Raw genomic sequence first — 109,460 nt, 5'->3', positions numbered from 1 at the left:
TCGACGCTGCCCTGCAGCAGCGCGCCGGTTTTCAGGCGGTGCATTTCGCGCAGCTGCGCTTCGTTCAGCGCCAGGCCCACACTGGCCAGGTCGATGGCCTGCCCGCCCGCCATGCCCTGGCTGCCCGCGGCACGCGCGAGCAACCGGCACAGCATGGCCTGGATCGATGCGGGAATCTCGTCGCCGTCGGGCGTCAGCAGCTCGAAGGCCAGGGCCTGCAAGGCATCGCCGGCCAGCAGCGCATCGGCTTCGCCGAACTTCACGTGCACCGTGGGCTTGCCACGCCGCAGCACGTCGTTGTCCATGCTCGGCAGGTCGTCGTGCACCAGCGAGTAGGCGTGGATCAGTTCCGTTGCACAGGCCGCGCGCAGCGCCGCAGCCGCATTGCCGCCGACCGCTTCGCTCGCGGCCAGCACCAGGAGCGGCCGCAGCCGCTTGCCGCCGTCCAGCACGGCATAGCGCATGGCATCGCCGAGCAGCACCGGCGCATCGACGCCGACCCAGCGCGAAAGCGCCGCCTCGACGCGCGCCAGGTACGGGTCGCTCCAGCTGGCCAGGCGTGCAGCATCCCATTCCACCGCTTTAACCGCGCTCATTCGGCGGTCCAGGGCTTGAGGCTGCCCGCGTCGAGCACCTTGATCTGGTCTTCGACCGCCTGGAGCTTTTCGCGGCAGAAGGCGAGCAGCGCCGCACCGCGCTGGTAGCTGCCGAGCAACTGGTCGAGCGGCAACTGGCCCGACTCGAGTTCTGCAACCAATTGTTCCAACTCCTGGAGCCCGGCTTCGTAGCTGGCCGGCAGCGGCCCCGTGTCGGGCGTGGCTGCCGGGCTGGACGTGGAGGAAGAAGGGACCTTGGGCATGCGAGACAACGAGTGTGAAACCGCGCATTTTAGGGCGGGGAACCAAACGGGCGCCGGCATGTGGCGCGCCACGGGCACTGTGCTGCCCCCTTGGGTACAATCCTGGCTTCCCATGCCGGCCAACCCGGCACAACTCTTCGGGCCGTCGCCCTCCAGACGGCGCCTTCCGTCTTTTCCTTTTTTCTCCCTGTGGGGAGCTTGGTCAGGTCCTCCATGTCTGATTTAAGTCTTCAACTGCAGCAGGCCACGAGCCAACTTCCAGTTTCCGCGTACTTCGACGAGTCGCTCTATGCGCGCGAAATGCAAACGCTGTTCGCGCACGGCCCGCGCTACGTGGGCCACCGGCTTGCCGTGCCCGAGCCCGGCAACTTCCACACCCTGCCGCAGGAGCACCAGGGCCGCGCGCTGGTGCACACGCCCAAGGGCGTGGAACTCATTTCCAACGTGTGCCGCCACCGGCAGGCGCTGATCCTGCAGGGCCGCGGCCAGCTCGACAGCCAGACCGGCGGCAACATCGTGTGCCCGCTGCACCGCTGGACCTATGCGGCGAGCGACGCGCGCACCACGGGCACGCTGATCGGCGCGCCGCACTTCCAGCAGGACCCCTGCCTCAACCTGCACAACTATCCGCTCACCGAGTGGAACGGCCTGCTGTTCGAACGCGGCCCCGACGGCGGCGGGCGCGACGTGGCGGCCGACATGGCCGAACTCGGCCCGCGTGCCGACCTCGACTTCACGGGCTACGCGCTCGACCGGGTCGAGCTGCACGAGTGCAACTACAACTGGAAGACCTTCATCGAGGTCTACCTCGAGGACTACCACGTCGGCCCGTTCCATCCCGGCCTGGGCAGCTTCGTCACCTGCGACGACCTGCGCTGGGAGTTCAACCGCAACTTCTCGGTGCAGACCGTGGGCGTGGCCAACCGGCTCGGCCGCGCGGGCAGCCCCATCTACCAGAAGTGGCAGGAGCAGCTGCTCAAGTACCGCGAAGGCAAGCCGCCCAAGTACGGCGCCATCTGGCTCACCTACTACCCGCACGTGATGGTCGAGTGGTATCCGCACGTGCTCACCGTGTCGACGCTGCATCCGGTGAGCCCCACCAGGACGCTCAACATGATCGAGTTCTTCTACCCCGAGGAAATCGTGGCCTTCGAGCGCGAATTCGTCGAGGCCCAGCAGGCCGCCTACATGGAAACCTGCGTGGAAGACGACGAGATCGCCGAGCGCATGGACGCCGGCCGCCGCGCGCTCATGCTGCGCGGCGACGACGAGAGCGGCCCCTACCAGAGCCCGATGGAAGACGGCATGCAGCAGTTCCACGAGTGGTACCGCAGCGCGATGCAGAACAACGCCTGAGCCGAGCAGTGCAAGCACTCTGGATGGTGCTCGGCGCCTTTTTGTTCGCCACCATGAGCGTGGTCGTGAAGATCGCCTCGGCCTGGTTCAACAGCGGCGAGATGGTGCTCGGGCGCGGCCTGATCGGCATCGTGTTCCTGTGGCTGCTGGCGCGCAACCGCGGCGTCTCCATGGCCACCCGCTACCCCGGCATGCATGCCTGGCGCAGCACCATCGGCGTGGTGTCGCTCGGCGCGTGGTTCTATGCCATTGCCCACATGCCGCTGGCCACGGCCGTCACGCTCAACTACATGAGCAGCGTGTGGATCGCGGCCTTCCTGGTCGGCGGCGCGCTGCTGGCCTGGGTGCCGGTGCCCGGGCGCGATGGCCGCATCGAGCGCCCGCCGCTGCAGGGCACGCTCGCGCTGACCGTGCTCGCGGGCTTCGTCGGCGTGGTGCTGATGCTCAAGCCTTCGGTCAGCGGCAGCGACGGCTTCGCGGGGATGCTGGGCCTGCTGTCGGGCCTCACGGCCGCATTCGCCTACATGCAGGTGGTGGCGCTGTCGCGCATCGGCGAACCCGAGCTGCGCACGGTGTTCTATTTCGCGGCCGGCTCGGCCGTGGCCGGCGCTTTCGCCACGGCTGCCACCGGGTTTTCGGACGGAAACTCCTGGACGTGGCAGCATGCGCTGTGGCTGCTGCCGATCGGCCTCCTGGCGGCTCTCGGGCAGCTTTGCATGACGCGCGCCTACGCCACGGCCAAGACGCAGGCCGGTACGCTCCTGGTGGCCAACCTGCAGTACTCCGGCATCATCTTTGCGGCGTTCTACAGCGTGGTGCTGTTCGACGACCGCATCGACGCCGCCGGCTGGGCCGGCATGGCGCTCATCATCGTGAGCGGCATTGCGGCCACCGTGCTGCGCCAGCGTGCAGTGCCCAAGGCGCCGGCCGAAGAACACTGATCCGCATCGAACCCGTCGACAACGAAGGAACCCCGCCATGTGCACCACCCTCGTCAGCGTCGAACAACTCCAGCAGCTGCAGGCTGGCGACGTGCCCCTCATGGTCTTCGACTGCAGCTTCGACCTCATGAAGCCCGAAGCCGGCGCGCAGCAATATGCCGCTGCGCACATCCCCGGCGCACTGCATGCCGACCTCGACGCCCACCTCAGCGCGAAGCACGGCGTGCCCGGCTCGCATGGCGACGTGGTCATTGCGCAGGAAGACGGCGTGCCGGCCTCGGGCGGGCGCCATCCGCTGCCGAGCCGCGAGAGGTTCGCGGCCTGGCTGTCGAGCATCGGCTTTTCCAACAACATGCAGGCCGTGGCGTACGACCGCAACGGCGCCAACTATTGCGGCCGGCTCTGGTGGATGCTCAAGTGGATGGGCCACGATGCCGTGGCCGTGCTCGACGGCGGCCTGCAGGCGTGGCAGGCCGCGGGCGGCGAAGTCACGAACCGCGAGGAGCCGGCGCACTTCCAGTCGAACTTCGTGCCGGGCGAACCGCTGGCAAGGCTCGTGACCACCGACGCCGTGGTGCGCCGGCTCGGCCAGCCTGACCAGAACCTGATCGACGCGCGTGCCGCCGCACGTTATCGCGGAGAGGTGGAACCTCTGGACCCCATCGCGGGTCACATCCCCGGGGCTCTGAACCGGCCCTTCGCCGAGAACCTCGGCCCCGACGGCAAGTTCAAGCCGGCATCGCAATTGCGCGCCGAGTTCGACGCGCTGCTCGCGGGACGCGATCCGGCGACGGTCGTCCATCAATGCGGCAGCGGCGTGAGCGCTGTGCCCAACCTGCTCGCGATGCAGATCGCGGGCCTTGGGACGACAGCGCTCTATGCCGGCAGCTGGAGCGAATGGAGCAACACGCCGGGGCTGCCGACCCGGCAAGGCGCAGAACCATGAAACAGATCCGACTTCGACGCATTTCATCCGGCTTCGCATTCGCCGCGGCACTGTTCGCAGCCCCCTTTCTTTCCGCCCAGGCCCAGCAGCAGCATGCGCATGTGCACGGCCAGCTCAAGCTCGACGTGGCCATCGACGGCCCCACGGTCGTGATCAACATGGAGTCCCCGCTCGACAACATCGTCGGCTTCGAGCGCGCGCCCAAGACCGATGCCGAGAAGAAGACCGCCGAGGACGCCATCGCCCAGCTGCGCGCGGCCGACAAGCTCTTTGCCATCGACCCGGCCGCCAACTGCAAGCTCGGCCCGGTCGAGCTGCGCTCCAGCGCACTGGGCCTCGGCAGTCCCGACCCGGGCGAGCCCGCGGGCCATGCCGACCTCGACGCCACTTTTTCCTTCAACTGCACCAACGCGGCCGCGGCAAAGTTCATCGACGTGAATCTTTTCTCCGCCTTCAAGGGCACGCGCCAGATCGATTCGCAGATTGCTTCCGCACAAGGCCAGTTCAAGCGCCAGCTCAAGCGCCCGGCAGGCGCGCAGGCCGCCCAGCCCGTTCGCCTGACCTGGGGCAAGTGACGCTGTGAGCACCGTCCCCCAGGGCGAGGCCGCGCCATTGCGCGTGGTGCTCGCCGCCGAAGGGCTGCGCTTCTCGTGGCCCGGCATGCCAAAGCCATGCATCGACATCGAGGCCTTGCGCATCACCGCGGGCGAGGCGGTCTTCCTGCACGGCCCGAGCGGTTGCGGCAAGAGCACGCTGCTGTCGCTGCTGGCCGGCGTGCTGGTGGCGGACGAAGGCCGCGTCTCGCTGCTGGGGCACGACTGGTCGCAGCTCTCGGGCGCCGCGCGCGACCGCTGCCGCGTCGCCCACGTCGGCTACATCTTTCAGCAATTCAACCTGCTGCCGTATCTGAGCGTGCTCGACAACGTGCTGCTGCCCTGCCGCTTCTCGCAGCGGCGCGAGTCCCAGGCCGCGCGGGGAGGCAGCGCGCGCGAAGAGGCCGAGCACCTGCTCGAGCAGATGGGGCTCGACCGCAGCCTGTGGAAGCGCCAGGCGATGCAGCTCTCCGTGGGCCAGCAGCAGCGCGTGGCCGCTGCGCGCGCGCTCATCGGCCAGCCCGAAGTGGTGATTGCCGACGAACCCACCTCCGCACTCGACGAAGACCGGCGCGAAGCGTTTCTCGACGTGCTGCTGACGGCCTGCGCCGTGAACAACAGCGCGCTCGTGTTCGTGAGCCACGACCAGCGCATTGCGCAGCGTTTTGCGCGGCATGTGCTGCTGCCCGAGATCAACCGCGCGGCGCCGGCGGCCATGGCGGCGGACAGCTGAGATGAAGGCGCTTTTTTCCATCGCCTGGCGCAGCGCCTGGAACCGGCGCTTCACGCTGGCGCTCACGGTGTTCTCGATCGCGCTGTCGACCTTCCTCTTGCTCGGCGTCGAGCGCATCCGCACCGAACTGCGCGAGAACTTCGCATCGTCCGTCTCGGGCACCGACCTGATCGTCGGCGCGCGCACCGGCTCCACGCAGCTGCTGCTGTACTCGGTGTTCCGCATCGGCGCGGCCACCAACAACATCTCGTGGAAGAGCGTGCAGGCGCTGGCCGCGCACCCCGGCGTCGACTGGGTGGTGCCGCTCTCGCTGGGCGATTCGCACCGCGGCTTCGCGGTGCTGGCCACCTCGCCCGAGTACTTCACGCGCTTTCGCTACGGCAACCGCCAGTCGCTCGCGCTGCGCGAAGGCAAGCCCTTCAGCGCGCTGTTCGATGCGGTGGTGGGCGCCGAGGTGGCCGACAAGCTCGGCTACCACGTCGGCCAGAAGATCACGCTCGCGCACGGCAGCGGCGAACTCAATGCGGCCGAGCATGCCGACAAGCCCTTCACCGTGGTGGGCGTGCTCGCGCGCACCGGCACGCCGGTCGACCGCACGGTGCACATCGGCCTCGAGGCGATGGAAGCCATCCACCTCGAATGGGCGGGCGGCGCGCCGATGCCGGGCGTGAAGATTCCGGCCGAGCAGGTGCGCAAGTTCGACCTCACGCCCAAGAACGTGACGGCCGCGCTCGTGGGCCTGAAGAACCGCTCCGCCGTGTTCGGCGTGCAGCGCTGGATTTCCACCTACACCGGCGAACCGCTGATGGCCATCCTGCCCGGCGTGGCGCTCGACGAGCTGTGGAGCGTGATCGGCATCGGCGAGAACGCGCTGCTGCTGATGTCGGCGCTGGTGGCGCTGGTGAGCCTTGCGGGCCTGGTCTCGGTGGTGATGGCCGGGCTGAACGAAAGGCGGCGCGAGCTGGCCGTGCTGCGCGCCGTGGGCGCCGGCCTGCGCCACGTGCTGGCGCTGCTCGCGCTCGAGGGCGCCATGGTCACCGTGCTGGGCGTGGCCTTCGGCGTGGTGATGGCGGTGCTTGGCATCGCCCTGCTCGCGCCATGGCTGCAGTCGCAGTTCGGGCTGACATTGAGCCTTTCGGAACCTACACTGAATGAATGGCTGCTGATGGCGAGCCTGCTGGCCGCGGGCTGGCTGGCGAGCCTGCTGCCGGGCATCCGTGCCTACTGGCTTTCGTTGGCCGACGGCCTCTCCCCGAGGATTTAGATATGTACACCCCCAGTCTTCGCGCACTTCGTGTCGCTACGCCAACCCCCTTGCAGGGGGCAACACCAGCGGCCCGGCAAAGCCGGTTCCGCGGTGTTTCTGGAACTGTGGCGCTGGCACTTGGAACATCGATGCTTTCGCTGGTTGCGTGGGCCGCCGACCCGGCGCCCAAGGACACCACCGCATCGAACCCGCTCGGCGGCAAGGCCGCACCGCCTGCCGCAACAGCCAAGGCCCCGCCGGGCCAGCCGCGCCAGATCACCTGGGAAGAACTCGTGCCCAAGGACTGGGATCCGGCCAAGGAATTCAAGGGCATGGACCTGAGCGCGCTCAACGACGGCGACCCGCGTGCCAACGAGCTGCTCATGAAGATGCAGGAAGTGTCGAACAACGCGCCGACCAACCCGGCCATGAACGGCGCGGACATCAAGATCCCGGGCTTCATCGTGCCGCTCGAAGAAGCGAAGGGCGAAGTGACCGAGTTCCTGCTCGTGCCCTACTTCGGCGCCTGCATCCACACCCCGCCGCCGCCGGCCAACCAGATCCTGCACGTGGTGACGCCCAAGGGCGCCAAGTTCCGCGCCATGGACACCGTGTGGGTCACCGGCAAGCTGCAGACCCTGCGCAACGATTCGATGATGGGCGTGAGCGGCTACCACGTGAACGCGACGAGCGTCACCAAATACACGGGCGGCGCCAAATAGAGCGCCTGCGGCGCTTGTGGTTCTGCGCCGACAGCACAGGCGGCGCAACGCCGACACAGACCGTTGCATCGGCGATGCACGCTGGCGTCGTCGCCACAGGTGGCGCGCCGTTGAAGAGTTTCGAGGGCGTGACGTCTACGCCCACAGGAACTCCAGATGACAACATCATTCCGCCGCACACCGGTCGCGCGGCTCCTGACGATCTCGCTGTGCATCGGCGCGCTCGCCATCGCCGGCTGCAACAAGACCGACACGCCTTCGACCCCGGCGCCCGCGCCTCCAGCGGCCACCGCACCTGCGCCCGCGCCGGCCGCCCCAGCGCCGGCGGCCTACACGCCACCCTCGGCCGAGCAGCTCTATCAACTCGTCGCCCCCATTGCGCTGTATCCCGACAAGCTGGTGGCGCAGGTGCTGGCCGGTTCCACCTATCCCGACCAGATCACCGCGGCGCACGGCTGGCTCGCTCAGAACGCAGCGCTCAAGGGCGGCCCGCTCGCCGATGCGGCCAACCAGCAGCCCTGGGACCCGAGTGTGAAGTCGCTCACCGCATTCCGCCCGGTGCTGGACCAGATGGCCGGCAACATCGCGTGGACCGAGGCACTCGGCCAGGCCTACTACAACGATCCGGCCGACGTGATGAACGCCATCCAGGTCATGCGCCAGCGCGCATCGGCGGCGGGGCGGCTCAAGAACAACGACAAGCTGCGCATTGCCAGCGCCGCGACACCGCAGAACTACGCGCCGGCGCCGGACGTGCAACCCGTCTATGCTGGCCCCGCCGTGGTCGAGGCGCCGCCGCAGTTCATCACCATCGAGCCCGCGCAGCCCGACGTGGTGTACGTGCCCAGCTACGACCCGCAGCGGATCTACGGCGAGCCCGTGCCCGTGTACCCCGGCTATGCGTATGCCCCGCCCGTCGAGGCCGCGCCCGGCTACAGCCGCGGCCAGATGGCGGCGGCCGGCGCATTCACCTTCGGGCTCGGCGTGGTCGTGGGCGCCGCGCTGGAGCGCCACGACTGGGGCTGGCGTTCATGGGACATGAACTGGGGTGCCCCGCGCTACCGGGACCGCGACCGCGCGGTGCAGCCGGCCTACACCCGGCCCGCGGTGGTCTACAACAACAGCACCTACATCTCGCGCTCGACGACGGTGGTCAACAACGTGCGCAACGTCTACAACAACAACGCGCCGCGCGGCATGCCGCCTGGCGCTCCCGCCCCCAATGTCGCGGGCGGCCCAGCCTTGGCTCAGCAACAGAACGCCCAGCTGGTGCAGCAACAGCAACAGCAACAGCAACAGCAACAGCAGCAGCAGCAGCAGCGAGAGCAGCAAGCACGGCAGCAGCAGGCCCTCATGCGCCAGCAGCAGGAGCAGCAACAAGCCGGGCAACAGGCCCAGCAACTGCAGGCACGCCAGCGCCAGCAAGAACAGCAGGAGCGGCAGGCGCGCCTTCAGCAACAGCAGCAGGACCGGTTGCAGCGCCAACAAGCGCAACAGGCACAACGACAGGCGCGGCAACAGGCACAGCAACAGGCGCCTGGCACCCACCAGCCGCCGCCGCAGGCCCTGCTTCAACAACAGCAGCAGGACCAAGCGCGGCGACAGCAGGCCCAGCTACAGCAGCAACAGGCACGTGCGGCCAGCCGGCAGGTTCAACAACAACAACAGCAGCAGCACGCAGCGCAGCCCCCCCAGCAACAGAGGCCATCGGCACAGCAGGAGCAATCACGGCGCCAGCAAATGCAACAGCAACAGCAAGCCCAGCAACAGGCCCGCGTGCTCCAGCAGCAGCAGGCTCAACAGCAACAGGTGCAACGGCAGCAGGCGCAGCAACAGGCCCGACAACAGCAGCATCAAGAGCAATTGCAGCGACAGCAGCAACAGGCGCAAGCAGCGCGCCAGCAACAGCAACAGCAACAACAACAACGGCAGCAGGCGATGCAACAACAGCAGCAACGCCAACAGCAACAGGCGCAGCAGGCACAGCAAATCCGCCAGCAGCAGCAACAGGCCCAGCAGCACGCGGCGGCCGCTGCCGCTGCCGCCCATCGCCGCCCGCCCGGCCGCCCCGGCGAACCGCCCAAGGAGCAGCCCTGAGGGCGGCCGCCGCGACGCCCGTTACTGCTTGCCGATTTCCGTCAGCAGCCGAGTGACGAGATAGAGGCGCGGCACGATCGAGTCGACCTCGATGTATTCGTCGCGTGCGTGATAGCCGAAGCCAGCAAGGCCGAAGCTCTCGACCACGGTGGCCTTGCCCGAACGACCCGCATAGCCCGCGTCGGTGCCGCCGCCGGTCATTGGCGTGAGAGCGAGTTCGCGGTCGATTTCCTTGTAGATGGCCTGGGCCTTCTCGGCCAGTGCGCGGCCCTTCTCGCCTGCCACGAAGGCCGGGCGGCCCACTTCGACCTTGACCGTGGTCTCGGTATCGGGCACCAGCTTGCCGCTCGCGATCTTCGCCTGCAACGCAGGCCTCCAGCTTCTTCTCGGCGCCGGGCTGCGTGATGCGGATGTCGCCGAGTGCCCGGGCCTTTTCGGTGATCTGGTTGATCGGGCCGGTCGCGCGCGCCACGGTCCAGTTGAGCGCGACACCGGGGATGTCCTTCGCGACATCCCCGGTCTGCAGCAAATGGTATGACAGCTCGTACAGGGCGTTGCGACCCAACTCGGGTGCTGCATCCGCATGCGATGCCCGGCCCTTCACTTCGAGCGTGGCCTGCGCGATGCCTGCCGCGCCCAGCAGCAGCGATTCGCCCTTGGCCACCGACTTGGCGGCGGTTGGCTCGAACGACAGGACCGTGTCGTGCTGATCGGCCATGGCCGCGATGAGCTCGCCGGAGCCGACCGAGCCCACCTCTTCGTCGGGATTCATGAGCACCGTGAGCGTGTCGTAGTCGCGCCATCCTGCATCGGCCAGGATCTTCAGATGGCGGGCGCCAGCATAGCGACCCTCGCCAGCATTCGCGCGCAAATCGGCGACAGCAGGACAGCGCGGCGAAGCGTCAGGCTCCGCGACCTCGCGTGGCTTTCTTCGTGGCGGCTGCGGGCTTGGATCCGGGCCTGAGTCTGGATGGCGCCTTCCCCACCGGCCCGGATGCAGGCGCCTCGCGCGCCGACCTCATGTGCCCGCTCTCCGCCGTGGTCATGCCCACGATCTTCGCGAGCTGCCGGCTCACGCTCACGTAGGCATGGCCGATGCGGCTGTCGAAATACAGCGAGTCGCCGCGCGCAAGGTGCACCACTTCGCCGTTGTCGAAGTGCACCTCGATCTCGCCCGACAGCACATAGGCGAATTCCTCGCCGGTGTGCCGAACGAAGTCTTCCGGGCCATGGATGCGGCGCGCATGCACGGTGCCCACGATGGGGCTCATCTGCTTGCCGGCCGCCGTGGTGCCGAGGAACTCGTAGGCGATCGACAGGCCGCGGTACACGACGCCCTTCCCCGCGCGCGTGACGACCGGCCCGTCGAGCTGCGCGGGCTTGACGCCGGCGCCCGCGAACATGGCGTTCATGTCCATTTCCAGCGCGTGGCCGAGCGCGGTGAAGTTCTCGTAGCCCAGCGCCAGCTGCCCGCGCTCGGCGCGCGAAATGGTGGTGATCGACACGCCCGAGCGCTCGGCCAGCTGCGCCAGCGTCCAACCGAAACGCTTGCGCGCGGCCCGCAGGCGATGACCGAAAGTGGTGCGGTCCAGCGTGGGTGCCTCGTCCTTCGGCCTTGTCCCCGGCTTGGTCCCTGTGTGTGGATTCACGCTTGGCTTTCTCTTGTAGTGCAGCGCAATTCTGCCAGCCCGGTGCCGCGCCATCCATGATGACCCGCGTGACGCAGGCCCGGAAGTTGCGTATACGCAAATTGCGTTGACGCAAATTTCACCGATGCGGTGCACCATGGTTTCCCCTTGGTGCTCTCTATTTAATTTGCGTATCCGCAAATTTCTACCTACACTTTTCACCGATGACTTCCAATTCTCCAGCGCCCGCGGTGGCCGACTACCTTGTGATTGGCGGCGGCATTGCCGGGGCTTCGGTGGCCCATTGGCTCGCGCCGCATGCCCGCGTGATCCTGCTCGAACGCGAAGCCCAGCCGGGCTACCACTCCACCGGACGGTCGGCCGCGCTCTTCATGGAAAGCTATGGCACGGCGCAGGTGCGCGCCCTCACCATGGCGAGCCGCACCTTTCTCGAGCATCCGCCCGAAGGCTTTTCCGAGCACCCGCTGCTCACGCCGCGCGGCGCGATGATGGTCGCGAGCAAGGAGCATCTGCCGGAGCTCGAAGCCCACTGGGACGTGCTGCGCGCCATGAACACCGGCGCCAAGCGCCTCAACGCCGAAGAGGCGCTCGCAATGGTGCCCGCCCTGCGGCCCGACCAGGTGGCCGGCGCCGTCCACGAGCCCGATGCCGCCGACATGGACGTGCATGCCATCCACCAGGGCTACCTGCGCGGCATGCGGCGGGCCGGCGGCAAGCTGGTGTGCGATGCCGGCGTGACGGCCATCGAACGCATCGGCGACCACTGGCGCGTGACGGCCGGTGGCGGCGTCTACGAAGCGCCGGTGGTGCTCAACGCCGCAGGGGCGTGGGTCGACACCATCGCGCAGATGGCTGGTGTGCAGCCCATCGGCATCGAGCCGCGCCGGCGCTCGGCCTTCATCTTCGCGCCGCCCGAGGGCAGCAGCGTCGCGCACTGGCCCATGGTGTTCGGCGCCGACGAAGGCTGGTACATCAAGCCCGATGCCGGCATGCTGCTCGGCTCGCCAGCCAACGCCGACCTGGTCGAGCCGCAGGACGTGCAGCCCGAGGAGCTGGACATCGCCTTCGCGATCCACCGCATCGAGGAAGCGACCACGCTCACCATCCGCCGGCCTACCCGCACCTGGGCCGGCCTGCGCTCCTTCGTGGCCGACGGCGACCTGGTGGGCGGCTTCGATCCGGACACACCGGGCTTCTTCTGGGTTGCGGCGCAGGGCGGCTACGGCATCCAGACCTCCGCGGCCATGGGCGAGGCCTGCGCCGCACTGGCACGCGGGCTGCCGCTGCCCGAACGCATCGCGGGCTTCGGCCTCACGGCCGAGATGCTCGGACCGCAGCGACTTCGTGCAGCGGCTGCCGCGGACTGATCGAAACCATCGAGAGCTCAACCATGCGTGTCTTCAGTGCTTCCCTCGCCACCGAAACCAACACCTTCGGCCCGATGCCGACCGGCCTCGCCTCCTTCAGGGACCGCGGCTACTTCCCGGCCGGCCAGCACCCGGACGCGATGACGCTGTTCTCGGGCCCGCTGTGGGCCGCGCGCATGCGCGGCGCCGACCGCGGCTGGGAGCTGTTCGAGGGCATGGTGGCCGGCGCGCAGCCCAGCGGCACCACCACGCGCCAAGCCTACGAAACGCTGCGCGACGAACTGCTGGCCGACCTGCGTGCGGTGCTGCCGGTCGACATGGTGCTGCTCGGGCTGCACGGCGCCATGGTGGCCGATGGCTACGACGACTGCGAGGGCGACCTGCTCGCGCGCGTGCGGCAGATCGTCGGACCCGACGTGGTCATCGGCGCCGAGCTCGATCCGCACAACCACCTCACGCCCCAGATGGTCGCCAACGCCGACCTGATGATCTCGTTCAAGGAATATCCGCACACCGACGTGCTCGAACGCGGCCTGGAGCTGGTGGACATCTGCACCGCAATGGCCGAAGGCAAGGTGAAGCCGGTGGCTGCGGTGGTCGACTGCGACATGATCGTCACCGTGCACACCTCGCGCGAACCGGCGCGCGGCTTCGTCGAACGCATGCAGTCGCTCGAGGGCAAGGACGGCGTGCTGTCGATCTCGCTCACGCACGGCTTCTCGTGGGGCGACGTGCCCGAGATGGGCACCAAGGTGCTGGTCTACACCGACGGCGACCAGGCCAAGGCCGATGCGCTGGCCCGCCAGCTTGCCGATGAAGTCATCGCCATGCGCGATGGGCTCGCCATCGACTACCCCAGCGTCGACGCCTCGCTCGACCAGGCATTGGCCTTCGACGGCGGCCCGGTGGTGCTGTCCGACGGCGCCGACAACCCCGGCGGCGGCGCGGCCAGCGACTCCACCTTCATCCTGCGCCGCATGGTCGAGCGCGGCATCACGAACGCGGCCATCGGGCCGATGTGGGACCCGATCGCGGTGCGCATCGCCTTCGATGCGGGCGTGGGCGCCAAGCTCGCAATGCGCATCGGCGGCAAGATCAGCCCGCTCTCGGGCGACCCGATTGACCTCGACTGCACCGTGAAGGCGCTGCAGCACGACCTGGTGATGACGGGGCTCGCGGGCACGCCCACGCTCATGGGCGACAGCGCGCTCGTCGAGGCCAACGGCATCGAGATCGTACTGATCACGCTGCGCAACCAGGCCATGGGCACTGACCTGTTCACCCAACTCGGATGCGACCTCGCCGCGAAGAAGATCGTCGTGGTGAAGTCGTCGCAGCACTTCTACGCTTCCTACTCGAAGGTTGCGAAGCACGTGATCTACGCCGGCGCGCCGGGCGCCGTGACGCTCGACCTGAACACCCTGCCCTACCGCAAGGCGCGCCTGCCCAAGTGGCCGATCGGCGTCGCCGCCTGACCTTTTCTTTCGCCTCTACCGGAGTACCGACGATGAAACGACGAACGCTTGCAGCCCTTGCCACCCTGGCGCTTTCGGCCGCGTGCCAGCCGGCGCTCGCCCAGACGCCGCCCAAGACGCTGAAGGTGGTGGCGCATGCCGACCTGAAGATCCTCGACCCGACCTTCACCACCGCCTACATCTCGCGCAACTTCGGCTACATGGTCTACGACACGCTGTTCGCGCAGGATGCGAACGGCAAGCCGCAGCCGCAGATGGCCGAGAAGTACACCTCCTCCAAGGACGGCAAGCAGTGGAGTTTCACGCTGCGCCCGGGCCTGAAGTTCTCCGACGGCGCCGCCGTGACCTCGGCCGATGCCATTGCCTCGCTGCAGCGCTGGGCCGCGCGCGACAGCATCGGCCGCGCCATGGTGGCGGGCGGCGCCGAGTGGAAGGCGGTGGATGCGCGCACCTTCACGCTCACGCTCGCCGAGCCCTTCGGCCTGGTGCTCGAGGGCCTCGCCAAGCCCTCGAGCTTTCCGCCGGTGATCCTGCCCGAGCGGCTCGCGAAGATGCCCGCCACGGCGCCGCTGCCCGAGGTGATCGGCTCCGGCCCCTTCATCTTCAAGCGCGACGAATGGGTGCCGGGCAACAAGACCGTGTTCGTGCGCAATCCCAACTACGTGGCGCGCAGCGAACCGCCGAGCGGCCTGGCCGGCAGCAAGAAGACCACCTTCGACCGCGTGGAATGGCTCTACCTGCCCGACGCCAACAGCGCCATCGCGGCGCTCAAGCGCGGCGAGGTCGACCTGGTGGAGCAGGTGCCGCCCGACTACATCGCGCCGCTGCGCACCGACCCCGGCGTGAAGATCGGCTCCGGAGGCACCTACCAGGGCTTCCTGGTGATGAACCACCTGCTGCCTCCCTTCAACAACCCGAAGGTGCGCCAGGCGCTGCTGCAGGCCGTGAGCCAGGAACGCATCGTCGCGGCCATGGGCTATCCGCTGGACATGCGCATGGCCTACTGCCAGACCTACTTCATCTGCGGCAGCCCCAACGACACCGCCGCGGGCGCCGAGCCCTATCGCAAGGCCGACGTGGCCAAGGCCAAGAAGATGCTCGCGGACGCCGGCTACAAGGGCGAGAAGGTCACCATCCTGGTGCCGAGCGACGTCACCTACCTCAATGCCGAGGCGCTGATGGCCGCGCAGACCATGCGCAGCATCGGCATGAACGTCGATGCGCAGACCATGGACTGGGCCTCCATCGGCGCGCGCCGCGCCAAGCGCGACGCGCCGGAGGCCGGCGGCTGGAACATGTACGTCACCGTGGCGGGCGAGTTCGACGTCAACTCCCCCATCACCAATGCCTACCTGAGCGCGGCCTGCGGCAACACCCTGCCCGGCTGGCCCTGCGACAAGCCGCTCGACGAGCTGCGCAATGCCTGGCTGAAGGAAACCGTGCCGGCCAAGCGCCGCGAAATCCTCGACGCCTTCCAGGCCCGCGCCTACGAAGCGGTGCCGTACATCAATGCAGGCCAGTACTCGGCCGCATTTGCCGCCCGAGCCAGCCTCAAGGGCACGGACAAGCTCTGGGCCGGCATGCCGACGGTCTGGATGCTCGACAAGTAACCGGCGTCGCACGGCTGCACCATGGGCTACATCCTCAGGCGATTTCTCTCGACGCTGCCCGTGATGGCAGTGGTGGCGGTGGTGGTGTTCCTGCTGATCCACCTGTCGCCGGGCGACCCCGCGGCGCTGATCGCGGGCGACCTGGCCTCGGTCGAAGACATCGAGAAGCTGCGCGCCGCGCTGGGCCTGAACCTGCCCCTGTGGCAGCAGTTCGCGATCTGGCTCGGCAAGCTCTTCACGGGCGATCTCGGCACCTCGATCTTCACGCAGGTGCCGGTGGCGCAACTGCTCGCGCAGCGGCTGGAGCCCACGGTGTCGATCGCGGTGCTGACCATGGCGCTCACGCTGGTGCTGGCGGTGCCGCTGGGCACGCTCGCGGCCTACCGTGCGGGCAGCTGGATCGACCGGCTCGTGATGCTGTTCGCGGTGCTCGCGTTCTCGGTGCCGGTGTTCCTGGTGGGCTACCTGCTGATCTACGCTTTTGCGATCCAGCTGCCGTGGTTTCCGGTGCAGGGCTATGTGCATTTCTCGGACGGCCCCGGCGACTGGCTGCACGGCCTGGTGCTGCCGTGCGTGAACCTCGCGCTGGTGTACATCGCGCTCGTCACCCGCATGACGCGCGCCACGGTGCTCGAGGTGCTGCATGAAGACTACATCCGCACCGCGCGTGCCAAGGGCCTGGGCGTGCTGCCGGTGCTGGGCCATGCGCTGCGCAACGCGGCCATTCCCATCGCCACCACGGTGGGCGTGGGCATCGCGCTCTTGATCGGCGGCGTGGTGGTGACGGAGACGGTGTTCGCCATTCCGGGCGTGGGCCGCCTCGTGATCGATTCGGTGCAGCGCCACGACTATCCGGTGATCCAGAGCGTGCTGCTGCTGTCGGCCGGCGTGTACGTGCTGATCAACCTGCTGATCGATTTGAGCTACCGCTTGTTCGATCCGCGCATCCAGTACTAGATGACCCCATGTCCACCGTACTTCCGATGAGTGAACTTCCACCGCCCGTTGCCACCGCTTCGCCCGCAGCCATGGCCGAGGAGGCGCCCTTCGTGCCGCCGCGCTGGCGCTGGGTGCGCAAGCATCCGACGCTGATCGTCGGCGGGCTGCTGCTGGTTGCGGTGGCTGCGGTCTCCATTGCCGCGCCCTGGATCGCCACCTTCGATCCGCAGGACATCGACCCGCTCGCGCGCATGCAGCCGCCCTCGGCCGAGCACCTGTTCGGCACCGACGCACTCGGCCGCGACGTGTTCAGCCGCGCCGTGTGGGGCGGGCAGGTGTCGATGATCGTGGGCGCCTCGGTTGCACTGCTCGCCACCTTCTTCGGCGTGCTGATCGGCCTCGTCGCCGGCTTCGTGCGCTGGGCCGACGGGCCGGTGATGCGGGTGATGGACGGGCTCATGGCCATTCCCGGCATCCTGCTCGCCATCGCGCTCATGGCGGTGACGCGCGCCAGCCTCACGACGGTGATCGTCGCCATCACGGTGCCCGAGATTCCGCGCGTGGTCCGGCTGGTGCGCTCGCTCGCGCTCACCTTGCGCGAGCAGCTGTATGTCGAGGCGGCGCATGCGGTCGGCACGCGGCTGCCGGTGATCCTGCTGCGCCACGTGCTGCCCAACATGGTGGCACCTTTGATCGTGCAGTCGACCTTCGTGGCCGCCGCCGCGGTGCTGACCGAAGCAGCACTGTCCTTCCTCGGCGTGGGCGTGCCCGCACAGACGCCGAGCTGGGGCAACATGATGGCCGAGGGCCGCAACTTCGTGGCGGTGGCGTTCCACATCATCCTGTACCCGGGCCTGCTGCTGGCAGCCACGGTGCTGGCAATCAACCTGCTCGGCGACGGCCTGCGCGATGCGCTGGACCCGCGCCTGGCACGGCAGCTGTGAGGCCGTCCATGGCACCCATGTCCCACATCGCCCTCGCCCCCGGCGAGCCGCTGCTCGAGGTCGACAACCTGCGCACGTATTTCCATACGCTGGCTGGCGTGGTGCGCTCGGTCGACGGCGTTTCGTACACCGTGCGCGCCGGCCGCACGCTCGGCGTGGTCGGCGAATCGGGCTGCGGCAAGAGCGTGACCGCACTTTCCATCCTGCGGCTGGTGCCCACGCCGCCCGGGCGCCACATGGGCGCGGTGCGCCTGCGCGGCACCGACCTGATGCAGCTCAGCGAGCGCGAGATGCGGCAGATCCGCGGCAACCGCATCTCGATGATCTTTCAGGAGCCGATGACCTCGCTGAACCCGGTGCTCACCGTGGGCCGGCAGATCGCGGAGACGGTGCAGCTGCACCAGAAGGCGAGCCGCGCCGACGCGCTGCAGCGTGCGGTCGAGATGCTGCGCGTGGTGCAGATCCCCGAGCCCGAGCGGCGCGTGAACGAGTATCCGCACCAGCTCTCGGGCGGCATGCGCCAGCGCGTGATGATCGCGCTGGCCCTGGCCTGCAACCCCGAGGTACTGATCGCCGACGAGCCCACCACCGCGCTCGACGTGACGATCCAGGCGCAGATCCTCGACCTCATCAAGCGGCTGCAGAAGGAGCTGGGCATGGGCGTGGTGATGATCACGCACGACCTCGGCGTGGTGGCCGAGAGCTGCGACCGCGTGGTCGTGATGTATGCGGGCCGCAAGGTGGAGGAAGCCGATGTGGTCGACCTGTTCGACCGACCGCTGCATCCGTACACGCGCGCGCTGATGGCCTCGATGCCCGCGATGAACACCACGAGCGCGCGGCTCACGGAGATTCCGGGGCTGGTGCCGGCCGCGCACGAGCTGGGCCGCGGCTGCGCCTTTGCGGCGCGCTGCAGCCAGGCGCGCGAACGCTGCCGCGCCGAGACGCCGCAGCTCACGCTGCAGGGTGGCGACCACGTGGTGGCCTGCTTCGCCGTCGAAGAACAATGGGCAGAGGCCCCCGAGGTGAGCGCATGACCACGACAACCGCAGCCCCGCTGCTCCAGGTGCGCAACCTGCGCAAGCACTACATCTCGCCCAAGCGCTGGCTACGGCCGGCCAGGCCCGCGATCCAGGCGGTCGACGGCGTCTCGTTCTCGGTGGCGCGCGGCGAAACGCTGTCGCTGGTCGGCGAATCGGGCTGCGGCAAGACGACCACCGCCAAATCGGTGATGCGGCTGGTCGAACCGACCTCTGGCTCGGTACAGCTCGAAGGCGAAGAATTGCTGACGCTCTCCGCCAACGAGATGCGGCTGCGCCGGCGCCAGCTGCAGATCATCTTCCAGGACCCGTATGCCTCGCTCAATCCGCGCCTCACGGCCGGCGACATCGTGGCCGAGCCCATGCGCAACTTCAGCAGTTTCGGCACGGGCACGGCCGCCGAGCGGCGCGAGCGCGTGCAGTGGCTGTTCTCGCGCGTCGGCCTGCGGCCCGAGGCGGCAAGCAAGTTTCCGCACGAGTTCTCGGGCGGCCAGCGGCAGCGGCTGGGCATTGCGCGCGCGCTGGCGCTCAACCCCAAGCTGATCGTCTGCGACGAGCCGGTGTCCGCGCTCGACGTGTCGGTGCAGGCGCAGGTGGTGAACCTGCTGATGGACCTGCAGGCCGAGTTCGGCATTGCCTACCTGTTTGTCGCGCACGATCTCGCGGTGGTGCGCCACATCAGTCACCGCGTGGCCGTGATGTACCTCGGCCACATCGTCGAGATCGCCGACCGCGACACGCTGTTTTCCGCGCCGCGTCATCCCTACACGGAGATCCTTCTCTCGGCCGTGCCCGTGCCGAACCCGCGCACACCGGCGCGCCGCATGCTGCTGCAGGGCGATCCGCCAAGCCCCGCCAATCCGCCGTCGGGCTGCCGCTTCCACACGCGCTGCCCGATGGCGCAGGCGGTGTGCAAGGAACAGGTGCCCGAACTGACGGAACGGCCCTCGTCTTCCAACGGCGGGCATTGGGTGGCTTGCCACTTTCGCTGAGATGACTTTTCTTGTTCATCGCGTTGCGTGTTCGGGGCGTGATCGTTGTGCGGAGAGGTCATTGATCGGCCGCACACCAACCGCGTGCCAAGTGCACGGGGCATCGGGTGCTCCCCGCAGCGAAATCAAGGAGGAGGCCGCAGGCCGGGGGGACATTCGCGGAGGGGAGTACCCGGTGGCCTGTGCACACGCCCCGAACAAACGTTCTTGAAGACATGAAAGGCCTCACATGAGCACACTCAAAAACCACTACGACCTGCTGATCCGCGGCGGCACCGTGATCGACGGCACCAAGGCGCCGCGCTTCGATGCCGACGTGGGCATCATGAACGGCCGCATCGCCGCCATCGGCAATCTCGCAGGCCACACCGCCGACCGGACGCTGGACGCCACCGGCCGCATCGTCGCGCCGGGCTTCATCGACTCGCACACGCACGACGACCAGGCCGTTCTTTCGCAGGCGCAGATGCCGTTCAAGGTGTCGCAGGGCGTGACCACGGTGATCGCGGGCAACTGCGGCATCAGCGCCGCGCCGCTGCGCGAAGACATGGAGCTGCCGATGCCGCTGAGCCTGCTCGAGTCGCCGGCCGCGGGCCGCTTCACGAGCTTCGCGGCGTACCTCGATGCGCTGCGCGCCACGCCTTCGTCAGTGAACGTGGCGGCGATGGTGGGGCATTCGACCTTGCGCGCCGTGGTCATGTCCGACCTCGACCGCCCCGCCAACGACACCGAGATTGCCGCGATGCAGGCGCTGGTCGAAGAGGCGATGCAGGCCGGCGCCATCGGCCTTTCGACCGGCACCTTCTATCCGCCGGCCGTGAAGGCCACGACCGAGGAGATCATCGAGGTCGCCCGCCCGCTCAGCGCGCGCAAGGCGCTCTACGTGACGCACATGCGCGACGAGGCGGACCGCGTGATGGAGTCGCTGGAGGAAACCTTCCACATCGGCCGCGCCCTCGGCATCCCGGTGGTGGTGTCGCACCACAAGGTGCAGAACGCGCAGAACTTCGGCAAGAGCAAGGTGACGCTGCCCTTCATCAAGGAGGCGATGCAGCACCAGTGCATCGGGCTCGACTGCTACCCGTACACGGCGGGCTCCACCATGATCCGCACCGACCGCGGCATGATGGACGGCCGGGTGCTGATCGCGTCGAGCGTGCCGCACCCCGAGTGCGCGGGGCGCGACCTGAAGGACATCGCGGCCGAATGGGGTGTGCCGGGTGAAGAGGCGGCGAAGCGGCTTTCGCCCGGCAGCGCGATCTATTTCATGATGGACGAGGACGACGTGCAGCGCATCCTCGCCTTCGAAGACACCATGATCGGCTCCGACGGCATTCCGCTCGGCGAGAAGCCGCATCCTCGGTTGTGGGGCACCTTCCCGCGCGTGCTCGGCCACTACAGCCGCGACGTCGGCCTGTTTCCGCTGGAGACGGCGGTGTGGAAGATGACCGGGCTCACCGCGCGCAACTTCGGGCTGCACGAGCGCGGGGCGCTGAAGCCGGGCCACCATGCCGACGTGGTGATCTTCAACGCCGCGACGGTGCGCGACACGGCCAGCTACGCGGCGCCGACCCTGCCGGCCGAAGGCATCGATGCGGTGATCGTGAACGGCGCCGTCACCTGGCAGCACGGCGCGCACAACGGCGCGCGCAACGGACAGGTGATCACAAGGCGCGAAGAAGCGGCCTGACGAGGATCAGTCGGGGGCGTTCACCACGCGGTCGAACTCTTCGTCGGCAGGGACGTTGTCGGCGTCGAGTTCGCTCGCATCCGTGAGATCGATGCCCGTTTCCTCCGACAGGTCGTCGGAGATTTCGCTGTCGGTTTCCTCGAAATCGTCGGCTGGCGTGTTGTCGTCGTCTTCGTCGGACGACGAGGCAGGACGCGCGGTGGCGTCGACGTTGATCATGATCGGCTCCTCAGGCTGAATACTGAACGACCCCCTATAGTGCGCCTGTTTCGGCCATTCCGGTTCACCTGAAGCGCAGTGTCGGTGTCGGAAAGTTTCTCGCCCCGCGCCGCCCGCCCCGCCGGCCTTGCCCTCAGTCCTTGTGGACGTGGCCGTGCTCCCCATGGCCCTCGTCGTGGCCCTGGTCGCCATGGCCGTGCTCGCCGTGCGCCAGCCGGCTCACCAGCGAGACCAGCGCAATGCCCACCACCAGCCACACGATCTGCGCCGCAGTCTGCCGCGCAGGCAGCCGCTTCTGCAGCTGGGGAATCAGGTCGGCCAGCGCCACATAGACGAAGCTGCTGCTGGCCAGCACCAGGAAGTACGGCAGCCAGCCATGCAGCTGGTCGACCAGCCACCATCCCACAATGCCGCCGAGCATGGTCATCGTGCCGGCGAGCGACACCTTGACCAGGGCCGCGCGCTGGTTGGCCGAGCTCTGGCGCAGCACGACCAGGTCGCCGATGTGGTGCGGAACCTCGTGCGCCAACACGGCAACGGCCGCCACCAGGCCGAGGCGGATGTCCGCAATGAAGGCCGATGCGATCAGGATGCCGTCGCCGAAGCAGTGCACGCTGTCGCCGGTGAGCACGGCCCAGCCGCCGCCCATGCGGGGGGCGTGGCTGTGCGCATGGCCATGGGCATGGCCGTGATCGCCGTGTCCGTGGTCATGGCCGCCTGCCGGGTGCCCGACCGGTCCCGGCACGGGGTCGCCGTGGTGGTGCTCGTGCCCGTGATGCCAGAGCTCGGCCTTGTCGAGCAGGAAGAAGAACACCAGGCCGAACAGCAGCACGCCGAACAGCAGCGCGGGCTCGATGCGGCTTTCGAAGGCTTCGGGCAACAGGTGCATGAAGGCGGTGGCCAGCAGCGCCCCTGCGGCCAGGCTCAGCAGGTGCTGCGAATTCACCCCGCCCGACCCGTTGCGAACGCCCACGCGCAAGAGCAGTGCGGCCAGCCACACGCTTCCGATGCCGGCAACCAGGGTCGCCACGATGATCACTATCAAATTCATAGCTGCTTGCGCAATGTCGATGGGCATTGATGCCCGATACCGTTCATAAAAAGAGAAAGGCCGTCACAGGGACGGCCTTCGGCGGTGGATGGCTACAGGCAGTCGTCAGGCGACGCCATTGGCTTTGAACCAGGCCGTGGCGCGCTGCCATCCGTCTTCGGCCGCGCTCTTCACGTAGCTCGGGCGGTAGTCGGCATGGAACGCGTGGCCTGCTTCGGGATACACGACGAAGCTCGAAGCCTTGGCAGCCGGGGTTCCGGTGGCCAGGGCGGCTTTCATCTTATCAACCGTGTCAAGGGGGATGCCCTGGTCCTTGCCGCCGTAGAGCCCGAGCACGGGCGCCTGCAGACTGGCCGCGATGTCGATCGGGTGCCTGGGCGTGAGTTCGCTCGGCTGGCCGACCAGCCGGCCGTACCAGGCCACGCCGGCCTTGACCTTGCCGGTGGCCGCATAGAGCCACACGATGCGCCCGCCCCAGCAGAAGCCGGTGATGCCGGCCTTGGAGACATTGCCGCCGTTGGCCGCAGCATACGCCAGCGCGCCGTCGAGGTCGGCCAGCACCTGCGCATCGGGCACCTTGCTCACGATGTCGGCCTGCAGCTTGGGAATGTCGGTGTAGCTCTTCGCATCGCCCTGGCGCGCATAGAGTTCGGGCGCAATGGCCAGGTAGCCGAGCTGGGCGAAGCGCCGGCAGGTGTCGGCGATGTATTCGTGCACGCCGAAGATTTCCTGGATCACCAGGATCACGGGCAGGCCGGTCTTGCCGGCCGGCGCGGCCGCATAGGCCGGCACCTCGAAGCCATTGACGGTGTACTTGACCGGCCCGGCCTTCAGGCCTTCGGCCGAGGTGCTGATCGCGGTCTGCGCCATGACCGGCATGACCGCGGCCGCATAGCCCACGCCAATCGCGGCCTTGAGCGCAGTGCGGCGCGTGGCGCCCTGCTCTGTGCTCTCGCCGGGGCGAAGCGAATCGAAATCGGAACGGCTGTCGTCGCGAAGGGACATGGGAGGGGCTCCAGTTGAATCGTCGGACAAAGGGGCATGCGCGAAAACGCACGCCGCAATGTAGGCGAAACCGGCCCGGCCCGTATGTCAGCAGGGTTGCTTGCTAGTCGCGGTAGGCGCGGCGCGCCAGCGCGGCGGCCAGCACCTGCGCCGGGTCGACCAGGCTCAGCCCGGCCACGGCGGCCGAGCCCTGGAGCCCGAGCGGAACCTCGGTGCAGCCCATGATGATGGTGACCGGCCCGTGGCGTTGCGCGAGTTGCAGCGCCACTTGCGAAAAGCACGCTTCGGCGAGCTGCATGTTGCCTGCCTTGACGCCGTCGAAGATGCCGCGCGTGATGATGCGGCGCTCTTCGGCCAGCGGCACATGGCAATCGAGCCCCGCGTCGGCCAGCGCCTGATCGTAGAGCCGCACGCGGTAGGTGCCTTCGGTGGCCATCAGCGCCACGTTGCCCGCACCCTGCGCGGCAAGATGCTGCGCCACCTCGCGCGCCATGTGCAGCAGCTCGACCTGCGGGAAGCGTTCCTGCAGCCGGGCATGCCAGGCATGCGCGGTGTTGCAGGCAATGGCTACCGCCTGGCTGCCCAGCGCGGCAAGGCGCCCGAGCGCCTGCAGCATCGGCTCGAGCGGCTGGTGTGCGCCGTTCTCGGCCGAGCCCAGCGCATCGGTGCGGTCGGGCACCGGCACCTGCGCCAGCCAGTGCTCCGGAAAGGACTGGTCCCGCACCGGTTCCCCGCGCGAGCGCATCTGCTGCGCACAGGCCTGCACGAACAGCCGGACGAAGTCGGCCCCCGCCGCAGGGCCCATGCCGCCCAGAATGCCGACTACGTTCGTCGAAGCCATGATCTTTCTCTGAAGTGCGCGCAGCCTGGGAGCGAGCTCAGGTCGCCGGCTTGTCCGAAGGCGCCTTGATGTTGTCCTTGAGCTGCTGGCTCATGGGCAGGTTCAACGGCACGTTCTTCGGCGGGATCGGCGACATGAACCACTTGGTGTAGAGCTTCTCGAACTCGCCGCTCTTCATCATGCCGATGAAGGTGTCGTCCACCAGCTTCTTGAAGGCCGGGTCGTCCTTGGGCAGCATGCAGGCATAGGGCTCGACCTGCAGCGCCTCGCCCACCACCTCGTAGTCGGCCGGGTTCTTGGCATTGGCGATCAGGCCGAACAGCAGGATGTCGTCCATGGCAAAAGCCACGGCGCGGTCGCTTTCCACGAGCAGGAAGGCGTCGGCGTGGTCCTTGCCGAGCACGATGTCCATGTCGAGGTTCTTCTCGGTGTTGTACTTGCGCATGACCAGCGCATTGGTGGTGCCGGTGGTGCTGGCCACCGTCTTCTTGGCCAGATCGGCGTAGTCCTTGATCTTCGAGGACTTCTTCACCAGCAGGCGCGTGCCCGTGTAGAAATGGTTGACGGCAAAGGCCACGTCCTTGCCGCGCGCGCTGTTGTTGGTGGTGGAACCGCACTCCAGGTCGACGGTACCGTTGGTGATGAGCGGAATGCGGTTCTGCGAGGTCACCGGCATCAGCTGCACCTGCAGGCTGGGCTTGTTGAGCTTCTTCTTCACCGCCTCGACCACGGCGTTGGAGAGTTCGACCGAGAACCCGATCGGCTTGTTGGGGCCGTCCAGGTAGCTGAAGGGCACCGACGACTCGCGGTAGGCGAGCGTGATCTTGCCGGTCTCGGCGATCTTGGCCAGCGTGTCGGCGGCCTGGACGCCGGTGGCGGAAAGCAACACCACGGCAGCGGCGGCCATCAATGCGGAGAGTTTCATGCGAGCCTTCTTCAGATTGGTTGAACAGAGCGGCCAGTGTAAGAAGGAGTGACACGGCGCGACAATTCCAATTGAACCCTAGGTCATACCCAAAGGTTATGGGTCAGGCAAAGCCGGGCGGCAAGGCATGCGCTTTGGCTATGGGCCACCGCGCTTTTGGCATTTCCGGCCGGCGCGGCGCGCACCTACAGTCGATGCTGTCCCCTATTCACTCCCTCCCGGAAAGTTGCCTCCATGCATGTGTGTGTGCTCGGCGCCGGCATCGTGGGCCTGGCCACCGCCTGGCAGCTCGAACGCCGGGGCCACCAAGTCACGGTGATCGACCGCGCAGCCCCCGGTGCGGGCGCGAGCGGCGGCAACGGCGCGCAGCTGAGCTACTCGTACGTGCAGCCGCTGGCCGATCCGTCGATCTGGAAGCAGCTGCCCAAGCTGCTGCTCTCGCCCTCGTCGCCGCTCAAGCTGCGGCCCCAGCTCGACCCGCTCCAGTGGCGCTGGGGCCTGGCCTTCCTGGCCGCCTGCAATGCGGAAACCTCCCGCAGCACCACCGCGCAATTGCTCGCGCTGGCCGCGCTCAGCCGCACCGGATTCGAGGCGATGCAGGCCGACGTGGCGCCCGACTGCGACTTTTCCGCCACCGGCAAGCTGGTGCTGTACGCCAGTGCGGCCTCGCTCGACGGTGCACGCGCGCAGCTCGAACTGCAGCGCGCCATGGGCAGCGAGCAGCGCCTCGTCTCGCCCGACGAATGCGCTGCCATCGAGCCCGCGCTCGCGGGCTACCGCAGCCAGATGGCAGGCGCGGTCCATACGCCCAGCGAGTGCGCAGCCGACTGCCTCAAGGTCTGCGCCGAACTCATGCGGGTGCTCAGCGCGCGCGGCGTGCGCTTTCTGCTCGGCGCCGACGTGCACGGCTTCGCACGCAGCAACGGACGGGTGGCGGCGGTGCAGACGAGCGCCGGCGACGTCGAGGCCGAGGCCTTCGTGATGGCGCTGGGCTCGGCCTCGCACAGGCTGGGGCGCGCGCTGGGCGCCTACCTGCCGGTGTATCCGCTCAAGGGCTACAGCATCACGGTGGAGGTCGACCCCTCACCGGGCGCGGCGCCCCGCGTGAACGTGACCGACAGCGCCCGCAAGGTGGTGTTCGCGCGCATCGGCTCGCGGCTGCGCGTGGCGGGCATGGCGGAACTGGTGGGGCACGACGCGAGCATTCCGGCCACGCGCATCGAAACGCTGGCCGCCGCCACGCGCGCCGTGTTCCCGCATGCAAGCCGGCTCGAAGAATTGCATCCGTGGACCGGCATGCGGCCGGCCACGCCCAAGGGGCTGCCGATCATCGGGCGGCTGCCGAGCGCGCCGGCGAACATGCTGTTCAACACGGGCCACGGCGCGCTGGGCTTCACGCTGGCCTTCGGCTCGGCGCAGCGGATTGCGCAGGCACTGGAGAGCGCGGCTTCCTGAGTTGCCCCGCCACGGGTCAGACGGCCTGCTCGATCGCCTCGCGCATGCAGCGCGTGATGCCGCGCACCGCCACCGAATCGGGCCTCCCCGCGAAACGCAAGGCGCGCACCGGCACCGGAATGTGAGGCTCCAGCGCCAGCACGTCGACCTTGGCGGCGTCCGCCGAACGGGCCGTGCATCCATCGACCAGCGCCACGCCCAGCCCGTGGTGCGCCATCGACAGCGCCGCGTGGTAGGTCTGCACCGTGACCACCGCCTGCTGGAAGCCGACGCCCGCCTGGCGGCAGGCCTGGCTCAGGCTGGTGCCCACCGGGTCGCGGCTGTCGAGCCCGATCACCGGCCGGTCGACCAGGTCGTGCAGCGCCACCGAGCCGTTGCGCACCAGCGCGCGCGGCAGCATGCCCTTGGGCGCGATGCACACCATGCGCGTGTCGGCGAGCGTTTCCTGCGTGAGCGAGGGATGCACCGCGGGGCTGAAGACGAAGCCCACGTCGGCCTCCTGCAGCAGCAGCGCCGACATGATCTGCGGCGAGTGCAGCGACTCGACGGTGATCGAATAGCCAGGGTGCTTCTCGCGGAACGCCTTGAGCGCGCGCGGCAGCACCTCGTAGCTCAGCGCCAGCACGCTGAGGATGCGCAGCTCGCCGGTGTCGCTGCCCGCGCGCAGGTTGGCCGCGAGGCGCTGCACCTCGTCGAGCTGCGCAAACAGCCGCTCGATGTGCGGATACAGCGTGAGCGCCTCGGTGGTCGGCGTGAGCCGGCCCTTGGCGCGCTGGAACAGCGGAAAGCCCAGTTGCAGCTCGGCATGCTGCAAGGTGCGGCTCACCGCCGGCTGCGTGATGTTGATGAGCCGCGCCGCCGCGCTCACGCTGCCCGTGAGCATGATCGCGTTGAAGACCTCGATGTGGCGCAGGCGCATGGCGACGTCAGTTGCCGATTTTGCTGCGCGAGAGGTCCATCACCATGCGGGTTGCAAGATAGAGCCTCGGCTCGATGGAGTCGACCAGCACGTACTCGGCATCGGCCGAATGCGCGCCGAAGCCCTGCAGGCCGAAGCGCTCGACGACCGGCGCCTTGGTCTTGAGCGCGGCAAAGGCGGCATCGGTGCCGCCGCCGGCCACCTTGTCGTCGGCGCCCAGCGGCCGGCCGAGCTCGTCCTTGTAGATCTGCTGCGCATGCTTGGCGAGCGCGCGCGAGGCATCGGTGGCCTCCAGTGGCGGACGGCGGCGCTCGAACTTCATCTCGACCTTGGCCTCGGGAATCAGCTGCTTCTTCACGCGCTCCTGCACCTGCTGCTCGATGCGGTCGTAGTCGCTCACCTTGAGCACGCGCACGTCGGCGCCCGCGGTGGCGCTGGCCGGAATCACGTTGCGGTTGCTGCCCGCGCGCGAGATGGTCCAGTTCATCTTGAGCCCCGTGGCGGGGTCGGACAGGTCGCGCATCTGCAGGATCTGGTGCGACAGCTCGTAGAGCGCATTCACGCCCAGCTCCGGCGCCGACCCCGCATGCGAGGCCTTGCCCGTGACGTTCAGCGAGACCGAGGCAATGCCCGCGGTGGCCAGCGAGAGCTTGTCTTCCTTGACCGAGGCGCCCTCGAACGAGAGCACCGCGTCGTGCTCGCCGCCCAGCCGCGTGATGAGCGTGCGCGAACCCGGCGAGCTGATTTCCTCGTCGCCGTTGATCAGCACGGTGAGCGTGCCGTAGTCCTTGAACTTCAGCGCCTGCAGCATCGCGACCGTGTGCGTGATGACCGCCACGCCCTGCTTGTCGTCGGCAATGCCCAGGCCATAGGCCTTGTCGCCTTCGACGCGGAACGGCTGCTTGTTGAGCATGCCCACGGTGTAGACCGTGTCCATGTGCGCGATGAGCATGATCTTCTTCTTGCCCGTGCCCTTGAAGGTGGCGCGCACGACCCTGCCGATCTTCTCGGGCGTGTCTTCCATGCGGTAGGCCTCGGCGCTCGGGTCGATCAGCTCGACCTCGCCGCCCATGGCCTTGAATTTCGCGGCGATGAGGTCGGAGATCTTCTCCAGGCCTTCGAGGTCGCGGCTGCCCGATTCGATCGAGACCAGCTCCTTCAGCGTCTCGAGCAGCGCGGGCTTTTCCTTGGCGGCCAGCGAGGCGATGCGGGCATCGGGGGCGGCAAACGCGGTGCCGAGGCAGGCGGCGCAAACGGCGGCGAGCAGGAATTTGCGGGGCTGGAATGTCATGTGCGTGCTTCTTCTTTCTTTCGTTGGGCTGGGTCAGTGCGCCTTGTCCCAGTTGGGACCGATGCCGATCTCGGCCAGCAGCGGCACCTTGAGTTCCGCCACGCCGGCCATCAGGCGCGGGATTTCGGTGCGCACCCATTCGACCTCGGCCTCGGGTACTTCGAACACCAGTTCGTCGTGCACCTGCATGATCATGCGGGTGGCGCGCTTTTCTTCGTCAAGCACGTTCTGTACCTTGATCATGCTGAGCTTGATCAGGTCGGCCGCCGTGCCCTGCATCGGCGCGTTGATGGCCGCGCGCTCGGCGCCGCCGCGGCGCGGACCGTTGGGCGAATTGATCTCGGGCAGGTAGAGGCGCCGGCCGAACACGGTCTCGACGTAGCCCTTTTCCTTGGCCAGCGCCTTGGTCTCGTCCATGTACGCCTTCACGCCCGGATAGCGCGCGAAGTAGCGTTCGATGTAGGAAGCCGCGGCCTTGGTCTCGATGCCCAGGTTGCGCGCCAGGCCGAAGCTGCTCATGCCGTAGATGAGCCCGAAGTTGATCACCTTGGCATAGCGCCGCTGCTCGCTCGACACCTGGTCGGGCGTGGAGCCGAACACCTCCGCCGCAGTGGCGCGGTGCACGTCGATGCCGTCCCTGAAGGCGCGCAGCAGCGACTCGTCGCCGCTGATGTGGGCCATGATGCGCAGCTCGATCTGCGAGTAGTCGGCGCTCGCGATCACGCTGCCGGCCGGCGCAATGAAGGCTTCGCGCACGCGGCGGCCTTCGGGCGTGCGGATCGGGATGTTCTGCAGGTTGGGATCGTTGCTCGACAGGCGCCCCGTGACCGCCACCGCCTGCGCATAGTGCGTGTGGACGCGGCCGGTGCGCGGGTTGGCGAGCTGGCCCAGCTTGTCGGTGTACGTGCCCTTGAGCTTGGACAGGCCGCGGTGCTCGAGGATCTTGGCCGGCAGCGGATAGTCCTCGGCCAGTTTCTCGAGCACTTCCTCGTCGGTGCTGGGTGCGCCGCTCGGCGTCTTCTTGACCACCGGCAGGCCCAGCTTGGTGAAGAATATCTCGCCGATCTGCTTGGGCGAGCCCAGGTTGAAGGGCTGGCCCGCGATCTCGTAGGCCTCCTGCTCGAGCGCCATGATGCGCGTGCCGAGTTCGTGACTCTGTGCGGCGAGCGTGGGCGCGTCGATCAGCACGCCGTTGCGCTCGACGCGGTAGAGCGCCTCGCTCGAATCCATCTCGAGCTGGTAGATGAAGCGCAGCTTCTCGTCGCGCTCGATCTGCGGCCACAGCGCCAGGTGGACGTCGAGCGTCTGGTCGCTGTCCTCGCACGAATATTCGGCGGCCTTGGCGATGTCGACCTGGCTGAACGGGATCTGGTGCGCGCCCTTGCCGCACAGGTCTTCGTACGAGATGCCGCTGCGGCCCAGGTGGCGTTCGGCCAGGCTTGCGAGGCCGTGCGGCCGGTGCGCCTCGAGCACATAGCTTTGCAGCATGGTGTCGTGCGCATAGCCCTGCACCTCGATGCCGTGGTTGGCGAGCACGTGGCGGTCGTACTTGATGTGCTGGCCGAGCTTCTTCTTCGCCGGGTTTTCGAGCCAGGGCTTGAGCCTGGCGAGCACGTCGTCGATGGGCAGCTGCGCGGGCGCGTCGGGATAGTTGTGCGTGAGCGGAATGTAGGCCGCCGCGCCGGGCTCGATGCTGAAGCTCACGCCGACGATGCGCGCGACCATTTCGTCGAGCGACGTGGTCTCGGTGTCGATGGCGGCCAGCTCGGCGGCCTCGAGCTTGGCGAGCCAGGCGTCGAACTGCTCCCAGGTGGTGATGGTCTCGTACTGGAGGTTGCTCGCGGGCGCAGCGGCCTCCAGCGCGCCGAGCTCGGTCGATTCGTCGAACAGGCCACCCTGGTCGGTGCTCGCGGCGCCACCGCGGGCCATCTGCTTCTTGATGTTCTCCTCGATCAGCTCGGGCGGCACTTCCAGCGCCTCGATCGACTTGACCAGGCTCTTGAAGCCGAACCTTTCGTAGAAGGGCTTGAGCTCGGCGGTCTGCGGCGCGCCCACCGGCAGGCCTTCGAGCGAAGGCAGGCCGGCGACGTGCGTGGCCAGGTCGCAATCGGTGCGGATGGTGACGAGCTGGCGGCTCAGCGGTAGCTTGCCCAAGGCCTTGCGCAGGTTCTCGCCGGCTTGCCCCTTCACCTCGGCCGCGCGCTCGATCAGCGCGTCGAGCGAGCCGTATTCGAGCAGCCATTTGGCGGCCGTCTTGGGGCCGACCTTCTCGACGCCGGGCACGTTGTCGACGGCATCGCCGACCAGCGTCTGGTAGTCGATCATCAGGTTGGGCGGCACGCCGAACTCCGACGTGACTCCCGCCACGTCGCGCTTCTTGCCGTTCATCGTGTCGATGATGGTGATGTGCTCGTCCACCAGCTGGCTCAGGTCCTTGTCGCCGCTGGAAACGATGACCTCGATGCCCTGCCCGGCTGCGGTCTTGGCGAGCGTGCCGATCACGTCGTCGGCCTCGATGTCGGGCACGCACAGCACCGGCCATCCCATCAGCTTCACCACCTCGTGGATGGGGTCGATCTGGCTGCGCAGGTCGTCGGGCATCGGCGAGCGGTTGGCCTTGTATTCGGGGTACAGGTCGTCGCGGAAAGTCTTGCCGGGCGCATCGAAGATGCAGGCCGCGTAGTCGGCGCGCACCTCGCGGCGCAGCGCCGTCATCATGTTGATCATTCCGCGGATGGCGCCGGTCGCGGGGCTCTTCGGGTCGCCGGGCACTGCCCGCAGGTCGGGCATGGCATGGAAGGCGCGGTAGAGATAGCTCGAGCCATCGACGAGCAGCAGCGTTTTCTTGTCGGTCATCGGGCCATTTTGCCGTGCCCGGACCGGCATCCCGAACCACGCTGTCAAGCGCCGCCCGCCGACACCCTGAAAGCGCCCCGCGCCTACAATCCATGCATGCCTAGCCCCACACTCCTGGTCGCCCGCCGCATCCTGCTGGCGCTGGCCTTTGCCGTTCCTGTTGCCGCCGTCCAGGCGCAGCCCGCACCCGTCGCAACGCCTGCGCCGGCCGAGCCGCTACAAAATCAGGAGCAGGCCGACGGCCGCCGCAACCAGAAGGTCGAGCACATCCACACGGAAGACAGCGGCGCCTCGGTCGACGAGGTGCGCTATGGCGGCCGCACGCAGAGCATCAACGTGAAGCCCAAGGCCAACGTGCCGGGCTACGAGGTGCGGCCCAACGATCCAGGCGCGCGCACGGGTTCGGGCGATGCCAACTCGAACGGCAACGGCGCCCGGGTCTGGAACGTGATGAAGTTCTGACCGTGCTGCGCCTTCCATCGGCAGCGAGACGCTGAGCACCGCCATGGCAGTTTTTACCGAAGTCGAATTCGGCGAGGCCGACGCGCTCGTGCAGCGCCTCGGCCTGGGCCCCCTGCGCGAGCTGCGCGGCATCGAGGGCGGCATCGAGAACACCAACTATTTCGCGACCGCCGAAAGCGGCGAGTTCGTGCTGACGCTGTTCGAGCGCCTCAGCGCCGAGCAGCTCCCCTACTACCTTTGTCTCATGAAGCACCTGGCGGGCCGCGGCCTGCCGGTGCCCGAGCCGGTGGCCGATCCGGCCATCCAGCCGCCCTCGGGCCATGCGCTGACGATTCCCGCGAACGCCCCGTGCGAGCTGCTGCTCAAGGTGGCGGGCAAGCCGGCCGCGCTGGTGCAGCGGCTCTCGGGCCGAAGCGAACTGGCGCCGGGCACGGCCCACTGCACCGAACTGGGCGCCATGCTGGCGCGCATGCACCTGGCCGCGCGCGACTTTCCGCGCATCCAGCCGAACCTGCGCGGCCTCGCGTGGTGGAACGACACCGTGCCGGTGGTGCTGCCGTACGTCGACGAATCGCAGGCAGCGCTGCTGCGCGCCGAGCTCGCCTACCAGAACCACATTGCCGAATCGTCGGCCTACGCGGCGCTGCCGCGCGGGCCCGTGCATGCCGACATGTTCCGCGACAACGTGATGTTCGCCACCGGCGAACACGCCGGCGCGGCGCCACGCCTCACCGGCGTGTTCGACTTCTATTTCGCGGGCACCGACACCTGGCTGTTCGACCTGGCCGTGTGCCTGAACGACTGGGCCATCGATCTCTCGAGCGGCGAACACGATGCCGAACGCGCCGACGCGCTGCTCGCGGCCTACGAAACCGTGCGCCCGCTGAATGCGGCCGAGCGCGCCCTGTTGCCCGCGATGCTGCGCGCCGCGGCGCTGCGCTTCTGGATTTCGCGGCTGTGGGACTTTCACCTGCCGCGCGAAGCCAGCATGCTGAAGCCGCACGATCCGGCGCACTTCGAACGCGTGCTGCGCGAGCGCGTCTACCACCCGCACGTCATGGCGCAGTCGCTCGAGCCGCTGGCCGCCTGATTCTCAAAAAATGAAACTCCACATCGTGCCGGCGCGAACCGGCGCCGAATGGGTCCGCCTCGGGCTCAAGACCTTCTGGCGGCAGCCGCTCGCCTTCGTCTCGCTGTTCTTCCTGCTGATGGCGCTGATCTCGACGGTGTCGCTGCTGCCGCTCGTCGGCAGCGTGCTGGCGCCGATCCTGCTGCCCTTCATGACGCTGGGCCTGATGGTGGCCACTTCGGTGGCCTACACCGACAACGCAGAGGGCGTCGGCACCGCCGGCCACGCGCAGCGGCCCACCGGCTCCGCCATGTTCGTGGCGGTGGCCGCCGCCATGCGCACCGAATGGCGCGCGCTGGTCAAGCTCGGGGTGATCTCGGCGGCGTACTTCGTGGTGGCCGTGCTGCTCACGAGCTTCATCGACGGCGGGCAGCTGGCACGCGCCTACCTGCTCGACGACATGCCGTCGGCCGAGACCCTGGCGAGCAGCGACTTCCAGGTGGCACGCATGTTCCTGATGTGCCTGAACCTGCCGCTCTCGCTGGCGATGTGGCACGCCCCGGCACTCGTGCACTGGCACGGCGTGGAGCCGGTGAAGAGCATCTTCTTCAGCGTGGTGGCGCTGTTTCGCAACTTCGGCGCCTACGCCCTCTTCGTGCTGGCGTGGTTCGGCGTGTTCCTGCTCGCGGGCATCGGAATGGGGCTCATCGCCACCGTGCTGATCGGCGTGGGCGCGGCGGCCGGCGGCGCCGCCCTCATCGGCAACGTGCTGATCGTGGGATCGGCGCTGGTGCTCGCGGCCATGTCGCTGAGCTCCACGTGGTTCACCTTCCGCGACAGCTTCGATCCGAACTGACCGCCGGGCAGCCCGCCGGCCCGGGACAGCCGGCAGCCGCCGGCCGGTTCCAATGGCCGACCCGGCCGGTGCTCACACCGGCGTGAGCTTGGCCACCGACAGGGCGAGCCACTTCACGCCATGCCGGGTGAACTTGACCTGCGCGCGCGCGTCGTCGCCCGTGCCTTCGAGCGACAGCACCGTGCCTTCGCCGAACTTGTTGTGGAACACTTGCATGCCCGAGCGCAGGCCGTGCGAGGGCGCGGTCTTCTGCGGCGGCACCGGCGGGCTCGCGAAGGTGTCCTTGCTGCCACCGTAGCCGCCACCGCTGCCGCTGCCGTAACTGCCACCGCCGCCGCGCGTGCTGGCATAGCCGCCGCCATAGCCGAAGGCCGAGGGCGTGAAGGCCTGGTTCTTCGGCGTGAGCCACTTGAGCGCGCCTTCGGGCAGCTCTTCGAAGAAGCGGCTCTTCACGTTGTAGCGCGTCTGGCCGTGCAGCATGCGCGTTTGCGAATGGCTCAGGTACAGGCGCTTGCGCGCGCGCGTGATCGCCACGTACATCAGGCGGCGCTCTTCCTCGAGGCTCTCGAAATCGCTCATCGAGTTCTCGTGCGGGAACAGGCCCTCTTCCATGCCGGTGATGAACACGCAGTCGAACTCCAGGCCCTTGGCGGCGTGAACGGTCATCAACTGCACCGCGTCCTGCCCGGCCTGCGCCTGGTTGTCGCCCGACTCGAGCGCTGCATGCGTGAGGAACGCGGCCAGCGGGCTCAGTGTTTCGCCGGTTTCGGCATCGGGCGCGAGCGGCTCGTCGATGACGGGCTGGTTCGGGTCGATGCCCTGGCTCGCGGGCGACTGGCGCAGTTCGTCGATGGGCAGCGCCACTGCATCGCGGCCGAAGCCTTCCTGCGTGACGAAGCTCTCGGCCGCGTTCACCAGCTCTTCCAGATTCTCGATCCGGTCGGCGCCTTCGCGGTCGGCCTTGTAGTGTTCGACGAGGCCGCTGTGGTCGAGCACCAGCTCGATGATCTCGCGCAGGCTCACGCCCTGGGTCTGCTCGCGCAGCACGTCGATCTTGGCAACGAAGCCAGTGAGGTTGGCACCGGCCTTGCCGCCGACGACGCTCACCGCATCGTGCAGCGAACGCCCCGCCGTTCGCGCCGCATCCTGCAGCTGCTCCAGCGTGCGCGCGCCGATGCCGCGCGGCGGAAAGTTGACCACCCGCAGGAAGCTGGTGTCGTCGTCCTTGTTCTCGAGCAGGCGCAGGTAGGCCAGCGCGTGCTTGATCTCGGCGCGCTCGAAGAAGCGCAGGCCGCCGTACACGCGGTACGGCACCGAGGCGTTGAAAAGCGCCGTTTCGATCACCCGGCTCTGCGCATTGCTGCGGTAGAGCACGGCCATTTCCTTGCGGTCGAAGCCGTCGCGCACGAGCTGGCGCATTTCCTCGACCATCCACTGCGCCTCGGCCAGGTCGGTGGGCGACTCGTACACGCGCACCGGCTCGCCGGGGCCCTGGTCGGTGCGCAGGTTCTTGCCCAGGCGCTTCTTGTTGTGGCTGATGAGCTCGTTGGCCGAGTCGAGGATGTTGCTGTAGCTGCGGTAGTTCTGCTCCAGCTTGATCTGGTGCTGCACGTCGAACTCGCGCACGAAGTCGGCCATGTTGCCCACGCGCGCACCGCGAAAGGCGTAGATGCTCTGGTCGTCGTCGCCCACCGCGATCACGCTGTTGTGCTCGCCCGGCACGAACTGGCCAGCGACGGTGTTGCCCGCGAGCATCTTGATCCACGCGTACTGCAGGCGGTTGGTGTCCTGGAACTCGTCGATCAGGATGTGGCGGAAGCGCCGCTGGTAGTGCTCGCGCACCGGGTCGTTGTCGCGCAGGAGCTCGTAGCTGCGCAGCATGAGCTCGCCGAAATCGACCACGCCTTCGCGCTGGCACTGCTCTTCGTAGAGCTGGTAGAGCTCGACCTTCTTGCGGTCGTCCTCGGTGCGGATTTCGACGTCTTTCGGACGCAGGCCGTCTTCCTTGGCGCCGGCAATGAACCACTGGGTCTGCTTGGCCGGAAAGCGCTCGTCGTCGACATTGAACTGCTTCATCAGCCGCTTGATGGCCGAGAGCTGGTCCTGCGTGTCGAGGATCTGGAAGGTGGACGGCAGGTTGGCCAGCTTCCAGTGCGCGCGCAGGAGGCGGTTGCACAGGCCGTGGAAGGTGCCGATCCACATGCCGCGCACGTTGACCGGCAGCATCGCCGTCAGCCGCGTCATCATTTCCTTGGCGGCCTTGTTGGTGAAGGTCACGGCCAGGATGCCGCCGGCGGAGACCTGGCCGGTCTGCAGCAGCCAGGCGATGCGGGTGGTCAGCACCCGCGTCTTGCCCGAGCCGGCGCCGGCGAGGATCAGGGCATTGCCCGCAGGCAGGGTGACCGCGGCGCGCTGTTCCGGGTTGAGGTTGGCGAGCAGGGGCGAATCGGCCGCTGGGGATGGGGGTGCGCCGGCAGTGGCGTCGTACGAGCCGAAAAGAGACATCCCGGCATTGTAGGAAGCCGGGGCGTCCCGACGCGGCGGCGGGGTCGCCCGCGCCCTTACTTCACGAGTTTCAGCGTGCCCTTCATGATCGAGGAATGGCCGGGGAAGGAACAGAAGAAGGTGTAGCTGTCGGCCGCGCCCAGCTTGGCGACCGGAAAGGTCACGCTGTCGCTTTCGCCGCCACCGATGACCTTGGTGTGCGCCACGACGCGCGCGTCGCCGGCCTTCACATAGTTTTGCGGCAGGCCCGCAGCGATGCCGTCGGCGGCGACCGCCTGCACGTCGGCCGTCTTGGCAAGCACCCAGTTGTGGCCCATGGCCTGCTTCGGCAGCTTGCCGACGTGCTTGAGCTTGACGGTGAATTCCTTGCAGCTCCTGCTCACCTCAATGGCGGGCTTGTTGAACTGCATGGCATCGTTGCCTTCGATCTCGATGCTGCAGTCGGCAGCAAAGGCGGAGGAAGAAGAAGCGAGCGCCAGGACGGCGATGGCAGCGAGGCGGTGACGAAGCATGGGAACAATCTCCAGGAAAAACGAAAGGCGGCGCACAGCGTGCAGCGGTGGCCGCATTGTCGAGCGCGGCCGCCGCACGGCACTGATCTGCATCAAATGGTGCCGCCGCATGGTGCTTTTCACCACAGGCCCATGCAACTGTTGATCTGGATCAGAGATCCGGAGACAGCGCGTGCCGAGACTGCCTGCGACTGTCAATCCCGTGTCGGTCACAACTGGAAATCCCATGACCATGAAGAAGAATCTCGCGCGCGCCGCTGCCGCCGCCGCCCTCCTCGGCACCCTGTGCGCCGCCCCTGCCCTGGCCCAGGAAGCACAGGGCAACTGGCTGGTACGCGCCCGCGCCGTCCATCTGGACCCGGCCAACCACTCGGATCCGATCGGCAAGCTGGCCGTGCCGGCCGACGCCATCACGATCAACGGCAAGACGATTCCCGAAGTCGATTTCACCTATTTCTTCACGCCGAACGTCGCCGCCGAACTGGTACTGACGGTTCCGCAAAAGCAGAAGGTCACGGTGGCGCAGAGCGCACTCGGAGGGCCGGTGGCCATCGGCACCTTCAAGCACCTGCCGCCGACGTTGATGCTGCAATACCACTTCATTCCCGACGGCCCGATTCGTCCCTACCTGGGCGCCGGCCTGAACTACACGCGCATCAGTTCGGTCAATCTCGATGTGCCGACGGTGGGCCGGCTCGGCCTCGATCACGACAGCTTCGGCCTGGCCATCGGCGGCGGCGTCGACATTGCGCTCACCAAGAACGTGTTCCTGAACTTCGACCTGAAGAAGGTGCAGATCCGCACCGGTGTGAGCCTGGCCGGCACCAGGATCTCCAAGGTGAAGGTCGACCCGCTGCTGGTCGGCGTGGGCATCGGCTATCGCTTCTGAGCGAGCCGCTGGAGGTGGTTGCGCGGCCGGGCAGACCGGCCGGCGAATAAGGTCTATACGAAAGTGCGGAGGAAGGCGAGGCGCCACCTCCCTATAATCAATCACCGGGCCCAAGTTTCTTGTCGCCCGGTTTTTTTGTGCCTGCACGGCGCCAATCGACCGGGCCGGGACCAAGCGCCCACGCCGCCGAAATCGTTCCGCGGCGCACCTTTCGCAGGAGCTTGGTTTCTCATGCAAATTTTCGATTACGACAACATCCTTCTGCTGCCGCGCAAGTGCCGCGTGGAAAGCCGCTCGGAGTGCGACGCCAGCGTGACGCTCGGCGCACGCAGCTTCCGCCTGCCGGTGGTGCCGGCCAACATGAAGACGGTGGTCGACGAGCCGATCTGCCTGTGGCTGGCGCAGAACGGCTACTTCTACGTGATGCACCGCTTCGATCTCGACAACGTCAAGTTCGTCAAGCAGATGCACGGCAAGGGCGTGTTCGCCTCGATTTCGCTGGGCGTGAAGAAGCCCGACTACGACACGGTCGACCAGCTGGCGGCCGAGGGCCTGGTGCCCGAATACATCACGATCGACATCGCGCACGGCCATGCCGACAGCGTGAAGAACATGATCGGCTACCTGAAGCAGAAACTGCCGGGCTCCTTCGTGATCGCCGGCAACATCGGCACGCCCGAAGCCGTGATCGACCTGGAAAACTGGGGCGCCGACGCCACCAAGGTCGGCATTGGCCCGGGCAAGGTCTGCATCACCAAGCTCAAGACCGGCTTCGGCACCGGCGGCTGGCAGCTCAGCGCGCTCAAGTGGTGTGCGCGCGTGGCAACCAAGCCGATCATCGCGGACGGCGGCATTCGCGACCATGGCGACATCGCCAAGAGCGTGCGCTTCGGCGCCTCGATGGTGATGATCGGTTCGCTCTTCGCGGGGCACGAGGAATCGCCTGGCCGGACCGTGGAGGTCGACGGCGCGCTCTTCAAGGAGTACTACGGCTCCGCCAGCGACTTCAACAAGGGCGAATACAAGCACGTCGAGGGCAAGCGCATCCTCGAGCCCATCAAGGGCAAGCTGGCCGACACGCTGATCGAGATGGAGCAGGACGTGCAGAGCTCCATCAGCTACGCGGGCGGCCGCTCGCTGATGGACATCCGCAAGGTCAACTACGTCACGCTCGGCGGCGACAACGCGGGCGAGCACCTGCTGATGTAAGCCCTGCCCTGCTAGGCCTCCAGGAGCTGCACCGCGTCGCGGTGCAGCCTGTGGGCCGGGTCCGCCAGCGCATCGACGATGCTGAAGTGGTTCAGCCCCGGCAGCGATTCGCACACGGGCACGGCGTTGCGGCCCCAGGCCTCGCGGATCAGCGCGTTATGGCGGATGAATTCCTCGCTTTCGTCGGCGCCCACCAGCGCATGCAGCTGGCCGCGCGCGGGGGCCGGCCACAGCGCCGGGCTGGCGCGCAGCGCATCCGCATCGCCGAGCTTCAGCACGTTCTCCAGGAACGGCGTGCGCTGCAGCGGCCGAAGGTCGTAAAGGCCCGAGATCGACAGCGCATTGCGCACCAGCTGCGCCGGCAGGTCCGGCGAGACTGCCTTCCAGTTGCAGGCCAGCAGCGCGGCCGCCATGTGGCCGCCGGCCGAATGGCCCGCCACGGTGATGCGCGAAGGGTCCGCGCCAAAGCTCGCGGCATTGCGCCAGGTCCACTCGAGCGCGCGCACCATCTGCATGACGATGCCGGGCACGGTGACGGGTTCCTCCGCCGTTCCGGGGCACAGTGCGTAGTTGGGCATCACCACGCACACGCCGCGGTCGTTGAACGCGGGCGCAATGAACGAATGGTCCCGCTTGTCCATCGCGCGCCAGTAGCCGCCGTGAATGAACACCAGCACCGGTGCGCCGGGCACGGGTGCCGGAAAGATGTCGAGCGTCTCGTTCACGCCCCGGCCATAGGGCACGTCGATCCGGCCGGGCAAGGTTTCGCGCACGGCTTGCGAGTCGCGGCCCCAGCGGGCGAAGTACGCCGGGTGATCCTTCACGCGCGCAAGATTGTTGTACATGCCTTCCAGCCAGGCGGGCTCGTACGAGGCCATGCGGGTTGTGCTTTCCTTCTTTTTTCGAAGCGCGTATCTTGGCATGCGGGCCATGCGTTCCCGGGCCTGTTCCGGTTAAAATCCAGCTTGCGTTGGGGGGGTAGCTCAGCTGGGAGAGCGCCGCGTTCGCAATGCGGAGGTCGTGAGTTCGATCCTCATCCTCTCCACCATCCCATCAGAAGGGCTCGGATTTTTCCGAGCCCTTTTTCTTTGCCTAGCCCCTGGGCACTTTCGGCCCGCGATGCATCCGCCAGCCGGGATGTCGCAATTTGCTTCATTCGGTAACAAAAGTACACATTGCAAACGGGGTTAACCGAAAAGTATTGCTTTCGACTACGAAAGTAGTAATGTGAAATCCTCGCAGATATTAAATTTGGTGCAAAAGTGAACCAAGGTGTTACTTCTCAAAGCTTCCCTCCCAGGGGCATGGGCACCTTGTCGTGGTTGGCTGACAGGGCATGAGCCGCTCTTTGCACTTGAAAAAACGCCATGCAAGCCAACTCCATCGACCCGGATTACGGGACCGACTCCAGCCTCACCGCCGATGCGCTCATGGTGTCGCGGATGCGGCTGGTGCTGGCGGTGTCCGCGCTGCTGGCGGTCGCGGTTGACCTTCGCGACCCACAGCAACGGGTAGGCAGCGCCGTCTGGCTCGCGTTTTCCTGCTATGCGCTCTACAGCCTGGGCGTGTACATCTGCACACGAAAAGGCCAACCCTATTTCCAGGGCAAGGCCATCCATTGGTTCGACGTGCTGTGGTTCACGCTGATCGTCTTCGCGACCGGCGGCATCGGAAGCCTCTATTTCCTCTTCTACTTCTTCGCCATCCTCACCTCGTCCTTCCGATGGGGATACGAGGAAGGCGCCCGGGTAACCATGGCCTCGGTAGCCTCGTTGGCCGTGTGCGGCCTGGGCACGAGCATCGCAAGCGACACGCCACAGCTGCTGATGCGCACCACCTTCCTGCTGGCGCTGGGGCACATGATCGGGCACTGGGGCGGATCGAAAGTCGAGCTGAGGCGGCGCCTTTCGCTCCTGAGCCAGGTAAGCCGGCTGTCGAATCCCAGGTTCGGCGTCGCCCGCACGATCGCCAGCACCCTGGAAAAGACGCTGGCGTTCTACAAGGCAAGCCACTGCGTTCTCCTGACGCGCGACACGGCAACCAGCAGCTGGGTCATGCGCACCCTCAGGCAAAGCCATGTGGGCGAGGCGGTCGACGTCGAGACGATCGGCGATGCCTTCGATTCGCCGCTGATGGCACTGAACCCCGGGCACATCGTGCTGCGCAATCGCCTGCCCTGGCCGCTGAACCGGCTGTGCGTGCAGGGCCATGCCTTCGACCTTCGCCTGCGCCGCTGGTACGCACAGGACGAGCCCGGCCTGCGGCGCAGCACCGCGGTTGCCGCCATGCTGGAGGCGCGCTCCTTCATCAGCGCCCCGCTGCCAATGCGCCAGGGAGAGGGGCGGATCTACGTGTCGTCCAGCGAGGGGCTGTTCCGCAAATCGGATGCGCTGTTCCTGGCGCACATGATGGGCCAGGTCTTTCCGGTGATCGAGACGATCGGGGTGCTCGACCGGATGGCCTCGGAGGCCGCCTCGAAGGAGCGCCTGAAAATCTCGCTGGATCTGCACGACACCGCGATCCAGCCCTACATCGGCCTGAAGCTGGGGCTGAGCGCGCTGCGCAAGAAGGCGGGCGCCGACAATCCGCTGGTCGATGACCTGGACAAGCTGGCCAGCATGGCAGAGAGCGTGGTGGCCGACCTGCGCCACTATGCGGGCGTCGTCAAGCATGGCGGGGAAAGCCACTGCGAGTTCATTCTTCCGCACCTGCACCGCCAGGCTGCGCGCATCAAGACGCTCTACGGCATCGACATGGAGATCCTGGTCGATGGCGATGTCCACCTCGACGACCGCATGACGGCCGAAGTGCTCCAGCTGGTGCGCGAAGGACTCAACAACATCTGCAAGCACACCCATGCGCACCGCGGCCGCATCCACATCGGCTGCACGGACGGCGGGCTGCAGATCCGGATCGAAAACGAGTCCTGCGGCATGGACTTCACGGATTTCCGCCCACGTTCCATCAGCGAACGCGCAGCCGCCCTGGGCGGAAGCGCGCAGGTCAGCCAGGGTGCGGGCGGCGCCACGGCAGTACTGATCGAAATACCCATCTAAGAAGGCGAAGGTGTCAACATGCAATCCACAGCCACGCACCCCATCGGCGTCATGCTCGTAGACGATCACCAGACCATGCTGTGGGGCCTGTCGAGACTGATCGACGGCGAGCAGCCGCGCATGAAGGTCGTCGCCACCGCCAACTGCTGCGAGCAGGCCCTGGAACAGACCGAGCACGTCGTGCCCGATGTCATCCTGCTCGATCTGGACCTGGGAGGCCGATGCTCCCTCGACATACTTCCGAAGCTGCTGTCGAACGACGTCTCGCGCGCGCTCATCCTCACGGCGGAACGCAGCCAGCAGACGCTGGACCTCGCCGTGCTGCGCGGCGCAAGAGGCGTGTTGTGCAAGGACGCTTCCGCGGAGCAGGTGCTCGATGCGATCTCGCGCGTCCACAACGGCGAGCTGTGCATCGACGCGCAGGCCATGGGCCGCGTGTTCTCCGAACTGACTTCGCAAAAGAAGCCGGCGAAGGCCGACCCCGAAGCGGCCAAGATCGCGAGCCTCACGCAGAAGGAACGGCAGATCATCCGCGCCGTCGTGGAAGGCAGCGGCGCCGCCAACAAGACGCTCGCCGCGCGGCTGTTCGTGACCGAGCACACCTTCCGCAATCACCTCACGTCGATCTACCAGAAGCTCGACGTGGCCAATCGGCTCGAACTCTACATCTACGCCATCAAGCATCAGCTCGACGCCGCGCCCCATTGAGCGCGGGCGCCGGGCTCAATGCCCGCCGCCGAGCATCGGCCCGATGATGCGAACCACGCGGATGGCCGCCGGCGCAAGAATGACCAGCGAGATGGCCGGGAAGATGCACAGCACCAGCGGCAGCAGCATCTTGGTCGGCACCTTGGCGGCCAACTCTTCCGCGCGAACCTGGCGCTTGTGGCGCAGGTCGTCCGAGAAAACGCGCAGCGATTCGCCGATGCTGGTGCCGAACCGGTCGGCCTGGGTCAGCATGGTGGCGAAGGTTCCGATTTCCTCCACGCCCGTGCGCAGCGCGAGGTTGTGCAGCGACTTCTCGCGCGTGCCGCCCGCGCGCATCTCAAGATTGGTCCAGTGCAGTTCCTGCGCCAGGGCCACGCTCTTGACGCGGATCTCCTCGGTGACCTTGACCAGCGCGGCATCGAGCCCAAGGCCCGCCTCGACGCACACCAGCATCAGGTCGGCGGCATCGGGAAAGTTCTCGAAGATCTCGCGTTGGCGCCCCTTGATCATCACGCGCAGCACGATGTTGGGCAGATAGCAGCCGAACAGCGCCGCAACCGCCAGCCACAGCAGGGTCGTGAGCCCGTCGCCCGCCCCTGCCGCGCGCATCGCCACAAAGACCAGGCCGGCAAGGCCGAGGGGCAGCAACGTCTTCAGGCCGAAGTAGAGAAGGCTCGCATCCGGGTGGCGGATGCCTGCGTTCAGGAACTTCAAGCGCAGCGGTGAGGTCTCGCCGTCGCCCGTGGGCGATGACAGCTGGGCGAAGGGGCCGACGACCTTGACGGCGGTCTCGGCCCAAGCCGACTTGCCAGATGAAGGCGCTACCGCCCGCAGGCGCTGCTCGGTGCGCGTGGGCAGCATCCAGACCGCGAATCCGCCGATGGCGAGGGACACGGTAACGAACACGAGGATGGGAAGCAGCATGGCATTTCTCCTTCAGACACGAATCTTCACGATCTTGCGCAGAATCACCACGCCGACCACCATCAGGGCCAGCATGTACTTGACGACCGTCTGCCCTATCGGATCGGTCCACAGCGGCGACATGAACTCCGAATTGAAGATGTTCATGAGTGCCGCCAACGCAAAAGGCATCAGGCCCAGAATCCAGGCCGACAGCCGCCCTTCCGACGACAGCACCCGCACCCGTGCCAGCAGCTTGAGCCGGTCGCGAATGAGCCGGCTCAGGTTGCCGAGCACCTCGGTCAGGTTGCCGCCGGAGTCGCGCTGGATCAGCACCGAGACCACGAAGTAGCGCAGGTCGGTGAGCGGCACGCGTTCGCTCAGGTTCGTGAGCGCCTGCTGCAGCGAGACCCCGAAGTTGACCTCGTCGGCCACCATGCGGAACTCGCTGGCAACGGGATCCGGCATTTCCTCGCCGATCATCTGCACGCTGCTGGCGAACGAATGCCCCGCGCGCAGTGCACGTGTCACCAGGTCCAGCGCGTCCGGCAACTGCCGCTCCAGATGCGCCAGGCGGCGGCTGCGCCGATGATTCAGGTAGAGCAGTGGCACCGCGGCGCCGGCAACGCCTGCCAGCAAGGCAATCCACGCGGGCTGGTTCGCAAGCGACACCATCGCGAAGAAGGCAAGCACACCGGACAGCGCGCAGGCCAGCAGCACGTGGGACACCGTCCACTCCAGCCCGGCCTGAAGAATGAAGCGATCCAGGCCATGGGCTCGCGGGAGCTTCAGCAGAACGCGCTGCAGCCACGGCGCATCGCTGAGCACACGGTCCTTCACCAGCCGTGCCTGCGCGATGCGGTCGGTGGCGGCGGACAGCGCCTGCAGCCGCTTGCCGATCTTCTGCGCCTCGGGGCCCCGGTAGGAACGCCACAGCATGTACAGGCCCTCGATCACCATCAGCACCGTCACGAAGACCAACACCGACAGCGTAATGAGCGTGTCGCCAACCAGATTGTCGAACATGATGGCCTCCTATTCGTAGTGCTTGTCGGGATCGAACATGGTGTCGGGCAGCACCACGCCGAAGGCGTGCAGGCGCTCGACGAATTTCGGCCGGACGCCCGTGGCATGGAAGTACCCGCGCACCCGGCCATCGGGGCCCATGCCGGTCTGGCGGAACGCGAAGATCTCCTGCATCGTGACCACCTCGCCTTCCATGCCGGTAATTTCCTGGATGCTGGTGACCTTGCGCCGTCCATCGACCAGACGCAGGACCTGGATCACGACGGTGATGGCCGATGCGATCTGCTGGCGCACGGAATGATGCGGAAGGTTCAGGTTGGCCATGCTGATCATGTTCTCCAGCCGCGCCAGCGCATCGCGCGGGCTGTTCGCGTGGATGGTGGTCAGCGAGCCTTCGTGGCCGGTGTTCATCGCCTGCAGCATGTCGACCGCCTCGGCGCCGCGCACCTCGCCAATCACGATGCGGTCGGGCCGCATGCGCAGTGCGTTTCGCACCAGCGCGCGCTGCGTGATCTCGCCCTTGCCTTCGATGTTCATCGGCCGGGTTTCCATGCGGGCCACGTGCGGCTGCTGGAGCTGGAGCTCGGCCGCGTCCTCGATGGTGATGATGCGTTCGGTGGCGGGAATGAAGCCGGAGAGAATGTTCAGCAGCGTCGTCTTGCCGGCGCCGGTGCCGCCGGAGATCAGCATGTTGATCTTCGCGCTGGCCAGCCCTTCGAGCATCAGCCCCATCTGCGGCGTCAGCGTCTTGAGGTCGTTCACCAGGTTTTCCATCTTCAGCGGAATCTTCGCGAAGCGGCGAATCGACATCATCGGGCCGTCCAGCGCCACCGGCGCGATCACCGCATTGACGCGCGATCCGTCCGGCAACCGGGCATCGACCATGGGGCTGGACTCGTCGATGCGCCGCCCCACCAGCGAGACGATCTTGTCGATGATGCGCAGCAGGTGCTTCTCGTCGGTGAAACTGACGTCCGTCAGCTCCAGGCGGCCCTTGCGCTCGACATAGATCTGGTCATGCGAGTTGACCAGGATGTCGGACACCGTCGGGTCGGCCATCAGCAGCTCGATCGGCCCGAAGCCGAGCATTTCGTGCTGGATGTCGCGGATCAGCGTGCGCCGCTCGATGTCGTTCAGCGCCTCGGGCTCTTCCTGCAGCAGCCGCGTGACCATGGTGGAGATCTCATGGCGCAGCACCTCGGGCTTCAGGGTTTCAAGCACCGCCAGGTCGAAGCGGTCCAGCAGCTTCAGGTGCATCCGCTCCTTCAGGAGCTTGTAGGAGTCCGAGGCAAAGGATGAAAGCGCTGCATCGGCCAAGGGCGGCGCCGGCGAGCGCGCAACCGGCTCGGCTTCGATCGCATTGAGCTGTTCTCTGAATGACATGTGGACCTGCCTTGCTGTTGGAAGAAGAAGATTCGTAGGGGTGCAACGCGGGAATCAGGCGCGGCGAAAGAGCCGGCCGATGAAGCCCGGTGCTTCCTTCGGGCGTGGACTGAGCGTTTGGGAGATCTCCTCGAGCCGCTTGCAGAGCGCGCTGCCCCGCGACATCTCCGCCAGGGGCACGCCGCGGTTGATCGAGGCGTCCACGTCCTTGCCGCCGTCGGGCACGCTGACCAGCGTGGCCCCGCCCAGCGAGCGGCGCATCTCGGACAACCCGATCTCTCCGCCAACGGCACTGCGGTTGACCAGCAGTTCGACCTTGCCGGCCGGATAGCCCAGCGACTTGAACACCTGCATGAGGCGCGTCACATTGCGGATGTGCGGCAGGCTGGGCTGGAGCACCGGAAAAATGCGATCCGCGCGGTCCAGCACGCGGATGGTGAGCGGATCAATGCGCAGGCCCAGGTCGAACAGCACGAAGTCGTACTGGGCCGCGGCCACTTGAAGGATCGCATCGATGTGCTCGGCCTTGACCTCCAGGGCCCGCGAGAGGTCCTCTGGAGCGGCAAGAATGCTGAATCCCGGCGCCACCTTCACCGCGCTGGCGGCAAGCAGCGAGGCATCGAGCCGGCCGATGTCGCGGGCCACGTCGGCCACCGTGGAGGTGGGCCGCAGGTCGCTCACATAGGAAAGGGCATCGCCAAACTGCAGGTTCAGGTCGATCAGCAGCACCGAGCGCCGCGTGGAGAGCTGATGCCCGATGTTGGTCGCCAGAAAGGTGGCACCGCTGCCGCCCTTGCACGGCATGAACGCGACCACCTGCCCCGGCTCGCGCGTCTGCGCCCCCGCCATCTTGAGCGCGATGCGCTCCACGGCCGCCTCGAGCGCCGCGGGCTCGGGCGGCGAAGGCAGCACTTCGCGTACGCCCGAACGCATGGCAAGAATCAGGAACTCGGGCGTCTGCATGGCGCACAGCAGCACCACCGCGATGGCGGGATGGCGCATCGTGAGCTGCTCCACCATCGCCAGTTCCTGGGGATCGCAGCACATGCCGTCCACCAGCAGCAGCTCGGGCGCCGATCGCTCGACCACCCATTGCATGCGGCTCTTGCCTCCTTCGAACGGCGAGACCACGTGGGAGCGGGCCTCCAGCACCTTGCGCATGTCCTGCAGATGGCCGAGATTGGGGGAGATGATGGAGATCTTCATGGCGGGTTCCGTTTCGTCTCTACGAGCAGATGGTCGGGCTGTGGGGGTCCTGCCGCATGACTTCTCGCGGCAGGAAGGCGGAAAAAGTCGGCATCGGGATCAGCGGCGCCGTCGCCCCGACGATGGGCGAAATCCATTGGTAGTTGAGCCCGGTGATGCCCACCGTGACGCCTTGGCAGGTGGCGGCCGTGCAGCCCGCCGGCGTCCAGGCCACGCTCACCGCGGTGATCTGCGGCAGCAAGGCCTGCATGCGGGCAAGCACCAGCGCCTGCTGGCCGGTGTCGTCGCACACCACCGCGTAGCGCGCGCCGGCGCGCGTGGCCTCGCTGGCCGCATTCCAGGTGAACAGCATGCGCGCAAAGTCCACGATGCCCAGGACCAGCATGAGGAAAACGAGCAGGCCCAGCGCAAACTCGACAGTGGTCGCCCCGGATGTGCGGTGTCTCATGATGGCGCCCTCATGGTGGCGGTGATGTCGCTGAAGACGAGATCGCCGTTTGCATCGGCGAAGGCGATGCCCATCACCGAAGGAAAGAGCGAGTGGAAGGTGTAGCTGCTGATGCGTACCGTCACGGTCGTGATGAGCGGATTCGCCCCCGTCGTCTGCCAGGTGCAGCAACTGCCCGCGGGCACGTTCGCGAGGCTCAGGCCGCGCGCCAGCGGCACGCCCGTACCGTCGATGTTGCCGAACACCATCAGGTTGCGCGCCTCGGCGATGTGCGAATTTGGCGTCTGGACCGACAAGTAGCGGACCGCGTCGCGCGTCGACTTGACGACCAGGTTGTATTCGTACATCGCTCGGCCGAACTCGGTCGTGATGAAGGTGAGCAGCAGCAGGAGCGGCGTGATGAGCGCCAGCTCGACCAGCGCCGCGCCGCGCTGCCGCCTGTGATTGGATGTCTTTTTCATGTGCATCACCTCACCAGGACCGGGACCAGCGGCCCCGCCGCACCGCCGGGGAGTCCGCTCGTCGTGCAGGGGCTGCCCACGGCGCCCGCATTGCCGCGGAACTCCAGCCACGTGTCGGTCATTGGAATGCTCAGGGGCTGAAGCATCAGCAAGCAGGCGTAGTCCATCACACGCCCGGCGCCGTCGAGAATCGGCGCCGTGACGATGCGCCGATCGAACCCGTATTGCTTGTGGCCGCCCGCGACGTTGCCCGGCGCGGCCAGCTTCTGAAAGCCGTTGAGCGACAGCCCCGTGATCGCTTCGCAGCCGTTCGCGCCCTTCACGTTGGTGCCGGTGTCGGCGCAGGAAGCAAAGACCGCCCGCTTGGCCAGGAAGTTCTGGGCGCTCGCAGGCGATCCGGGCGCCGGCCCGTCGTAGGCATTGAACTGCGCGGGCCAGTTGAGGGCGGTGTAGGCATAGCCGGTGTAGTCGGGCCGCTGGGTGCTCGGATCGCCGCTGTTCTTGTAGATGCCGAAGCGCTGGTTCCAGACATCGACGATCGAGGTCTGCACACCTGGCGTGCCGAGCGTGTCGCCCACCTTCGTTCCGCAGTGATTGTTCATCTCCGACTCGGTCTCCGAGGCGCTGTTGCTTCCATCGAGATTGGCCCAGCCGATCTCGCCGCCGGCGGCCCCGCTCTGTGCCTGGATCAGCTTCACCCATTCGCCGACGACGAAGCCGTAGTTGGGCGCCACGCCACCCGGCTTGGGTTTCACTCCGACCGGAATGGGGCAGGTGGTCTGCGCACTGGCACGGGTGGCCACCGCGCTGGCTGCAACGCTGCGGGTTGCGGGATTGCCAGCGGTATCGCCAGAGAAGGCCCCCATGGCTTTCATGAGCCAGACTTCGATGTTGGGCTGGGTATGCACGCATTGCGCATAGGCGGCCACGAGAGGATTGGTCGTGGGCGCATAGGCGGCATCTCGAAAGGTGATTTCGGCGAGAACGATCTGGCCCTCTCCGCTCCAGGTGGCCGACTGCATGTTGACCCGGTTCGCGTTGCCGGCCGTCTGGCCAGCGCTCTGGGCCCGCGCGACCGCTGAGCCCTGACCGTCGAGCTCGCGCGCTGCGGCCAGTGCACAGCTGTCCACGGCCGTCTGCAACTCGGCCCTCACGACGAACAGGTGCCCGAAGTCGAGCGCAATGCCCATGAATCCCATCAGGAACAGCAGGAACAGCGCGGCCGTGACGATCATCGCGCCACGCTGACGTTGTTGAAGGCGATGGATTTTCATGATCGGCTTCCGGTACGAGGGTGGCAATTCGAACTGGACCGACTCAGACGCAGTTCCCGGCGCCAAGGCAGGTGGCAACGCGGCCAATGAAGGAACCGAAGCTTGCGGCGAGGGACAGCGGTTGCAGCGCGAGCACCAGCGCGATGGAGATGACGGCAATGATCAGCGCGTACTCCACAACCTGAGCGCCGCTCTCGTCCTGCAGGAATGACTTGAACATGGTGGCTACTCCGTTTCTTTGCTTGAGAAAACCGATGGAACGCTGGCGACGGGAAGCGGGCTGGGCATCGCCCGGCCCGCCACCCATCGCTTACACGCACGTAGCCGTGGTCAGGCAGGTCGTGACGCGGCCAATAAATTGCGTGAAACCGCCACCGGTAGTGAGGGCTTGCAGTGCAACGACCAGCGCGATCGAGACGACAGCGATGATCAGCGCGTACTCGACGACCTGAGCGCCGTCTTCGTCACGCAGGAAGCCGCGGGTAAATTGGCCAATGGATTGGAGAATGTTGGACATGAGTCTTTCCTTTCAAGGTTCAAATGAGAAAACAGATTTCGTGAATGAGTGAATTGCGTTGCATAAGAGTGATGACTTTGGTCGTGACTCTCCTTTCGTACAAAGCTGGTTGATAAAAGAAGCGCGCGATGAAAAGAGGTGCAATCGGTCGAAAGACGAGTGCGCTACTTTTCGCCGCCGATCGCGCCGCCGATGTTGATGACGTTCACCGCAGGCGGTGGCTTCTTGTAGGACTCCTGGTACTGCAGCATCGACTCGCGCGCCGCGCGGCCGTCCATGCCGACAACCGGGTTGCCATCCTTGCCGGCATCGGGATTGATGGTCATCTTCTTCTTGGCGTCGCGCACCGCATCGCCAAAGCGCGCGTCGTAGTTGGGTGTGACGTGGGAGCATCCGGCGCCCACAAGCAGCGTCAGCGCGAGAATGGTCGACTTGAACATGGTGGTGCTCCTTACAGGGGATTGCTTGCCGGTGCGACCGGGGCCGGGGTGCTACTTTCGAGGCTGCCGTTCAGGTAGACCTCGGCGCGGCTTGGAACGACGTGGTTGTCGGTCGGAACACGGGGCGTCTCGGCCAGCGGCCGGACCAGGCGCGGCGTGATCACGAACATCAGCTCGGTCTGGTCGTTCTGGAACTCGGAGCTGCGGAACAGCGCGCCCATCACCGGAACCTCGCCCAGTCCGGGGTAGCGCTTGATGGTTTCGGTGACGTTGCTCTTGATGAGCCCCGCAATGACGAAGCTCTGGCCGTCGTTGAGCTGCACGGTGGTGTCGGCGCGGCGCACCGTCAGCGACGGCAGCACCGCCGTCACGCCGCCCACGGTGGTGAAGGGCGAGCCGGTCTGCGACAGGTCCGACACTTCCGACACCATCTTGAGGTTGACCCGGCCGCCGTTCAATACGGTGGGGGTGAACTTCACGCCGATGCCGAATTCCTTTTCCTCGAGCGTGATGGTCGAGCCGCTGCGGCCGTTGGAGCTCTGCGCCACAGGGATGAAGATCTTGCCGCCCGACAGGAAGCTGGCCTGCTGGCCGCTGATCGACATGATGTTGGGCTCGGCCAGGATGCGCACCAGGCCGTCGTCTTTCTGGCCGTCGATCCCAATCGACGCACGGCCGATCCGCAGCGCCTCGACAAGCCCCGAGCCGCCGCTCAGGAAGTCGGAGATCAGCGAATAGGTGTTGAGCCCGCCGCTGGCTGTACGGAGCAGGCCGACACGCGCGCCCAGCCGGTCCAGCAGCGTCTTGCTGACTTCGGCAATCTTCACCTCCAGCATCACTTGCTGCGGCGCCGTGACGCGCAGCAGGTTCACCACCTTCTTGCCGTCCGCGCCGTAGGCCGCGGCCAGGGTCAGCACGTCGTCGAGCTTGAGCGTGTCGCTGACCTCGCCGGTGAGCACGATGGATTTCTCGGCGCTGCGCACGCGGATGCGGTTCTCTTCGGGCATCAGCTCGGCCAGCTTGGACTGCAGCGCGCCCGGGTCGATCGTCACGATGACGTCCTTGATATAGCAGGTGCCGTCGGCGCTTTGCAGCACCACGTTCATCGAGCCGGCCTGCCGTCCGCGGAAGAAGAGATCGTTCGGACTCAGCAGCATCACGTCGACATCGGCCACGCCGTCGCCTGCGCCCTTTGCCGCCGCTGGCGGCTGCGCCGTGGCCGCCGGGGCGTTGCTCGGCGGCTGCCCGCTGACCAGGATGCGCGCGACACGTGTCTGCAGCGGAATGACCACCGACTTGCCGAGCACCGCATAGGTCGGCTGGTCGTCCGGAATGATGGCCCTGCAGCGGCGCATCGCGGGTGCGGCGGCCGGCGCGGGCGCCGATGGCGCCGCGACGGGTGCCGGAGCCGGGGCTGCAAGCTCCGCCGCAAAGCCTGGCGCCGCCAGGGTCGTGAGCGCCGCCAGCAGCCAGGCGGGTGAAGAAGAAGAGAGATGTTGCACTTGTGGTTCCTCCAGGCGGGTGATCAGAAGCAGGTGAGCGAGCGGGCTGCGTGCTGGATCACTTCCACGCATTCGGATTGCCGCAGCACCACGGGGGCGGTACGCGGCACTCGCGCGGGGGCCGGCCGCGCTGCCACGGTGGTGGAGATCGGCAGGATTTCCTTCTCGCCGAACAACTGGCCCTTGGTGATACCTGCGGTGGCAACTGTGGTCTTGTCCATCTGATTGCGCAGCACCAGCGAGAGGGTTCCCACGCTGCGCGCCAGGTCGAGCTTTTCGGAGTCTTCGAGCGACAGCTCCAGCGTCACCGCGCTGACCACCTTCGGCTTGGTGTCGTCGCGGTTGGCTTCTTGCGCCACTGCCAACACCAGCACCTTTTCAAGCACGGTCTTGCTGATCTGGCGGTTCTCTTCGCCGCGGTTCTTGTCCTGCTGCGCGTTGACCATCACGTCGACGTAGTTGCCCGGCAGCGCAAAGCCCGCCACGCCCACCACGTCGTTGACCCGCACCGTCATGGCGCGCTTGCCGCTGGCAATGACGGCGGAAAGGCCGCCCTGGGTGCCGACCGGCGCGAGCTTGCCTTCCAGGATGGCCTCGCCGCGCAGCACGCCGACCTTGACCACGCGGTCCTCGAGCGACTTCGCGTCCTTGAACGACCCCGCCGGCAGCGAGCCGCTCGGCCAGTCGACCAGCGACAGCATCTGGGGATTGACCCGGCTGCCCAGCTCGATGTCGACGGCGGCCACCACCACCTTGTTGGATGCGATCCCGCCCTGTCGGGAAACCCAGCCCGCCGCGTAGATCGCGGCCGCCAGACCGGTCAGGAGGGCCAGCAGAAGCAGCCCGAGCGCCTTGATGTTTTTCATGCGAATCTCCGCCGTGGATGAAATGAAGAATGGGACGGGCTAGACAAAGCCCAACTGATGCGCCAGGACCTGTGCAATCGTCCCCACGCAAATGCAGATGCCGTAAGGCAGCTTTCCGATGGATTGCCGCGTGTCGATCGTTCCGCTCGGCCGCACTCCCGCAATGCCCGAGATGGCGATGCCCTGCGCGGCATCCTTCACGTTGCACAGCATGTGGCCCAGGCGGCGCCGGTGCATGGCTACCACCACTGCCGCCAAGCCGCCGACGATGCAGGTGAACAGGATGGCCTGCAGCGTTTGATAGGGGCCGAGAAATGCGCCGACCATCGCCATCAGCTTGACGTCGCCCGCGCCCATGATCCCCAGCACATAGAACGGCAGCATGATCGCCAGGCCCGTGCCCAGGCCACCCAGGGCGTTCAGCGCACCCGTCATCGGCGTGCGCGCCGCAAAGGTGCCGTAGATGATCGCGAACACCATGCCGCCGAAGGTCAGCCAGTTGGGAATGCGGTAGAAGCGCGCGTCGCTGACCGCGGCCATCACCAGCAGCACGAAGAGCCCGCTCATGCGGAAGTCCGAGGCCAGCATCGCCAGCAGGTCGAGGACAGCGTTGAATTCCTGCATGGTGCGAACCTCAGGCGCTGCGCCGCACGGCAAGCAGCAGGAGCAGGCACACAACCACCACGAGCGAGCCGATGAGTGCGACCTCCATGAACGACATGCCCGCGTCCTCGCGCAGCAGGTTCATGAAGCTTCTTGGCAGCAGGTTGAGCGGTTCCATGCGTGTTCCCCAGTGTTGTGGTCGACTGGCACCGCTTCTTTCCCCTTACCGGGTCAAAGCGTCTTGCCATGGGGTCACTGTAGAAATCGCGCGGCATGCGCACATGAGCAGTGCGCCCCTTTTCCAGGGAGACAAGCGCCCCGTCCCCTGGGCCCGCAACCATGACAAAGCGCCTGCCCGGGGCGGCGCGCGGCGGAATCGGGATAGGGGCCGGTCAACGAAGACCGGACCCCTCCCACACCACCCGGCATGCGGGTCCGCACCGGGCGGTTCGAGAAGTTGAGGTCAGCATAGGCGGGGAACTCCGAGCGCATCGAAGTACGCGATGGTGAGCACGCGGTTCAGCGCCATCGCGCTGTTGTGCCACCAGCGCCGAGCATTGGCCGCAATCCGGGCGGCCACGTCGCGACTGGCACCCAGGGCGCGCAGTTCGCGGTACATGGTCGGGCCCCGACACCAGAACTTCAACTGGATGGCTCGCAAGCGGTGCCGCAACCATTCGTCCAGTCGCCGCCAGACCGAGGGCGTCTGTGCCAGTTGGAAGTACGCCTTCCACCCCGGCAGGAACGCTTGCAGGTCCTGTGCGATCTGGTTCATGCTGCGCCCCGTCTGGCGCCGGGTTATCTGGCGAATGCGCTGCTTGTAGCGTTGCACCGCCTCCCCGGCCACGGCCAGTTTCACCTGCTTTTGCGGCGCAGCCCACAGGCAGTAGCCCAGGAACTTGCGCCCCCATGCCGTCGCCACAGCGGTCTTGGTCTCGTTGACCTTCAACCACAGCTTGGCATAGCACGCCCGCAGCCCGTCCAACACCCGTTGCCCGGCACGCTTGCTCTTGACGTAGACATTGCAGTCGTCCGCATAGCGCACGAACTTGTGCCCCCTGCGTTCGAGCGCGCGGTCCACCTCGTCGAGCAGCACGTTGGCCAGCAGCGGCGACAGCGGCCCACCTTGCGGCGTGCCCCCTCCACGCGCATCTGCATGACCCCGTTCGCCATGATGCCGGCGTTCAGGTAGTGACGGATCAGCCGCAGCACCGCCTTGTCGGCGATTCGCTTGCCCAGCCGATCCATCAGGATGTCGTGGTTCACGCGGTCGAAGAATTTCCCCAGGTCCACGTCCACCACCACACACCGCCCTTGCTCCACGTACTGTCTGGCCGCTTGGACCGCCTGATGCGCGCTGCGCCCCGGCCGCAAGCCGTAGCTGTGCTCGCTGAAGGTCGGATCGATGAGCGGTTGCAGCACCTGCAACAGGGCCTGCTGGATCAGCCTGTCCACCACGGTGGGAATCCCCAATTCCCGCGTCCCTCCACCCGGCTTGGGTATGCCCACGCGGCGTACCGGACTGGGCCGGTAGGTACCGTCGAGCAAGCCGCGCCGGATGTCGGGCCATTGGGTCTTCAGGTCTTCCCCCGTTTGCTGCACCGTGCGTCCATCGACGCCAGCGCTCCCCTTGTTGGCCTTGACGCGTTTCCACGCCGCCGCCATGTTGTGCTGTGCCAGTGCCTGCCCCATCAGGTCCTCTGGCCCCCAGTGCGTGTGGTCATGCCGCGCCGGCCGTGCTTCATCGCGCCCACGCTCCGGCGAGGCTTCACCGCGCCCTTGCGTCGGTCGCTGCGCTTGCGCGCACTTCTGATGCCTTGCACTTCCAAGCGGCATGTCTCGTCACTGTCCTTCTCGTTTGGCCCTTCGCCGGGAGACCCGACTACTACGGCCGCTGCTGACGTCTCGCTCCGGGCAAGCCCGTCGCCCTTTCAGGCACGAGGCGAGATCTCCCCAGGCAAGAACGCGATCCTTCACCGCACAATCGCCCCATTTACGCCACCTCGCCTTGACCACAAGAGCTTCGCAGTCTCATGCCCGCTCGCCCTGCTCGGCAGCGCCTCAGATGCGGTTTGTGTACCTCGACTCGCGGTTTACGCTTCACGCTTCCTCCCCACGCTCGGTCGCCCTCGCGCAGTTGCGGTTCGCTTCGCTCGCTGTGGCCAGCTCGCGGGAGGACTTGCACCTCCAGGATCGCGCCCATGCTGGGCGCACACGAAAAAAGGGCCCTGGCGTTGCCGCCAGGGCCCTTGCTGTTCCTCTTGCTTCAGCTCAGGTGTCGAGCGTCAGGTGCTGGCCATGCAGCGCCGCGGCCGCGGGCGACGCAAGAAAGCCGATGGTCTGCGCCGCGACGGCAGTCGACACCCACTCGTCGGGATTGGCGTCCGGCATGGCCTGCCGATTGGCCGGCGTGTCGAGCACGCTGGGCGCCACGCTGTTGATGGCCACGCCATGCGGGGCGGCCTCGGCGGCCATGGCCTCGACCAGGCGCTGCAGCGCGCTCTTCGATGCGATGTACGCCGCCATGGCCGGCAGGCCGCGCGCCGCCACCTTGGCCGTGATCGCCACGATGCGGCCGGCGCCGTGCTCGATCATCGAGGGCAGCACCGCCTGCGTCACCGCCACGAAGGACCAGGCGTTGAGGTTCATCATCCGGTCCCAGCTTGCCCGCGTGAGCGCGTGCGTGGCCTCGCCCATCTCGAAGCCGCCGGCAATGTGGACCAGCGCATCGATGCGGCCGAAGGCCTTGAGCGCCTGGCCCGCGAGTTCCGACATGTCGGCCGCCGAGGTCACATCGCCCGCGAGCAGCAGGTGCTGCGAATTGTCCAGGCCCGGGAAGACCTCGGCCAGGCGGTCCGCACGGTGGTCGACCAGCGCCAGGCGCGCGCCCTGCCCGAGGAAATGCTGGACCACCGCACGGCCCAGCGCGCCCGCGGCCCCGGTAATCACAACATGGGACATGGTGGTGGTATCTGTCATGGAAGATCTCCTGCTGGAGGGACCGCGGCCCCGTCGATGATGACGAATCCTAACGCCGCCGCGCACAAAATCGTTGAGCCCCGGAATTTTTACGCTATACTTGCGGTCTTGCCAAAAAACGCAAAACGTTTTGTGCAAGGGCTCTTAGCTCAGTTGGTAGAGCAGCGGACTCTTAATCCGTAGGTCGAGTGTTCGAGTCACTCAGGGCCCACCAACCAACATCGCGGAAACGCTGAAAAGCCTGCTACCTCACCGGTAGCAGGCTTTTTTTATTGGCTGTCCGGCTGCGGCTCACCGGCCAGCCAGCCCTCGACAAACCGCGACAGCACCTCCCGCTTTTCCCGCGCCTCCGCCAGCAGGTACTGGCGCGCATGTTCCTGGGCCAGTTCGTTCGACAAAAACCAGGCCTCGCGCGCCGGGTCCCCGTGCGGGGGCGGCGCGCCCCATGCTGCGGCGCCGCTGCCGAGAAAGGCCTCCGTCACGGGCAGGCGCCCATCGGTGCGGCCCAGTTCCGACAGCGGGTTGCGGGGGCCGCCGAGTTCGATGCGGACGTGCACGATGTCTTCTTCCACCGCGATGGACGCCCCCAGGCCGCCCTGCTGCTGCACCTGCCAGAGCTGGGCGGCGCCCGCATGGCGCACCCAGCTTTCCAGCGCCCGCGCAAGGCTTTCGATGATGGCTTCCTTGTTGTCCATGCGGCACTCACTCCTTCATGTCCGTATCGATGCCTTGCGGCACTACCACTCGCCGACCTCGCGCACGCGCTGGTCGAGGTCGGGATATTCAAGGCTGCGGTCCGTTGGCGCAAGCGAAGGCTCCGGCGCGCCCTGCCCGGCCGCAGCGCCGATGCCCAGGCGCCGTGCAAGCGCCCACGCCACGCGCCGGCGCGCCGGCGCCGGGCGAACCGCGATCATCCGGATGGGGGTGTTGTTGCGCTTGCGCATGGTGGCTCCTTGGGTTGATGGCGTTGGGCTTTCCATTTCGGTTGTGTCCTCGCGCGACGGACAGCACCCTGGGGTGCTGCCCCGTACGACGTCGCCGCACAGGAACGGTCCACTTTCCTGCACATCCCGCCAGGCCGTCCACGCGGCTGGAAACTGGCGGTGTGGCGAAGGCACACCCGAAATGGCAAACCAAAAAACAAAAAAGGCCCGGATCCTTGCGGTGTCCGGGCCTCTGATGAAGAGAGCTTGGGAAGTGCGCTCTAAGCGCAACCTCCGCCCGGGGGCATCTGACCTTTGAACGCTGCAACGTGCACGAGCGATCGGCCCGAAGCGGGTCGAATGCTGGTGAGGTTCAGTGCGGCGGTGGTCACGATGGTTCCTGGTCGAAGCTTTTCTTGGCGCGGCCGAAACCGCGAATGAGCTGAACTGTAAATAGTGTTTACGGCAGCGTCAACAACCGGGACAATCTTCCCTGTCTCGTTGTTGTTGTTTTCAAACAGTGCCCAATACCACCGTCGCGCGTCGCCGCAATGTTCTTGCGCTGCACCGCCGCTTTCTCGAAGGGGCCATTGCAGCCGGCCTGCCCGCCAAGGGACTGGACCAGGCCTTTGCCAGGAAGATCGAAATCTCGCCCAGCATGTGGAGCCAGATCAAGAGCTCCCGCCCCATCGGCGACAACCTGGCACGGCAGATCGAGCAGCATTGCGAAGTGGAGGCGGGCTGGCTCGACAAGGAAGACCGGCCCTCCGAAGTGCCCGATGCGGCTGAAGAGCGCTTCATCGCAGCCGCGCGCGAGGCCTGGCGGCAGGCCAACGCCAAGGGAAAGAGGGAACTCGGCGGCTGGCTCAAGCAGCGCGCGGCGCGCGCGCCCGGCGACGAGCCGCCGCCCTGATGCGCTTCAGGCGAGCGACGCCGCGCCGCGCAGGATGGCCGCGCGCAGGTCATGCGGAATTTCCACGGCGCGATGGCTCTCGAGCGAGGTGGTCACGAGCACCTGCTTCACCTGCATGCGCAGTTCGCCGCTGGCGGGGTCGAAGCAGCGCAGCGCGAGCGTCATGGAGCGCGAGCCCAGCCGCTCCACGGCAAGGCCCAGCGTGACGCGGTCGCCCATGCGGCTCACGGCGCGGAAGTCGGCCTCGAGCCGCACCGTGGGCAGGCCGATGCGCCGCTTCGCGATGAGCGCGTGGTAGCCGATGCCGAGCCCTTCGCTCACCCAGTCTTCCACCAGGCCGTTGAGCATGACGAAGTACTGCGGATAGAAGACGATGCCCGCGGGGTCGCAATCGGAAAAGCGGATCATCCGCGCGCGCTGGAACTCCGCCTGGGGCGTTTCGGTTTCGCCTGCGCTCGTCGCCATCAGCCCTCCTCGCCCGCAGGCTCGCTGCGCATCACGTGCACGCGCAGCTGGCCGAGCTGTGCGTGCATCTGCCTGACGGTCTTCATGTCGAGCCCCGAGAACATCTCGAGGATCCATTGCTCGTGCTCCTTGGCCATGGTCTCGAAGCTCGCACGGCCCTTGGGCGTGAGGCTCACGATCCACGAGCGGCGGTCGTCGGGGCTGTGGGCGCGCGCCACCAGGCCGTCGCGCTCGAGTTCGTCGGTCAGGCCCGTGACGTTGCCGCCGGTCACCATCAGGTAGCGCGACAGCACGCGCATCTTGAGGCCTTCTTCATAGCGGTAGAGCTGGGCCATGTAGTCGAAGCGCGCCAGCGAAATGCCGAAGCGCTCGCGCAGCCGGCGCCGTATCTCGGCTTCGATCTGCGTGGTGCTTGCGAGCATGCGCAGCCACAGCCTGAGCATGGCGTGGTCTTCGCGGCCGGCGCGGGCCTCGTGGCCGAGCTCCTCGGCATCGCTGAGCGCGGCATGCGACGCATCGTTGCGCATCACATCACCTCCCCGCCCGACACCGAGACCGATTGCCCGGTGACGGATGCGGCGCCGCTGCCGCAGAGCCAGCGCACCGCGTCAGCCACCTCGGCGGGCCGCACGATGCGCCGCTGCGGATTGGCGCTGGAGAACTCGGCCAGTGCATCGGCCTCGCTGCGCCCAGTCTTGCCCACCACGTTGGCAACGCTCGCGCGCAGGATGTCGGTGTCGGTGTAGCCGGGGCACACCGCGTTCACCGTGATGCCCTTGCGCGCCACCTCGAGCGCGAGCGAGCGCGTGAGCCCGATCACGCCGTGCTTGGCCGCCGCATAGGCCGCGACGTAGGCATAGCCCTTCTGGCCCGCGGTGCTGGCAATGTTGACGATGCGGCCCCAGCCGGCTTCGAGCATGTCGGGCAGCGCGGCCTGCGTGCACAGGAACGCGCCGGTGAGGTTCACCGACAGCATGCGCTGCCAGAGCTCGGCCGAGGTCTTGAGAAAAGGTGCGCTCTCGGCCGCGCCTGCGTTGTTGACGAGGATGGCGAGCGGTCCGCGTTCGGCACGCGCCAGCGCAAAGGCCGACTGCACGGCCTGCGCGTCGGCCACGTCGGCTGCGGCGACGCCGTGGCCCTGGCCCTCGAGCGACGCGGCCACGCGCTGGAGCGCATCGAGGTCGCGCCCGAGCAGCGTGAGCGTTGCGCCCTCGGCAGCCAGGGTACGGGCAATCTCGGCCCCGATGCCGCGTGCAGCCCCGGTGACGAGGGCATGGCGGCCGTTCAATGAATTTGCATGCATACCTGAATGATTTAGTTCTGAACTATTTTAGCGTGTGCGGCGCATCATCTGTTCAGCGCATGAAACGGCCGCCGTTGAGGTCCAGCGTGGCCCCCGTCATGAAGGCTGCCGCGGGCGAAGCGAGGTAGACCACGGCGGCCGCCACCTCTTCGGCCTCGCCGAAGCGGCCGAGCGGAATGGCGGCCTTCAGCGCCTGCTGCCGCGCCGGGTCCAGTGCATCGAGCGCGGGGCCGCGAACCGCTGCCGGGGCCAGCGCGTTCACCGTGACGCCATGCGGCGCGAGTTCCTGCGCGAAGCTGCGCGTCAGCGCCAGCAGTCCGGCCTTGCTGGCCGCATAGTGCACGCCGGTTGCAGCGCTGGGCTGCTGACCCGCCAACGACGCCAGGTTGACGATGCGCCCGGACCCGCGCCCGCGCATGTGCCGCCCGGCAATGCGGCAGCCGAAGAAGCTGCCGCGCAGGTTGACGGCCAGCACGTCGTCCCACTCGTCCGGCGTGATGTCCCAGACCGAGGTGAACGGCGTGCGCGCGGCATTGTTGACCAGCAGGTCGATGGCGCCGAAACGGGCCGCCGCTGCATCGAAGCAGCGGGAGAACGCCGCCTCGCTGCGCACGTCGAGTTCCATCGCGATGCAGTCCGCGCCCGCAGCGCGCAGGCCCGCGGCTGCGGATTCAGCGCCGTGGGCATCGATATCCGCAAGCACCACGCGCGCACCCGCTTCGCCCAATCCGCGCGCAATCGCGGCACCCAGGCCCTGCCCCGCGCCGGTCACGAACGCGGCCTGGCCGGCAAGCGGTGACGGCGGGGAACTCATGCCGCCTTGACCGGAGGACGAACGGCAGGCCGCCCGTCCCAGGTCTGTTCACTGACGCCGCGTTCGCGCAGCTTGAACTTCTGCACCTTGCCGTTCTCGGTGCGCGGCAGGTCCGGCAGCACGTCGATGTAGCGCGGTACCGCGAAGTACGGCAGGCGGCTCTCGCAGAAGCGCGCCAGTTCGGCCGGTTCGATGCGCCCGCCCTCGCGCGGCACCAGCGCGGCCATCACCTCGTCCTCGGCCAGTTCGGATTGCACCGGGTACACGGCGCAGGAGGCCACGCCGGGGTGGCTCAGCAGCACCTGCTCGACCTCGAAGGACGAGATGTTTTCGCCGCGCCTGCGGATCGCATCCTTGATGCGGTCGACAAAGCGAAAGGCGCCATCGGCATCGCGCACCACGCGGTCGCCGGTATGGAACCAGAGGTTGCGCCAGGCCTCGACCGTCTTCTCGGGCATGTTGAAGTAGCCGCTCGCAAAGGCGTGGGGCTCGTCCGCGCGCAGCAGCAGTTCGCCGGCCTCGCCTGCCGGCAGTTCCACGTCGCCTTCATCGGCCACGCGCGCCTGGAAGCCGGGGCGCAGCCAGCCCATGACGCCGCCGCGCGGCGAATCCGGCGCAGTGGCAATCGCGAAGTTGGTCTCGGTCGACCCATAGCCTTCGAGCAGCGGCACGCCGGTGCGCGCCTTGAAGGCCTGCCCGGCCGCCGACGGCACGCCCGGCCCGAGCCCGATGCGGACACGGTGATCGCGCTCGCCTTCGCCCTCGGGCTGGGCAAGCAGGATGGGCACCATCGCGCCCAGCAGGTAGACCACGGTCGCCCCGTTGGCGCGCATCGACGGCCAGAAGCCCGAGGCCGAGAAGCGCGATTCGAACACCACTTCGGCCCCGGTCAGCGCGGCCTGCACGAAGGTGTTGAGCGCATTGATGTGGAACAGTGGGAGCGTGGTGCACAGCACGTCGTCGCGGCCGACGCCGAGCACCTCGGCGCTGTTCACGCCCCACCAGAAATACTGCGCATGCGGACAGACCACGCCCTTGGCAGGGCCGGTGGTGCCCGAGGTGTAGAGGATGGCGAGCGGGTCGCCGGGCTGCACCGCGGCCGGCGCAATGGGCGGCCCGCCTTCGGGGTAGCTCGAGACGCGAACGCCTGCAGGCGGCGCCCATGAGGCGGCCGTCTCGCCGACGACCCAGAGCTCGCGCAGCGCCGTGCGCCCCAGATCGGCCGTCGCCAGCCGTTCGAGAAAGCCCGCCTCGATCACCAGCAGCTTCGCCTCGCTGTCGGCAAGGAAGTATTCGATCTGCGGCCCCATCGACGCGGTGTTGACCGGCACCACCGAGGCGCCGAGCCAGCCCGCGCCGAGAAAGGTTTCGAGAAACTCGATGCGGTTGCCGCACATCACGGCGATGCGGTCGCCGCGCGCCACGCCGGCCTCGGCCAGCGCACCGGCACGCACCGCGGCCGCCTCGGCCGCGTCGCCGTGCGTCCATTGCCGCCCCGCGATCCGCAGCAGCGGACGCCCGGCGAAGCGTTCCGACTGCCGCTGCAGCATCGCGGACAGCGTGCGCTGGCCCGGCGGCAGCGCGCGCGCTTCACTCGTCATCGTGCGTGCCTCCGCCCAGGTAGGTGGCCTGCACCCGCGGATCGCTCGCCAGTTCGCCCGATGCGCCCGACAGCGCGATCTCGCCGGTTTCCAGCACGTAGCCGTGGTCCGAGGTCTCGAGCGCGGCGCGCGCGTTCTGCTCCACCAGCAGGATCGAGACGCCGTCCTCGCGCAGCTTGCGCACGATGGAAAGAATGTCGCGCACGATCAGCGGCGCGAGCCCGAGGCTGGGCTCGTCGAGCATCAGCAGGCGCGGCGCGGACATCAGGGCACGGCCCACCGCGAGCATCTGCCGCTCGCCGCCCGAGAGCGTGTCGGCGCGCTGCGAGCGGCGTTCGGCCAGGCGCGGGAAGCGGTCGTACACCGATTGCAGCTGGCGCTTCATCGCATCGCTGCGCAGCCGCCTGGCATAGGCGCCGAGCTGCAGGTTGTCGAGCACGGTGAGCTCGCCGAACAGCTCGCGCTTCTCCGGCACCAGGCACAGGCCGCGCTCCACGCGCGCCTCCACGTCGAGGCCCTGCAGGTCTTCGCCCTCGAAGCGCAGCGTGCCCTTGCAGGGCAGCAGCCCCATCGCAGCCGCGAGCAGCGTGGTCTTGCCCGCGCCGTTGGGCCCGATCACCGAGATGATCTGCCCCGGCTGCAGGTCGAGCGACACGCCGCGCACCGCCTCGACCTGCCCGTACGAGACGTGCAGGTCGCCAATCTCCAGCATCGCGGTCATTTCGTCACCCCCAGGCTTGTCACTTCGTGTACTTCGCGCACCCCCTGAAGGGGGCCCGCGTCTTCGGGCGGCCGTGCGGCGCTCATACAACACTCCCCAGGTAAGCCGCCTGCACGCGCTCGTCGGCACGCACCGCCGACGGCACGCCCTCGACGAGCTTGGAGCCGAAGTTCATCACCACCAGACGGTCCACCAGTTTCATCACGAAGTCCATGTCGTGCTCGACGATGAGGATGGTCACGCCCTCCTCGCGCAGCTTGCGCAGCAGGTCGCCAAGCGCCATCTTTTCCTTGCGGCGCAGGCCCGCCGCGGGCTCGTCGAGCACCAGCAGCACCGGGTCGGCGGCCAGTGCACGCGCGATCTCCAGGATGCGCTGCGTGCCCAGCGGCAGGCTGCCCGCGAGCTCGTGCGCGCGGTCGCCCAGGCCGATGCGGTCGAGCTGGCGCTGCGCCTCCTGCAGGATCTGCATCTCTTCCTTGCGATCCAGCCGCAGGCCTGCCTTCAGGATGCCCGAGCGCGTGCGCGAATGCGCGCCCAGCGCCACGTTGTCGAGCAGGCTCATGTGGGGCCGCAGCTTCACGTGCTGGAAGGTGCGCGCCAGCCCCAGCCGCGCCACCTGCCGCTGCGGCATGCCGGCAATGTCGTGGCCGAGAAAGCGCACCTGGCCCGAGGTCATCGGCAGCGTGCAGGTCAGCAGGTTGAACATGGTCGACTTGCCCGCGCCGTTGGGCCCGATGAGGCCGACGATCTCGCCCGCGTTCACTTCAAAGCTCACGTCGTTGACCGCCACCAATCCGCCGAAGCGCTTGAGCGCGCCGTTCACCGACAACACCTGCGTGCCGCGCGCCGGCAGTTGCCGGTGCGGCAGCGGATCGACCGCGGGCGCCTCGTGGCGCGAAGCGCCTTGGGCGCCGGCGCGGCGGCGCGTCCAGCGCCGCAGCAGACCCATGAGCCCGCCCCGCGCAAAGTGCAGCAGCAGGATGAAGAGCGTCGCGAAGGCCACGGCCTCCAGCTGACCCGCACGCTGCGTGAGCATCGGCAGCACGTCCTGCAGGCCGTTCTTCAGCACCAGCACCAGCGCGGCGCCCACCAGCGCGCCCGCCAGCTGCCCGAGCCCGCCGGCCACCGCCATCAGCAGGTATTCGATGCTGGCACGCACGTCGAAGGGCGAAGGGCTCACGAAGCGGTTCATGTGCGCATAGAGCCAGCCCGCCAGCCCCGCGAACAGCGCGGCCGTGACGAACAGCGTGAGCCGTACGCGGTAGGCATCCGCCCCCACGCTCGCGAGCAGCGTGGCACCGCCGCGCAGGCCGCGAATCGCGCGCCCCGGCCGCGACTGCAGCAGGTTGTGGCTGAACAGGCAGGCCAGCCCGACCACCACCCAGATCAGGTAGTACATCGAACGCGGATCGGCCAGCGACCAGCCTGCGATCTGCAGCGCCGGAATGTTCGACAGGCCCGTGTGGCGCCCGAGCGCATCGACGTTGCCGAACAGCATCGCGATCGACAGGCCCCAGGCAATGGTGCTGAGCGGCAGGAAGTGCCCGCCCAGCCGCAGCGTCAGCATGCCGATGGCCAGCGCCGACAGGCCCGTGAGCAGCAGCGCGAACAGCAGCCCGATCCATGGCGACAGGCCCTGCGTGGTGGTGAGCCAGGCCGTGGCATAGGCCGCGATGCCCACGAAGGCCGCCTGCCCGAACGAAGTCGCACCGCCCACGCCGGTGAGCAGCACCAGCCCGAGCGCCACCAGCGCGCCGATGCCGATGTCGTTGAGCAGCGAGACCGTGAAGCTGCCCGCCACCGCCGGCACCAGGGCCAGCACGGCGACCACCACGGCGATCCACGCCATGCGCTTGCGGTTCGCGTTCATTGGTCCACCTCGTCTTCTTCCTCTTCGGCATGGGCCGCCATGAACGACCGCAGCATGAGTACCGGAATCAGCAGGCTGAACACGATCACGTCTTTCAGCGCTCCGCTCCAGAATGAGGCGAAGCTTTCCACCACGCCCACGGCGAGCGCGCCCACGGCCGTCATCGGGTAGCTCACGAGCCCACCGATGATCGCGGCCACGAAGGCCTTCAGGCCGATGATGAAACCCGAGTCGTAGTACATGGTGGTCACCGGCGCGATCAGCACGCCGATGAGCCCGGCCAGCAGCGAGGCGCAGCCATACGCCAGCAGCGCCGTGCGCACCGGCCGGATGCCCACCAGCCGCGCGCCGACCCGGTTCACGGCCGTGGCGCGCAGCGCCTTGCCCGCCACCGTGCGCTCGAACACCAGGAAGAACAGCCCGCTCAGCACGATGGCCGCGCCCACCATCAGCACCACCTGGCCGCTGACCGTGAAGCCGTCGCCCAGCGTGAACGCGGCGCTCGTGAGCGGCGTGGTGCGCGAGCCTTCAGGGCCGAAGAACAGAAGGCCCAGGCCCGACAGCAGGAAATGCAGCGCCAGCGACACGATCAGCAGCACCAGCACCGAGGCATCCGCGATCGGCTGGAACACCACCCGCGCGAGCAGCGGCGCAATGGGCACCACCAGCAGCACGGCCACCGCGATGTGCACCGCCACCGGCACGCCGGGCCGCGCCGCCAGCCACGCCAGCAGGCACGGAATCGCAGGAAGCACGCCCCACATCAGCACCGCCTTGGGAATGCGCGAGGCCTCCCCACGCCGCAGCAGGCTGCCGATCTCCGTCGCCAGCGCGAGCGCCGCGAGCACCGCGACCATGCCGATGGTCGGCGGCACGCGACCGGTTTCGAAGGCCGCGAGCGACAGGGCCGCGAAGGCCGCGATGTCGCCGAACGGCACGAACACCACCCGCGTGACGGAAAAGATCAAGACCAGCCCGAGCCCGGCCAGCAGATAGACGGCACCGTTGGCCAGGCCATCGGTGACGAGAATCAGCGCCACGTCCCATGTCATAGAAAAGCCTCTCGGGAAATCATCGTCATTGGCATGAAGCGGTTCAAGGTGCGAGCTTCCATTGGCCGTTGTCGAGCTTGACGATCACGCGTGCGCGTTCGTCCACCCCGTAGAGGCTGCCGGGCTTGAAGGTGTAGACGCCGTGCGTGCCCACCACTTCCTTGGTGCTGAAGATGGCATCGCGCAATGCGACGCGGAACTCGGCGGTTCCCGGCTCGGCCTTCTTCATGGCGCGCGAAGCGGCATCGGCAAACACCAGCCAGCCGTCGAAGGAATAGGCCGAGAACGCATCGCTGGTGGGTGCGTTGTTGACCTTCTGGAACACGGCGCGGAAATCGGTCGCGATCTTCTTCGTTGGATGGCTGTCGGGCAGTTGCTCGGCCACGATCACCGGGCCGGTGGGCATCAGCGCGTTCTGCCCCGAGGCGCCGACCACGCGCACGAAGTCGGGGTTGATCAGCCCGTGCTGGCCGTACACGCCGCCCTTGTAGCCGCGCTCCTGCAGCGCAAGGAACGGCAGCGCGCCCGGCGTGCCGGCGCCGCCGGTCATCACCGCATCGGGCCTGAGCGCGACGATCTTCAGCACCTGCCCGGTCACCGAGGCATCGGCGCGCGCGTAGCGCTCGTTGCTCACCACCTTGATGCCGGCCTCGGGTGCGGCCTTCATCAGTGCGTTGTAGACCAGATCGCCCCAGGCATCGGTGAAGCCGATGTAGCCGACCGTCTTGACGTTGTTGCGCTTCATGCGCTCGACCACCGCATCGATCATCAGCTGCGTGGGCTGCGCCACCGTCATGACCCACGGGTTCTCGTTCGCGTCGAGCAGGATGGGAGTGAGCCCGATCATCGGCACCTTGGCTTCCTTGCCCACCTGCGCCATCGCAATGGCGGCCGGGACGCCCGAGGTGCCCATCAGCACATCGACCTTGTCCTCCTCGATCAGCTTGCGCGCATTGCGCCCGGCCGTGGTCGGGTCGGAGCCGTCGTCCAGCACGATGAGCTGCACCTTGCGGCCGTTGATCTCCGGCTTGTAGGCCAGCGCGGCCTGCATGCCCTTGGCGTAGGGCACGCCCAGCGAGGAGTTCGGCCCCGACAGCGACACGCTCAGGCCGACCTTGAGGTCGGCCGCGAATGCGCTTGCAACACCACAGGCGGTCAGCGCCGCGGCGAGGGCACCGCGCGTCAAGATCTGCATCAGGCTCTTCATGTCGTAGCTCCAGTGAGGATGGATGGAATGAACGGAAAAAATCAGATGAACAACTGGATCGCAGGCAGCGCGCGTGCGGCGTTGAGCAGGTCGATGCGCTTCTGGCGGATGGCCCAGCCCGTGGGCGTGCGCACGAGGTGGTGGCGGGCGGTGCCGGTCAGCAGGATCTGCGATTCGCCGCGCGCCTCGATGTAGAGGAACGGCGTGCGCAGGTGCACCGCATCGTTCGTCTCTTCCTCGATGCGCGAAGGCTGCAGCACATGCTGGCTGTGGCTCGGAGGGTGCTGCGAATGCGCACGCGGGCTCTTCAGGCGATCGACACGCAGCTGCAGCAGCAACCGGTCTTCATAGGCCAGCGAGTTGTGCGAGAACGGGTCGGCCTGCGCGGCGCCCAGAAGCGGCACCCAGTAGTGGCCGTCTTCGGTGAAGAGTGCCAGCCAGTCGTCGAAGCGCCGCTCGTCGAGCAAGGCGGCCTCATGGGCGGCGAAATCGCGCGGGTCGCTGCTCATGCCGCGGCCTCCATGCCCGCCAACATCGACTTCGCCCAGGCGCGGAACTGGTTGCGCATGAGCAGTTCATTCGTGCCGTTGGTGGTGAGGGTCGATTGCCCGAGTTCGGCAACATCGAAATTGCGGTGCAGGCTCACCCACTCGTTGCCGCCGGCGCGCAGCCCCTGCTGGATGCTCTCGAACAAATGCACGTCGTCGTGCGCGACCACCGACATCGGCGAGAACACGAGCCGGTTGTAGCTCAGGGCGCGCTCGAACAGCAGCGCCGGCGCACCGGCCGCGCGGAAGCTCCAGGCCTCGACGAGCGTGCGGTTGGCGGCCAGTGGCCGGATCACGCGGATGGCCTGCGGCGAGCCCTTGACCGACAGGCTCGGATAGAAGACCGAGTTCTGCGGCGAGCGCTGCAGGATCTCGGTCGCACGCTCTTCGCCGTGCGCGGCGCGCATCGCGGCCTCGTATTCGGGCAACTGCGCGTAGTTGGAATGGATGCTGAAGTTCACGCCCAGCACGCTGTGGCCATTGGCGAAAACACGCCCGCCCATCTTGTCGAAGAATTCGTAGCCCGATCCGAAAGGCAGGATCTGCTCCATCGCCATCGGCTTGGGGTCAGAAGGCGCATGGCCTTCCCACAGCGCCTCGGCCGCCTTGGTGGCCGACTCATGCGTCGACATCGGATGCACCGTGTCGTTGATGTTCTCGAGGTACATCTTCCAGTTGCAGTGGACGATGTTGCGCAGCACGCCGCCGCCCACGGTGAGCTTGTCCTCGGGCGAGCGGTCGACCATGTTGTCGATGGCGCCGAGCACCTCGCCGAAATAGTCCTCGAACGAGGGGCCGGTGCCTGCGAGCCGCACGAAGACGAAGTCGCGGTAGACCTTCACGTGCCTCACCACTGAAAGCCCCTGGCCCGACTCGCAGGCCTTGAGCTGCGTGCCTTCGTAGCCGTTCTTCAGCGGCACGCCGAGCGGCGCACCGTCGAGCTTGTAGGTCCAGGCGTGATACGGGCAACGAAAGAAGCGGCCGGTGTTGCCGCACTCGTCGGTCACCAGCTGCGTACCCTTGTGGGCGCAGCGGTTGTAGAGCACGTGCACCGCGCCGTCGGGCTGGCGCACCATCAGGAGCGGCCGGCCCGCGATCTCCTGCGCCACGAAGTCGCCCGGCTCCGGCACCTGGCTCGCGTGGCCGAGATAGACCCAGGTGTTTGCGAACAGGTGCTCCTGCTCGAGCGCGAAGATCTCCTCGCTCAAGTACAGGTCGCGGTGCACCCGGTCGTCCTGCACGAGCGCGGCGATGCGGTCGGGATGATGGCGGTAGCTGGTCATCGGCGTGAGCCCGGTCGGCGTTCGTTCAGCGTGTGCTCAGGGCACGAGCTTCCACTGGCCCTTGTTCATCTGCACGATCACCACGCCGCGCTGGTCGGAACCGTAGCGGTCGTCGGGCTTGAAGGTGTAGATGCCGTGCGTGCCCACCAGCTCGCGGGTAGCCACGATGGCATCGCGCAGCGCGGTGCGGTACTGCGGCGTGCCCGGCTCGCCCTTCGTGCGCGAGGCGGCATCGGCGAGCAGCAGGTAGGCGTCGTAGGTGTACGAGGAGAAGGCATCGGTGGGCACCGCGCCGTTCACCTTCTGGTAGGCGCTCCGAAAGCCCATCGACACCTTCTTGATCGGGCTGGTGTCGGGCAGCTGGTCGGCCACCAGCACGGGACCGCTGGGCACCTGCAGGCCCTCGATGGAGGCACCGCCGACGCGCACGAAATCGGCATTGATGAGGCCATGCGTGCCGTAGAGCTTGCCCTTGTAGCCGCGCTCGGCGAGCGCGATGTAGGGCAGTGCACCCGGCGTGCCCGAGTTGCCTGCGAACACCGCATCGGGCCGCTGCGCCACGATCTTGAGCACCTGCCCAGCCACCGACGAGTCGCTGCGCGCATAGCGCTCGTTCGCCACCACCTTGATGCCGGCCTTGTCGGCGCTCTTCACGAGCGAGTCGTAGGCCAGGTCGCCCAGCGCATCGGAAAAGCCGATGAAGGCCACCGTCTTCACGCCCGACTTCTGCATGCGCTCGACCACGCCCGCGACCATGAGCGGGAATGGCTGCGACACGGTCACGGTCCATGCGCCTTCGGGGCCGGGGATGGTGACGGGCGTGGGCGAGATCAGCGGCGTGTTGAGTTCGCGCGCCACGGACGCAATGGCCATCGCGCCCGGCACGCCCGAGGTGCCGATCAGCACGTCGACCTTGTCTTCCACCACGAGCTTGCGCGCATTGCGCCCGGCGGTGGTGGGATCGGAGGCGTCGTCGAGCACGATCAGCTGGACCTTGCGGCCGCCGATTTCGGGATGCTCGGCAATGGCGGCGCGAATGCCCTTCTCGTACGGCACGCCCAGTGCAGCGACCGGGCCCGAGAGCGAGCTGATGAAGCCGATCTTCAGGTCGGCCGCCATGGCTTGCGCGGCCGCGAACGCTGCTGCAGTGAATCCCATGATCCGGATCAGGTTCTGTTTCATTGTTGGTGCTCCAGCTTGTGGTGTTGTGTTGGGGTGCTTGCGTTCTTGTTCGGGGCGCTTTTGTTCAGGGCACGCCCTGGGTGTATCGCCGATCAACGACTGCCCTGTCCAACGCTCCCGCTGATGGGGTGCCTTGCGCAGCGAAATAAAGGAGGAGGCCGCAGGCCGGGGGACATTCGCGGAGCAAGGTACCCCGTCGGCGGGAACGCACCCTGGACAGCAGCGCACTTCAAACACAACGCGACGAACAAAAAGGCAAGCCGTCATTTCATGGAACCAGCTTCCACTGTCCCTTTTCCAGCTTCACGACAACACGCGAACGTTCATCCGAGCCATAGCGGTCGGTCGGCTTGAAGTTGTAGACCGAGTGCGTTCCAACCAGCTCCTTGGTACTCACGATGGCGTCGCGCAGCGCGAGGCGAAACTGCGGCGTGCCAGGCTCGGCCTTGGTGGCGAGCGCACGCTGCGCCGCGTCGAGGTACAGCAGCCAGGCATCGAAGGTGTAGGCCGAGAAGGCATCGGTCGGCGGTGCGCCGTTGGCCTTCTGGTAGGCCGCGCGGAAGTCCATCGACACCTTGCGGATCGGGTTCTCGCTCGGCAGCTGCTCGGCCACGATCACCGGGCCGGTGGGCGCCAGCAGTCCTTCGACCGATGCACCGCCCACACGCACGAAGTCCGGGTTGATCAGCGCATGCATGCCGTAGATCTGGCCCTTGTAGCCGCGCTCTGCGAGTGCCAGGTAGGGCAACGCGCCAGGCGTTCCCGAAGTGCCGGTGATCACCGCGTCAGGACGCAACGCCACGATCTTGAGCACCTGTCCGGTCACCGACGAATCGGCGCGCGCATAGCGCTCGTTCGACACGATCTTGATGCCGGCCGGCTCCGCGCTCTTCTGCAGCGCGTCGTACACCAGGTCGCCCCAGGCGTCGGAAAAACCGATGTAGCCGACCGTCTTCACGCCCGACTTCTTCATGCGCTCGACCACCGCGCTCACCATCAACGGTGCGGGCTGCGGCAGCGTCACCATCCACGCGCCCTCCTCGCCCGGCAGGTTGGCGTTGGCGATGGAGATGAGCGGCGTCTTGGTCTCGCGCGCAACGCCGGCAATGGCCAGCGCACCGGGCGAGCCCGCGGTGCCGATGATGACGTCGACCTTGTCCTCGTCGATCATCTTGCGGGCATTGCGCGCGGCCGTGGACGGATCGGACGCATCGTCGAGCTGCACCAGCTGGATCTTGCGGCCGCCGACGTCGGCCTTGTAGGCGATGGCGGCCTTCATGCCCTTCTCATAGGGAATGCCGAGCGACGACACCGGCCCCGACAGCGACGTGATGAAGCCGACCTTGAGGTCGGCCGCCCACGCGCCCGCGGCGCTCAGGGCGCCGAGGCCCACAGCCAGGCCCGCGAGGGCACGGAATCGATTCAGGACTTTCATGGCAATGCTCCAGAGGTGATGGATGAACGAGAAGAACGCTGAATGACTGTCAGAGGGCGAGGCTGCCGACGCTGGTGCCGCCGCAGACGTAGAGCACCTGCCCGGTGATGAAGCTGCTGTCGGGGTCGGCGAAGAAACGCACGGCGCGTGCCACATCGGCCGATTCGCCGAGCCGCTTGACGGGCACGGAGGCGGCGAGTGCGCGTTCCTTCTCGCTGCCGGCCTCGACCACGTCGTAGAACATGTCGGTGCGGATCGGGCCCGGTGCCACCACGTTGACCGTGATGCCGTCCGCGGCGAGTTCGAGCGCCCAGGTGCGGGCCATGCCCAGCATGCCGGCCTTGGTGGCGGAATAGCTGGTGCGCGTGGCCAGGCCCAGAGCGGCGCGCGACGACAGCAGCACGATGCGGCCGAAGCGTTGCGCACGCATGACGGGCAGCGCGCCCTGCACCAGCTGGATCGCGCAGCCCAGGTGCAGGTCGACCAGCGCATCGAGATCGTCGAGCTTCACTTCGGGCAGCAAGGCCGCGCGAATCACGCCAGCGTTGTGGACGATGCTGGTCGGAGAAAAGCGCTCGACCAGTTCGCGCACCGCCTCGCCCGTGGCCGCGCGGTCGCTCAGGTCGACCTCGATGCTGTGCAGCTTCGGATGGTCGATCTCGGCCCTGCGGCGCGCGAGCGAGACCACTTCGTAGCCCTGCGCGAGCAGGTCTTCGCAGATCGTCTTGCCGATGCCGGCGCTGCCGCCGGTGACGGCCGCGACCCTGGGCGCCGTGCTCATGCCGAGGCTCCTACCAAGGCCAGCACACGCAGCGGGCTGCCGCTGCCCTTCTCGATCTTCAGCGGCGGGCAGATCAGCACCGCGCCCGATGGCGGCAGCAGGTCGAGGTTGCTCAGGCACTGCAGCCCATAGCGCCCCGCGCCGTGCATGTAGTAGTGGCACGGGTACGGCGGCCGCAGGTGGTAGCCCTGCCCGGCGTCGGTGCCGATGGCTTCCGAGCCGAAGCCCAGCACGTCGCGCTGCTCCACCAGGAAGCGCACGGCCTCGGTGCTCGGGCCGGGCGTGTGCTGGCCCGTCTCGTCGAAGTTCTGATAAGCCTCGGGGTCGCTGCGCTTGGACCAGTCGGTGCGCATCAGCACCCAGGCGCCCTTCGGGATGCGGCCGTGCGCGGCTTCGTAGCGCTCGATGTCGGCCACGCTCAGCAGGTAGTCGTCGTTGGACTGCACGTCGGCCGAGCAGTCGATCACGCAGGCCGGCGCCACGAAGTGCTGCACGGGAATGGTGTCGACCGAGTTGTTCGGCAGGTCGCGGCCGGAGATCCAGTGGATCGGCGCATCGAAGTGCGTGCCGGTGTGCTCGCCGCAGGAAAAATTGTTCCAGTACCAGCCCGGTCCGCGCTCGTCGTACTTCGACACTTCCTCGATACGAAAGGGCCAGCACTGGCCCATCTCGGGCGGCAGCGCGATCTGCGGGAACTCGGGCGTGAGTGTCTGCGTGAGGTCGATCACGCGGATGCGGCCGCTGGCCATGGCGGTCACGAGGCCGCCGAGGATTTCGGCGGCGGACATCAGTTCGGTTGTCGTGGTCATTCGTGTGGCTCCTGTCTCAGCCGCCCGCCGCGAGTTCGCGCTCGAGCACCTTCGGGTTGTCGCGCCAGCGCTCCAGCCACTCCTGCGCCACGTCGCCCGGGTAGACGTCTTCCACGCCATCGCGCAGTGCCTTCACGATGGCATTGGCCAGCGCCGTGGGTGCGAGCTTGGGCGGCGGCGTGTGCTGGTTCCATTCGTCGTCGATGGGTCCCGGGAACACGTTGATCACGCGGATGCCGGCCGGCCGCATTTCGGCGCGCAGGCACTGCGCGAGCGAATGCGCCGCCGCCTTCGAGGCACTGAAGGTGCCGTGCGGCGGAAAGTTGCTGAGCGCATAGATCGACAGCAGGTTGACCCAGGCCGTGGCGCCCGTCGCGCCGTCGGCCGAGCGGCCCTTGAGCGCGGGGCCGAACTCCTGCGCGAGGCGCAGCAGGCCGAAGTAGTTGATGTCCATCTCGGCCTTGGCCACGTCGGTGCCGCGGCGCGCGCCGATGCCGAAGGTGCGGTGCACCTCGGCGTTGTTGATCACGATGTCGACCTTGCCGCCGATGGAGCCCGCAAGCTCCGTCACCTGGCGGCCGTTGGTCAGATCGAGCGGCACCAGCGTGACCTGCGGCAGCGCCGAGATGTCGTCGAGCCCGTCGCCCATCTTCTTCCAGGGCTCGGCATGGCCAACCCAGACGATGTCGGCGCCGGCCTTCACCAGCGCGCGCACGATGGCCTGGCCGGTCTCGGTCTTGCCGTCGGTCACCAGCGCCTTGCGGAACTTTGGGTCGCTGGTCATTTCACGCAGCATGTTGTCGTCGGCCATGTGGGCACTCCCTTCATTCGGAAAACCAATGAGAACGGCCTGACCCGCGCGGTCGAGCCGGGCGCCCACGCGCACACGCTCGGGCGCATCGCCGACCTCGCCGTGCAGGTGGACCATGAGCGTCGGGCCGGCATCCAGGTGCACCAGGCCCAGCCGCCACGGCAGCCGCTCGCGGAAGAACAGGTCGTTGCTGTGGTGCAGCGTGGTGCTGCCGAGCAGCTCGCCCTCGCCGCTCTGCTCGCGCCAGCGCAGTGCGGCCGAGAGGCACTTGTGGCAGACCTCACGCGGCGGGTACTGCACCGTGCCGCAGTTGTCGCAAGTCTGCAGTTCGAAGCGGCCTTCGGCGGCGGCCGCGGTGAGGCCGAGCGCCACGCGGCCGCGCGCGCCGGGCGGCAGGTTCATCTGCCGGGTGCGCAGCACCGGGTTCTTGCGCGGGGGACGCATCAGGGGCATGGTCATGCCGGTCTCCCCAAAATGACGGCGCCTGTACACAGGCAACGGTCGTAAGTGACCATGCCGAAGCCCGCGACGAGGCCAAGCTGCGCATCGGGCACGGCGCGTTGCCCGGCCTGGCCGGTCAGCTGGCGAATCGCCTCGACCATGCCGAGGAAGCCGCCTGCCGCGCCGGCCTGCCCCGCCGAGAGCTGCCCGCCGCTCGTGTTGTTCGGGAAGCTGCCGTCGAAGGTCGTCGTGTGCGACTGCACGAACGCGGGGCCCTCACCCTTCTCGCAGAAGCCCAGGTCTTCGAACTGCATCATCACGATCACCGGGTAGTCGTCATAGGTCTGCACGAAGTCGAGCGCGGCGGGCTGCACGCCGGCCTGCGCGTAGAGATCGTCGCGGTCCATGCGCCAGCCGCCCTGCACCATCACCGGATCATCGGCATAGGCGTTGTGGCGCTCGATGGCGCCGCGGATCACCACGTGCGCCAGGCCCAGGTCACGCGCGCGCTCCTCGCTCATCACGAGGAAGGCGTCGGCGCCGGCGCAAGGCATCACGCAGTCGAACAGGTGGATCGGGTCGGAGATCGGCCGCGCGGCCATGTACTCGTCGAGCGTCAGGCCCTTCTTGAACATCGCGTTCGGGTTGCCGAGCGCGTTGGTGCGCTGGTCCACGCAGATACGGCCGAAGTCTTCGCGCTTCGCGCCGTAGGTGCGCATGTAGTTGGCGGTGATGAACGCGAAGATCGAATTCGGCCCGCCCGAGCCATAGGGGTAGCTGGCGTCGCGCGCGAAATTGCTGAAGCTGCCGAGCGTCTGGCGGAAGGAGTCGACGTGATTGGTGTCGGCACCCACGCAGGCCACGATGTCGGCATCGCCCGCCTGCACGGCGCGCGCCGCGCGGCGCAGGCACATCACGCCCGAGGCGCCGCCGGTCGGCACATGGTCGAGCCAGCGCGGCGAGAGGCCCAGGTGCTGCGTGACGCCCACGGCCGTGTCGGGCGCGAGCGAGAAGCTGCTGAGGCACAGGCCGTCGATCTGCTCCTTGGCAACGCCGCTGGATTCGACCAGCGCCTCGATGGCCTGCCCGATGAACCAGTGCGCAGTGCGCGTGGAGTAGCGCACGTAGGGCACGGTGACCGGCACGGCCACCGCGACGCCTTCGTAGGAGAGTCGTCGCTTCGTCATGCCTGCCTCTTCTTCATCGCGCGGGTGTCGATGCAATGGCCTTGCCCCGGCAGCGACTGCGCCATCTCGCGCAATTGGCCACGCTGGATCTTCTGCGAAGGCGTGAGTGGCAGCGCGTCGACAAAGGCCACGTAGCCGGGTGCCTTGTAGTACGCCAGCTGGGCCAGCGCATGTTCAACGATGCTGGCGGCGATCTGCGCACGCTGCGAGGCATCGACGCCCTCGCGCATCACGATGCAGGCCAGCACCTCGTCGCCGCGCACCGCATCGGGCGTGGCGGCCACGGCGGAGGTTTTCACGGCCGGGTGCTGGTTGAGCACGCTCTCCACTTCGACGGCCGAGATGTTCTCGCCGCTGCGGCGGATCACGTTCTTCTTGCGATCGAGGAAGAAGAAATTGCCTTCGGCGTCGCGGCGCACCAGGTCGCCGGTGTGGAACCAGCCATCGGCCCAGGCTTCGCGCGTGGCCTCTTCGTCCTTCAGGTAGCCGGAGAAGAAATAGCGCTTCGGGTCGTTGCCGGCCGAACGCACCAGCAACTCGCCCGGTGCATCGACGCCGACTTCATTGCCGTCCTCGCCCACGAGGCGGATCTCGACGAAGTCTTCCTGCCGCCCGAAGCAGCTCGTGCCCACGAGGCGCGGCTCGCGGTTGGCCATGATGCAGGCGGCTGCGCCGGTCTCGGTCATGGCCCAGGCCTCGACCAATGGGAAGCCAAAGCGCTCTTCGAAAGGCGCGTGGTTCTTGCGGTCGACGCCGGCACCGAAGCCCCAGCGGATGGCGTGGTCGCGGTCGGCCGCCGATGCGGGTGCGGACAGCAGCATGGCCGGCATCACGCCGAGGTAGTGCACGATGGTGGCGCCGCTTTCGCGTGCGCTGGCCAGCCAGGTCTTCGGATGGAAACGGTCGAGCTGCACCAGGCATCCCCCCGCGACCAGCACCACCATGGTGGAGAACGCCATCGCGTTCATGTGGTTGAGCGGCAGCGGCGTGATCACGCGTTCCGCATCGGGCCGGATGCTGCACACGCCGCCGAGCGCGGCATACCACTCGCCGGCGCGCAGGAAGTAGGCGTTGCTCAGGATGCAGCCCTTCGGGCGCCCGGTGGTGCCAGAGGTGTAGAGCAGGCCGCATTCGGTATCGACGCCGATGGGCTCGTGGGCGCGCGGCGCGGCCGTCTTCGCGCTCGGCACCGCGTCGTCGGGGCCCATGGTCTCGAAGGCCACACCAGCGCGCGCCGCAGCCGCGCGCAGCTCGGTAGCACGCTCGGGCAGCGTCACGGCCAGCCCGATTTCGCTGTGGCCGATCAGGTAGATCAGTTCGGCTGAACGCATCTCCGCGTTGATCGGCACCACACTCACGCCCAGTGCGTTGAGCGCGAACCAATGGAAGAGGAAGGCGGGCCGGTTCTCCAACAGCAGGCCGACGCGGTGGCCATGCCCGTAGCCCCCTTGCGCATAGGCCGTGCGCAAACGTTCGACCTCGGCGGCAGCCTCGCCCCAGCGAATGGCACCGGCCGCGATGCCGTAGGCGGCCGCGGTCACCGATTCGGTGAACAGGAACTCGGCCTGCGGCGTGCGCTGCGCGGTCGCCGCGAAGACTTGATGGACGGTGGCGTGTGGCATCGCGTCCCTAGATGAAGAGCTGCACGGCCGGCAGCGCCGCGTCGCAGTTGAGCAGGTTGACGCGCTTGAGCGTCATGCGCAGCGCACCGTCCTGCACCGTGAGGTGGTGGAAGAAGGTGCCGACATAGAACTGCAGCTCGTCGCCCTGCGTTTCGGTGTAGTGGAATTCGGTGCGCACCACGAAGCGATTCGCCTCGGCGTCGAACTGCTCGACCACGGGCACCTGCAACAGGTGGTGGCAACGGCTCGGCGGCTGCTGCGAGAAGGCACGCGGACTCTTGAGGCGCTCGATGCGCAGGTCGCGCAGCAGCTTGTCCTCGTAGAGGTGCGAGGTGTGGTTGATGCCGTCTTCCTGGTCGGGCACCAGCGGCACCCAATAAAAGGCGTCGTCGGTGAAGAGTGCATTCCACTCTTCGTAGCGGCGCGTGTCGAGCAGGTGCACCTCGTTCACGACGAAGTCGATCAGGTCCTGGCGGGTAGCTTCGGTGCCGGCCATCACATGGTCTCCGTCATGCGCTGCACCCAGCTGCGGTACTGGTTGCGCATCGGCAGCTCGTTGGTGCCGCCGGTGGTGATCTCGCCGCCCTTGAGCTCCGACGGGTCGTAGTTGCGATGCAGACTCACCCATTCGTTGCCGCTCGCGTGCAGTCCGGCCTGCATGCCTCGGTAGGCCTGCAGGTCGTCGTGTCCCACCACCGAGAACGGCGAGTTGATGAGCCGGTTGTACATGGTGGTGCGCTGCAGCAGCTCGGGCGGCGCGCCCTTGAGGCGGAAGGTCCAGCTCTCGATCAGCGTCCTGTCGGCCGAAATCGGCTTCACCACGCGGATCGCCTGGATCGCGCCCTTGATCGTGAGGTTCGGGTAGTACACCGTGTTGTGCCGTGCCATGCCCAAGATCTGCGCCGTCTTCTCCTCGCCGTAGCGCGCCTTCATGGCGTCGTCGTAGGCCGGGATCGCCTTGTACTTGCTGTGGATGCTGAAGTGCACGCCCGTGAAGCTGTGGCCGTGGTCGTAGGTGCGGATGCCCATGTCCTCGAAGAACTTGTAGTCGGACATGAAGGGCACGAACTGCTCGACCGCCATGGGCTTGGGCTCGTCGGCGGGCTTGTCGGCCCACATGCGCTTGGCGGTGCCGGCCGAGGACTCGTGCGCCACCATCGGGTGCATGGTGTCGTTGAGGTTCTCAACGAACATCTTCCAGTTGCACTGGTGCATGAAGCGCAGGCAGCCGCCGGCGATTTCCAGTTCGCCCTCGGGCGAGCGGTCGGCCATGTTGTCGATGGAGCTGAGCGAGTCGCCGAAGTACGCGTCGAAGTCCGGCCCCGCATCGTTGATCTTCACGAAGATGAAGCCGCGGTGGCTGCGCACATGCTTGAGCGTGGTGAGCCCCTTGGCCGATTCGCACGCGTGCAGCGCGGTGTTCTCGTAGCCGGTCTTCAGCGGAATGGCCAGCAGCGAGCCGTCGGTCTTGAAAGTCCAGGCGTGGTACGGGCAGCGGAAGAACTTGCCGGTGTTGCCGCAAGGCCCGTTCACCAGTCGCGAGCCCTTGTGGGCGCAGCGGTTCATCATGGCGCGCACGCTGCCGTCAGAGTGGCGCGCGACGATCAGCGGGCGGCCGGCGATCTCGTTGCTGATCCAGTCGCCGGGCTTCGGCAACTGGCTCTCGTGGCCGACGTAGTTCCAGGTGTTGGCGAAGAAGTGTTCCTGCTCCAGCTCGAACAGCTCCTGGCTGGTGTACAGGTCGCGGTGCACGCGGTCGTTCTGGACCAGCGCGCGAATGGCATCGGGGTTGTCTCGGTACGAGGTCATGGTCTCGTGTCTCCTTGATTCAGATGTCGAGCACCAGGCGCGCACCCTTGGCGCGCGAGATGCAGATCTGCATCACGTTGCCCTCCGCCTTCTCGCGCGCGGTCAGCACGTAGTCGCGGTGGTCGATCTCGCCTTCGAGCACGGGCACGGCACACACGCCGCATTCGCCGCGCTTGCAGTCGAACATCGGGTCGCAGCCGTTGTCGATGAGGCAGTCGAGGATGCTCTGGTCGGCCGGCACGGTGAAGCGCTGGCCCGATTGGGCGAGCTCCACCTCGAAGGGCTGGTCGCCCTCTTCCGCGACGGGTTCGGTGAAGAGCTCGAAGTGCACGCGGTCGTGGTCCCAGCCGCGGGCCTGGGTGCGGGCCAGCATGGCGTCGAGCATGACCTTGGGGCCGCAGACGTAGAGGCGGTCGCCGGCGGGCACGTCGTCGAGCAGGGCATCGATGTCGAGCGGCGCGCCGGCCTCGGCATCGGCATGCACGCGCAGGTCGTCGCCCAGCAGCGCCTGCAGCTCCGGCAAAAAGGCCATCAACTCGCGGCTGCGACCGGCGTAGTGCATGCGCACGGGTGCTTCTTCGGCGCGGCGGCGCGCGGCCATGGTGGCCAGCGGCGTGACGCCGATGCCGCCCGCGATGAGCACCGAGCCACCCGGGCCGGTGTGCAGCGGGAAGTCGTTCTTCGGTGCCTCGATGGCGAGGGTGTCGCCCTCGTTCAACCCCTCGTGCATGAAGCGCGAACCGCCACGGCCTTCGGCTTCCTTGCGCACGGCGATCACGTAGTCGGTCGGTGCATTGGTGGCATTGCGCGCCGTCGCAAAATTGATCAACGAATAGTGACGCCAATCGGTCTTGCCGTCGGGCAGCGACACCTGCACACGGATATGGGCGCCGGCCGCAAAGCCAGGCAACGGGCGACCATCTTCCGCACGCAGGCGCAGCATGCGGATCAGCGGGTTGAGTTGACGCGCTTCGGCGACGCGAAGCTGGAGCGTGGCGGTGGGAGTGGTCATCGTGCGTTGTCTCTTCAGGCCAGTGCGTGCTGCGCCAGCGCGGCTTGCAGCTTGTGGCCGTGTTCGTCCGCGAGCGCCGCGTCGCGCAGTTCGCGCAAGGTGGCGGGCGCGAGCTGCGCGCCGGCGCGCTCGACCGCGCGCATCACGGTGTCGTAGTTGCGGATGCCGCGCTCGTGCGTGTCGCTGTAGCCCTTGACGAGGCGCTGGCACTGCGCCAACTCGACGGCCAGCTCGGGGTTGCGCTGCGCGGTGGCCGCAATGCGCTGCAGCCATTCCTCGATGCGGCGGTTTTCTTCGGCATAGCGCATCGTCGAGCGGCGCCAGCGCTTCATGGCCGCAACGGTGCGCAGCATCAGATAGCCGTGCAACGAGCTGGTCTGGATCACGCGGCCGTGCTGCGTGAAGCGCTCGACGAGCTTCTTCGGCAGCGTGGAGTTCATCAGCCAGCGGCCGATGCCGCCCGGCAACGTCTCGCAGATTTCCTGCAGGCGCGGGTGCATGTACTCGTTGATGGCAAGCACCTGCCCGGGCTGCACGCGGGCCTCGCCGCGCACGCGCTCGAAGCGGGTGGCGCGGGTCTTGAGCGCGGCGACGCGGGCAGTGTCTTCGTAGGACATCCACAGCGCGAGATGGCGTGCGGTTTCTCGCAGCAGGCGGTGATCGCCGTTGTTCGGCAAGGCGGAGACGGCGGCCATGCGATCCAGGTACAGGCCGGCATAGGCCGGGTCCTGGTAGTCGATGAGGCGGCGCACGCCTTCCAGCAGGAAGTCTTGCGCGGCCAGCGGGAAGTCGTGCTGCACACGTTCGACCAGCGCGCGCACGGCCGGATGGCGCGGTTGTGGGGTCGGCGTGACCGCAGCGGCTTCCGGCGGCGTTTCGCCATCATCACCGCCATGGGCGCGGGCGAACGCGCCACCGAAGGCTTTCAGGCTCGGCTTCACGCCCACGCCACCGCGCTCGATGGTCGCCTCGAACTGCGCGCGGCTGAACGGCAGCACGCCCGAGCCCGCCAGCGCGCCGAAGAGCACGGCGCTGATCACGCTGCCCGAGGCTTCGGCGGCCTGCGCCATGTCGAAGCGGATGAAGCGCTTGGCGGCCCTGCCCGTGTGCGCGAGCAACTGGGCGCTGTCGACGCGGCCGTCGCCCAGCGCGCTCTTCTCCGCGATCGAGAACACGCGGTGCGTGGAGGCGATCAGCGTGGTGCGGTCGGCCGTGACCAGTCCGCGCTGCACCGCGCGGCCGGCTTCCATGAGTTCCGATGCCAGCACCACGTCGACATCCCCCGGCAACGGCATCAACGCCAGCACCGGCCGTCCGCCGTCCGCTTCGGCTTGCGCGGCCGGATACAGCTCGACGTAGTAGATGGTGGCGCCGGTGCGCTGCGCCACGCCGGGCACCGAGGTGGTCTGCGCGACGTAGCCGTTGGCCTCGCCCATGTCGACGATCCAGTCGGCGAGCACGCCGCCGCCCTCCCCGCCCATGGCGAGGATCGCGATCTTGATCGGTTGCGCCTTGTTCGTCATCGCTTCAGAAGGCATAGGTTTCACGGCGGCGCGCTTCGCCACGTTGCAGCCAGCCGATCACGGCGGCGCGCACGCGGTCGCGCAGCACGTCCCAACGGGTCGGGTTGCTCACGATCTGCGCCTTGTAGAACGAGGGGCACAGCACCGCGGCATGCGAGACCTCGCCGCAGACGCCGCAGCCCACGCAGCTGTCGAGCACCGTCGCGACCGGGTCGGTGCGCAGCGGGTCGGGGTTGGGCTTGATCGACAGCGACGGGCAGCCCGAGAGACGGATGCACGAGTGATCGCCGGTGCAGGTGTCGGAATCGACGCCGAACTTCTCGCGCACCATGCGCTTCCCGTCGGCGATGGCCTTTCGCACCAGCGGCTTCTCGCGGCGCTGCTTGTTGAGCATGCACTCCGATTGTGCGATCAGGACCTTGGGGCCCTTCTTCGTCGTGGTCAGCGCTTCTTTCAGCGCATCGCGCATGCCGGCGACGTCGTAGGTGCGGCGCAGCGTCCTGACCCATTCGACACCCACGCCGCGCACGGCGCGCTCGATCTCATGGCCGGTGCTGCGCGTCTTGTTGACGGCGTTCGACGAGAGGATGTCCTGCCCGCCCGTGGCCGAGGTGTAGTTGTTGTCGACGACGATGGTGAGGTTGTCGCTCTTGTTGAAGACGGAGTTCGCCACGCCGCTGGTCAGGCCGTTGTGCCAGAAGCCGCCGTCGCCCATCATCGAGATCGCGCGCTTGCCGGCTGGCGCATTGAGCGCCGAGGCGCCGGCGCCGCCGAGGCCGTAGCCCATGGTCGTGTTGCCGATGTTGAAGGGCGGCAGGATGGAAAACAGGTGGCAGCCGATGTCGGCGCTCACATGATGCGCACCGAGCTCGCGCTCGACCAGTTTCATCGCGCTGAAGATCGGGCGTTCGGGGCAGCCGGTGCAGAAGCCCGGCGGGCGGGCGTGCACGACGTCGCCGAGTCCCGTGGACGGCTGCACCGGCTCGGGTGCGGCATCGACGCCGATGGCGGCCACTTCCTTGAGCGGGATCACTTTGCGCACCGGCACGGGCACGGGCATCGGCAGCGGCACGAGGCGTTCGTAGCGCTCGCAGAAGACGCGCGCGCCCTTCAGAAGCTCGGACGACGTGTATTCGCCGGCAACGGGCAGCATGTCCTTGCCGTGCAGCGCGGTGGTCGAGCCCGCCTGCCGCAGGATGGTCGCGAGGTTCTGCTCGACGAAGTTGGGCTGGCCCTCCTCCACGATCAGCACCGCGCGCTTGCCTTCGCAGAAGCGGATGACTTCGCTCTCGATGACGGGGTAGGCCACGTTCATCACGTAGAGCGGCACCTGGGTGTTGCCATAGACATCGGCCAGGCCGAGCCGCTCGAGCGCGCGCAGCAGCGTGTTGTAGCTGCCGCCCTGCACGATGATGCCGATGTCGTCGGCGTCTTCGGAGAAGAACTCGTTGAGCTTGCGCTCCTCGATGAAGCGCACGGCGGCGGGCCAGCGGTCCTTCACCTTCTCCTGCTCGTGCACGAAGCTCGCGGGCGGCAGCACGATGCGGCCGACGTCGCGCTGCGGGTTCTCGAGCGCGTCCTTCAGCGTGAACTTTGCGCGCTTGTTGTCGCCGGCAATGAAGTGGCCATGCACATGGCAGGCGCGGATGCGCAGCTGCAGCATCACGGGCGTGTTGCTGGCTTCGGAGAGATCGAAGCCCTGCTTCACCGCATCGACGATGCTCGGCAGGTTGGGCCGCGGATCGAGCAGCCAGATCTGCGACTTCATCGCGAAGGCATGGCTGCGCTCCTGCATGATCGACGAGCCCTCGCCGTAGTCCTCGCCCACGATGATCAGCGCGCCGCCCGTCACGCCGCCCGAGGCCAGGTTGGCCAGCGCGTCGGACGCCACGTTGGTACCCACGGTGGCCTTGAAGGTCACGGCGCCGCGCAGCGGATAGTTGACCGACGCGGCCAGCGTGGCGGCGGCGGTGGCTTCGCTCGCGCTGTTCTCGAAGCGAATGCCCTGCTCGGCAAGGATGTCCTGCGCATCGGCCAGCACGTCCATCAGGTGCGAGATCGGTGCACCCTGGTAGCCGGCCACATAGGAAACTCCCGATTCGAGCAAGGCCTTGGTGACCGCCAGAATGCCTTCACCGCGAAACACATCTCCGCCAGAAAGCCGCAGCTTCTTGACTTCTTCGACGAACGAACGCTCAGCCATGTCGGTCCTTGTTCTCTCTCGTGGGACGATGCGTGCAAGCTGCCGCACCGTGCTTTCTATAATGTTGACAAATGAATGTATCCACAATCATGAATTACCCTAGACATGCAAACAGCGTGCCCGCGGCTGGTTCGAGGCTCCTGGCTGTGAGGTGCCTTCATGGCTGAACCCTCTGCCGAAACGCATCGCTTCGTCGATGACTACCTGCCTGCCCTGCTGGCGCAGGCCAGCCAGCTGATCTCCTCGGAGTTCCACGAGGTGGCGCGGCAGCAGGGCTTCTCGGTGTCCGAGTGGCGCGTGATGGCCTCGCTCGCGGGCAGCGAACCGATCAGCATCGGCCAGCTCGCACAGGTGACGGTGACCAAGCAGCCGACCGTCACGCGGCTGCTCGACCGCATGGAGGCACGCGGACAGGTGGAGCGGTTGCCCCATGAAAGTGATCGCCGCATCACGCTGGTGCGCATCACGCGCAAGGGATTGAAGGCGGTGGAGCACCTGATGGAACTCGCGCGCGACCACGAGCGGCGCGTGCTCGAACCCTTCGGCCTGCGGCGCGCCGAAGAACTGAAGCAGACCCTGCGGCAGATGATCGACCTGCACGTGCATGTGCCGGTCGAGGAGCCGGACGAAGACTGAGGCGCCCTGCCCCCATGCGTACGGAGTGCGGCTAAGGCACCAGCACCGCGCGGCCGCGATGGCCGCGCTGCGCTATCCATTCGAGCGCCATGGCGGCATCGGCGAGTGCGAAGCTCCGCACCCCCAGATGCAGGCGGCCATCGGCCAACCGGGCGAGCAACTCGGGCGCCGCGGCACGGCCGGCGGCTTCGCGCCTGAACATGTTGAGCGGCAGCAGCGCCACGTCGCGCTGCAGGAAGTGGGCGATGTCCAGCTGCAGCGTGGGGCCTGCGGTGTAGCCGATGAGCACGGCGCGACCGCCGGGCCGCACGGCAGGCAAGGCCGTCGAAAGAACGCTGCCGCCGACCGTGTCGATCAACAGGTCTGCACTCGCGGGCGGCGGAGCTTCGGCGTTCGGATCGAGCGCCCTCACGGTGCAGCCAAGCTCGCGCGCCAGCTGCACCGCGAGCGAGCCCACGGCACCGCTCGCCCCCGTGACCAGCACCTGCTCGCCGGCCTGCAGCTTCGCGACTTCATGCAGCGCCACCCACGCCGACGTGGTGGGCGAAAAGAACGCGGCACCGACCGTCATCGGCAGCGTGTCGGGCAGCAGGCCGAGCGCTTCGTCGGGCGCATCGACCTGTTCGCACCAGGTGCCATCGAACAGCGTGCCCAGGCCACTGCCGCGCAGCCACACGCGCTCGCCGGCGGCAAAGCGCTCGCTTGCGAGGACGATGCCTGCGGCCTCCACGCCCGGCGTGTAGGGCAGCGGCGGATGGCGCAGGAAACTGCCGCGCCACACGGTGCGGTCGATGTGGCCGACGGTGGCGGCGTGCATGTGGACGATGGTGCGGCCGGGCTGTTGCACTGGGTCGGGCATTTCTTCGAGCACGGGCACCGCGTCGAAGCCGTGAATGCGGATGGCCTTCATGATGGCAGCGTCGAAAGAAAGTCGAGCACCGTCTGCGCGAATGCCTCGGGCATCTGGTCGGGCAAGGGAACCATGCCGCCTTCGATATCGACGATGCGCGCCTGAGGCAGGTGGTGCCGCAGCTCTTCTGCGTGCGGCGAGGCAAACGGATCGCCGGTGGCGTGGATGATGAGCGCGGGCTGTGTCACGCGGCCGATGCGCTCTTCCATGCGATAGGAGGCGACGGCGCGATGTCCTTCCTCCACGCGATGGCCGACCTTCAACGCATCGAGCACGAAGGCTTCGAGCAGATCGGGGCGGCCCGGCGGATAGAAGCCCTGGCGCTTTTGCCAGAGTGCGGCGAGATGGCTTCCGTCTTCACTTGGAGCGACCTGGTCGATGGGCGGCTTCCGGGCCCTCGCGATGCGAAAGGCTTCGCCGGTAAACGGCGTGGACGACAGCACGAGGCTGCGCACGCGGTCCGGAAACGCGCTCGCCAATTCGATTGCCACGACGCCGCCCGTGTGATGACCCACCACGTCGGCCTGCGCAATGCCCAGTGCATCGAGCAGTTCGCAGGCCACGCGCGCCCAATGCGCGATGCTCGCCGGCATGCCGCCGTCCGCCGAATCGCCGAAGCCCGCGGTGTCCATGGCAATGGCGCGATACCGCGCGCCGACCAGCGGCAGCACCTCGCGGTATTCGGCCCAGCTGCGCGGCGACTGGTGCAGCAGCAGCACGGCCGGCGCGCTCGCATCGCCGCACGCCGCGTAGTGCACCTGCCCCACCGACAGGTCGGCAAAGGCGCGGCGGATCGTCACGGCAGCGTCTCGCTGGCCGGCGCGCGCCACAGGCCCGCATGCTTCAATTCGCCGAGCGTGCGCGACAGCACGTCGCGCCGGTAGGCTGCGATGTCGCGGCCCTCGTAGTCGTAGAAGCCGCTGCCGCTCTTCAGGCCGAGCCGCCCCTCCTCGACCATGCGGTCGACGATGGCCGGCGCGGTATAGCGCCCCTTGTCGATCGAGGCCGACATCTCGCGGCTCGCATGGTGCAGGATGTCGCAGCCGCCGAAGTCGATGAACTCGACCACGCCGAGCGCGGCAAAGCGCAGGCCGAGGCCGTAGCGGGTGGCCTTGTCGATTTCCTCGGCGGTGGCGGCGCCCTCCTCGATCATGCGGGCCGCTTCGTTCATCACCAGCGCCTGCAGGCGCGGCACGATGTAGCCGGGCGATGCACCGCAGACCACGGGCAGCTTGCCGATGGCTTCCATCAGCGCCTTGGTGCGCGCGAGCACTGCGGCGTCGGTGCCCGAATGGCAGCTGAGTTCCACCACGGGAATCACGTAGGCCGGGTTGAGCCAGTGCATGTTCAGGAAGCGCTCGGGCAGGCGCACCAGCGCCGCGAGCTGCGTCACGAGGATGCTGCTGGTGGTCGAGGTGAGGATGGCGTCGTCGCGGCAATGGCGGTTGAGCTGCTCGAAGGCCTCGCGCTTGGCCTCCAGGGTTTCGGGCACGCCTTCGAACACCAGCTCGGCGGCGGCCAGTGCCTGGGGCGCTTCGGCGGCGTTCACGAAGTCCACGCGGGCGGCAATGGACCGGATCTGCGCCGCATCGATCACGCCGAGCTGCGCCAGGCCTGCGAGGCTGGCTTCGATCTCGGCCTTCGCTTCGCCCTGCAGCCGCTGCCAGGCTGCGTCGCTGCGCGGACGCAGGTCGATCAGCGAGATGCGGTGGCCCGCATAGGCGAACGCGATCGCGATGCCGCGGCCCATGCGGCCCGCGCCGACGGCCGCGAAACGTGGCAGCGCCGAATCATTCGCCATCGTGCAGCCTCTGCGTGAGCTGCGCCGCACTCAGCTCGGCGAGCCCCAGGCTTTCGAAGGTGCGCGGCCCTCGGCGCAGGTCGCGGCCGAGAAAGCCGCCGACGATGGCCAGCAGGCCGTGCGCGATGGGCGCGTCCACGCCCGCATGGCGCGCGGCCGAGGCCAGGAAGGCGAGGCCGAGCTCGGTGTCCTCGGTGATGTAGCGGTGCGTGTGCAGGTCGATGTTCTCGCGCCAGTCGCCCGACTTGACGAGTTGCTTGTGCGCATCGCCGTACATCCACCGGTCGTTGTTGTAGTGGTCGGCCAACGGGTAATGCGGCGCGCCCTGCCTGAAGGCTTCGCGCACCGCGATGCGCTCCTGGTCGAGCCGGTCGGTCACGTCGCGCACTGCGCGCTGCGTGCCTTCGTTGTGGATGTCCCAGCGCTCGAAGTGCTGCAGCGGCGCGGCGTTCATCACCATCAGCGGCGGGTGGATGACCGGGCCGGCGTTCATGAGCGCGCCCGAGAGCGCATTGCCGCAGCCATGCACCGCCGGGTAGGCGCGGCGGATCACCTCGATGGCCTCGGCCTCCTTGCGCGCCGGGTAGACGCCGGTCGGCAGGCGGATGGCGCGGATCGTGACGTTCACCTCGCGCTCGCCATGCTTGCGCGCGAGGTACGGCAAGGTGCCGGTTTCGGCCCAGGCCACGTCGGCACGGCTGCCGGCCTGCTTCACCGCCTTCGCCATCACGTAGCTGCCGAAGGTGCCCGGCGGCAGAAAGACGACCTGACCGTCGACCAGGTGCGGCGCCATGGCCAGCGCGATGTCGTGCTGGGCGATGGCGGGCGTGGGAATGACGATCAGCTCGGCGCCCTTGAGCGCCGCGGCGATGTCGGCGGTGGCCAGCGCCAGCGGCACCTCGCGCACGCCGTCGGCGTCCTTCAGCGTGATGGCGCCGGCTTGCACCACAGGCTTAAGCGCAGCTGCATCGCGGCGCCACAGGCGCACCTCATGGCCGGTTTCGGACAGGTCCGCGGCGGCCGCATAGGCGCCGTGACCACCACCAAGAATCGCAATTTTCATGTTCGAAATTTGAAAGGCAGACGTCGATGAACCGGCAGCCGCGGTACGGACCGGGGAAGCAATGCCTCATTACATTACTTTTCATCGATTCATGTGTCAATCAAATTCCGTGCCCATGTCCCCCGCGGAAACCCGCAATGAAAAAGCCCGCGCTTCTTGCGAAGCGCGGGCTTTCTTTTGGGGCGAAGCGGCCGGCTGGCCGCTCTGGAATGGATCAGCGCGTGGGCTTGAACGCACGCTTTTGTGCGTCGCGCGGCACGAACACCTTGCCCGGGCCGCCATGGCCTGCGCCATTGCCGCGCGGTGCGAAACCTTCGCGCGGAGCGAAGCCTTCACGGGGCGCGAAGCCGCCGTCGCCACGGCCACCGCCGTGGCCGCCGCGCGGGGCGCTGTCGCCCCAGCCCGGCTTGCGGCCATAGCCGGCGCCACCATCGTCACGGCCGCCGCCGAAGCCGGCGTTGTTGCCGCCCTGGAAGCCACGCGGGCCGCCCGGTGCGGCCGGACCGCGCGCATTGCGGTCGTTGAAGCCGCTGGCACCGGCGTAGCCGCCGCTGTTGCCGCCGCGGTAGCCACCGCCGCCGCCTGCGCCGCCATTGCCGAACTTGCGGTCGCGCGACTGGTTGTCGCCACGGCCGCCGCGGTACTCGCCCATCGGCGGACGCGATTGCGGCATGCGCTGTTGCGGCTCGAGGCCGGCAACCACTTCGGCCTTGAACTGCTGGCGGCTGTATTGCTCGATGTCCATGATCTTGCGGCGATCGCGGAATTCGGCAAACGTGATGGCCAGGCCGTCGCGGCCTGCACGGCCGGTGCGGCCGATGCGGTGGGTGTAGTCCTCGGCCTTCATCGGCAGGCCGAAGTTGAAGACGTGGGTGATGGTCGGCACGTCGATGCCGCGGGCGGCAACGTCGGTGGCCACCAGGATCTGCACCTGGCCCTGGCGCAGCGCCATCAGGCGGCGGTTGCGCAGGCCCTGGCTCAGGGCGCCGTGCAGCGCCACGGCGCTGAAGCCGTCTTGCTGCAGGTCGCTGGCGAGGCCGTCGCACTCGACTTGCGTGCTTGCGAACACGATGGCCTGGTTGATGCTGGTGTCGCGCAGCCAGTGGTCGAGCAGCTTGCGCTTGTGCTGGCTGTTGTCGGCCCAGTACAGCGACTGCTTGATGTTGACGTGCTTCTCTTGCGGGCTGTCGATGGTGATGCGCTGCGGCTCGCGCATCACGCGCTGGGCCAGCTGCTGGATGCGCGGCGCAAAGGTGGCGCTGAACATCATGGTTTGCTGGCGCTCGATGGTGAGCTGGTTGACTTCGGCCAGGTCGTCGGAGAAGCCGAGGTCGAGCATGCGGTCGGCTTCGTCGACCACCAGGAACTTGACCTGGTCGAGCTTGAGTTGCGACGAGCGCTGCAGGTCGAGCAGGCGGCCGGGCGTGGCCACCACGAGGTCGGCGTTCTGCAGCTTGGCGATCTGCAACTGGTAGGGCATGCCGCCCACCACGTTGGCGACGCGCAGGCCGCGGCAGTGGCGAACCAGCTCGATGGCGTCGTGCGCCACCTGTTGCGCGAGTTCGCGCGTCGGGCACAGGATCAGGGCGCCGGGCGTGGCAGCCTTGAAATGGCGCGCGTTGGTCGGGTCCTTGCGCTTGGGCTTCTTCGGCACGGCTTCGCCGCGGGCAGCGGCTTCGGCGGCCAGGCGCTGGAATTCGGCCTTGGCGGCCTCTTCGGCTTCGGCCTGGCGCTTGAGCAGCGTGTGCAGCACGGGCAGCAGGAAGGCTGCCGTCTTGCCCGAGCCGGTCTGGCTCGAGACCATCAGGTCGACGAAGCGGGCTTTGCCGTCCTGGCCGGCTTCACCGCCCATGGCGAGCGGGATCACCTTGTCCTGCACGGTGGTGGGCTGGGTGAAGCCCAGGTCGGCCACGGCGGCGATCAGTTCGGGTGCGAGGCCGAGCTTGATGAAGCCGTTGGGCAGGCGGGCCTCTTCGGCCGCGGCCGCTTCGGGCGCTGCGGCGTCGAGCGCCTCGAGAATCGGCGCTTCGGACACGGTGTCCACGGCGGCGATGAATTCGTTGTTGTTGGTGGATTGCACAGGCGCGAACTCGCCCTGCGCTTCAAAAGCGTCGGTCATGTGAATATCAATCTCAAACGCGAGCGCTGCCGTAGGCGGCGCCCCGTTGGTGGTTAAAAACATCAACCATCCAACGACATTCAACTTCTGGCTTTCGCCGGAGGCTGCGGCCCTTTTTGATCAGCGGATGCGATCGGGCGCGGTGTGCAAGATAGGGAGATGCAAGAGACGCTGACCGGAAAATCCCCCAGATCAGCGAAGCCATCGATTATGGCACGACTCGGGGTTTTTACCTAATCCGTCAATCGAAGAAAGGTTTCCCGGTAGTGCGCGAGCTCCTCGATGGACTCGTGCACGTCGGCCAGCGCGGTGTGCGCCTGCTGCTTCTTGAAGGCGCTGTAGGCGGCGGGCTTCCAGCGCTTGGCCAGTTCCTTGAGGGTGCTGACGTCGAGATTGCGGTAGTGGAAATAGGCCTCGAGCTTGGGCATGAACTTGACCAGGAAGCGCCGGTCCTGTCCGATGGTGTTGCCGCACATGGGCGAGCCGCTCTTGGGAACATAGCGGGCCACGAACTCCAGCAACTGCTGCTCGGCGGCGGCTTCGTCCAGCATGGAGGCCTTCACCTTGTCGATCAGGCCGCTGCGGCCGTGCGTGCCCTTGTTCCAGGCGTCCATGGCGTCGAGCACCGCGTCGCTCTGGTGGATGACCAGCACGGGGCCATCGATGCGGGGCGTGAGGTCGGGGCCGGTGACGACCACGGCGATCTCGAGCAGTCGCTCTTTCTCGGGGTCGAGACCGCTCATTTCGCAGTCGAGCCAGACCAGGTTCTGGTCGCTTTTCTTGAGGACGGGCAGGGTTGCGACAGTCGTGGGGTCGAGGGATTCGGGCATTGCAGGATTGTCGTCGAAGGTCTGCGCTGGCCGAACCCGAGGGCTAAACTCGCCGGTCATGTCCTATTCGCTCATCTTCACCACTGCCTTCGCCGTTGCACTGGTCGCGGGCCTGCTCGTGAAGTTCTGGCTCGCCTCGCGGCAGGTGCGCCACGTGGCGCGGCACCGCAGCGCGGTGCCGGCGGCTTTCGAACACACCATCAGCCTCGCCGCCCACCAGAAGGCGGCCGACTACACCATTGCCAAGGCGCGCTTCGGCCTGGTCGAAATGGCCTGGAGCACCGCACTGCTGCTGGGCTGGACGCTGCTGGGCGGGCTCGACGTACTCAACAGGCTGCTGCTGGGCTGGCTCGGCGGCGGCATGGTGCAGCAGCTGGCGCTGCTGGCGGCCTTTGCGGCCATCGGCGGCCTGCTCGAACTGCCCTTCACGCTCTGGCAGACCTTCAGGCTCGAGGAGCGCTTCGGCTTCAACAAGATGACCTTTCGCCTCTGGCTGGCCGACACGCTCAAGTCCACGGCGCTGGGCGCCGCGATCGGCCTGCCGATTGCGGCGCTGATCCTGTGGCTCATGGGCGCAGCCGGCGCCACATGGTGGCTCTGGGCCTGGGCCGTGTGGATGGGATTCAACCTGCTGGGGATGCTGGTGTATCCCACCTTCATCGCGCCGCTGTTCAACAAGTTCAAGCCGCTCGACGACCCCACGCTCAAGGAGCGCGTCACGGCGCTGATGAAGCGCTGCGGCTTTGCCGCCAAGGGCTTGTTCGTGATGGACGGCAGCACCCGCAGCGCCCATGCCAATGCGTACTTCACCGGCTTCGGTGCGAGCAAGCGCGTGGTGTTCTACGACACGCTGCTGCGCCAGCTCGACGCGGCCGAAGTCGAGGCCGTGCTCGCGCACGAGCTCGGCCACTTCAAGCACCGCCACATCGTGAAGCGGCTGATCGCGATGTTCGCGCTGAGCCTGGCGGGCTTCGCGCTGCTGGGCTGGGTGTCGACCCAGGCCTGGTTCTACACGGGGCTCGGCGTGCAGCCCAACATGGCGACAACGGCGCCGAACGATGCACTCGCACTGCTGCTCTTCATGCTCGCGGTGCCGGTGTTCGGCTTCTTCGTCGCGCCGCTGCCCGCCCGACTGTCCCGCAAGCACGAGTTCGAGGCCGATGCCTACGCGGTGGCGCAAACCAGCGGTGCCGATCTGTCGGCCGCCTTGCTCAAGCTCTACCAGGACAACGCGTCGACGCTCACGCCCGACCCGGTGTTCGTCAAGTTCTACTATTCCCACCCTCCGGCCTCCGAGCGCCTCGCGCGCATGACGGCAGCCTGAAAAGACATTTCCCGGAAGCCGAGACCATGAGCAGCATGTTCAAGCCCAAAGACTGGAAAAACATTCCCCGCCACGCACTGAGCGCCACCGAGATCGTTTCCGGCCTCGCCAAGCTCGATGGCTGGAAGCTCGACGGCGACGGTGCCAACGTTGCCATCGAGAAGACCTTCAGCTTCGCCAACTACTTCGAGACCATCGCGTTCGTGAATGCGCTGGCTTTCATCGCCCACACGCAGGACCATCACCCGGACCTGTCGGTGCACTACAACCGCTGCGTGGTGCGCTTCAACACGCACGACGTGGGCGGGCTCTCGATCACCGACTTCGAGTGCGCGCGCCAGGCGAACGCGCTGGTGGCCAACCCGGCACCGTGATGAGGAAACCCGCCGTTGGCTAAGCCGGGCCGCACTCCCGCCAAGGGGGCCGGCACCTCCGCGCGCATTCTTCACGACGGCCTGGTCATCGCGAGCCATGGCCGCCATTGTCTGGTCGAGACGCCCGCGGGCGAGCGCCTGATCTGCCATCCGCGCGGCAAGAAGAGCCAGGCCGTGGTCGGCGACCGCGTGCGCTGGCAGGCCAGCGAAGACGAGGGCACCATCGAAGAGGTCGTGCCGCGGCGCAATCTCTTCTACCGCCAGGACGAAATCCGCACCAAGTCGTTCGCGGCCAATCTCGACCACGTGCTGATCCTGATCGCGGCCGAGCCGGAGTTTTCGGAGCATCAACTCGCGCGCGCGCTCATTGCCGCCGAAGCCGAACGCATCACGCCGATCATCGCGCTCAACAAGAGCGACCTGACCGAGCCGTTCGAGCGCGCGTGGAACAAGCTTGCGCCCTACCGCCGCATGCACCATGGCGTGCTGCCGCTCTCGCTCAAATCATCGGGCGAAGCCGACTACGCCTCGCTGATGAAATTGCTCGCGGGCAAGAGCACGCTGGTGCTGGGCCCCTCGGGCGCCGGCAAGAGCACGCTGACCAACCTGCTGGTGCCGGGCGCGACCGTACTGACGCAAGAGATTTCGCAGGCACTGAACTCAGGCAAGCACACGACCACGAGCACCACTTGGTACTGGATCGACGAGGCGCGCACCACCAGCCTGATCGATTCGCCGGGCTTCCAGGAATTCGGCCTGAACCACATCGCGCCGATGCAGCTCGCGGGCCTGATGCCCGACATTGCCGAGCATGCGAACGACTGCAAGTTCTACAACTGCACCCATCTGCACGAGCCGGGCTGCGGCGTGATCGCGAACGTGGACGCGCCCGGCAAGCCTGGTCCGATCAGCGCCACGCGCTACAAGATCTATGGCGAACTCTTCGCCGAGCTCAGCCAGTCGCGCTACTGAACGCCCAGGATCGATTCGAGTGCCTGCACCAGCGCCCCGCACTGCTCCCGCGTGCCGATGCTGATGCGCAGGTACTGCGCAATGCGCGGCTGCCTGAAATGCCGCACCAGCACCGCGCGCTCGCGCAGCAGCGCCGCCAGTTCGGCGGCATCGCGCTGTGGATGGCGCACGAACACGAAGTTGGCTTGCGAGGGCAGCACTTCGAAGCCCAGGTCTTCGAGCTGCAGGCTGAGGCCCTCGCGGGTATCGACGACCTTGTCGCACGTGGTCCTGAACCAGGCCTCGTCCTCGAGCGCCGCCACCGCGCCCGCCGTGGCAAGCCGGTCGAGCGGATAGGAATTGAAGCTGTCCTTGACGCGCACCAGGGCGTCGATCAGATGCGCCTGGCCGCAGGCAAAGCCGACCCGCAGGCCCGCCAGCGAGCGCGACTTGGACAAGGTCTGCACCACCAGCAGGTTCGGATATTTGCCGACGAGCGGCAACGCGCTCTCGCCGCCGAAATCGACATACGCCTCGTCCACCAGCACCACGCGCGCGGGGCACGCCGCGAGCAGTTGCTCGATGCGCGCGAGCGGCAGCCCGATGCCCGTGGGCGCGTTCGGGTTGGCGATCACCAGGCCTGCGCAGCCGCTGCGGGCGCGGGCTGCCATCGCATCGACGTCGATGCGCAGGCCTTCGTCGACCGGCAGCAGTTCACAGTCGATGCCATAGAGCTGCGCATAGACCCGGTAGAAGCTGTAGCTCACGTCGGGCATCAGCAACGGCTCGGCCTGCTGAAAGAAGGCGAAGAAGGCGTGCGCCAGCACCTCGTCCGAACCGTTGCCTGCAAAAACCTGGTCGGCCTGCAGGCCATGCCGCCGTGCCACCGCTTCGCGCACGGCGAGCGAGGTGGGGTCAGGGTAGCGCTCCAGACCGTTCGCCGCCGCCTGCTGGATGGCGCCGATGGCGAGCGGCGACGGCGGGTACGGATTCTCGTTGGTGTTGAGCTTGACGAGGTTCTCGATGCGCGGCTGCTCGCCGGGCACATAGGGTTGGAGCGCGCCGATGCGCGGACTCCAGAAGGCCGGTGCCGGAATGGTCATGATTTTTCTGGAAAGCCGCTCAACCGAGCAGGCGAGCCAGCGTGAGCAAGGCCAGCAGCACCATCCACATCACCACCGAGCGCCACACCAGGCCCACCACGCTGCGCAGGTGGCCGGGTTCGGGCTCGCGGCCCGGCGTGCTGCCGCTGTCGAGCCGGCGGCCATCGGCCATCGAATCGCCAGCCTGCGCGCGCGGCAGCGGGTCGGTGGCCGGAATCGGGCTCAGCGCGCCGCCGCCCAAGCGCACATTGACGGCGCCCGAGGTCGCCGCGAGGATCACGCCGTCGTTCTCGCTCGGAAAGCGCCGCGCGTCGTTGCGCCAGCAGTCGATCGCCTCTTCGAAACTGCCGACGACGGCAAAGCCCAGCGCGGTGATGCGCGCAGGCAACCAGTCGATGGCGTGCCAGGCGCCCTCCGCGGCCCGCTGCACCGAGACGCTCGAAGGCTGCACCGCCGCGCCGTTCTTGTGGTGCCAGTAGCGCGAGACGAACTCGCTCATCCGATAGAACACCGCGCCGGCCGGCCCCAGGCCCAGGGCCGCCAGCACCGAGAACCAGGCCAGCACGCCGAACACGTGGCGATGCGCCGCAATCACCGAATGTTCGATCACATGGCGAACGATTTCGCTGCGCGGCAGCTCGGCCGCATCCACACCCTGCCAATGTGCCAGCAGCGAGCGCGCCAGCGGCTCGTCGCCTTCGTCGAGCGCATCGCGGATGTCCGTGAAGTGGTGGCTGAACTGCCGAAAACCGAGCGTGACGTAGAGCACCGCAACGCTCCAGAGCACCGCGAACGGCAGTCCCAGCGTGAACACCAGCAGCAGGTGAATGCCCAGCGTCATCAGCGTCGGCATGAGCACCGCAAGGCCCCATGCGACCCATCCGTGGTGCGGCTTGCCGGCGTCGAAATTGCGGCTGGTCCAGCGCGTCCAGGCCAGCACGCCGCCGTACACCGGGTTGTGGGAGGCGAGCGGCCTCACCTGCTCGATCAGCAACGCACACAGGATGGCAAAGAAGCTCATCCTTCGATGATAGCGAGAGCGCCTGCGCAGGCGCGGCCCCGGCTCGGATCAGGCGCTGAGGAAGCGATAGAGATTGCGCAGCATGCCCGCGGTGGCGCCCCAGACGAAGCGCTCTTCGGTGCCGTCCTGGTAGGGCATCGAATACCACTCGCGGCGGGTGCCGTCGGGCGCGGGCACGGTGTGGCGGCGGTGATTGGCCGGATCCATGAGCCAGGCCAGCGGCACCTCGAAGGCCAGCGCCACTTCGTAGGGATTGATGGTGAGCTCGAACTCGGGCTTCACCAGCGCGACCACGGGCGTCACGATGAATGACGTGATGGTCGTGTAGGTCGGAAGGCTTCCAAGCACTTCGATGAACCGGGCCGAGAGCCCCACTTCTTCCCAGGCCTCGCGCAACGCAGCCGCCGCGACGTTCGCATCCTCGGGGTCGACGCGGCCGCCCGGAAACGCCACCTGGCCCGAATGGTTGGACAGGTGCGCCGTGCGCTCGGTCAACAGCACGGTGGCGCCCTGCGGCCGCTGCACGATGGGCACCAGCACGGCCGCCTGCGCCGGGGCGCGGTCGGTCATGCGCGGTTCGCGCCGCAACTCGGGCGTCCACTCGGGCGGCGCGGCAAAGCGCCTGCGCAGGGCCTCGGGCGCCAACTGTGCGGGCGCCACCGCGGGCAGGCCGTCAGGGCCGCCGACCACAGGCGCCTCGCGCGGGTCGATCGGCAGCAGCGCGGGGGGCACCACGGCATTGACGGGTTCGACGGGAGCGAATTGCATGGGAGCGGTGGAGTGGGTCAAGTGAGAGGGTTTCAGTGAAAGAGTAGAGCGTAAAAAAGCCGTGCTGTCTTTTTGCAAGAAGCGTGCACGGCGCACAACGCAAAAAGCCGCCAGAGCGGCGGCTTTTTGCACGGCAGGAAGGCAGCTTACTTGGCGGCCGATGCTGCTTGCGACTTGCCCGGCAGCTTTTCCTTGATGCGTGCCGAACGGCCGCTGCGCTCGCGCAGGTAGTACAGCTTGGCGCGGCGGACATCGCCACGGCGCTTGACTTCGATGCCGGCGATCAGCGGGCTGTAGGTCTGGAACGTACGCTCCACGCCTTCGCCGCTGGAGATCTTGCGCACCGTGAAGCCGCTGTTGAGGCCGCGATTGCGCTTGGCGATCACGACGCCTTCGTAGGCCTGCACGCGCTTGCGGGTGCCTTCGACGACGCTCACGCTGACGATGACCGTGTCACCGGGCATGAAATCGGGGATCTTCTTGCCGAGGCGGGCGATTTCTTCCTGCTCGAGGGTTTCGATGAGGTTCATGATTTCCTGATATTCGATCGTGCTCGCGCTACACAAAAGGCGCCTTCGGATTTATTGCTGAACGCAACAAGGCCAGGCGCGGCCGGGCAGAGGATCGGGGAACCGGAGATTATAGCTTTTTTTTCAGAGCTGCCTCATCGACCTTGCTCAGGCGGCCGGCGGCACGCGCGGCGGCAATCAGGTCGGGCCGGCGGGCGGCGGTGATGGCCAGCCGCTGGTCGCGGCGCCAGCGCTCGATCTGCACGTGGTGCCCCGACAACAACGGCGCCGGCACGCCCTGCCCGTTCCATTGCTCCGGCCGGGTGTAGTGCGGGCAGTCGAGCAGGCCGTCGAGCGAAGGATTGAAGCTGTCCTGCACGTGGCTGGCCTCGTCGCCCAGCACGCCTGGCTGCAGCCGGGCCACGGCATCGAGCAGCGCCATGGCCGCGATCTCGCCGCCCGAGAGAACGAAATCCCCGAGGCTGATCTGGTGGGTCACGCGCGTGTCGATGAAGCGCTGGTCGATGCCTTCATAGCGGCCGCAGACCAGCACCGCGCCTTCGCTGGCCGACCAGCGCTCGACCGCTTCATGGCGCAATGCCTCGCCGATGGGGGAAAACAGCACGACCGGCGCCGGGGAGCCGCGCGCGGCCAGCGCCGCATCAAGGCAGGCCGACAGCGGCTCGGCCATCATCACCATGCCGGGGCCGCCGCCAAAAGGCCGATCATCCACGCGCTTGTAGTTGCCCTGCGCGAAGTCGCGCGGATTCCAGAGCACGACCTCGACCTGCTTCGACTCGTAGGCGCGGCGCGTCACGCCGCTGGCCATGAAGGGCGTGAACAGTTCGGGAAACAGCGTGAGGACGTCGAAGCGCATGCGCGCGAGGCCCAAATCAGAAATCGGGTTGCCAGTCGACCGTGATGAGGCGGCCGGCCAGGTCGACCTTGTCGACGAAAACCGAGACGAAGGGCACCATGCGTTCGATGGCCTTGCCGTCTTCTTCGGCCGCGAGCACCAGCGTGGTCTGCGGGCCGGTGGCGAGCAGTTCGCGCACCGTGCCGAGCGCCACGCCTTCGCGGTTGACCACCGCGAGGCCGATCAGGTCGACCCAGTAGTACTCGTCGTCGCCGGCCGTCGGAAAGCTCGAGCGCGGCACGAACACGCGCGCGCCGCGAAGCGCCTCGGCCGCATTGCGGTCGGGCACGTCCTCGGACGAGGCGACGATGCAGTCGGAATGTTCCTTGGCTTCGCGGATCGCGAGCCGGAAAGCCGCGGTTGCCGAGGCTCCGGGAGCCTGCAGGAACCAGCGCTTGGAAGAAAAAAGCGCCTCGGGCTGGGCGCTGTGGGGCAGGACCTTGAACCAGCCCTTGATGCCCCATGCATCGGCGATGCGTCCTACCTCGATCGCATCCGCCGGCAATTCGGCGGCTTCGAGTGCGGGCAACATCACCGTGCCGGGCAGCTTAGGCTGCCGCCTTGGGTGCTGCGGCTGCAGCTTGCTTGATCAGGCGCAGGACCGTGGGCGAAGCTTGTGCGCCAACGCTCTTCCAGTAGGCCAGGCGGTCCTGGGCAATGCGGATGCTTTCTTCGTTTTCCTTGGCGGTCGGGTTGTAGAAACCCAGGCGCTCGATGAAGCGGCCATCGCGGCGAACGCGCTTGTCCGACACGACGATGTTGAAGAACGGACGGCCTTTGGAGCCGCCGCGGGAGAGTCGAATGACGACCATGATTTATCCTTGGGTGGTGCAGCAAGCCCGTTTTCTAGACAAGAGGCCCGCTCACAGTGTTCTTTCAACGTCGAGACACGCGACATGGCCACCCGGCCAGCGACACGCTGAAAAGCCTGCGATTATAGCCCGACCCGCGTTTTCCACGAATTCCAGCGCTTGCCGCGATCCGTTTGCCACCTGCATGACCCTCACCATCCGCCCCAGCCGCGACGAAGACATCGCGGCCATCACGGCCATCTACGCCCACCACGTGCTCAACGGCACCGGCACCTTCGAGACCGAACCGCCCTCTGCCACCGACATGGCCGCGCGACGCGCCGACGTGCTCGGCAAGGACCTGCCCTACCTCGTTGCCGAAGAAAACGGCGAAGTGTTGGGTTTTGCCTACTGCAACTGGTTCAAGCCGCGCCCGGCCTACCGCTTTTCGGCCGAAGACTCCATCTACATGTCTGAAGCCGCACGCGGCAAGGGCCTGGGTACCCGGCTGCTGGCAGCCCTCTCGCAGGCCGCCGAGGCAGCGGGCGTGCGCAAGCTGATCGCCGTCATCGGCGATTCGGCCAATGCCGGCTCGGTCGGCGTGCACCGCAGCCAGGGCTTCACGCACGTGGGCGTGCTCAAGGACTGCGGCTGGAAGTTCGGCGAATGGCGCGACGTGGTCCTGATGGAAAAGGTGCTCGGCGAAGGCAGCACCACCAAACCCGAATGAAAAACAAGACCATTGCCGCCTGGCTCTCCTTCCTGGGCGGCCCGCTGGGCCTGCACCGCTTCTACCTGCGCGGCATCGGCGACTGGCTCGGCTGGCTGCTGCCCATTCCCACCGCGCTGGGCCTCTACGGCATCGAGCGCGCGCGCATGTACGGCCTGGACGACGGCTGGAGCTGGGTGCTGATTCCGCTCCTGGGCTTCACCATTGCGGGATGCGCGCTGACGGCCATCGTCTACGGCCTCATGACGCCCGAGAAGTGGAACGCCCGCTTCAACGGGGGCGCGCCTTCGGACGCCGCGCCGGGCCGCACGAACTGGGCCACGATCGGCGCCGTGGTGCTGGCGCTCCTGTTCGGCACCACGGTGCTGATGGCCAGCATCGTGTTCAGCTTCCAGCGCTACTTCGAACACCAGGTCGAGGAAGGCCGGAAGATCTCGCAGTAGCCGCTGCGCGCCCGAAGGCTGCGCCGCGCGCCTTGCTCAGAAGATCTGCAGGCTGAGCCAGTAGGCAATGGCGGCCACGAACGCCGACGCCGGGATCGTGAAGATCCAGGCCCAGACGATGTTGCCCGCCACGCCCCAGCGCACGGCGCTGGCGCGCTGCGCGGAGCCCACGCCGACGATGGCGCCGGTGATGGTGTGGGTGGTCGACACGGGAATGCCCAGCGCGGTGGCCAGGAACAGCGTGAGCGCGCCGCCCGTCTCCGCGCAGAAGCCGCCCACGGGCTTGAGCTTGGTGATCTTCTGGCCCATGGTCTTCACGATGCGCCAGCCGCCGAACATGGTGCCCAGCGCAATCGCGGCGTAGCAGCTCACGATGGTCCAGGTGGGCGGGCTCGCATCCGTGGCCGAGGCGTAGCCGGTGGCGATCAGCAGCATCCAGATGATGCCGATGGTCTTCTGCGCGTCGTTGCCGCCGTGGCCCAGGCTGTAGGCCCCGGCCGAAACCAGCTGCAGCCGCCGGAACCAGCGGTCCACGCGCGAGGGCGTGGCGCGCCGGAAGCCCCAGGCCACCAGCACCATCATCATCGAGCCCAGCAGGAAACCGAGAAACGGCGAAACGAAGATGAAGGCCACGGTCTTCCAGATGCCGGAAGCCACGAGGCCGCCGGTACCGGTCTTCGCGATCACGGCACCGACGATGCCGCCGATCAGCGCGTGCGACGAGCTGCTCGGGATGCCGTAGTACCAGGTCACCAGGTTCCAGCTGATGGCGCCCACGAGCGCGCCGAAGACCACGTGCACATCGACCACGCCGGGCTGGGCAATGCCCTTGCCGACCGTCGCCGCCACGCTCAGGTGGAAGATGAAGATCGCGATCAGGTTGAAGAAAGCCGCGAACAGCACGGCGTGGCCCGGCTTGAGCACGCCTGTCGACACCACGGTCGCGATCGAGTTCGCTGCGTCGTGGAAGCCATTCATGAAGTCGAACAGGATCGCAAGCGCGACCAGAACCATCACCACCCAGAGGGCGACCTGAACCGTTGCCATCGATGGTTACCGCTCAGGAATTCTCGAGGACGATGCCCTCGATGACGTTGGCCACGTCCTCGCACTTGTCGGTGATCGTCTCGAGCAATTCGTAGATTGCCTTGAGCTTGATCACCTCGCGCACGTCGGGCTCCTCGCGGAACAGCTTGCTCATGGCGCTGCGCATCACGCGGTCGGCATCCGACTCGAGGCGGTCGATTTCCTCGCAGGTCTTGAGCGTGGCCTCGGCCACCGCCGGGTCGGCGATCTTGCCGAGGAACTTGACGGCATCCTTCAGGCGGTCGCAGCACTTCACGCTCAGGGCGGTGAGGCGCACGATCTCGTCGGTCATGTGGCGCACGTCGTACAGCGCCATGGTCTCGGCCGAGTCCTGGATCAGGTCGGCCACGTCGTCCATCGTGTTGATGAGCTTGTGGATCTGCTCGCGGTCGATCGGCGTGATGAAGGTCTTGTGGATCAGCCGGTTGACGTCGTGCGTGACGCGGTCGGCCGCACGCTCGGCATTGTCGACGTCGCGGTTGTACTGCTCGCGCAGATGCACGTCGTTGTAGTTGGCCACGAGTTGCTCGAACGCCCGCGCCGCTTCGACGATGCGCTCGGCGTGCTGGTTGAACATCTCGAAAAAATTCCCCTCGCGGGGCAGCAGCTTGCCGAACATGGCGCTCTCCTGGGTTCGCGGCTGCCACAAATGTGTGACAACGTCATGAAAAACCGCGCAAGTGTAATGGGCGAAGCAAAGCCGGCCGGCGAACGGGGTTCGCCGCCCCGCCTGCTCAGTCGCGAATCCGCTCGATGACCTGCGAGGAAACGCGGGCAAGCGCCGCGCGCGGCACCTTGTCGGGTGCGATCTCGGCGAGCGGCTTCAGCACGAAGGCACGGTCGCGCATGCGGGGGTGCGGCAAGGCCAGCGCGGGCGTGTCCTTGATCGCGTTGCCGTGCATCAGCAGGTCGAGGTCGAGCGTGCGCGGCGCATTGGGAAAAGGCCGTTCGCGGCCTGCCTGCTCCTCGAGCAGATGCAGTTCGGCCAGGAACGCCTCGGCCGTGAGCCCGGTCCGCACGGCCACCACGGCGTTGATGAAATCGGGCCCGGCCGCATCGACCGGCGCGCTGCGGTAGAGCGACGAGCGCGCCGTCACCACGGTGCGCTCGATGGTGCCGATGGCGTCCATGGCCGCCGTCACGGCAGCCCGGGCGTCACCGAGGTTCGCTCCGATGGCGACGAAGGCCTGAACGGTGGGATAGTCCTCGCGCGGGCGGCGGGCGGGCGCACCCGCAGGCCCCGCCTTGCCCGCAGGCCGGCTGGGCGCGCGCCGCGCGGGTGCCGGGCCGCCGCTCTTCGGCTTCGACGAAGGGCCGCCACGCGATGGCGGCCGGCCCTGGCCACCGCCGCTCTTGCCGTCCTTCGGCCGGTTCGGTGCGCTCATTCGGCTGCGGCGCTCCCGCCGCCCTCGCCACCACTGCCACTGCCGCCACCAGCTCCGGTGCGCGGCTTGCGGCGACGGCGGCGCTTGCGCGGCGCGGCCGCTTCGCCATCGGGCGGCACGGCGCCGGCATCGACCTCGATCTCGGCCTCGTGGTCCTGCCGCGATTCGGCGTCAGGCTGGCGCTGGCGCGCCGCCGGTTCGCCGCGGGAGGGCTTCGGCGCCACCGGGTCGCGCGTTCGCACGCGCTGGCGGGTCTTCTGTTCGTCGCGCACCTGCTCCAGCAGGTCTTGCTGGCGCACGTCGTCGGCGGTGCTGAACTCCTGCCACCACTCGGCAATGGCCTCGCTGACCTCGCCCACGTCGGCGCGCAGCCGCATGAAGTCGAAGGCGGCGCGGAAACGCGCCTGGTCGACCAGGCTGTAGGGGGTGGAACCGGTGCGCTTGTCGAAGCGCGGCTGCATCATCCAGATCTCGCGCATGTCGGCAGCGAGCTTGCCGCGGCCCGAGACATCGCCGATGCGGGCGTTGAACACGTCGTCGATCGCGTCCTGCAGGGCCGGGAACGGCGGCTGCGGACGCTGTCCGTGGCGGCCTTCCTGGCGCTGGGCCCAGCCGTCGCGCACGTCGGCCCACAGCACGCAGGCCAGGAGGAAGCTCGGCGCCACGGGCTTGCCTTCTCCGACGCGGCGGTCGGTGTCCTGCAGGGCCGCCTTCACGAACGGCGAGTCGGCGCGCTCCACCACCACGTCGAGCAGCGGATAGATGCCCGTGACCAGGCCCAGCTTGCGCAGTTGCTCGACCGTGGCAATGGCATGGCCGGTCTGCAGCAGCTTGAGCATTTCGTCGAACAGGCGGCTCTGCGGCACGTCGGCCAGCAGCTTGCTCGATTCGACCAGCGGCGCGGCCGTCTTGGCTTCCATCTTGAAACCGAGCGCCGCGAGCTTGGCCGAGAAGCGGATCGCGCGAATGATGCGCACCGGGTCTTCGCGGTAGCGCGTCGCCGGGTCGCCGATCATGCGCAGCGTGAGCTTCTGGGCGTCGCGGATGCCGTTGTGATAGTCGACCACGATCTGGTTGGCCGGGTCGTAGTACATGGCGTTCACGGTGAAGTCGCGGCGCGCCGCGTCTTCTTCCTGCGGGCCCCAGACGTTGTCGCGCAGCACGCGGCCGCTGGCGTCCACCGCGTGCTTCATGCTCGCGAGCTCGCCCTTGCTGGTGCGCTCGTTGCCGGCCACCTGCTCGGCGGCGGCGTTGTCCATGTAGGCGCGGAAGGTCGAGACCTCGATCACCTCGTGCTCGCGGCCGCGGCCGTACACCACGTGCACGATGCGAAAGCGCCGCCCGATGATGAAAGCGCGCCTGAAGAGCGACTTGACCTGCTCGGGCGTGGCGTTGGTGGCCACGTCGAAGTCCTTGGGGCGCAGGCCCAGCAGCAGGTCGCGCACCGCGCCGCCCACCACGTAAGCCTCATAGCCCGCCTGCTGGAGCGTGGTGACGACGTTCCTGGCACGTTCGTCGACCAGGGCTGGATCGATCTTGTGAACCTCTGCCGGCACCTCCTGGCGCTTGCCGAAGCGGCTCTTGCCCTGTGCGCCGCCGGCCGATTTGCCGAGCAGCTTGTCGATGAATTTCTTGATCATTGTTGGTTGAAGCTCTTCTCTATTCGTTTTCGAGCATGGATCGGATCAGCGGGATCGTGATCGCGCGCTGTGTCTGCAGGGCATAGCCGTCGAGCTGCGTGAGCAGTTCCATCAGGCTGCCCAGGTCGCGGCTGAAGCGGTGCAGCATGTAGTCGAGCACCTCGTCCGACAGCATGACGCCGCGCGTGTCGGCGGCCTGGCGCAGCACCGCGCGGCGTTCGCTTTCGCTCAGCACCTGCAGGTGGAACACATGGCCCCAGCCCAGCCGGGTGCGGAGGTCCTCGCGCAGCGGCAGGTCGGCCGGCGGCAGCGCGCCCGCGGCCACCACGCCACGCTGCAGCGTCTGCGCATTGACGAACCAGTTGAAGGCCGCGTGCTGCTGCACGGCGGTGTAGAGGTGCACGTCGTCGAGCAGCACGGCACCCCAGCGCTCGTCGAATTCGGGCGGCTCCAGCAGGCCGGCATGCAGCCAGCCCACGCTCGCGCCCTGCTCGCGCAGTGCGACACGCACCGATTCGAGCAGATGGGTCTTGCCGCTGCCGCTTTCGCCCCACAGGTAGGTCGGGACGGGAGAGTGAGGCACGGCGTTGCCGGCGCCGCCCACCCACAGTTGCAGGTGCCGCAGCGCCGCCTCGTTCGGGCCGGCAAAAAAAGCGTCGAAGCTGGGGCCCGTCGCAATGCCGATATCGAGCGCGAGCTGTTTCATCCCGGGAAGGTTCATGGAGGGGGCCCGGAGGGCCCTTAAAATCGTGAGGAATTCTATCGGCCCGGCCGCTTCGGTCGCCGGCGCCTCCACCTTCCCGCCCTTCTCGACACCGTCCGACCATGACTTCCCCTACGCCCACCCCGCTCAGCTACAAGGATGCAGGTGTCGATATCGATGCCGGCGACGCACTGGTCGACCGCATCAAGCCCCTGGCCAAGAAGACCCTGCGCGAAGGCGTGCTGGCCGGCATCGGCGGCTTCGGCGCGCTGTTCGAGGTGCCCAAGCGCTACAAGGAACCGGTGCTGGTGAGCGGCACCGACGGCGTGGGCACCAAGCTCAAGCTGGCCTTCGAATGGAACATGCACGACACGGTCGGCATCGACCTGGTGGCCATGAGCGTCAACGACGTGCTGGTGCAGGGCGCCGAGCCCCTCTTCTTTCTCGACTATTTCGCCTGCGGCAAGCTCGACGTGGACACGGCCGCGGCCGTGATCGGCGGCATCGCCCGCGGCTGCGAGATCTCCGGTTGCGCGCTGATCGGCGGCGAAACCGCCGAGATGCCCGGCATGTACCCCGCCGGCGAGTACGACCTGGCGGGCTTCGCGGTCGGCGCGGTCGAAAAGTCGAAGATCCTCACGGGCCAGAACGTGAAGCCCGGCGACGTGGTGCTGGGCCTGGCCTCGGCCGGCGTGCATTCCAACGGCTTCAGCCTGGTGCGCAAGGTGATCGAGCGCGCCGGCACCGATTTGCCCGCCACGCTCGACGGCAAGCCGTTCCGCGAGGCCGTCATGGAGCCCACCCACCTCTACGTGAAGCCGGTGCTCGAGGCGCTGGCCAAGCACCCGATCAAGGCGCTGGCCCACATCACGGGCGGCGGCCTGCTCGAGAACATTCCGCGCGTGCTGCCCGAAGGCACGGCGGCCCACCTCAAGAAGGGCAGCTGGCCGCAGACCGAGCTCTTCGCCTGGCTGCAGAAAGTGGCGGGCATCGACGACATCGAGATGAACCGCACCTTCAACAACGGTATCGGCATGGTGGTGGTGATCGACGCGGCCGAAGCCGCAGCCTGCGCCGCCACGCTGCGCACGGCCGGCGAATCGGTGTTTGAAATCGGCATCATCGCCGAGCGCGGCGCGGGCGCCGCCGTCGTGGTTGGCTGACTTCCTCGCTCCGAGGCTCGCAAGCGCAGCACCCGGACCCTGATGGCCAAGCCCTCCCCCCGCGCCACCTTCGAGACCAAGCCCCAGCCCGCCTCGCGCAACGTGGTGCTGGCCAGCTACCTGCTGATGCCGGCCGCGCTGCTGCTGGTGATGTGGCAGCACCTGCTGCCCGGCCTCCTGTGCGTGTGCATCGGCTTTCTGGCCACGCGCTGGTTCGCGCGCCTGATCGGCGCCGGCCTGGCCCGGCTCAGGCTGCCGTCCGGGCGTGCCGACGTCCAGGCCCGGGTGCTGGCGGTCACGCTGGTGCTGCTGGCGCCCATCGCGCTGATCTCGCTGGGCCTGTCGCAAGCGCGCGAATACATCCTCGACGCGCCCGACCAGTACCGCGAGCTGCTCGACTACACGGCGCGCACGGTGCTCGAACTGCGGCTCAAGCTCCCACCCGAAATCGCGGTCTACCTGCCCGAAGGCGCGGCCGAAGTGCAGCGCGTGGTGGCCAACTACCTGCGCGCGCAGGCCGGATCGCTGGCGCTGGCCGGACGGGCATGGCTCGGCGGCCTGCTGTTTGCCTATGTGGGCCTCATCGTGGGCGGGCTGGCCGCCATCGCGCCGTCGCCGCTGCTGCGCCGGCCGCTCGCCGCGCAGCTGCACCGGCGCATCGAGATCTTCGGCGAGGCCTTCGGCCAGATCGTGGCCGCGCAGTTCTGGATCGCCGCCTTCAACACGCTGCTGACCGCCGTCTTCCTGCTGTTCCTGATGCCGCTCTGGGGCCCTCACCTGCCCTACACGCCGGCCCTGATCACGCTGACCTTCGTGGCGGGCCTGGTGCCCATCGTCGGCAACCTGGTCTGCAACTCGGTGATCACGCTGGTGGCGCTGTCGGTGTCGCCGGTGACGGCACTGGCATGCCTGGTGTTCCTGATCATCATCCACAAGGCGGAATACGTGATCAACGCCAAGGTGGTCGGCAGCCGCACGCAGATGCGGGTGTGGGAGCTGCTGGCGGTGATGTTCGTGGCCGAGGCGGTGTTCGGCCCGGCCGGACTGGTGGCGGCGCCGCTTTTCTACGCGTACCTCAAGAAGGAACTGCAGGCCGCTGGGCTGGTGTAGCCTTCATGTCCCGATTTGATCGGTTCTGGTCCGCTTCGGCGCGGACTGCATTCTGGCAGCGCAGAAGAATAGGCGGCATCATTCACTCCGCCCTTTCAAGTCAACGCCATGAAATCCTGTCTGATTGTGATCGATGCGCAGGAATCGTTTCGCCAGCGCGCGTACTGGTCGGAAAACGTTGCGCAGCCCTATTTCGCCGCCCAGAACGCGCTGATCGAGGGCTGCCTGGCCGCCGATCTTCCGATCGTGCGTGTCTTCCACGTCGATGGCCCCGCTGACGCAGGCCATCCCTTCGCGGTCGAGTCGGGCTTCGTGCGGCCGATCGAAGGCCTGGCGGCTTTCGAGGCCGCGGCCACCTTCACCAAACACCGCCACAGCGCGCTGATCAACAGCGGACTCGACGTCTGGCTCACGCAGCAGGGCATCGGCCGGCTGATCGTGAGCGGCATCCGCACCGAGCAATGCTGCGAAACCACCACGCGCCACGCTTCCGACCTGGGCTGGGAGGTCGACTACGTGACCGAGGCCACGCTGACCTTCGACATGGTGCAGCCCGACGGCCGGCCGCTTGCCGCGGCCGACATCAAGGCGCGCACGGCCACCGTGCTGGACGGCCGGTTCGCCACTGTCTGCAGCGTGGCGCAGGCGCTGCAGCGCGCCGGCACACGCCAGATGGACTCCGCATGGACCTCCAGCAGCATCAGCGGCCCATCCGCGTAGTGTTCGTGCTGCTGCCGGGCAGCCTGGTGCTCGACTGGGCCGGGCCTGCCGAGGCGCTGCGCATCGCGAACCAGCGGCTGCGCGCGGCGGGCCAACCCGAGCGCTTCGAGATCGAATTCGCAGGCCCGCGTCCCACGTCGATCGGATCCGTGGGCGTTGCGCTCGCCAACCTCGCACCCTTGCCGGCGCAATGGCATGGCCCGGCCTGGGTCGTGCTGGTCGGGCTGCCCGGAGACGCCATCCCGATCGGCAACGCCGAGACGCAGGAGCTGCTGCACTGGCTGCGCGGCCAGCGCTTCGAACGCGGCCGGCTCGAGCTGGTCACCGTCTGCGCCGGCGCCCTGCTGGCGGCTCATGCCGGCGCGCTTTCGGGCCGGCGCGCCACCACGCACCACCATCACCTCGACGAGCTGCGCTCGGTGGAGCCGCGCTGCGAGGTGGTCGCCAACCGCGTGTTCGTGATCGATCCGCCGGTGTACAGCAGCGCGGGCGTCACCACCGGCATCGACCTGGTGCTGCATCGCATCGCCGATGTGTGCACAGAGGCGCTGGCAGCCCAGGTGGCGCAGACGATGGTGGTGGCGCAGCGGCGCGGTCCGCACGATCCGGAGCTTTCGCCCTTCCTGGCCTACCGCAACCATCTGCATGCCGCGCTGCACCGCGTGCAGGACGCCGTCAGCGAGCAGCCCCAGGCCGACTGGAACGTGCCCCGGATGGCGGAAGTGGCCCACACCTCGGCGCGGCACCTGACGCGGCTGTTCGTCGAGCATGCGGGCGTGGCGCCGCTGGCCTATCTGCGGCGGCTGCGGCTGGCGGCCGCGCAGCTTGCGCTGGCCTCGGGCGCGAGCGTGACGCGGGCGGCGGAAATCTCGGGCTTCGGATCGGACACGCAGCTGCGGCGCGCCTGGCACCAGTTCGGCTTGCCCGGCTCGCCTTCCGCATCGGCTTCGCCGTCGAAAGCGTAGCGGCCGCCGGCCCCAGCGGGATGCGGGGTATCAGCTTTCCGAAGCCGCACAGGCCCGCGCGCGCGCCAGCAGCAACGTCCGCTCGCGCGTGTTGCGCGTGAGCGAGGCGGCGCGGTCGAATTCCCTGCGCGCCTCGTCGCGGCGGCCGAGCTTCAAGAGCAGGTCGCCGCGCACCGCCGGCAGCAGGTGATAGGCCTGCAAGGCCGGCTCGCCCATGAGCGCATCCACCACTTCGAGCCCCGCCGCCGG

The 109,460-nt window shown here is 67.5% G+C and carries 109 protein-coding genes, 2 tRNA genes and 2 pseudogenes (2 of these 113 cut by a window edge); 37 read left to right on the top strand and 76 right to left on the bottom strand.

Going from position 1 to position 109,460, the window contains the following annotated elements; all coding sequences use genetic code 11:
- Window positions 1-596, bottom strand: the 5' portion of a protein-coding gene (locus tag VAPA_RS08225) for a polyprenyl synthetase family protein (RefSeq protein WP_021006303.1). The gene continues 322 nt to the left of window position 1, outside the view; only the first 596 of its 918 coding nucleotides appear in the window; it begins with the start codon at window positions 594-596; its stop codon lies beyond the left edge, outside the window.
- Window positions 593-859, bottom strand: coding sequence for an exodeoxyribonuclease VII small subunit (locus VAPA_RS08220; RefSeq protein ID WP_021006302.1), 267 nt, complete (start codon window positions 857-859; stop codon window positions 593-595). The genes VAPA_RS08225 and VAPA_RS08220 overlap by 4 nt, the downstream gene beginning before the upstream one ends.
- Window positions 860-1,072: 213 nt before the next feature.
- On the opposite strand from VAPA_RS08220, the gene VAPA_RS08215 reads away from it, so the two are divergent.
- The 8 genes from VAPA_RS08215 (at window position 1,073) to VAPA_RS08180 (ending at window position 9,493) form a co-directional block, all read left to right on the top strand.
- A complete protein-coding gene (locus VAPA_RS08215) occupies window positions 1,073-2,215 on the top strand; it encodes an aromatic ring-hydroxylating oxygenase subunit alpha (RefSeq protein WP_021006301.1) in 1,143 nt (380 codons plus the stop codon).
- A gap of 23 nt (window positions 2,216-2,238) precedes the next feature.
- Window positions 2,239-3,156, top strand: coding sequence for a DMT family transporter (locus VAPA_RS08210; RefSeq protein WP_021006300.1), 918 nt, complete (start codon window positions 2,239-2,241; stop codon window positions 3,154-3,156).
- A gap of 37 nt (window positions 3,157-3,193) precedes the next feature.
- On the top strand, window positions 3,194-4,102 hold the full coding sequence (locus VAPA_RS08205; RefSeq protein ID WP_021006299.1) for a sulfurtransferase: 909 nt from the start codon (window positions 3,194-3,196) through the stop codon (window positions 4,100-4,102).
- Complete coding sequence (locus VAPA_RS08200) at window positions 4,099-4,677, top strand: DUF2796 domain-containing protein (protein WP_021006298.1); 579 nt, start codon at window positions 4,099-4,101, stop codon at window positions 4,675-4,677. The genes VAPA_RS08205 and VAPA_RS08200 overlap by 4 nt, the downstream gene beginning before the upstream one ends.
- A 4-nt stretch (window positions 4,678-4,681) precedes the next feature.
- The gene (locus VAPA_RS08195; RefSeq protein WP_041946045.1) at window positions 4,682-5,428 is read left to right on the top strand and encodes an ABC transporter ATP-binding protein; all 747 of its coding nucleotides are present in this window, start codon (window positions 4,682-4,684) and stop codon (window positions 5,426-5,428) included.
- Between the two features lies 1 nt (window position 5,429).
- The gene (locus tag VAPA_RS08190) at window positions 5,430-6,692 is read left to right on the top strand and encodes an ABC transporter permease (RefSeq protein WP_021006296.1); all 1,263 of its coding nucleotides are present in this window, start codon (window positions 5,430-5,432) and stop codon (window positions 6,690-6,692) included.
- 131 nt (window positions 6,693-6,823) lie between these two features.
- Window positions 6,824-7,396, top strand: a complete 573-nt coding sequence (locus VAPA_RS08185) for a DUF3299 domain-containing protein (RefSeq protein ID WP_021006295.1) — start codon at window positions 6,824-6,826, stop codon at window positions 7,394-7,396.
- Window positions 7,397-7,552: 156 nt separating this feature from the next.
- Complete coding sequence (locus VAPA_RS08180) at window positions 7,553-9,493, top strand: DUF3300 domain-containing protein (RefSeq protein WP_021006294.1); 1,941 nt, start codon at window positions 7,553-7,555, stop codon at window positions 9,491-9,493.
- A gap of 21 nt (window positions 9,494-9,514) precedes the next feature.
- On the opposite strand, the gene VAPA_RS35515 is transcribed toward VAPA_RS08180, so the two are convergent.
- The 3 genes and pseudogenes from VAPA_RS35515 to VAPA_RS08170 all read right to left on the bottom strand — a co-directional run bounded on the left by VAPA_RS35515 (window position 9,515) and on the right by VAPA_RS08170 (window position 11,142).
- On the bottom strand, window positions 9,515-10,006 hold the full coding sequence (locus tag VAPA_RS35515) for a M20/M25/M40 family metallo-hydrolase (protein WP_329604096.1): 492 nt from the start codon (window positions 10,004-10,006) through the stop codon (window positions 9,515-9,517).
- Window positions 9,936-10,211: pseudogene (locus VAPA_RS35510) on the bottom strand (peptidase dimerization domain-containing protein); the annotation flags it as partial. The pseudogene VAPA_RS35510 and the gene VAPA_RS35515, both read right to left, overlap by 71 nt.
- A 184-nt stretch (window positions 10,212-10,395) precedes the next feature.
- Entirely contained in the window at window positions 10,396-11,142 is a 747-nt protein-coding gene (locus tag VAPA_RS08170; RefSeq protein ID WP_021006293.1) for a helix-turn-helix domain-containing protein, read from the bottom strand.
- A 203-nt stretch (window positions 11,143-11,345) separates the two neighbouring features.
- Here VAPA_RS08170 and VAPA_RS08165 point away from each other — a divergent pair, with 203 nt between their 5' ends.
- From VAPA_RS08165 to VAPA_RS08130, 8 genes are all read left to right on the top strand, one after another.
- Entirely contained in the window at window positions 11,346-12,509 is a 1,164-nt protein-coding gene (locus VAPA_RS08165) for an NAD(P)/FAD-dependent oxidoreductase (protein WP_021006292.1), read from the top strand.
- A gap of 23 nt (window positions 12,510-12,532) precedes the next feature.
- Complete coding sequence (locus VAPA_RS08160) at window positions 12,533-13,984, top strand: M81 family metallopeptidase (protein WP_021006291.1); 1,452 nt, start codon at window positions 12,533-12,535, stop codon at window positions 13,982-13,984.
- 32 nt (window positions 13,985-14,016) lie between these two features.
- Window positions 14,017-15,594 (top strand): ABC transporter substrate-binding protein, encoded by a 1,578-nt coding sequence (locus VAPA_RS08155; protein ID WP_021006290.1) that lies wholly within the window; start codon window positions 14,017-14,019, stop codon window positions 15,592-15,594.
- 21 nt (window positions 15,595-15,615) lie between these two features.
- On the top strand, window positions 15,616-16,551 hold the full coding sequence (locus VAPA_RS08150; RefSeq protein ID WP_021006289.1) for an ABC transporter permease: 936 nt from the start codon (window positions 15,616-15,618) through the stop codon (window positions 16,549-16,551).
- A gap of 26 nt (window positions 16,552-16,577) precedes the next feature.
- Window positions 16,578-17,477: an ABC transporter permease gene (locus VAPA_RS08145; RefSeq protein WP_021006288.1), complete on the top strand. Its 900-nt coding sequence runs from the start codon at window positions 16,578-16,580 to the stop codon at window positions 17,475-17,477.
- A gap of 8 nt (window positions 17,478-17,485) precedes the next feature.
- Entirely contained in the window at window positions 17,486-18,514 is a 1,029-nt protein-coding gene (locus VAPA_RS08140; RefSeq protein WP_021006287.1) for an ABC transporter ATP-binding protein, read from the top strand.
- Window positions 18,511-19,509: an ABC transporter ATP-binding protein gene (locus VAPA_RS08135; RefSeq protein ID WP_021006286.1), complete on the top strand. Its 999-nt coding sequence runs from the start codon at window positions 18,511-18,513 to the stop codon at window positions 19,507-19,509. Before VAPA_RS08140 ends, VAPA_RS08135 begins: the two co-directional genes overlap by 4 nt.
- 229 nt (window positions 19,510-19,738) lie before the next feature.
- Window positions 19,739-21,199 (top strand): N-acyl-D-amino-acid deacylase family protein, encoded by a 1,461-nt coding sequence (locus VAPA_RS08130; RefSeq protein ID WP_021006285.1) that lies wholly within the window; start codon window positions 19,739-19,741, stop codon window positions 21,197-21,199.
- A gap of 6 nt (window positions 21,200-21,205) precedes the next feature.
- Here VAPA_RS08130 and VAPA_RS08125 read toward each other — a convergent pair whose 3' ends face one another.
- The 5 genes from VAPA_RS08125 to VAPA_RS08105 form a co-directional block, all read right to left on the bottom strand.
- Complete coding sequence (locus tag VAPA_RS08125) at window positions 21,206-21,418, bottom strand: hypothetical protein (RefSeq protein ID WP_021006284.1); 213 nt, start codon at window positions 21,416-21,418, stop codon at window positions 21,206-21,208.
- Between the two features lie 133 nt (window positions 21,419-21,551).
- Entirely contained in the window at window positions 21,552-22,469 is a 918-nt protein-coding gene (locus VAPA_RS08120; RefSeq protein ID WP_021006283.1) for a ZIP family metal transporter, read from the bottom strand.
- Between the two features lie 105 nt (window positions 22,470-22,574).
- The gene (locus tag VAPA_RS08115; protein WP_021006282.1) at window positions 22,575-23,474 is read right to left on the bottom strand and encodes a dienelactone hydrolase family protein; all 900 of its coding nucleotides are present in this window, start codon (window positions 23,472-23,474) and stop codon (window positions 22,575-22,577) included.
- A gap of 103 nt (window positions 23,475-23,577) precedes the next feature.
- On the bottom strand, window positions 23,578-24,315 hold the full coding sequence (locus VAPA_RS08110) for an aspartate/glutamate racemase family protein (RefSeq protein ID WP_021006281.1): 738 nt from the start codon (window positions 24,313-24,315) through the stop codon (window positions 23,578-23,580).
- Window positions 24,316-24,352: 37 nt separating this feature from the next.
- Complete coding sequence (locus tag VAPA_RS08105; RefSeq protein ID WP_021006280.1) at window positions 24,353-25,240, bottom strand: transporter substrate-binding domain-containing protein; 888 nt, start codon at window positions 25,238-25,240, stop codon at window positions 24,353-24,355.
- A 234-nt stretch (window positions 25,241-25,474) separates the two neighbouring features.
- Here VAPA_RS08105 and VAPA_RS08100 point away from each other — a divergent pair, with 234 nt between their 5' ends.
- Window positions 25,475-26,695, top strand: a complete 1,221-nt coding sequence (locus tag VAPA_RS08100) for a D-amino acid dehydrogenase (protein ID WP_021006279.1) — start codon at window positions 25,475-25,477, stop codon at window positions 26,693-26,695.
- A gap of 16 nt (window positions 26,696-26,711) precedes the next feature.
- On the opposite strand, the gene VAPA_RS08095 is transcribed toward VAPA_RS08100, so the two are convergent.
- The 3 genes from VAPA_RS08095 to polA are packed head-to-tail and all read right to left on the bottom strand — an operon-like array spanning window position 26,712 to window position 31,761.
- Window positions 26,712-27,614: a LysR family transcriptional regulator gene (locus tag VAPA_RS08095; RefSeq protein WP_021006278.1), complete on the bottom strand. Its 903-nt coding sequence runs from the start codon at window positions 27,612-27,614 to the stop codon at window positions 26,712-26,714.
- Window positions 27,615-27,621: 7 nt separating this feature from the next.
- Window positions 27,622-28,905, bottom strand: a complete 1,284-nt coding sequence (locus tag VAPA_RS08090) for a M20/M25/M40 family metallo-hydrolase (RefSeq protein ID WP_021006277.1) — start codon at window positions 28,903-28,905, stop codon at window positions 27,622-27,624.
- A gap of 33 nt (window positions 28,906-28,938) precedes the next feature.
- Entirely contained in the window at window positions 28,939-31,761 is a 2,823-nt protein-coding gene (polA, locus tag VAPA_RS08085; RefSeq protein WP_041946044.1) for a DNA polymerase I, read from the bottom strand.
- Between the two features lie 96 nt (window positions 31,762-31,857).
- On the opposite strand from polA, the gene VAPA_RS08080 reads away from it, so the two are divergent.
- From VAPA_RS08080 to VAPA_RS08070, 3 genes are read left to right on the top strand one after another with little or no spacing between them, the layout of a single operon-like run.
- Window positions 31,858-32,223, top strand: a complete 366-nt coding sequence (locus VAPA_RS08080; protein WP_021006275.1) for a hypothetical protein — start codon at window positions 31,858-31,860, stop codon at window positions 32,221-32,223.
- A 43-nt stretch (window positions 32,224-32,266) separates the two neighbouring features.
- Window positions 32,267-33,313, top strand: a complete 1,047-nt coding sequence (locus VAPA_RS08075; protein ID WP_021006274.1) for a homoserine kinase — start codon at window positions 32,267-32,269, stop codon at window positions 33,311-33,313.
- A gap of 10 nt (window positions 33,314-33,323) precedes the next feature.
- Window positions 33,324-34,148, top strand: a complete 825-nt coding sequence (locus tag VAPA_RS08070; RefSeq protein WP_021006273.1) for a BPSS1780 family membrane protein — start codon at window positions 33,324-33,326, stop codon at window positions 34,146-34,148.
- A gap of 72 nt (window positions 34,149-34,220) precedes the next feature.
- On the opposite strand, the gene VAPA_RS08065 is transcribed toward VAPA_RS08070, so the two are convergent.
- Complete coding sequence (locus VAPA_RS08065) at window positions 34,221-36,653, bottom strand: UvrD-helicase domain-containing protein (protein ID WP_021006272.1); 2,433 nt, start codon at window positions 36,651-36,653, stop codon at window positions 34,221-34,223.
- Window positions 36,654-36,709: 56 nt separating this feature from the next.
- Window positions 36,710-37,165, bottom strand: a complete 456-nt coding sequence (gene azu, locus VAPA_RS08060; protein ID WP_021006271.1) for an azurin — start codon at window positions 37,163-37,165, stop codon at window positions 36,710-36,712.
- Between the two features lie 232 nt (window positions 37,166-37,397).
- Between azu and VAPA_RS08055 the strand changes: the two genes are divergently transcribed.
- Entirely contained in the window at window positions 37,398-38,054 is a 657-nt protein-coding gene (locus tag VAPA_RS08055) for an OmpW/AlkL family protein (RefSeq protein ID WP_041946371.1), read from the top strand.
- A gap of 231 nt (window positions 38,055-38,285) precedes the next feature.
- Window positions 38,286-39,263, top strand: a complete 978-nt coding sequence (locus VAPA_RS08050; protein ID WP_021006269.1) for a GMP reductase — start codon at window positions 38,286-38,288, stop codon at window positions 39,261-39,263.
- Between the two features lie 11 nt (window positions 39,264-39,274).
- Here the strand turns inward: VAPA_RS08050 and VAPA_RS08045 are convergent, their stop codons facing one another.
- Window positions 39,275-40,141 (bottom strand): alpha/beta hydrolase, encoded by an 867-nt coding sequence (locus tag VAPA_RS08045; protein ID WP_021006268.1) that lies wholly within the window; start codon window positions 40,139-40,141, stop codon window positions 39,275-39,277.
- 94 nt (window positions 40,142-40,235) lie between these two features.
- On the opposite strand from VAPA_RS08045, the gene VAPA_RS08040 reads away from it, so the two are divergent.
- The 3 genes from VAPA_RS08040 (at window position 40,236) to VAPA_RS08030 (ending at window position 43,027) form a co-directional block, all read left to right on the top strand.
- Window positions 40,236-40,311, top strand: a tRNA-Ala gene (locus VAPA_RS08040).
- 319 nt (window positions 40,312-40,630) lie between these two features.
- Entirely contained in the window at window positions 40,631-42,319 is a 1,689-nt protein-coding gene (locus VAPA_RS08035) for a sensor histidine kinase (RefSeq protein WP_021006267.1), read from the top strand.
- A gap of 18 nt (window positions 42,320-42,337) precedes the next feature.
- Window positions 42,338-43,027: a response regulator gene (locus VAPA_RS08030; RefSeq protein WP_021006266.1), complete on the top strand. Its 690-nt coding sequence runs from the start codon at window positions 42,338-42,340 to the stop codon at window positions 43,025-43,027.
- Between the two features lie 15 nt (window positions 43,028-43,042).
- On the opposite strand, the gene VAPA_RS08025 is transcribed toward VAPA_RS08030, so the two are convergent.
- The 16 genes and pseudogenes from VAPA_RS08025 to VAPA_RS07955 all read right to left on the bottom strand — a co-directional run bounded on the left by VAPA_RS08025 (window position 43,043) and on the right by VAPA_RS07955 (window position 56,635).
- Window positions 43,043-43,951, bottom strand: coding sequence for a type II secretion system F family protein (locus VAPA_RS08025; protein WP_021006265.1), 909 nt, complete (start codon window positions 43,949-43,951; stop codon window positions 43,043-43,045).
- 12 nt (window positions 43,952-43,963) lie between these two features.
- A complete protein-coding gene (locus VAPA_RS08020) occupies window positions 43,964-44,956 on the bottom strand; it encodes a type II secretion system F family protein (RefSeq protein WP_021006264.1) in 993 nt (330 codons plus the stop codon).
- A gap of 9 nt (window positions 44,957-44,965) precedes the next feature.
- Window positions 44,966-46,339 carry a CpaF family protein gene (locus tag VAPA_RS08015; protein ID WP_021006263.1) on the bottom strand — a complete coding sequence of 458 codons (1,374 nt, stop codon included), beginning with the start codon at window positions 46,337-46,339 and terminating at the stop codon, window positions 44,966-44,968.
- Between the two features lie 54 nt (window positions 46,340-46,393).
- The gene (locus VAPA_RS08010) at window positions 46,394-47,545 is read right to left on the bottom strand and encodes an AAA family ATPase (RefSeq protein ID WP_021006262.1); all 1,152 of its coding nucleotides are present in this window, start codon (window positions 47,543-47,545) and stop codon (window positions 46,394-46,396) included.
- A 19-nt stretch (window positions 47,546-47,564) separates the two neighbouring features.
- On the bottom strand, window positions 47,565-47,993 hold the full coding sequence (locus VAPA_RS08005) for a TadE/TadG family type IV pilus assembly protein (RefSeq protein WP_021006261.1): 429 nt from the start codon (window positions 47,991-47,993) through the stop codon (window positions 47,565-47,567).
- Window positions 47,990-48,454, bottom strand: coding sequence for a TadE/TadG family type IV pilus assembly protein (locus VAPA_RS08000; RefSeq protein WP_021006260.1), 465 nt, complete (start codon window positions 48,452-48,454; stop codon window positions 47,990-47,992). The genes VAPA_RS08005 and VAPA_RS08000 overlap by 4 nt, the downstream gene beginning before the upstream one ends.
- Window positions 48,455-48,459: 5 nt before the next feature.
- Complete coding sequence (locus VAPA_RS07995; protein WP_021006259.1) at window positions 48,460-49,728, bottom strand: pilus assembly protein TadG-related protein; 1,269 nt, start codon at window positions 49,726-49,728, stop codon at window positions 48,460-48,462.
- Window positions 49,729-49,771: 43 nt separating this feature from the next.
- Entirely contained in the window at window positions 49,772-49,948 is a 177-nt protein-coding gene (locus tag VAPA_RS07990) for a Flp family type IVb pilin (protein ID WP_021006258.1), read from the bottom strand.
- 90 nt (window positions 49,949-50,038) lie between these two features.
- Entirely contained in the window at window positions 50,039-50,245 is a 207-nt protein-coding gene (locus VAPA_RS07985; RefSeq protein ID WP_021006257.1) for a Flp family type IVb pilin, read from the bottom strand.
- Between the two features lie 164 nt (window positions 50,246-50,409).
- Window positions 50,410-50,685 carry a hypothetical protein gene (locus tag VAPA_RS07980; protein WP_021006256.1) on the bottom strand — a complete coding sequence of 92 codons (276 nt, stop codon included), beginning with the start codon at window positions 50,683-50,685 and terminating at the stop codon, window positions 50,410-50,412.
- Window positions 50,686-50,696: 11 nt separating this feature from the next.
- Window positions 50,697-52,187: a type II and III secretion system protein family protein gene (locus VAPA_RS07975; RefSeq protein WP_021006255.1), complete on the bottom strand. Its 1,491-nt coding sequence runs from the start codon at window positions 52,185-52,187 to the stop codon at window positions 50,697-50,699.
- A 23-nt stretch (window positions 52,188-52,210) separates the two neighbouring features.
- Window positions 52,211-53,053, bottom strand: coding sequence for a Flp pilus assembly protein CpaB (cpaB, locus tag VAPA_RS07970; protein ID WP_021006254.1), 843 nt, complete (start codon window positions 53,051-53,053; stop codon window positions 52,211-52,213).
- A gap of 39 nt (window positions 53,054-53,092) precedes the next feature.
- Window positions 53,093-53,677 carry an A24 family peptidase gene (locus VAPA_RS07965; RefSeq protein WP_021006253.1) on the bottom strand — a complete coding sequence of 195 codons (585 nt, stop codon included), beginning with the start codon at window positions 53,675-53,677 and terminating at the stop codon, window positions 53,093-53,095.
- Window positions 53,678-53,687: 10 nt separating this feature from the next.
- Window positions 53,688-53,834, bottom strand: coding sequence for a hypothetical protein (locus VAPA_RS34830; RefSeq protein ID WP_021006252.1), 147 nt, complete (start codon window positions 53,832-53,834; stop codon window positions 53,688-53,690).
- A 285-nt stretch (window positions 53,835-54,119) separates the two neighbouring features.
- Window positions 54,120-55,492: pseudogene (gene ltrA, locus VAPA_RS07960) on the bottom strand (group II intron reverse transcriptase/maturase).
- A gap of 435 nt (window positions 55,493-55,927) precedes the next feature.
- On the bottom strand, window positions 55,928-56,635 hold the full coding sequence (locus tag VAPA_RS07955; protein ID WP_021006249.1) for an SDR family NAD(P)-dependent oxidoreductase: 708 nt from the start codon (window positions 56,633-56,635) through the stop codon (window positions 55,928-55,930).
- Window positions 56,636-56,773: 138 nt separating this feature from the next.
- Between VAPA_RS07955 and VAPA_RS07950 the strand changes: the two genes are divergently transcribed.
- Window positions 56,774-56,849 (top strand) — tRNA-Lys (locus VAPA_RS07950).
- A 55-nt stretch (window positions 56,850-56,904) separates the two neighbouring features.
- Here the strand turns inward: VAPA_RS07950 and VAPA_RS07945 are convergent.
- Window positions 56,905-57,330 (bottom strand): hypothetical protein, encoded by a 426-nt coding sequence (locus tag VAPA_RS07945; protein ID WP_021006248.1) that lies wholly within the window; start codon window positions 57,328-57,330, stop codon window positions 56,905-56,907.
- Between the two features lie 42 nt (window positions 57,331-57,372).
- Window positions 57,373-57,579 (bottom strand): hypothetical protein, encoded by a 207-nt coding sequence (locus VAPA_RS07940; protein ID WP_021006247.1) that lies wholly within the window; start codon window positions 57,577-57,579, stop codon window positions 57,373-57,375.
- Window positions 57,580-58,078: 499 nt separating this feature from the next.
- Between VAPA_RS07940 and VAPA_RS07935 the strand changes: the two genes are divergently transcribed.
- Entirely contained in the window at window positions 58,079-58,471 is a 393-nt protein-coding gene (locus VAPA_RS07935) for a hypothetical protein (RefSeq protein WP_021006246.1), read from the top strand.
- A gap of 6 nt (window positions 58,472-58,477) precedes the next feature.
- On the opposite strand, the gene VAPA_RS07930 is transcribed toward VAPA_RS07935, so the two are convergent.
- The 23 genes from VAPA_RS07930 to VAPA_RS07820 all read right to left on the bottom strand — a co-directional run bounded on the left by VAPA_RS07930 (window position 58,478) and on the right by VAPA_RS07820 (window position 84,150).
- Window positions 58,478-58,936: an acyl-CoA thioesterase gene (locus VAPA_RS07930; RefSeq protein ID WP_021006245.1), complete on the bottom strand. Its 459-nt coding sequence runs from the start codon at window positions 58,934-58,936 to the stop codon at window positions 58,478-58,480.
- Window positions 58,936-59,463: a MarR family winged helix-turn-helix transcriptional regulator gene (locus tag VAPA_RS07925; RefSeq protein WP_012746654.1), complete on the bottom strand. Its 528-nt coding sequence runs from the start codon at window positions 59,461-59,463 to the stop codon at window positions 58,936-58,938. Before VAPA_RS07925 ends, VAPA_RS07930 begins: the two co-directional genes overlap by 1 nt.
- Window positions 59,463-60,239, bottom strand: coding sequence for an SDR family NAD(P)-dependent oxidoreductase (locus tag VAPA_RS07920; RefSeq protein ID WP_021006244.1), 777 nt, complete (start codon window positions 60,237-60,239; stop codon window positions 59,463-59,465). Before VAPA_RS07920 ends, VAPA_RS07925 begins: the two co-directional genes overlap by 1 nt.
- Window positions 60,240-60,291: 52 nt before the next feature.
- The gene (locus VAPA_RS07915) at window positions 60,292-61,053 is read right to left on the bottom strand and encodes an SDR family NAD(P)-dependent oxidoreductase (RefSeq protein WP_021006243.1); all 762 of its coding nucleotides are present in this window, start codon (window positions 61,051-61,053) and stop codon (window positions 60,292-60,294) included.
- Complete coding sequence (locus VAPA_RS07910) at window positions 61,050-62,654, bottom strand: ATP-dependent acyl-CoA ligase (RefSeq protein WP_021006242.1); 1,605 nt, start codon at window positions 62,652-62,654, stop codon at window positions 61,050-61,052. The genes VAPA_RS07915 and VAPA_RS07910 overlap by 4 nt, the downstream gene beginning before the upstream one ends.
- A complete protein-coding gene (locus VAPA_RS07905) occupies window positions 62,644-63,375 on the bottom strand; it encodes an ABC transporter ATP-binding protein (protein ID WP_021006241.1) in 732 nt (243 codons plus the stop codon). Before VAPA_RS07905 ends, VAPA_RS07910 begins: the two co-directional genes overlap by 11 nt.
- A gap of 82 nt (window positions 63,376-63,457) precedes the next feature.
- Window positions 63,458-65,245, bottom strand: coding sequence for a branched-chain amino acid ABC transporter ATP-binding protein/permease (locus tag VAPA_RS07900; protein WP_021006240.1), 1,788 nt, complete (start codon window positions 65,243-65,245; stop codon window positions 63,458-63,460).
- Window positions 65,242-66,297, bottom strand: a complete 1,056-nt coding sequence (locus tag VAPA_RS07895) for a branched-chain amino acid ABC transporter permease (protein ID WP_021006239.1) — start codon at window positions 66,295-66,297, stop codon at window positions 65,242-65,244. The genes VAPA_RS07900 and VAPA_RS07895 overlap by 4 nt, the downstream gene beginning before the upstream one ends.
- 43 nt (window positions 66,298-66,340) lie before the next feature.
- Window positions 66,341-67,504 (bottom strand): ABC transporter substrate-binding protein, encoded by a 1,164-nt coding sequence (locus VAPA_RS07890; protein WP_021006238.1) that lies wholly within the window; start codon window positions 67,502-67,504, stop codon window positions 66,341-66,343.
- A gap of 41 nt (window positions 67,505-67,545) precedes the next feature.
- Window positions 67,546-68,013: an aromatic-ring-hydroxylating dioxygenase subunit beta gene (locus VAPA_RS07885; RefSeq protein WP_021006237.1), complete on the bottom strand. Its 468-nt coding sequence runs from the start codon at window positions 68,011-68,013 to the stop codon at window positions 67,546-67,548.
- Window positions 68,010-69,335, bottom strand: coding sequence for an aromatic ring-hydroxylating dioxygenase subunit alpha (locus VAPA_RS07880; RefSeq protein ID WP_021006236.1), 1,326 nt, complete (start codon window positions 69,333-69,335; stop codon window positions 68,010-68,012). Before VAPA_RS07880 ends, VAPA_RS07885 begins: the two co-directional genes overlap by 4 nt.
- A gap of 36 nt (window positions 69,336-69,371) precedes the next feature.
- Window positions 69,372-70,517 (bottom strand): ABC transporter substrate-binding protein, encoded by a 1,146-nt coding sequence (locus VAPA_RS07875; protein ID WP_021006235.1) that lies wholly within the window; start codon window positions 70,515-70,517, stop codon window positions 69,372-69,374.
- A 268-nt stretch (window positions 70,518-70,785) separates the two neighbouring features.
- Window positions 70,786-71,952: an ABC transporter substrate-binding protein gene (locus VAPA_RS07870; protein WP_021006234.1), complete on the bottom strand. Its 1,167-nt coding sequence runs from the start codon at window positions 71,950-71,952 to the stop codon at window positions 70,786-70,788.
- A gap of 49 nt (window positions 71,953-72,001) precedes the next feature.
- Entirely contained in the window at window positions 72,002-72,733 is a 732-nt protein-coding gene (locus tag VAPA_RS07865; RefSeq protein ID WP_021006233.1) for an SDR family NAD(P)-dependent oxidoreductase, read from the bottom strand.
- The gene (locus tag VAPA_RS07860; protein ID WP_021006232.1) at window positions 72,730-73,542 is read right to left on the bottom strand and encodes a cyclase family protein; all 813 of its coding nucleotides are present in this window, start codon (window positions 73,540-73,542) and stop codon (window positions 72,730-72,732) included. Before VAPA_RS07860 ends, VAPA_RS07865 begins: the two co-directional genes overlap by 4 nt.
- A gap of 16 nt (window positions 73,543-73,558) precedes the next feature.
- On the bottom strand, window positions 73,559-74,812 hold the full coding sequence (locus VAPA_RS07855) for an SDR family NAD(P)-dependent oxidoreductase (protein WP_021006231.1): 1,254 nt from the start codon (window positions 74,810-74,812) through the stop codon (window positions 73,559-73,561).
- Complete coding sequence (locus VAPA_RS07850; RefSeq protein WP_021006230.1) at window positions 74,809-75,981, bottom strand: thiolase family protein; 1,173 nt, start codon at window positions 75,979-75,981, stop codon at window positions 74,809-74,811. Before VAPA_RS07850 ends, VAPA_RS07855 begins: the two co-directional genes overlap by 4 nt.
- Window positions 75,978-77,603, bottom strand: coding sequence for an AMP-binding protein (locus tag VAPA_RS07845; protein ID WP_021006229.1), 1,626 nt, complete (start codon window positions 77,601-77,603; stop codon window positions 75,978-75,980). Before VAPA_RS07845 ends, VAPA_RS07850 begins: the two co-directional genes overlap by 4 nt.
- Before the next feature lie 7 nt (window positions 77,604-77,610).
- The gene (locus tag VAPA_RS07840) at window positions 77,611-78,099 is read right to left on the bottom strand and encodes an aromatic-ring-hydroxylating dioxygenase subunit beta (RefSeq protein ID WP_021006228.1); all 489 of its coding nucleotides are present in this window, start codon (window positions 78,097-78,099) and stop codon (window positions 77,611-77,613) included.
- Complete coding sequence (locus tag VAPA_RS07835) at window positions 78,099-79,412, bottom strand: aromatic ring-hydroxylating dioxygenase subunit alpha (protein WP_021006227.1); 1,314 nt, start codon at window positions 79,410-79,412, stop codon at window positions 78,099-78,101. The genes VAPA_RS07840 and VAPA_RS07835 overlap by 1 nt, the downstream gene beginning before the upstream one ends.
- Before the next feature lie 19 nt (window positions 79,413-79,431).
- A complete protein-coding gene (locus VAPA_RS07830) occupies window positions 79,432-80,424 on the bottom strand; it encodes a PDR/VanB family oxidoreductase (protein ID WP_021006226.1) in 993 nt (330 codons plus the stop codon).
- Window positions 80,425-80,438: 14 nt separating this feature from the next.
- Window positions 80,439-81,947 (bottom strand): indolepyruvate oxidoreductase subunit beta family protein, encoded by a 1,509-nt coding sequence (locus tag VAPA_RS07825; RefSeq protein ID WP_021006225.1) that lies wholly within the window; start codon window positions 81,945-81,947, stop codon window positions 80,439-80,441.
- Between the two features lie 4 nt (window positions 81,948-81,951).
- Window positions 81,952-84,150, bottom strand: coding sequence for a thiamine pyrophosphate-dependent enzyme (locus VAPA_RS07820; protein ID WP_021006224.1), 2,199 nt, complete (start codon window positions 84,148-84,150; stop codon window positions 81,952-81,954).
- Window positions 84,151-84,309: 159 nt separating this feature from the next.
- Here VAPA_RS07820 and VAPA_RS07815 point away from each other — a divergent pair, with 159 nt between their 5' ends.
- Window positions 84,310-84,786, top strand: a complete 477-nt coding sequence (locus VAPA_RS07815; protein ID WP_021006223.1) for a MarR family winged helix-turn-helix transcriptional regulator — start codon at window positions 84,310-84,312, stop codon at window positions 84,784-84,786.
- Window positions 84,787-84,817: 31 nt separating this feature from the next.
- Here the strand turns inward: VAPA_RS07815 and VAPA_RS07810 are convergent, their stop codons facing one another.
- From VAPA_RS07810 to orn, 6 genes are all read right to left on the bottom strand, one after another.
- Entirely contained in the window at window positions 84,818-85,696 is an 879-nt protein-coding gene (locus VAPA_RS07810; RefSeq protein WP_021006222.1) for a quinone oxidoreductase family protein, read from the bottom strand.
- Complete coding sequence (locus tag VAPA_RS07805) at window positions 85,693-86,496, bottom strand: alpha/beta fold hydrolase (protein WP_021006221.1); 804 nt, start codon at window positions 86,494-86,496, stop codon at window positions 85,693-85,695. The genes VAPA_RS07810 and VAPA_RS07805 overlap by 4 nt, the downstream gene beginning before the upstream one ends.
- On the bottom strand, window positions 86,493-87,497 hold the full coding sequence (locus tag VAPA_RS07800; protein ID WP_021006220.1) for a 3-hydroxybutyryl-CoA dehydrogenase: 1,005 nt from the start codon (window positions 87,495-87,497) through the stop codon (window positions 86,493-86,495). Before VAPA_RS07800 ends, VAPA_RS07805 begins: the two co-directional genes overlap by 4 nt.
- Entirely contained in the window at window positions 87,487-88,560 is a 1,074-nt protein-coding gene (locus VAPA_RS07795) for an NAD/NADP octopine/nopaline dehydrogenase family protein (protein ID WP_021006219.1), read from the bottom strand. The genes VAPA_RS07800 and VAPA_RS07795 overlap by 11 nt, the downstream gene beginning before the upstream one ends.
- A gap of 214 nt (window positions 88,561-88,774) precedes the next feature.
- Entirely contained in the window at window positions 88,775-90,679 is a 1,905-nt protein-coding gene (locus VAPA_RS07790) for a DEAD/DEAH box helicase (RefSeq protein WP_021006218.1), read from the bottom strand.
- Between the two features lie 233 nt (window positions 90,680-90,912).
- Window positions 90,913-91,509, bottom strand: coding sequence for an oligoribonuclease (gene orn / locus VAPA_RS07785; RefSeq protein WP_021006217.1), 597 nt, complete (start codon window positions 91,507-91,509; stop codon window positions 90,913-90,915).
- Window positions 91,510-91,567: 58 nt separating this feature from the next.
- On the opposite strand from orn, the gene VAPA_RS07780 reads away from it, so the two are divergent.
- From VAPA_RS07780 to rsgA, 3 genes are read left to right on the top strand one after another with little or no spacing between them, the layout of a single operon-like run.
- Window positions 91,568-92,833 (top strand): M48 family metallopeptidase, encoded by a 1,266-nt coding sequence (locus tag VAPA_RS07780; RefSeq protein WP_021006216.1) that lies wholly within the window; start codon window positions 91,568-91,570, stop codon window positions 92,831-92,833.
- Between the two features lie 26 nt (window positions 92,834-92,859).
- Window positions 92,860-93,207, top strand: a complete 348-nt coding sequence (locus VAPA_RS07775) for a 4a-hydroxytetrahydrobiopterin dehydratase (protein WP_021006215.1) — start codon at window positions 92,860-92,862, stop codon at window positions 93,205-93,207.
- 15 nt (window positions 93,208-93,222) lie between these two features.
- A complete protein-coding gene (rsgA, locus tag VAPA_RS07770; RefSeq protein WP_021006214.1) occupies window positions 93,223-94,179 on the top strand; it encodes a ribosome small subunit-dependent GTPase A in 957 nt (318 codons plus the stop codon).
- On the opposite strand, the gene hisC is transcribed toward rsgA, so the two are convergent.
- The 7 genes from hisC to rpsP form a co-directional block, all read right to left on the bottom strand.
- Entirely contained in the window at window positions 94,173-95,261 is a 1,089-nt protein-coding gene (gene hisC, locus VAPA_RS07765; RefSeq protein WP_021006213.1) for a histidinol-phosphate transaminase, read from the bottom strand. The genes rsgA and hisC overlap by 7 nt on opposite strands.
- Before the next feature lie 19 nt (window positions 95,262-95,280).
- On the bottom strand, window positions 95,281-96,282 hold the full coding sequence (locus VAPA_RS07760) for a CobD/CbiB family protein (protein ID WP_021006212.1): 1,002 nt from the start codon (window positions 96,280-96,282) through the stop codon (window positions 95,281-95,283).
- Between the two features lie 48 nt (window positions 96,283-96,330).
- Window positions 96,331-97,050, bottom strand: coding sequence for a CoA pyrophosphatase (locus VAPA_RS07755; protein ID WP_021006211.1), 720 nt, complete (start codon window positions 97,048-97,050; stop codon window positions 96,331-96,333).
- A gap of 146 nt (window positions 97,051-97,196) precedes the next feature.
- Entirely contained in the window at window positions 97,197-97,580 is a 384-nt protein-coding gene (gene rplS, locus VAPA_RS07750; protein ID WP_018903298.1) for a 50S ribosomal protein L19, read from the bottom strand.
- A gap of 109 nt (window positions 97,581-97,689) precedes the next feature.
- Window positions 97,690-98,436, bottom strand: a complete 747-nt coding sequence (gene trmD / locus VAPA_RS07745; RefSeq protein ID WP_021006210.1) for a tRNA (guanosine(37)-N1)-methyltransferase TrmD — start codon at window positions 98,434-98,436, stop codon at window positions 97,690-97,692.
- 16 nt (window positions 98,437-98,452) lie between these two features.
- On the bottom strand, window positions 98,453-99,007 hold the full coding sequence (gene rimM / locus VAPA_RS07740; protein ID WP_021006209.1) for a ribosome maturation factor RimM: 555 nt from the start codon (window positions 99,005-99,007) through the stop codon (window positions 98,453-98,455).
- Between the two features lie 16 nt (window positions 99,008-99,023).
- On the bottom strand, window positions 99,024-99,287 hold the full coding sequence (rpsP, locus tag VAPA_RS07735) for a 30S ribosomal protein S16 (protein ID WP_007831311.1): 264 nt from the start codon (window positions 99,285-99,287) through the stop codon (window positions 99,024-99,026).
- 184 nt (window positions 99,288-99,471) lie between these two features.
- Between rpsP and VAPA_RS07730 the strand changes: the two genes are divergently transcribed.
- Window positions 99,472-99,996 carry a GNAT family N-acetyltransferase gene (locus VAPA_RS07730; protein ID WP_021006208.1) on the top strand — a complete coding sequence of 175 codons (525 nt, stop codon included), beginning with the start codon at window positions 99,472-99,474 and terminating at the stop codon, window positions 99,994-99,996.
- Window positions 99,993-100,439, top strand: coding sequence for an NINE protein (locus VAPA_RS07725; protein WP_021006207.1), 447 nt, complete (start codon window positions 99,993-99,995; stop codon window positions 100,437-100,439). The genes VAPA_RS07730 and VAPA_RS07725 overlap by 4 nt, the downstream gene beginning before the upstream one ends.
- A gap of 36 nt (window positions 100,440-100,475) precedes the next feature.
- On the opposite strand, the gene VAPA_RS07720 is transcribed toward VAPA_RS07725, so the two are convergent.
- The 5 genes from VAPA_RS07720 to hda form a co-directional block, all read right to left on the bottom strand.
- Window positions 100,476-101,486 (bottom strand): inorganic phosphate transporter, encoded by a 1,011-nt coding sequence (locus VAPA_RS07720; RefSeq protein ID WP_021006206.1) that lies wholly within the window; start codon window positions 101,484-101,486, stop codon window positions 100,476-100,478.
- 13 nt (window positions 101,487-101,499) lie between these two features.
- Window positions 101,500-102,144 (bottom strand): DUF47 domain-containing protein, encoded by a 645-nt coding sequence (locus VAPA_RS07715; protein WP_021006205.1) that lies wholly within the window; start codon window positions 102,142-102,144, stop codon window positions 101,500-101,502.
- Window positions 102,145-102,259: 115 nt separating this feature from the next.
- Window positions 102,260-102,910 carry a 2-amino-4-hydroxy-6-hydroxymethyldihydropteridine diphosphokinase gene (gene folK / locus VAPA_RS07710; protein ID WP_021006204.1) on the bottom strand — a complete coding sequence of 217 codons (651 nt, stop codon included), beginning with the start codon at window positions 102,908-102,910 and terminating at the stop codon, window positions 102,260-102,262.
- Complete coding sequence (pcnB, locus tag VAPA_RS07705; protein ID WP_021006203.1) at window positions 102,907-104,550, bottom strand: polynucleotide adenylyltransferase PcnB; 1,644 nt, start codon at window positions 104,548-104,550, stop codon at window positions 102,907-102,909. Before pcnB ends, folK begins: the two co-directional genes overlap by 4 nt.
- A gap of 19 nt (window positions 104,551-104,569) precedes the next feature.
- Window positions 104,570-105,256: a DnaA regulatory inactivator Hda gene (hda, locus tag VAPA_RS07700; RefSeq protein ID WP_041946042.1), complete on the bottom strand. Its 687-nt coding sequence runs from the start codon at window positions 105,254-105,256 to the stop codon at window positions 104,570-104,572.
- 119 nt (window positions 105,257-105,375) lie between these two features.
- On the opposite strand from hda, the gene purM reads away from it, so the two are divergent.
- From purM to VAPA_RS07680, 4 genes are all read left to right on the top strand, one after another.
- A complete protein-coding gene (gene purM / locus VAPA_RS07695) occupies window positions 105,376-106,416 on the top strand; it encodes a phosphoribosylformylglycinamidine cyclo-ligase (RefSeq protein WP_021006201.1) in 1,041 nt (346 codons plus the stop codon).
- 42 nt (window positions 106,417-106,458) lie between these two features.
- Window positions 106,459-107,526, top strand: coding sequence for an AI-2E family transporter (locus VAPA_RS07690; protein WP_021006200.1), 1,068 nt, complete (start codon window positions 106,459-106,461; stop codon window positions 107,524-107,526).
- A gap of 108 nt (window positions 107,527-107,634) precedes the next feature.
- Window positions 107,635-108,246 carry an isochorismatase family protein gene (locus tag VAPA_RS07685; RefSeq protein WP_021006199.1) on the top strand — a complete coding sequence of 204 codons (612 nt, stop codon included), beginning with the start codon at window positions 107,635-107,637 and terminating at the stop codon, window positions 108,244-108,246.
- Window positions 108,210-109,211, top strand: a complete 1,002-nt coding sequence (locus VAPA_RS07680; protein WP_041946041.1) for a GlxA family transcriptional regulator — start codon at window positions 108,210-108,212, stop codon at window positions 109,209-109,211. Before VAPA_RS07685 ends, VAPA_RS07680 begins: the two co-directional genes overlap by 37 nt.
- Before the next feature lie 30 nt (window positions 109,212-109,241).
- Here VAPA_RS07680 and VAPA_RS07675 read toward each other — a convergent pair whose 3' ends face one another.
- Window positions 109,242-109,460, bottom strand: the 3' portion of a protein-coding gene (locus VAPA_RS07675) for an RNA polymerase sigma factor (RefSeq protein WP_021006197.1). 1,086 nt of this gene lie beyond the right edge of the window; 219 of the gene's 1,305 nt are visible here — the last part of the coding sequence; the start codon falls outside the window, past its right edge — the gene reads right to left on this strand; its stop codon occupies window positions 109,242-109,244.

The organism is Variovorax paradoxus B4 (assembly GCF_000463015.1).
Lineage (GTDB): Bacteria > Pseudomonadota > Gammaproteobacteria > Burkholderiales > Burkholderiaceae_C > Variovorax > Variovorax paradoxus_E.
Note: the sequence above shows the minus strand (reverse complement) of the source record. Positions and strands in the feature narration are given on the sequence as shown.

Excerpts from the sequence above, each read along its gene's own strand:
- VAPA_RS07760 (WP_021006212.1), bottom strand. The coding sequence starts at position 96,282 with ATGAGCTTCTTTGCCATCCTGTGTGCGTTGCTGATCGAGCAGGTGAGG.
- trmD (WP_021006210.1), bottom strand. The coding sequence starts at position 98,436 with ATGCGCTTCGACGTCCTCACGCTGTTTCCCGAACTGTTCACGCCCTTC.
- VAPA_RS07845 (WP_021006229.1), bottom strand. The coding sequence starts at position 77,603 with ATGCCACACGCCACCGTCCATCAAGTCTTCGCGGCGACCGCGCAGCGC.
- VAPA_RS07930 (WP_021006245.1), bottom strand. The coding sequence starts at position 58,936 with ATGGCGACGAGCGCAGGCGAAACCGAAACGCCCCAGGCGGAGTTCCAG.
- VAPA_RS08120 (WP_021006283.1), bottom strand. The coding sequence starts at position 22,469 with ATGAATTTGATAGTGATCATCGTGGCGACCCTGGTTGCCGGCATCGGA.
- VAPA_RS07730 (WP_021006208.1), top strand. The coding sequence starts at position 99,472 with ATGACCCTCACCATCCGCCCCAGCCGCGACGAAGACATCGCGGCCATC.
- VAPA_RS07725 (WP_021006207.1), top strand. The coding sequence starts at position 99,993 with ATGAAAAACAAGACCATTGCCGCCTGGCTCTCCTTCCTGGGCGGCCCG.
- VAPA_RS08070 (WP_021006273.1), top strand. The coding sequence starts at position 33,324 with ATGAAACTCCACATCGTGCCGGCGCGAACCGGCGCCGAATGGGTCCGC.
- VAPA_RS07790 (WP_021006218.1), bottom strand. The coding sequence starts at position 90,679 with ATGACCGACGCTTTTGAAGCGCAGGGCGAGTTCGCGCCTGTGCAATCC.
- VAPA_RS07895 (WP_021006239.1), bottom strand. The coding sequence starts at position 66,297 with ATGACATGGGACGTGGCGCTGATTCTCGTCACCGATGGCCTGGCCAAC.
- VAPA_RS08180 (WP_021006294.1), top strand. The coding sequence starts at position 7,553 with ATGACAACATCATTCCGCCGCACACCGGTCGCGCGGCTCCTGACGATC.
- VAPA_RS07910 (WP_021006242.1), bottom strand. The coding sequence starts at position 62,654 with ATGACGAGTGAAGCGCGCGCGCTGCCGCCGGGCCAGCGCACGCTGTCC.
- VAPA_RS08100 (WP_021006279.1), top strand. The coding sequence starts at position 25,475 with ATGCATGTGTGTGTGCTCGGCGCCGGCATCGTGGGCCTGGCCACCGCC.
- polA (WP_041946044.1), bottom strand. The coding sequence starts at position 31,761 with ATGACCGACAAGAAAACGCTGCTGCTCGTCGATGGCTCGAGCTATCTC.
- VAPA_RS07985 (WP_021006257.1), bottom strand. The coding sequence starts at position 50,245 with ATGTCCAACATTCTCCAATCCATTGGCCAATTTACCCGCGGCTTCCTG.
- VAPA_RS08110 (WP_021006281.1), bottom strand. The coding sequence starts at position 24,315 with ATGGCTTCGACGAACGTAGTCGGCATTCTGGGCGGCATGGGCCCTGCG.
- VAPA_RS07835 (WP_021006227.1), bottom strand. The coding sequence starts at position 79,412 with ATGACCTCGTACCGAGACAACCCCGATGCCATTCGCGCGCTGGTCCAG.
- VAPA_RS08140 (WP_021006287.1), top strand. The coding sequence starts at position 17,486 with ATGGCACCCATGTCCCACATCGCCCTCGCCCCCGGCGAGCCGCTGCTC.
- VAPA_RS07865 (WP_021006233.1), bottom strand. The coding sequence starts at position 72,733 with ATGAGCACGGCGCCCAGGGTCGCGGCCGTCACCGGCGGCAGCGCCGGC.
- VAPA_RS07820 (WP_021006224.1), bottom strand. The coding sequence starts at position 84,150 with ATGGCTGAGCGTTCGTTCGTCGAAGAAGTCAAGAAGCTGCGGCTTTCT.
- VAPA_RS07855 (WP_021006231.1), bottom strand. The coding sequence starts at position 74,812 with ATGACCATGCCCCTGATGCGTCCCCCGCGCAAGAACCCGGTGCTGCGC.
- rimM (WP_021006209.1), bottom strand. The coding sequence starts at position 99,007 with ATGTTGCCCGCACTCGAAGCCGCCGAATTGCCGGCGGATGCGATCGAG.
- VAPA_RS07880 (WP_021006236.1), bottom strand. The coding sequence starts at position 69,335 with ATGACCAGCTACCGCCATCATCCCGACCGCATCGCCGCGCTCGTGCAG.
- VAPA_RS07925 (WP_012746654.1), bottom strand. The coding sequence starts at position 59,463 with ATGCGCAACGATGCGTCGCATGCCGCGCTCAGCGATGCCGAGGAGCTC.
- VAPA_RS07775 (WP_021006215.1), top strand. The coding sequence starts at position 92,860 with ATGAGCAGCATGTTCAAGCCCAAAGACTGGAAAAACATTCCCCGCCAC.
- VAPA_RS08065 (WP_021006272.1), bottom strand. The coding sequence starts at position 36,653 with ATGTCTCTTTTCGGCTCGTACGACGCCACTGCCGGCGCACCCCCATCC.
- VAPA_RS07715 (WP_021006205.1), bottom strand. The coding sequence starts at position 102,144 with ATGTTCGGCAAGCTGCTGCCCCGCGAGGGGAATTTTTTCGAGATGTTC.
- VAPA_RS08050 (WP_021006269.1), top strand. The coding sequence starts at position 38,286 with ATGCAAATTTTCGATTACGACAACATCCTTCTGCTGCCGCGCAAGTGC.
- VAPA_RS07890 (WP_021006238.1), bottom strand. The coding sequence starts at position 67,504 with ATGAAGAGCCTGATGCAGATCTTGACGCGCGGTGCCCTCGCCGCGGCG.
- VAPA_RS08190 (WP_021006296.1), top strand. The coding sequence starts at position 5,430 with ATGAAGGCGCTTTTTTCCATCGCCTGGCGCAGCGCCTGGAACCGGCGC.
- VAPA_RS07940 (WP_021006247.1), bottom strand. The coding sequence starts at position 57,579 with ATGCGCAAGCGCAACAACACCCCCATCCGGATGATCGCGGTTCGCCCG.
- VAPA_RS08090 (WP_021006277.1), bottom strand. The coding sequence starts at position 28,905 with ATGACATTCCAGCCCCGCAAATTCCTGCTCGCCGCCGTTTGCGCCGCC.
- VAPA_RS07795 (WP_021006219.1), bottom strand. The coding sequence starts at position 88,560 with ATGAAAATTGCGATTCTTGGTGGTGGTCACGGCGCCTATGCGGCCGCC.
- VAPA_RS07780 (WP_021006216.1), top strand. The coding sequence starts at position 91,568 with ATGTCCTATTCGCTCATCTTCACCACTGCCTTCGCCGTTGCACTGGTC.
- VAPA_RS08000 (WP_021006260.1), bottom strand. The coding sequence starts at position 48,454 with ATGAAAAAGACATCCAATCACAGGCGGCAGCGCGGCGCGGCGCTGGTC.
- VAPA_RS35515 (WP_329604096.1), bottom strand. The coding sequence starts at position 10,006 with ATGTCGCGAAGGACATCCCCGGTGTCGCGCTCAACTGGACCGTGGCGC.
- VAPA_RS07860 (WP_021006232.1), bottom strand. The coding sequence starts at position 73,542 with ATGACCACGACAACCGAACTGATGTCCGCCGCCGAAATCCTCGGCGGC.
- VAPA_RS08095 (WP_021006278.1), bottom strand. The coding sequence starts at position 27,614 with ATGCGCCTGCGCCACATCGAGGTCTTCAACGCGATCATGCTCACGGGC.
- VAPA_RS08020 (WP_021006264.1), bottom strand. The coding sequence starts at position 44,956 with ATGTTCGACAATCTGGTTGGCGACACGCTCATTACGCTGTCGGTGTTG.
- VAPA_RS08115 (WP_021006282.1), bottom strand. The coding sequence starts at position 23,474 with ATGTCCCTTCGCGACGACAGCCGTTCCGATTTCGATTCGCTTCGCCCC.
- hisC (WP_021006213.1), bottom strand. The coding sequence starts at position 95,261 with ATGACCATTCCGGCACCGGCCTTCTGGAGTCCGCGCATCGGCGCGCTC.
- rpsP (WP_007831311.1), bottom strand. The coding sequence starts at position 99,287 with ATGGTCGTCATTCGACTCTCCCGCGGCGGCTCCAAAGGCCGTCCGTTC.
- VAPA_RS08145 (WP_021006288.1), top strand. The coding sequence starts at position 16,578 with ATGAGTGAACTTCCACCGCCCGTTGCCACCGCTTCGCCCGCAGCCATG.
- VAPA_RS08075 (WP_021006274.1), top strand. The coding sequence starts at position 32,267 with ATGGCAGTTTTTACCGAAGTCGAATTCGGCGAGGCCGACGCGCTCGTG.
- VAPA_RS07825 (WP_021006225.1), bottom strand. The coding sequence starts at position 81,947 with ATGACGAACAAGGCGCAACCGATCAAGATCGCGATCCTCGCCATGGGC.
- azu (WP_021006271.1), bottom strand. The coding sequence starts at position 37,165 with ATGCTTCGTCACCGCCTCGCTGCCATCGCCGTCCTGGCGCTCGCTTCT.
- VAPA_RS07945 (WP_021006248.1), bottom strand. The coding sequence starts at position 57,330 with ATGGACAACAAGGAAGCCATCATCGAAAGCCTTGCGCGGGCGCTGGAA.
- VAPA_RS07915 (WP_021006243.1), bottom strand. The coding sequence starts at position 61,053 with ATGAGTTCCCCGCCGTCACCGCTTGCCGGCCAGGCCGCGTTCGTGACC.
- orn (WP_021006217.1), bottom strand. The coding sequence starts at position 91,509 with ATGCCCGAATCCCTCGACCCCACGACTGTCGCAACCCTGCCCGTCCTC.
- VAPA_RS08055 (WP_041946371.1), top strand. The coding sequence starts at position 37,398 with ATGAAGAAGAATCTCGCGCGCGCCGCTGCCGCCGCCGCCCTCCTCGGC.
- VAPA_RS08205 (WP_021006299.1), top strand. The coding sequence starts at position 3,194 with ATGTGCACCACCCTCGTCAGCGTCGAACAACTCCAGCAGCTGCAGGCT.
- VAPA_RS07815 (WP_021006223.1), top strand. The coding sequence starts at position 84,310 with ATGGCTGAACCCTCTGCCGAAACGCATCGCTTCGTCGATGACTACCTG.
- VAPA_RS08150 (WP_021006289.1), top strand. The coding sequence starts at position 15,616 with ATGGGCTACATCCTCAGGCGATTTCTCTCGACGCTGCCCGTGATGGCA.
- VAPA_RS07810 (WP_021006222.1), bottom strand. The coding sequence starts at position 85,696 with ATGAAGGCCATCCGCATTCACGGCTTCGACGCGGTGCCCGTGCTCGAA.
- purM (WP_021006201.1), top strand. The coding sequence starts at position 105,376 with ATGACTTCCCCTACGCCCACCCCGCTCAGCTACAAGGATGCAGGTGTC.
- VAPA_RS07885 (WP_021006237.1), bottom strand. The coding sequence starts at position 68,013 with ATGAGCAGCGACCCGCGCGATTTCGCCGCCCATGAGGCCGCCTTGCTC.
- VAPA_RS08215 (WP_021006301.1), top strand. The coding sequence starts at position 1,073 with ATGTCTGATTTAAGTCTTCAACTGCAGCAGGCCACGAGCCAACTTCCA.
- VAPA_RS07995 (WP_021006259.1), bottom strand. The coding sequence starts at position 49,728 with ATGAAAATCCATCGCCTTCAACAACGTCAGCGTGGCGCGATGATCGTC.
- VAPA_RS07830 (WP_021006226.1), bottom strand. The coding sequence starts at position 80,424 with ATGACCACTCCCACCGCCACGCTCCAGCTTCGCGTCGCCGAAGCGCGT.
- hda (WP_041946042.1), bottom strand. The coding sequence starts at position 105,256 with ATGAAACAGCTCGCGCTCGATATCGGCATTGCGACGGGCCCCAGCTTC.
- VAPA_RS07800 (WP_021006220.1), bottom strand. The coding sequence starts at position 87,497 with ATGGCGAATGATTCGGCGCTGCCACGTTTCGCGGCCGTCGGCGCGGGC.
- VAPA_RS07900 (WP_021006240.1), bottom strand. The coding sequence starts at position 65,245 with ATGAACGCGAACCGCAAGCGCATGGCGTGGATCGCCGTGGTGGTCGCC.
- VAPA_RS08025 (WP_021006265.1), bottom strand. The coding sequence starts at position 43,951 with ATGCTGCTTCCCATCCTCGTGTTCGTTACCGTGTCCCTCGCCATCGGC.
- cpaB (WP_021006254.1), bottom strand. The coding sequence starts at position 53,053 with ATGAAAAACATCAAGGCGCTCGGGCTGCTTCTGCTGGCCCTCCTGACC.
- VAPA_RS08080 (WP_021006275.1), top strand. The coding sequence starts at position 31,858 with ATGCCTAGCCCCACACTCCTGGTCGCCCGCCGCATCCTGCTGGCGCTG.
- VAPA_RS07755 (WP_021006211.1), bottom strand. The coding sequence starts at position 97,050 with ATGCAATTCGCTCCCGTCGAACCCGTCAATGCCGTGGTGCCCCCCGCG.
- VAPA_RS07840 (WP_021006228.1), bottom strand. The coding sequence starts at position 78,099 with ATGGCCGGCACCGAAGCTACCCGCCAGGACCTGATCGACTTCGTCGTG.
- VAPA_RS08135 (WP_021006286.1), top strand. The coding sequence starts at position 18,511 with ATGACCACGACAACCGCAGCCCCGCTGCTCCAGGTGCGCAACCTGCGC.
- VAPA_RS08010 (WP_021006262.1), bottom strand. The coding sequence starts at position 47,545 with ATGAAGATCTCCATCATCTCCCCCAATCTCGGCCATCTGCAGGACATG.
- pcnB (WP_021006203.1), bottom strand. The coding sequence starts at position 104,550 with ATGATCAAGAAATTCATCGACAAGCTGCTCGGCAAATCGGCCGGCGGC.
- VAPA_RS08185 (WP_021006295.1), top strand. The coding sequence starts at position 6,824 with ATGCTTTCGCTGGTTGCGTGGGCCGCCGACCCGGCGCCCAAGGACACC.
- VAPA_RS08160 (WP_021006291.1), top strand. The coding sequence starts at position 12,533 with ATGCGTGTCTTCAGTGCTTCCCTCGCCACCGAAACCAACACCTTCGGC.
- VAPA_RS08015 (WP_021006263.1), bottom strand. The coding sequence starts at position 46,339 with ATGTCATTCAGAGAACAGCTCAATGCGATCGAAGCCGAGCCGGTTGCG.
- VAPA_RS08125 (WP_021006284.1), bottom strand. The coding sequence starts at position 21,418 with ATGATCAACGTCGACGCCACCGCGCGTCCTGCCTCGTCGTCCGACGAA.
- VAPA_RS08030 (WP_021006266.1), top strand. The coding sequence starts at position 42,338 with ATGCAATCCACAGCCACGCACCCCATCGGCGTCATGCTCGTAGACGAT.
- VAPA_RS08105 (WP_021006280.1), bottom strand. The coding sequence starts at position 25,240 with ATGAAACTCTCCGCATTGATGGCCGCCGCTGCCGTGGTGTTGCTTTCC.
- VAPA_RS08200 (WP_021006298.1), top strand. The coding sequence starts at position 4,099 with ATGAAACAGATCCGACTTCGACGCATTTCATCCGGCTTCGCATTCGCC.
- VAPA_RS07875 (WP_021006235.1), bottom strand. The coding sequence starts at position 70,517 with ATGAAACAGAACCTGATCCGGATCATGGGATTCACTGCAGCAGCGTTC.
- VAPA_RS08155 (WP_021006290.1), top strand. The coding sequence starts at position 14,017 with ATGAAACGACGAACGCTTGCAGCCCTTGCCACCCTGGCGCTTTCGGCC.
- VAPA_RS08220 (WP_021006302.1), bottom strand. The coding sequence starts at position 859 with ATGCCCAAGGTCCCTTCTTCCTCCACGTCCAGCCCGGCAGCCACGCCC.
- VAPA_RS07870 (WP_021006234.1), bottom strand. The coding sequence starts at position 71,952 with ATGAAAGTCCTGAATCGATTCCGTGCCCTCGCGGGCCTGGCTGTGGGC.
- VAPA_RS07990 (WP_021006258.1), bottom strand. The coding sequence starts at position 49,948 with ATGTTCAAGTCATTCCTGCAGGACGAGAGCGGCGCTCAGGTTGTGGAG.
- VAPA_RS08130 (WP_021006285.1), top strand. The coding sequence starts at position 19,739 with ATGAGCACACTCAAAAACCACTACGACCTGCTGATCCGCGGCGGCACC.
- VAPA_RS07685 (WP_021006199.1), top strand. The coding sequence starts at position 107,635 with ATGAAATCCTGTCTGATTGTGATCGATGCGCAGGAATCGTTTCGCCAG.
- VAPA_RS07980 (WP_021006256.1), bottom strand. The coding sequence starts at position 50,685 with ATGTTCAAGTCGACCATTCTCGCGCTGACGCTGCTTGTGGGCGCCGGA.
- VAPA_RS34830 (WP_021006252.1), bottom strand. The coding sequence starts at position 53,834 with ATGGAACCGCTCAACCTGCTGCCAAGAAGCTTCATGAACCTGCTGCGC.
- VAPA_RS08210 (WP_021006300.1), top strand. The coding sequence starts at position 2,239 with ATGGTGCTCGGCGCCTTTTTGTTCGCCACCATGAGCGTGGTCGTGAAG.
- VAPA_RS07905 (WP_021006241.1), bottom strand. The coding sequence starts at position 63,375 with ATGACCGCGATGCTGGAGATTGGCGACCTGCACGTCTCGTACGGGCAG.
- VAPA_RS07965 (WP_021006253.1), bottom strand. The coding sequence starts at position 53,677 with ATGCAGGAATTCAACGCTGTCCTCGACCTGCTGGCGATGCTGGCCTCG.
- VAPA_RS07720 (WP_021006206.1), bottom strand. The coding sequence starts at position 101,486 with ATGGCAACGGTTCAGGTCGCCCTCTGGGTGGTGATGGTTCTGGTCGCG.
- VAPA_RS07690 (WP_021006200.1), top strand. The coding sequence starts at position 106,459 with ATGGCCAAGCCCTCCCCCCGCGCCACCTTCGAGACCAAGCCCCAGCCC.
- VAPA_RS08035 (WP_021006267.1), top strand. The coding sequence starts at position 40,631 with ATGCAAGCCAACTCCATCGACCCGGATTACGGGACCGACTCCAGCCTC.
- rplS (WP_018903298.1), bottom strand. The coding sequence starts at position 97,580 with ATGAACCTCATCGAAACCCTCGAGCAGGAAGAAATCGCCCGCCTCGGC.
- VAPA_RS07680 (WP_041946041.1), top strand. The coding sequence starts at position 108,210 with ATGGACCTCCAGCAGCATCAGCGGCCCATCCGCGTAGTGTTCGTGCTG.
- VAPA_RS08165 (WP_021006292.1), top strand. The coding sequence starts at position 11,346 with ATGACTTCCAATTCTCCAGCGCCCGCGGTGGCCGACTACCTTGTGATT.
- VAPA_RS07955 (WP_021006249.1), bottom strand. The coding sequence starts at position 56,635 with ATGACAGATACCACCACCATGTCCCATGTTGTGATTACCGGGGCCGCG.
- VAPA_RS08005 (WP_021006261.1), bottom strand. The coding sequence starts at position 47,993 with ATGAGACACCGCACATCCGGGGCGACCACTGTCGAGTTTGCGCTGGGC.
- VAPA_RS07850 (WP_021006230.1), bottom strand. The coding sequence starts at position 75,981 with ATGACGAAGCGACGACTCTCCTACGAAGGCGTCGCGGTGGCCGTGCCG.
- VAPA_RS07920 (WP_021006244.1), bottom strand. The coding sequence starts at position 60,239 with ATGCATGCAAATTCATTGAACGGCCGCCATGCCCTCGTCACCGGGGCT.
- VAPA_RS08045 (WP_021006268.1), bottom strand. The coding sequence starts at position 40,141 with ATGGCCTCGTACGAGCCCGCCTGGCTGGAAGGCATGTACAACAATCTT.
- folK (WP_021006204.1), bottom strand. The coding sequence starts at position 102,910 with ATGAGCGCACCGAACCGGCCGAAGGACGGCAAGAGCGGCGGTGGCCAG.